Source organism: Gammaproteobacteria bacterium, assembly GCA_041395445.1.
Classification (GTDB): Bacteria; Pseudomonadota; Gammaproteobacteria; order Xanthomonadales; family Marinicellaceae; genus NORP309.
This window is the reverse complement of sequence record JAWLAO010000005.1, coordinates 1-115343: the sequence shown is the minus strand read 5'-3', so window position 1 is coordinate 115343 and position 115343 is coordinate 1. Positions and strand designations below refer to the sequence as shown.

Here is a 115343-nt window from a genome sequence, read left to right as displayed (position 1 = left end):
GGATTGTCGAAATATTTTGTTCAATCGACTTGTTTTTAATTTCAGAAATTGAGGTCTCTTTCAAAGTCCCAATCAAAGTTTCAACGCCATCCAGATTTCGTTGTTTAAAACTCACATCGGCTACTTGCTTTCTTAATTTATCAAATGCATTAGATGCCAATTCTTCTGATTTAAAAGTTACCAATAGTTTACCATCATCCCATTTGATCCCTTTTTTAGAAATTTTTTCCTTTGAAAGAATACGAATAACATCACCACGAATCTGGTTGTATTTGTTTTCCATGGCTTCGTCCATATCCACTTCCATCAGAAAGTAAACTCCACCCATCAAATCCAAACCCAAGCTCATAGCTTTTCCGCCCGAGTTTTGCAACCATTCAGGAATAAAAGTCCTTAAGTTTAATGCTGATTTATAACCTTCCAGACTACTAATGATTTCTTTACCTTTCAACTGGTCTTCTACATTAGCAAATTTGGTAATGATGGTGTCATTTTCCTGAACAATTTTATACCCGGAAATTCCTGCTGCATCCAATTGTTCACTAATTTGAGCAACCAAGTTTTCATCAACCGGTTGTGCTTTAATTGCACTGGTTTGAATAACCGGACTTCTTTCGTATAAATTCGGCGATGCATAATACACACCCAATGCCAAAATAATGACGATAAGAAGATTTTTCCATAATGGATAATGGTTCATAGTTCTTCCTGTTTTTTTATACTGTTTTTTTTGCTATGACGACTAAAAGCAACTTGCCTTATTAATTTGTTTGACTACTTAATTGACTTTATTGTCCCTTTAGGTAAAACATGAGCCACAGCACCACGCTGTAGTTTTATGGTGACATTTTGATCGATTTCAAGCGTTACAAATGAATCATCCAGAGAAATAATCCTGCCTAAAATCCCACCATTAGTAGTGACTTCATCGCCTTTTGCTAATGCTGCAACCATTTCTTGATGAGCTTTCATCTTTTTTTGTTGCGGGCGAATCAGTAAAAAGTAAAAAACAACAAAAATTAAAACTAATGGAATCAAAGATCCCCAAGCACTTGGAGCTTGCGCCGCACCAGCAGTTTGAGCAACAGCATCAGAAATAAAAAAACTCATAAAATTCTCCTGAATCTAATAATTTGTTAAGAAATTTAAACCGCAGGATTATCGCATATTTTGAAACTAAAAGATAATATAAGATTGAACAATCAATTAAAACTTGTATGATTTATAGCATGAATAATTATGAATATAAAGGCGGTTGTCATTGCGGTCAAGTTAGGTATTCCTTTCAACTTTCACAGCCTATCGAAGATACTGAAATTCTGGCGTGTAATTGTAGTATTTGTGAGAAAACAGGTTTTTTACATCTAATCATTCCAAAATCTGACTTCGAGTTATTAACGGATTGGAATAATATCGAAAATTATCAATTCAATAAAAAAATTGCTAACCATTATTTTTGCAAAAAATGTGGAATCAAGTCATTTTATCAACCCCGTTCACATCCTGACCAATGGAGCATCAATGTCAGATGCTTAGATGAGTTTTCAAACTTACCTCTCAAAGTCAAAGGCTTTGATGGAAAAAACTGGGAGGCAAATATTGAATCAATCGCTGACTAGAATCTCACTATCCAAATCATCCTCAGATACTTATTTCATATTGGATCGATTTGACAATAAAAAAATAGGGAAACTTCTTGTTAAAAAAGATAAAATTAAAGTTAAGCTGAAAGAAAAATATAATAACAAATCCTATAAAACTGAGGCTAAATCGTTGTTTTTACACCCTTCAGCCGATAACTGGTTAGAACTATATTGGCAACATTTAAAAAAAATTAATAATATCTTCACTGAAATAGATGAATACTCATTCCCCGTTCATTTTGAAGCCGGTCGATTAAAAAGATTCAAGAAAGATATATTTAATCGTGATATTTTTCTTCATCCACTTGCAGGAAAATACTGGAAAAAAATGAAGAAGGCCGCAAAAAAAGATGGCATCAAACTCCAGGTTGTTTCAGCATTTAGGTCTATTCAGTATCAAAAAAAGCTAATTCTTAATAAAATTGACAAAGGTCAGAAATTAGAAGAAATTCTTAAAGTTAATGTCTTACCCGGTTTTAGCGAACATCATACAGGGTTTGCCATTGATTTAACTTCTAAAGGTGAAGCCGTTCTGGAAGAAGAGTTTGAAAAGAGCGATGCTTTTACTTGGCTAGTTCAGAATGCGAATCAATTTGGTTTTTATCTTTCTTATCCTAGAAATAACTCAACGGGAGTTATTTATGAACCTTGGCACTGGTGTTTTCAGCCTGACTTTTAGGGATTATTAAATTCTGTACACCAAAAATTTCATAAATTTTGACATTGCTGCCATGATTTTCTTTACAGGAATTGGTAAGTCCACTCCTCCGGCATCTCTGGCATCATTTGCATGACGAATTTCATCTAATTGCATTTGTTTGAGGATTGCGTGAGTTTTTATATCTTCTTGTGGAATTTGTTCAATATGTTCCTGTAAATGATCTTCAACCTGATTTTCAACTTCAATGACAAAACCGTAACTGACTCTATCACCAAAAAAGGCTGCAGTCGCACCCAAAGCAAATGAACTGATATACCAAAAGGGATTTAAGATACTAACTCTTGCCCCTAAATCATCTAACCTTTCTTGGCACCAGTATAAGTGATCATGTTCCTCAGCGGCAGCTTGAATCAAATGAGCATGAGTTGAGCCATCTTTGGCAAACATTGCCTGTCCATAATAAAGTGCCTGAGCACACACTTCTCCGGTGTGATTAATACGCATCAAACCTTGGATGTTGCGCTTATCATAATCTGACAATTCAACATCAATAGCTTCGCTTTTGGGAGTTGGAGTATGAGGTGCTGCCGGCTTGTGGGCAACAATCTTTAAAAAACGATCAAATTCGCCAAATATTTTATCGGAAATTGATTGAGTATTGTTACGCATATTGCAAATGAGTGATGTCAAAAGACATCACTCAGAGTTCATTATTGATTAGTTTCAAATATCTTTTCGTTAATATTCACATCTGCCTTGCTTTTCAGATAATTTGTAAAGTTAACGACTTCATTATTTGTTGAAGTTCTTTCAATCTGAGAAGCAATTTGAGCCTTGTCTTCTTCGGTCAAACTTTCAGAGTCAGGGTTACTAACAGCTTTTAACAAGACAACAGCATAAGAATTTCCTGAAGAGTCAACTTTAACAACTTTATTATTCTCAGAATCCAGTTTTAAACTAAATACATTTTTAACAAGCATAAATGGCTGTTTAGAACCGATTCTTTCCACATCAACTGCTTCCGTTACAGTTTTTTCATGCTCAGTTGCTGCTTCAGACAAAGTTTTTTCACCCTTATTAATAGCATCTACTAATGTTTCAACTTCTTTTTGAGCCATTTCCTTAGATTTCTCTGTTTTCAGTTTATTTTTAATAATATCTGAAACTTCTTCTAAAGGTTTTTTAGTCGGTAACATATGCTCATTGATGTGGAGATAGGCGATGTGATTTTCACCCAAGTCTACCATCTGGCTAGTTTCACTATCTGTTTTAACAGTATCAGAAAACGCGGCTTGTATAAAATTCTGATTAGCTGAAACACCAATACCACCTCTTCTGGTAAAAGCTTCAGTTGTCTGAACTGACAAGCCAAAGTTCTCAGCAGCGACCTCTAAAACATTATCTGAGTCAATCACAATTGTGTCTAACTCATCAGCTTTGGTTAAGAAAAGTTCTTTTGATTTTTCTTGCTTTAATTCATCAACCAGTGTTTCTTTGATTTCATCCAATGTTGGAATATTGGGCAATTGAATTTCATCTAATTTAATAATGTGATAACCGAAATCAGATAGAACCGGCTCAGAGATTTCTCCCTCATTCATTGAAAATAACTTATCTTCAAAGGGTTTAACCATATCACCTTTTGAAACCCAACCCAAGTCACCACCATTAGGAGCTGAACCCGGATCTTTTGATACTTCTTTTGCGACTTCAACAAAATCTTCACCACTCGCTATTCGTGCAGCTACTTTTTCAATCTCAGCTTTGACACTTTCTGCATCATCGCCACTAACCGGAAGCAATATATGCGATGCTTTGCGTTTTTCCGGATTTGTCAAAGAGTCTTTTTTTGCAGTGTAGTAAGTAGCAACCTCTTCATCAGTGACTTCAACTTCTGAGGCCACATCGGCTGCTGATAATTCAATATAGTTAACTGAAACCTTTTCTTCAGTCATATAATCATTACCAAATTCAGTATAATGATTTTCTATTTCTTCATCAGAGACTTCAACTTTATCCATAAAGTCATTGGCTGACAATTCAAAATAGTCGAAGTTACGCTTTTGTTTTGATAGTTGATTTTGTTTTTTGATTTCAGAATCAAGACTAAATGCAGTCTCAGAAATCATTAATGGAATCGCAGATGTTTTTAATTCGTCCTCAATCTGAACTTGCAACATCTCCGGTGATTTTCTGACACTTTTCAGATAATTAGCATAAGCTTCTTTACTGAACTTTCCATCAATTTGGAGTGCCGGAGCTGATTCAATATATTCTTTGATACGCTCTGGTCTGACATCATAGGAAAACTTACTGGCTTCCTGTTTTAAAAGTTCAGATTCAACCAAACGATTTAAAATTCCTCGTTTGTAATTCTCAGTTTCAAAATATTCTGATCCCAAACTATCGCCAAATTGTTGAGTCATTCTATTTCTATCAGCCTGAACCGCTTGGTTAAAATCATCAAATGAGACCTTGTCTCCATTGACAACAGCTGCTGAATCGTTTCCTGAGGTCATTAATTGACTTCCTACGCCCCAAAAAACAAAAGAAATTATAATTAAACCAAGTAATATTTTGGCTGTTAAACCTGATGATTGTTGTTTAATGTCTCTTAGCATAATTCTATACTATTTTAATTGTGTAATAAAAAAAGGGTGTCACATTGACACCCTTTCTGATAAGTGGCGGAGTGGACGGGACTCGAACCCGCGACCCCCGGCGTGACAGGCCGGTATTCTAACCAACTGAACTACCACTCCGCATTGTTTGGTGGGTGCTGAGGGGATCGAACCCCCGACCCTCGCCTTGTAAGGGCGATGCTCTCCCAGCTGAGCTAAGCACCCAATATTTTTCAAATTAGGGCTTATTTATTAGTTTAAAGCGTCTTTTAATGCTTTACCCGCTTTGAAAGTTGGAACTTTTGATGCTTTAATGTCAATTGTAGCACCAGTTCTTGGATTGCGACCTTTTCTTGCTGCTCTTTCTTTTACAGAGAAAGTTCCAAATCCAACAAAAGTCAAAGAATCCCCATCTTTCAAACAATCTGTTACTGTTCCAATCATTGCTTCCAAGCAAGAGTTAGCTGTAGCTTGTGATACGCCTGCTTTTTCAGCTACTTCTTTAACAAAATCTGCTTTTTTCATATTGTATAAACTCCAATTTTTAAAAAAGTAAATCCTTTTGAGATTAACTTTTAGATATATTCTTATTCAGTAAAAATTCCGAAAACGAATTGTACTCTATTGTTTTCAAAAGTGGTATTTTTTTTTAAATTATTTACCAATAATTTCAGTATTTCGCTAAGCAATCAACCACACTCTGAGTTTAAGTATTTAGTTAGTGACTAAATGTTTCACGAGGTGGCTTTTTAGCACCTTTATCTATACCAAGCATGACACTAAAATCTTCATCAGATATAGGTTTCAACCCCTTCTCCAATGCAATTTCAAATACTTCTTCGATATATTTAACAGGTATGATTTCCAGCTCATTTTTAACCTGAGTGGGCATTTTAATCAAATCCTTTGCATTGTCAAATGGAATTATTACTTTTTTTATTCCTCCGCGTAAAGCGGCTAATAGTTTCTCTTTTAAACCGCCAATTTCAAGGACTTTTCCACGTAATGTTATTTCGCCTGTCATTGCAATTTCAGAGCGAACAGGGTTATTTGTTAATGCCGAAACCAATGCAACACACATACCAATACCGGCACTAGGACCATCTTTGGGAGTTGCTCCTTCAGGCACATGAATATGAATGTCTTTTTGTTCCAATGCGGCGATGTCGATTCCCAATGACTGAGCTTTTGATTTTACAACTGAGTAAGAGGCTTGAATGGACTCTTTCATAACCTTACCCAGATGTCCGGTTAGGATTTGCTTGCCATTTCCAGGTAGCACAGTTGATTCGATTTGTAACAACTCACCACCAACTTCGGTCCAAGCTAACCCTGTTACCATTCCAACCTCGTTCTTTTGCTCAGCTTTGCCATAATTGGTTTTTCTGACACCCAGATACTCTTCGATATTTTTGATTGAAATATTTATTTTTTTAATTTTTTCGTCAGTTAAAATTTGTTTAACGACCTTCCGACAAACTTTGGAGATTTCCCTTTCCAGATTTCTGACACCGGACTCTTTGGTATAGTATCTGATGATTTCTCTGATACCCGCTCTGCTGATTGTCAGCTCACTTTTCTTCAATCCATTGGATTCGATCTGTTTAGGTATTAAATATTTTATCGCAATTTCAATTTTTTCGTGCTCTGTATAACCCGGAATACTTATAACTTCCATACGATCCCGCAAAGGACCTGGAATATTGAGTGAGTTTGCAGTTGCAATAAACATCACTTCTGACAAGTCAAATTCCATATCCAGATAATTATCAGCGAATGTGCTGTTTTGTTCGGGATCTAACACCTCTAGTAATGCTGATGACGGATCGCCACGAAAGTCAGAACTCATTTTATCCAACTCGTCTAGTAGCATTAATGGATTGCATGATTTGGCTTTTGTCAGATTTTGAATGATTCTTCCCGGCATCGAACCAATATAAGTTCTTCGATGGCCACGAATCTCCGCCTCATCCCTGACGCCTCCTAAAGACATACGGCTATAAACACGACTTGTTGCTTTTGCAATGGACTTTCCAAGAGATGTTTTTCCAACACCAGGTGGACCGACTAAACACATTATCGGACCTTTCATTTTTTTCTTGCGTTTTTGGACTGCAAGAAATTCTAAAATTCTCTCTTTGACTTCTTCCAAACCAAAATGGTCTTCATCCAGAATTTTACGTGCATATTCTAAATCTGTTTTAACTTTATTGCGTTTTTCCCAAGGAAGATTAAGTATGGTATCCAGATAGTTTCTGACTACTGTTGCCTCGGTTGACATCGGAGGCATGAGTTTTAATTTTCTAAACTCTTGTAAAACCTTTTCTCTAGCATTCTGACTGAGTTTTGTCTCTGCAATTTTCTTTTCTAATTCACCATATTCTGAGTTCTTCTCATCAATATCAGTCAGCTCTCGTTGAATTGCCTTAATTTGTTCGTTCAGATAATATTCTTTTTGATTCCTTTCAATCTGTTTTTTAACTCTCTTACGAATTTTCTTCTCGACTTCAATCATCTCGAGTTCTGTATCAAGAACCATCAATAACGACTCAATCCTTTTAGCAACATCCGGTTGCTCTAATAAATCTTGCTTTTTATCCAGACTGATATTGATATGAGCGGATATGGTATCTGCCAGCTTAGAAGCATCATCAATATTAGTGACAGAGCTAATCAGTTCTTTTGGAATTTTGCTATCTTGCTTGGAAAAATAGTCAAATTGCTTTTTTAAAGATTTTACTAAAACTTCCAGCTCATGTGGTTTTAATGTTTTGGTATCTTCAATCTTTGCAATTACAGAAGTAAAAAACTCTCCATCCTGAATATGATTGAGACCAACTTTGTGGATTCCCTCAATGAGAACTTTATGTGTGCCATCCTGTAATTTGACCATTTGCAAAATATTCGCTAATGTTCCAATAGAATAAATGTCTTCAATTCCCGGGTTATCGGTTTCAGCGTTTTTCTGTGAAACCAGCACAATCGGTTTATTATTTTTCATTGAATGCTCTAATGCTTTCAATGATTTTTCACGACCAACAAATAATGGAACCACCATTCCCGGGAAAATAACTAAATCCCTAAGTGGCAAAACCGCTGTCAAATTGTTTTCAGTTGATGTCATAAATTAATTTTCATTCACTACTTTTGCGACACTGTCTCTTACAACAATGGGATTATTACCTTCTTCAATCACTGCGCGATCAATGACGACTTTTTTAACATCTTTCATATCAGGGATATCGTACATAATATCTAGCAATGCTTTTTCCATAATCGTACGAAGACCACGCGCACCGGTTTTGCGTTTCAAGGCTTGCTTTGCAATTGCGATTAATGCGTCGTCACGAATATCGAGTTCAACATCATCCAATTCAAACATATATTTAAATTGTTTAGTGATAGCATTCTTCGGTTCTACCAATATTTTAATTAATGCCTTTTCATCCAGCATTTCAAGTGTAGCTACAACCGGTAATCGCCCCACAAACTCAGGAATCAAACCATAATTGACTAAGTCGTCCGGTTGTAAATCAGTAAATAAAGCCAATTCTTCTTTGTCTGACTTTTTACTTTTGACTTCTGCGGAAAATCCAATTCCTGTTTTTTGCGAACGTCTTTCAATGATTTTCTCCAAACCAGAAAACGCCCCACCACAAATAAACAAAATATTTTTCGTATCTACTTGCAAGAATTCTTGTTGAGGATGCTTACGTCCACCTTGAGGTGGCACTGAAGCAACAGTCCCTTCGATCAATTTTAACAGAGCTTGCTGTACACCTTCACCGGAAACATCACGAGTAATCGAAGGATTGTCAGATTTCCGAGAAATTTTGTCAATTTCATCAAGATATACAATACCGCTTTCAGCTTTCTCAACATCGTAATCACACTTTTGCAGGAGTTTTTGAATAATATTTTCAACATCTTCTCCCACATAGCCAGCTTCCGTCAGAGATGTAGCGTCTGCAATTGTGAATGGAACATTTAGCACTCTGGCAAGAGTTTCTGCAAGCAATGTTTTACCGGAACCTGTTGGACCAACCAATAAAATATTTGATTTCGAGAGCTCAACTTGATCTTTGTGATTTTTATTTTTTTGATTGGATCGAACTCTTTTGTAATGATTATAAACTGCAACGGAAAGTACTTTCTTGGCATGTTCTTGACCAATCACATAATCATTAAGATATTGATGAATCGTTTTTGGTGAAGGTAATGCCATTTCTTCATCAGAAATTGCTTCCTCAAATTCTTCACGAATAATTTCATTACATAAATCGACACACTCGTCACAAATGTAAACACTTGGACCAGCAATTAACTTAGGAACTTCTTTTTGGCTCTTCCCGCAAAAACTGCAGTATTTCAAATCATCCTTATTGCCTTCATCTCTTTTCTTTGTCATCGTTCTATTTCCAACTTGCCAATTAACTTGCTTGACTTCACATTATCGTCAAAGTTCATTCTACTAAATTTGAAACTTGTATGCGAACCTTCTTTTTACAGATAATTCGCTTTTTTGACAATAATCTGGTCAACAGCCATTATTGGGGCAATTATCATCAATTTAAAGTTATTTTTTGTTACTTTGTAAAATAAAAAAAGCCGATAACTCAATGATTTGAATTACCGGCTTTTGTTGATATAAAGTTTGATTATTTTCGTTTTGTTATAACCTTGTCAATTAATCCATATTCAACTGCTTCATCAGCACTGAAAAAGTTATCACGATCAGTGTCTTTCTCAATCTGCTCAACAGTTTTACCGGTGTGCTTTGCCATAACTTCATTCAATCTGGTTTTTAATTTCAAGGCTTCACGAGCATGAATATCAATATCGGAGGCCTGTCCCTGATATCCACCTGATAACTGGTGAATCATAATTCTTGAATTAGGTAATGAGTATCTTTTTCCTTTCGCTCCGGCAGAAAGAATTAACGACCCCATACTGGCTGCTTGCCCCATGCAAATGGTACTCACATCCGGTTTGATAAATTGCATCGTGTCATAAATTGACATTCCTGCAGTTACAACTCCACCCGGACTATTGATATAAAGTGAAATATCTTTCTCAGAGTTTTCAGCTTCAAGAAATAGCAATTGAGCAACAATTAAGTTGGCCATTCTTTCTTCGACTTGCCCAATCATAAAAATAATTCTTTCTTTTAATAGTCGTGAAAAAATATCATACGAACGCTCACCTCTGGAAGTTTGTTCAACAACCATTGGAACTAAATTCATCATTTCTTCATGCTTAGACATATCTGACTCCGAAAGAATTAAATTATGCAGATTCCATTATTTTATCAAATGAAACTTTTTTACTGCTCAAATCAACATTTGCTGTAACCCAGTCAATAACTTGATTTTCAAGAACAGAACCCTCAATTGAAGATAACAACTCAGGCGTTTTGTAATAATACTCGACAATTTCTGAAGGGTTTTCAAAGGTTTGAGAAATTTCGATGATTTTTTCTCTCACTTTTGTGTAATCCACTTGAACATTTTGCTTTTTCGCAATGTTACTGATTAACAAAGAATTAAGAATTCTTTCTTTTGCCAAACCTTCAAAGTTTTTGTGATCCGGATGAGGAGGGTTTTGAATTCCCATTTGTCTGGCTTGTTCCATTGATTGATGTGCTAAAGCTGCGCTTTCTCTAGCAATCATCTTATCTGAAATTGCAAGGTCTTTAACTTCTTCTCGCAATGCTTTCAGAACTGCCGTTTTATTTTTGGCTTGTATGACGTTTTTTAATTCACGTTTTAAATTGTCGGCGATTTCATTACGTAAATCTTCTTCTTTACCTGAGTCAACGCCAAATGATTTCACAAACTCCTCATCGACTTTAGGTAATTTTCCACGTTTATGGCTGACCACTTCAAAATCAATTTTTAATTTTTGCCCAGCCATTGGTTTCACATTGAATGCTTCAGGGAACTCAATTTCCTCAGATTTACTTTCTTCAATTTTCATACCAACAATTGCAGAAACAAGTTCATCCGGAACTCCGCTTTCACCCAAAAGGATACCCATTTTTTCTTTTCCTTCCTCAGGGTGAACATTCTTTTTACCCTTTTTGGCTACATACTCGATAGTTACCAAGTCTCCCTTTTTAATGGCAGCTTTTGAATCTTTCCACTCTTGCTTTTGTTTTTGAAGTTTAGCAATCATGCCATCAACATCTTTGTCATCAACTTCAGCAGTTTCATTCTTTACTTTAACTTTAGAGAAGTCAATTTCAGGAATTTCCGGCAAAACTTCCAGTTTTGCTTTAAATGAATAACCACCATCATCCAAGTCTTTGGCTTCGGTCACTTGAGGAGCTTCGGCAATTGAAAGTTCATGCTCTTTAACAGCGTCTTGGATGATTGAGTTCATCATTTCACCAAGAACTTCTTGTCTGGCATGTTTTCCAAATTTATTATTCAGCACATTGTTAGGTACTCGACCGGGTCTGAACCCTTTGATTTTAACTTGCTTGCTGATTTCTTTGAGTTTATCTGCTACTTTTGATTTAATATCTTCTGCAGGAATTGATACTGTTAAATTCCTTTCCAAACCTTCATTTTTATCTATAGAGATTTGCATGTTTGCTCCAAAGTTATACATCGAATGAATGGTGCGAAAGGAGAGACTCGAACTCTCACATCTTGCGATACTGGAACCTAAATCCAGCGCGTCTACCAATTCCGCCACTTTCGCATTTGCTTACCTTGAAAATACAAGAAAGCTACTATATTTGACATGTGATGTGATTATTTTCGATTGGAATCTGAGAATATTGGGGCGGCCGACGGGACTCGAACCCGCGACAACAGGAATCACAATCCTGGGCTCTACCAACTGAACTACAGCCGCCACAAATGGCACGCCCGGCAGGACTCGAACCTGCAACCCTCGCCTTAGAAGGGCGATGCTCTATCCAGTTGAGCTACGGACGCTTATTCAAATTGGTCGGGGTAGAGAGATTCGAACTCCCGACCCACTGCTCCCAAAGCAGTTGCGCTACCAGACTGCGCTATACCCCGACAATATTCCTAGATTATCAAATCTATCATATCAAAATAAGGCGTGGAATTTTATTTACTATCCAACCTTAGGTCAATGATATTTTCCAAATATTTATTAAAAAGCCCGTGTTTTTCCATTAACTATCATTAATTCAAGTCTTATTTTTCAAAACACCACTTCAGTGGTAGAAAAACCTAGCTGGAGTTAATGTTTCTTGTCATTTTCGACAATTATGACTTTTATGAAAAAAATCACAAGTTTCTGCCTGATTGGCGCGCCCGGAAGGATTCGAACCTCCGACCGCCTGGTTCGTAGCCAGGTACTCTATCCAGCTGAGCTACGGGCGCATTTTTCAAGCAGACGCGAATTATGATGATTTGCTCATTTAATGTCAATATCAATGTTAATTGAAATTAACTTTTTTCATAATTCTAGAAAGAATTCAAATTAACTCATAAAATGAATCTCTTTGAATATGGCGGAGAGAGAGGGATTCGAACCCTCGATGAGCTTTTAACCCATACTCCCTTAGCAGGGGAGCGCCTTCAGCCTCTCGGCCATCTCTCCAAAATTGTATCTTTACTCCGAACAGTAAATCTGCGATGCATCATACAAGGCGCAGCGCATTATTTCGGACTCCTGTCCTCCACCCTTCGGGCCAGCCTGTGGCTGTTCAAATCGTTCCAGACGATTTAGTCAGCCTCTCGGCCATCTCTCCAAACAATTAAACCTTTAAGGTTATTTTTCCCGACAGTGTAATAAGAATTATTTATTAATCGGAAAAACTTCTCAATGCTTCATTTACAAAGCAACTTTCAAATATAAAAAAGTGAATTAGTTATTCGTTCCCTAAATTTTCTTCAGAATCATCTCCTTGCTCATTTCTGATACGCTCATAGATTTCTTCCCTGTGAACAGCAATTTCCTTGGGGGCATTGATTCCTATTCTTACCTGGTTTCCTTTTACACCAAGTACAGTTACTGTGACATCGTCACCAATCATTAAAGTTTCACCAACACGGCGTGTTAAAATTAACATTAATATCTCCTAAACGTATCCTGTTTTATTCCTCTTGGGGAATTATTATTATATTTATTTTTGTGAGATTATCCATAAAATCTAGGACAGGCATTAGACTACATTTTAATTGGAATTTGAAGTATTTTATCAAATATTTAATAAGTTTGTTACTTCACTCCGACTTTGTTGCATGACATGCTGAAGATTTTTTAAATCACTCACTCCACCACCCTGAGCAAAGTCAGGTCTTCCACCCCCTTTGCCTGAAATCTGTGCAGATATCTCTCTGATAATATCGCCGGCTTTGATTGACTGCACCAAATTAGATGTTACGGCGCAAATTAATTGAACTTTATCTTCGTTGTGATTGGCTAAAACAACAACACCTGAAGAATATTTTGATTTAAAATCATCAACGATAGACCGAAGATTCTCAACTTTAAAATTTTCAAGAACTTTAAATAAGAAGTTATTATTATTTTCCTCTTCAACTTCCGACCATAAATCTTTTGCTGCTGTACTTGCCAGCTTCACCTCAAGTTGTTGAAGTTTTTTCTCAAGAGTTTTATTCTTATCCAGAATATCAGAAATCTTAGTTGTTACATTCTGTTGAGAAGAATGTGTTAACGCTATGATATTATTTAATTTTTCATCATTACTTTGCAAATAATTTATTGCCTCAATACCGGTCACAGCTTCAATTCTTCTGATTCCCGCAGCAATTGAGGACTCACTGACTATTTTAAAAAGACCAATTTCACCGGTGTTTTTAGCGTGAGTTCCACCACAAAGTTCGATGGAATATCCACCGAAATCCAGCACACGAACTTCATCACCATATTTCTCTCCAAATAAAGCCATCGCTCCATATTTAACCGCTTCATCATATTTCATCAACTTGGTTTGACCCTGATAATTGGCACGAATATGAGTATTAACATCGCTTTCAATTTGACGCAATTGCTCTGGGCTAATTGCTTCGCCGTGCGAAAAGTCAAACCTCAGCTTATCATCCGATACAATAGAACCTTTCTGCTGTACATGACTTCCTAAATGTTCACGCAATACCTTGTGTAACAAATGCGTCGCCGTGTGATTAAGAACAATTTTTCCGCGCTTCTGAGAATCAATTCGAGCGACGACATCATCCCCTTGCGATACTTTACCTTTTGACATCTTTCCGATATGTAAAAAGAACTGACCGGCAGCTTTTTGAGTATCGGAAACTTCAAAATTGCCAAAATTTGTCATAATTTCACCGGAATCACCGATTTGTCCGCCGGATTCTGCGTAGAAAGGAGTTTGATTTAAAATCACAATACCGGATTCACCAGAAGACAATGATTCAACCTGTTTTCCATCCTGAATGATTGCCAATAAAGTCGCAGAGTCTTCATGTTTTTCATAACCGCTAAATTCAGTTGCTGACAAACTGGCTATCAATTCACTTGGAAGCTGATTGCCTTGATCAAAGCCACCGGATGCTTTAGAACGATCTTTCTGTTCCTGCATACATTGATTGAAACCGTCTTCATCAACTTTTAAACCGGATTCCCGAGCAACATCCTGAGTAAGGTCTAGCGGAAAACCATAGGTGTCATAGAGTTTAAATGCGACTTCGCCTGAAATAACATCCGTTTTCATGGACTCCATTGCTTTTGTTAACAACGACATTCCTGTTTCCAGAGTCTCAGCAAAGCGTAATTCTTCTTTTTGTAATGCCGACTCAATCTGTTTTTGATTATTTTTAAGTTCAGGATAGGCATCACCCATCACTTCAACCAAAGGAGTGACGACCTTATAAAAAAAGGTTTCATTTGCTCCAAGTTTATAACCATGACGAATCGCTCGGCGAATAATGCGTCTGAGCACATATCCTCTACCCTCGTTTCCGGGTAGCACACCATCACTTATCAAAAACGCACAGGTTCTAATGTGATCAGCAATGACTTTTAACGATGGACTGGATAAATCTTTTACATTTAATAGTTCTGCTATGTATTTGATAATATGCTGAAATAAGTCAATATCGTAATTGTTATGTTTGCCCTGTAAAATTGACGTCACCCGCTCCAATCCCATGCCTGTATCCACACAAGGTTTCGGTAACGGAACCAAAGAACCATCGGTTTGACGATCAAATTGCATAAAGACTAAATTCCAGATTTCGATAAAACGATCGCCATCTTCATCCGGTGAACCCGGAGGGCCTCCGGCAATATGTTCTCCATGATCGTAGAAAATCTCTGAGCAAGGACCACAAGGGCCGGTATCACCCATTTGCCAGAAATTATCCTTGGCTCCTATTCTTACAACTTTTTCCTTTGGAAGTCCGATTTCCTCCATCCAGATTTTTTCTGCTTCATCATCATCTTCAAAAACTGTCACCATCAGTTTTTCTTGCGGCAATTTCAACTCCTTAGTTAAAAACTCCCAGGCAAATCGTATCGCATCCTGTTTGAAATAATCACCAAAACTGAAATTTCCCAACATTTCAAAAAATGTATGATGCCTTGCGGTGTAACCCACCTGATCAAGGTCATTATGCTTGCCACCGGCACGGACACATCTTTGTGAACTCACCGCGCGGTTGTAGTCTCTCTTTTCCGCTCCCAGAAACATATTTTTAAACTGCACCATGCCGGCATTAACAAAAAGCAAGGTATTATCATCAACAGGAACCAGCGAACTGCTGGGTACAGCAGCATGTTTATGTGCAACAAAGTAATCGATAAATTTCTTTCTAATTTCAGAAGTTGTAAGCATAATTCAATGAAAAATATAAATTTTTGAGAATTTTAAATTTTATAAAGCCAATGTACAAGGTTTAACAATTATGTTGTCAAATTATTCCGCTTTGCCGATAAACTCCCGCAAGTTTCTGACCTCATAGGTGGCTTTGTGTTTTGCTTTCTGCTGATACAAGTTGAACCAAACAGTATCAATCCCATAGTTAATTCCACCTTGAACATCCGAGCCAAGATTATCACCAATCATCAAAACCTCGTGTTTTTCCGGCGAATTCATCAATCCAAAAGCATAATCAAAAATCTCTTTTGATGGCTTTGAGTGCTTAATCTCTTCAGAAATAATCACATGCTCGAAGTATTTGGTAATTGGAGATGCCGCAAAACGCGGTTTTTGCACTGCTGTCATACCATTCGTCATAATAACCATTTGGTGATTGTTCGATAATTTATCAATGACCTCCATCGCATTTCTAAACAATTGTCCGTTTTGAGATAAATTAAACAAATAATCTTCGGCAAACTGTTCCACATCTCTGGTTACATCTAAAGCATCAAAAAGCTGTGTGGTGCGTTTGAGTTTAATTTCTTTTTGAGATTTAATCTCACCTTTTTCAAACTGCATCCAAAGTCGGTGGTTAATTCGATGATAAGTCTCAATAATAGTCTCAAGTGGATACTGAATTTCAAAATCATCCAGTGTTTTCAACAAAGCGCACTTTTCTGCTTCGTTATAATCAAACAAAGTGTTATCGGCATCAAATATCAACCAACGGTATTTTTTTATTTTTTCATGCATGGAAAATCATATTAACATTTATTTATTGAGAATTTATCGTACGAATACCTTATAATTCACGCCAACTTTAATCCAATGAATATATTGAACAAGCTGGAAATATTATCACAATCTGAATGGGATTTTTTTAAAAAAAACGGTTATCTGATAAAAAGAAATTTTATTGATAAAACAATCGTTCAACGAATTCAGGAAACTACAGAACAACATCTTAAAAACCGCATCGCTCCTTTTGAATTGGAGCAAGAGGTCAATTATCCGGGTTCTCCCAAAACTGTGGAAGAAAAAGGCGGTGACACTATCAGACGATTGAAGCTCGCCTATTCGCGTGATGAAGTTTTTAAAATTTGGATTAATAATCAAAAGGTTATACAAGTTTTGAAAGATTTATTTCAATCGGAAAAAATCTTTTTTGTGCAATCTCATCACAATTGCGTGATGACAAAACAACCACAATTCAGCTCAGAAACTCATTGGCACAAAGACACTCGATACTGGAATTTTGCCAATAATCATCTCATAAATACCTGGTTGCCTTTAGATGATGAAGTTACAGAAAACGGTTGTTTGCAAGTTATTCCACAATCTCATCAATGGCAAACACCCAGAGAACTATTAGACGCAAGACTTTTCCTCAGAGAAGATTTGCCAGAATCTATGCAATGGATTGAGAAAGCCCAAAATGTCGAAATGAAACAAGGTGATTTATTGTTTTTTCATGCTGCTATTTTTCATGCCGCCGGCAATAATAAAACACAAAAAAGTAAAAACTCAGCCGTTTTCACCTTTCACAGTGATGATAATTATCCGATACCCGAAAGTAATTCAACAAATTTTCCAGAAATTCTTATTTCACAAGATTAACAACAAAAATACTGCTAAAGTCTAATTGATTTCGGTTGGTTTTATGCTAGTCTGTTTGGATTCGTACAAATTTAAGTTTGAATCATGCAGAAGTATCTATCCGTTTACACAGAATCCATTGAGAATAAAGAGCAATTTTGGTCTGTACGTCGTCAAATCATTTAGAATCAACCCTAGATAAAGTCTCCGTTAAATTCATAAAGCAAACAATAAAGCACTTTGAAAAACAAATAAAGGTCATTAAAAACTCAATAAAAGAATGTGTCAATCAAGATTTGATTCTAAAAAAACAGGTAAAACTATTGATTACAATTGATGGAATTGGAGAAATAACAGCTTGGTCAATATTGGCATATCTTGGTGATATTTCTTTATTTGCGACATCTGGGCAAGTAACCAGTTATGCAGGTATCAACCCTTTTATTGAAAACTCTGGTACTAGTCTGAAGGTCTCTAGATTATCAAAAATGGGTCATAAACGACTACGTAAATCTTTATACATGCCAGCTATAGTTGCTAAGAAATACAATCCAATTCTTATCAACTTTTATGACAAATTGATAAACAAAGGTAAACCCAAGAAAGTAGCAATTTGTGCTGTAATGAGGAAGCTGCTAGTTCTTTCTTATGGAGTTTTGAAATCGGAAACTGCATTTAATCCAAATTATAAAAAATGCAAGGCAAACTAAAATAGTTTGCCCTTGCTTCCGTTTATGGTCATTGGCACTTCTGCCTGTACCACATAAACATTGTAACATAACTTGCTTTTGTTTTATAAATACTTCGGGGTTTGGGGCAGAGCCCCATGGTTGTTCTGTAGCTGACAAATAATTTGATATAATGCTTGAACTTTAAGACAGTATCTACAGGATTTGTCATCGTAATATTATACTTTTACAAAAATGACAGGTTATTGTATATCACAGGAATAATCCCCCCCTTACATTTCGCTGAGACGCGCAGGTAAATTTGGAAATAAGTTTGCAAGTGTTTGAACATTGCTTGCAATGTGAGTTTTTGCAAACGCCAAAATTATCGAGCATTGAAGGAAGCCGAAGGCCTAAATGTCGGGGCGTGCTTTTTGCGTTCCTTTTTCGCACGAGCAAAAAGGAACATTAAATGACTAGATCCCCGTGTCAAGCACGAGGATGACAGGTACATGATCGGGAATAACATATCGATTATTAAAGATACATTCGACTTCGTGTGCTTCGCACACTTCGCTCCGTATGACACCAATAAAGAGCAATAAAAAAATCTAAAAATAACCCCTCAACTAAAGTATAATAGAAAACAGTATTCAAAGATGTAATGATTAAACTTTTACAGGAAATGAAAAAATGAAATCAATTTATCCAATCAATCCACAGTGTAAAGAAAGAACCAATTGTGATCAGCAAAAATATCAAACCATGTACCAGCAATCCATTGAGGATAATGTTGGCTTTTGGAAAGAGCAAGGTCAGCGACTGGCCTGGTTTAAGCCTTATACCGAAGTTAAAGATGTTTCTTTTGCCAAAGACGATTTGCATATACGCTGGTATGCTGATGGTGAATTGAATGTTTCATACAATTGCATTGACAGACATTTAAAAGATAAAGCGAATCAAACGGCAATCATCTGGGAAGGCGATAATCCGGATGTCTCTGATAAGATTTCATACCAGAAACTTTATGATGAAGTTTGTAAAATGGCAAACACATTCAAGAAACTTGGCGTCGTCAAAGGTGACAGAGTGACGTTGTACATGCCAATGATTCCTGAGGCGGCTTATGCGATGCTTGCTTGTGCACGTATTGGTGCGATTCATTCGGTGGTGTTTGGTGGTTTTTCACCGGATGCTTTGGGTGATCGAATTATTGATTGTAAATCCAAGTTGGTGATTACCGCCGATCGTGGAGTACGTGGGAACAAAGTTATACCGCTGAAAAAAATGTCGATAAGGCGACAGAAAAAAGTGGTGTGAAAGATTATCTGGAGTCGGTTTTGGTGATTAAAACATCCGATGAGGAAGTAAACTGGAAAGATCATGACCATTGGTATCATGATGTTTCTGCCAGGATGTAACGAGCGATTGCGAACCGGAACCTATGAATGCGGAAGACCCGTTATTCATTCTGTACACTTCTGGTTCAACCGGCAAGCCAAAAGGTGTTTTGCATACCACAGGTGGTTATCTGGTTTATGCTTCTATGACTTTCCAATATGTTTTTGATTATCAACCCGGTGATATTTACTGGTGTACTGCTGATGTTGGTTGGATTACCGGTCATAGCTATGTGGTTTACGGACCACTTGCAAATGGTGCAACGACTTTAATGTTTGAAGGTGTTCCCAACTATCCAAATTTCAGTCGTTTCTGGCAAGTCTGTGATAAACATCAGGTGAATATTTGTTACACTGCACCAACAGCAATCAGAGCCATCATGAAAGAAGGTGATGATTTGGTCAAAGCGACATCAAGGAAATCATTGCGTATTCTTGGTTCAGTCGGCGAACCTATCAACCCGGAGGCTTGGAAATGGTATTATGAAGTTGTTGGTGAAGAGCGTTGTCCGATTGTTGATACTTGGTGGCAAACAGAAACCGGCGGCATAATGATTACTCCTCTGCCCTGCGCGATTGACTTGAAACCCGGCTCGGCAACTTTACCATTTTTTGGAATTCAACCGAAGTTACTGGACAATGAAGGTAAAACACTGGATGGTGCTAATGAAGGCAATCTGGTGATTGCTGATAGCTGGCCGGGACAAATGCGTACGGTTTACGGCGATCATGGCCGGTTCTATCAAACCTATTTTGCCGCGTTTGCCGGTTACTACACCACCGGCGATGGAGCAAAACGAGATGAAGACGGCTATTTATGGATTACCGGACGTGTTGATGATGTTCTGAATGTTTCAGGGCATCGCATGGGAACTGCTGAAGTTGAAAGCGCTTTAGTGGCTCATCATGATGTTGCCGAAGCCGCTGTTGTCGGCTATCCGCATGATATTAAAGGGCAAGGAATTTATGCTTATGTCACACTGAATAAAGGAACTTTTGAAACTGAAGAGTTAAGAACTGAACTGGTTAAATGGGTGCGAAAAGAAATCGGTCCGATTGCAACGCCGGATAAGATTCAATGGGCTCCGGGACTTCCAAAAACACGATCCGGCAAAATTATGAGAAGAATTCTGCGTAAAATTGCTGCTAATGATTATGAAAATCTCGGTGATATTTCCACATTGGCAGAACCTGAAGTGGTGCAACATTTGATTGAAAATCGCATGAATCGTTAATTGTTTTGTGAATAAATAATATGTTCTTCGATGTTGAAAAAATAATAATCGCCGATGACCATCCTATGTTCAGAATTGCATTGAAACAATCAATCACTTCTGATTATGAAAATTGCGATATTATTGAATGCGAATCACTCGATGACCTACGCAAACAAGTAAAAGAAAACGACGAAGCGGACTTATTGATTTTAGATTTGAACATGCCCGGAGCTGATGGTTTTTCTTCTCTGAGTTATATGCAATCGAATTATCCGAATATACCTGTCATCATGATTTCTGGGGTTGAAAAAGCAGAAATCATCAGACAGGCAAAGACTTTTGGAGCACTCGGCTATATCAGTAAATCCGCAAATATTGAATCAATACGAGCCGGGATTCGCTCAGTTCTTGAAGAAAATTTGTTTTTTCCTGAAGAAATCGACTTTGCTTCTCCACTTGACAATGAAGAAATCAAACAAATCACTCAAGCTGTTTCAGAACTAACACCGCAACAATACAAAGTTCTGCAAATGATTAAACAAGGTCTTCTCAACAAACAAATCGCTTATGACTTGCACATCACCTAGGCTACAGTCAAAGCCCATGTCACAGCAATCATGCGAAAATTAAATGTGAACAACAGAACGCAGGCTGTTATGAAAGTAACTTCAATTGAGTTGGCTGAGTAAAATATTCTGTATTAATTCGATTCATGTAAAAATCATTCTTCGTTCTCGGTTTTCTTAAAATCAGTGTTGGATTCTTTAGATTTTCTCACAATATTCAGATGCACATCTCGCTGAGGGAAAGGAATTTCAATTCCATACTTTTTAAATGCGGTATCCAATTCCCAGTTATAATAGTTTTTTATCCTGTTCGGTCGTCTCAGTCCATAGTGGGCAACCCAAACTAACAACAAATAATTCACACTATTATCACCAAACTCCATCAACCAGACATCCGGTTCTTTACCGTGAATATTATGTAAAGTGTATTGAACATTGTCAGCCGCTTCCAAAGCTGCCTTTTTCACTAATTCTTTATCTGTACCATAGGCAACCCCAAATGAAATTTTAATCCTGCGAATGGACTCTTTGAGCGTCCAGTTAATGATTTTGTTGGTCACCAAGTCCGAGTTGGGAATAATGATATCAATGTTATCATTGGTATTTATCCTCGTGCTACGAGCCCGTATTTCTCTAACAACCCCTGTGGTTTGTCCATCAACCTCAATATAGTCTCCGACACTCAAAGTTCTTTCAAACATGATTGTTAAACCTGATACAAAGTTACTCACCAGATTTTGTAAACCAAAACCAATACCAACCGACAATGCACCTGCAATCAAAGTAATATTGCCAAGATTAATTCCAAGCACACTGAATCCGGTAATCACAGAAATCAAAATAATGAGATAATTCAACAACCTATGCATTAGATAAATTGACGAGCGATCATTCATTCGGTCAATCTTCAGTCGCTTTTCAATTCTGTGAATAAAAAATGTCACTATTTTTGAAATGATATATGCAACAAAAATAATCAATAGCAACTTAATTAATGGAAGCAATGTGACAGGATATTCATTGATGGTGAAGATTGGTTTATATATAAAACTGACAATATTATCTTTCGACGATGTGATAAAATCTTTTATCAATGACCAGGTCTTGGTAAATCCGGTATCAACTTCTTTCAGTTTGTTATTAATCAAACCAAGGATAAATAGATTCTCTTGATTATTGGATTTTAGACTTTCCAAGTCTTTGATAACTTGTTGTGCTTTCTCTCTCTTTGATTTATCCAATTGCAAAATCTTTTTAGGGGTTTTATTTCCTTGCTCAGAAATAGATAACAACAACATATTCAGAGCCAATTTTTGCCATTCTGCGATCGCTTTTTCATTTTCCTTTGCTTTGATATCAGAATCAGTTAGATACTTTCTGACCTCTAATAAATCCACTTTTGAAGTATTATACATGGTGGTTAGAAGCTCAATATGTTGATTCCTTTGCAATAACATTTGAGTTTTACTCGACTCAATCAAAGATAATGCCAAATCCAGTTTAATAATATCTTTTTTTATATGGGATTCATCACTATCATCAAAGCTCTCTGTGAGCTTAATACTAAATAAATCTATCTTTTGTTCAAGATTCTTTAATTTATCTGTGAGTTTTTGAACATCAATATCGGGCTTTGCATTTTCAGTGATTTCTAGCTTTGAAATCATGCTTGACACATTCGTGTTTAAGAAATCCAGTTGATTGATGTCATATTTGTTTTTTTCTTCAATGTGTGAATATCTCAAATTTTCTAAGGCTAACTTTATACGAAGTATTATCCACTCGAGACCTGCTTGAATCTTATCTTCATTGGTGTTTGATAAATCATAGTATTTAATTTTTTGTTGATCAATTTGTTGATTCGCAGACAGAAGATTTTCATTGATTGATTGTTTTTCTTCTTCAGTTTGATGAATACGCTTTTTGATTTTTAAAATATGATTATTATATTCAAGCAGTTCCTTAATTGTGTATTTTTCTTGAGTTGTAAAAGACTCATCAGTTGGAGCTGTGATATCTGAATATCTTTGTTTAACATATTGATTAAAAAGAGTTTTGATGTTTTCAATTGTTGCTTCTGACTCATTAATATTATTTTGGGCTACACTGGTTTTTAATCCTTCTAAGAACTCCTCAAATTTATGATTAATTTCTTCTATATCATTCGCTGATTCAAAGTACTGCCACCATTTGACTGACAAATTCTCTACTATTGGAATAGCAGGAGCGTCTGAGTTCTCATTTCCGACTGCTAAGTTTATTTGTGAAAATGAAACACTCGTAAAAAATAACAAGAATCCTGATATCATCAATATGACAATAATGTTGTTTATTTTTTTCATTCTGACTATTTTAGCATACTCAATTTTTATGACTATTAAATTTGCAGTTTGTTTATTATACTTCTTAATACAGCAGGCCTAATCGGTTTGTTCAATAAATAGAAATTTCCTTGTTCTATTTCTGCCTTTAACTCTTCAGTTCTGTTGGCTGTTATCACAATCACAGGACATTGAAATTGATATTTTTTAAAAACGTCTTCAATCAATTGTAACCCTGTTTCGTTATCAAGATGATAGTCAACCAATAAAATCTCAGGGGCAAAACCATCATCTAAAATTTGATAAGCCTGTGTCCTGCCTAATGCACATCGAATAGGATAACCCCAATTGGAAACCAGCAAATTCATGCCTTCAAGAATTCGACCGTCGTTGTCGATGCATAAAATTTTGGCTTTTGAAACTTGCTGAGTTTGTTTTTCAGTTGTAACAGTGGTGTTTTCCAACTGAATGATTTCAGGAGTAACCATTGGGACTGTCAGTCTAAAAGATGAACCTTTTCCAGGGATTGAGCGGATTGTTAAATTATGTCCAAGCTGCTTGATAATTCGGTCAACAATGGATAATCCTAACCCAAGACCTTGTTCTTGCTTATTGGAAACATGTTTATCAAGACGATAAAAATCCTTAAATATCAATTCTTTTTCGTCATTATTTAATCCGGAACCTGTATCAATCACATAAATTTCCAGCGATTCTTTTTGTTTTCTGCAAGTCAGTAACACTCCGCCTTTTTCTGTGTATTTCAGGGCGTTATTAGTCAGATTCTACAAAACTCGGTGTAACAATTTTTTATCTGAGAAAGTAAAAAAGTCATTACTGCGAACCTTGAATTTCAAACCTTTTTTCGCTGCTAATGATTTGTACTGATTTGTTAGATACTCAAAGAGTTGATTAATTGAAACATTACTTTTATCAATACTGATACCTCCGGCATCAATCTTTGCAATATCAAGCAAAGCACCAAGCAAATTTTCGGCAGATCTGAGCGAGTGATCCAAATCATTCACTGTCGAACGTATATCTTCGGGGAGTTCATCACTTTTCTCAGAAAGCAATGAACAAAACAGTTGATTTTTGCTTATATGGTTCCGGCAATATTTATCTCAGTTCAAATTACCGGCAATCCTATTCCACAACTGGCATTTGGTAGTAATCTAGTAGGTCAGGATATTTCTTTACTGGCAAAACTTGATGAAATTGTCACAATGTTAGGATTTAATGCTTTCACTGCGGGCTCCAAAAGTACAACAGACTTGTTATTCATAACTGCTGCTTTAATGGTTGGAACAGCCGGTTTACCTCATGTAATTGTTCGATTCTTCACCGTTCCTGACCTTAAAAAAGAACCATGACAAGGATGAGATTTCCAATTAAACTACAACGCAGGAAATCTCAAAATGAAGAAAAAACGATTTACAGAAGAACAAATAATCAGAGCTATTAAACAGCATGAATCCGGAGTAAAGGTTGATGACATCTGTCGCCAGCTTGGAATTTCCAACGGCACTTTCTACAACTGGCGAAGCAAGTATGCGGGATTGGAAGTTTCAGAAGCCAAAAGGCTCAAAGAATTGGAACATGAAAATGCTAAATTGAAAAAGCTACTGGCTGAAAAGCTTCTTGAGAATGAAGCAATGAGGGATGTTCTCTCAAAAAAGTGGTAAAGCCTGCTGGTAAAAGGCAGATAGCCAAACACATGAAGAAAACCTTTCATCTTAGTGAAAGGTCATCATGTAAATTGGCAGGCATCAGTCGGAGCGGTTTCAGATATCATCATAAATCTGACAAGGATAAAAGTATCAGATTACGTTTGCTGGAATTAGCTAAAAGGCATCCCAGTTATGGCTATTTGTTTTTACACAGTATTCTAAAAACAGAGGGTTTGGTTTGCAATCGCAAGCGGACTTATCGTATATACAAAGAGCTTGGCTTGCAAGTACGGACACGAAAACGAAAAAAACTGGTTCGGCCAAGGTTGCCAATGGTGGTGCCTTCATCAGTGGATATGAGATGGTCTATGGATTTTGTCAGTGATCAACTGGCAAATGGAAGACGGTTCAGGGTACTTAATGTAATAGATGATTATTCTCGTCAGGTTATCGGTCAGCTGGTTTCATTCTCAATAAATGGCCGTCAAGTAGCGGATTTTTTAGACAGACTGATTGATCAGAGAAAGAAACCGAATCAGATAACATGTGATAACGGCACAGAATTTACATGCAAGACCATGTATTACTGGCAACAACAAACAGGAGTAAAGTTGGGCTTTATTCAGCCTGGAAAACCAATTCAGAATGCATTTGGAATTAAACAATGCCGATAACTGGTGGTTTGGAATTTCCCCTGAGGGCATAGGCTCATTAGGAATGATTTTTAACTTTGTGGTTGCTTTAGTCGTCAGCAAAGTCACCGATGAACCACCGCAGGAAATTCAGGATTTGGTTGAATCCATCAGAATCCCTAAAGAAGTATAGTCGCTTCTATGTTCAAAAGCCTGCATCGAATGGTGCAGGCTTTTCTTATTTTAAAGGTTATCAAGTTTATTTTGGAAAAGCCTCATAGGCATTAATGATTTTTTGAACCAAATTGTGTCGCACCACATCTTTCGATTCAAACCAGCTAAAACTAATATCATGAACTTCTTTCAGAACTTCAATAGCATGTTTTAAACCCGAAGTTTGTCCGGGTTTTAAATCAACCTGAGTGACATCTCCCGTAACAACCACAGTTGTACCGAATCCGGTTCGGGTTAAAAACATTTTCATCTGTTCAATTGTTGTATTCTGAGCTTCATCCAAAATGACAAATGCATTGTTTAAAGTACGTCCACGCATAAATGCTAGCGGTGCGACTTCAATAATGTTTTTCTCCAGCATTCTTTCAACTTTTTCAACACCCAACATTTCATACAATGCGTCATAGAGAGGGCGAAGATAAGGATCGACTTTTTCGGATAAATCACCGGGTAAAAAACCAAGCCTTTCCCCTGCTTCCACTGCTGGTCTGACGAGAATAATTCTTTGAACTTGCTGGTTCAATATTGCATCTACAGCACAGGCAACAGCCAGATAGGTTTTTCCTGTTCCGGCTGGACCAATTCCGAAATTAATATCATGCGTAACGATGTTGTGCAGATAGAGTTTTTGATTCAGCGAACGCCCTACTATTGCTCCTTTGCGGGTTTGGATTGTCACTTCAGAAAAATCGGCCTGAGAGTCTTTTTCAGTTTGTGTATTTTTATAGTTTCCCTGAACAATAATATGGACCATTTCAGGATTTAGGGACTCATTAACAGCTTCATCCAACATTAATTGAAGGCAATTTTCAACGACAGAAATGTTTTCTTCTTCACCTTCGATTTGCAGGTGATTTCCTCGTGCATTTATCTTGGTTTGAGTTTTTTTTGCCAGAAGTTTTAAATGTTCATCCTGAAATCCGTATAAATTGGCAAGAACACCATTGTTCACATCTTCGATTTCAATTGTTTTAATCTTATTTTGGACTTCAGTCATTAATTATTATTTTTCCTTGTAATGAGTTGCGATAAGCCTCGGTGATTTCCAAATCTATCATACTGCCAATCAAACGTGGATTACCATCGAAGTTAACAACTCTGTTATTTTCAGTTCTTGCAGCCAGTTGTTTAGGATCTTTCTTGGAAACTCCCTCGACCAAAACTCTTTGAATTGTTCCGACCATTTGTTGTGAAATTTCAGCGGCAAATCCGTTAATAGTTTCCTGCAAAATTTGCAATCTTTCTTTCTTGACCGACATTGGGACTTCATCTTCAATGTTAGCTGCCGGAGTTCCGGGGCGTTTGGAATAAATAAAACTGTAACTCTGATCAAACTTAATGTCATTAATCAATTTCATGGTTGCAGCAAAATCCTTATCCGTTTCACCGGGAAATCCAACAATAAAATCGGATGACAAACTAATATCGGGACGAACTTCTCTGAGTTTGCGAATTTTTTGTTTATATTCCAAGGCGGTGTGGCCGCGTTTCATGGCAGATAAAATTCTGTCTGATCCGCTTTGTACCGGCAAGTGCAGGTAATTGGCTAATTTAGGCTCATGAGCATAAGCCTCAATCAAAGCATCGGTAAATTCAACAGGATGTGATGTCGTGAAACGTATTCTTTCCACTCCGTCAATTGCTGCTACATAATGAATCAAATCCGCTAAATCTGCAACCTCTCCATCATGAGTTGTACCTCGATAGGCATTTACGTTTTGTCCCAGTAAATTAATTTCTTTAACACCTTGTAATGAAAGTTCCATCACTTCTGCCAATACACTGTCCAATGGTCTGGAAACTTCTTCTCCGCGCGTGTATGGAACCACGCAAAATGTACAATATTTACTGCAACCTTCCATGATTGAAACAAAAGCCGAAGCTCCTTCCTTTTTCGGTTCAGGGAGGTTATCAAATTTTTCAATTTCGGGAAAACTAATATCGAGTTGAGCTTTATGTTCAGACTGTACCGCATCAAGCATCTTGGGCAATCTGTGAAGTGTTTGTGGTCCGAAAACCATATCTACATACGGAGCTCTTTTTAAAATATTCTCACCTTCCTGTGAAGCAACACATCCGCCCACCCCAATGATGAGGTTCGGATTTTTGTCTTTAAGTTTTCTCCACCTGCCTAGTTGTGAAAAAACCTTTTCTTGTGCTTTTTCTCGAATTGAACAAGTGTTCAGCAATATAACATCCGCTTCATCTTCGTTCTCAGTTAAAGTGAGCTCATGAGTATCATGTAAAACATCATGCATTTTAGATGAATCATATTCATTCATCTGGCAGCCATGAGTTTTAATAAATAGTTTTCCTTTGATTTTTGCTGTCATTGTTGCTTAATATAAATACTTCTATTCAATGATTTTATCGACTAATTTTACGATAATTTCTGCGGTAACGCCCCAAATTGTATGCTTTTGATGTGGATATACATAGTAATTCACATTTTGTCCTTTATATTTCGCTGTATGTTTACTGCGATTACTTTCCTCAGCAAAGTATTGAAATGGAACTGAAAAAACTTCAGAAACTTCGCTTGTGTTTCTTGTTATTGAAAAATTATCATCCAAAACAGCGACAAAGGGTGTGACATAAAAACCTGAAGCTGTCTGCACATCATCCAGATATCCAACCACATTAATATACTCCTCAGCAATACCAATTTCTTCTCTAGTTTCTCTGATTGCGGCCTGTCTGATTGTCAAATCTTCTTTTTCAAACCGGCCACCGGGGAAGCTCACTTGTCCTGAATGCTTTTTTAAACTCTCAGATCTTTTGGTCAACAGGATATGAAGTTCATCATTTTTCCAGAACAGCGGAACTAATACTGCTGCCGGAAGCAATTCATCATGCCCTGAAGCCTGCCAAATTTCTGTCGGAATCAAATCCGTTTTTAATCTGGCTTTCAAGTTCTGATAGAGGTTCTGTTTATTTTCTGGTTTTAACATAAAAAAACGGGGCATGAATAATCCGCCCCGTATGAATCAATTCTAGGTGGTTCTTATTTATTGATACTCAACAAAGTGATGTCAAAAACTAAAACTTCATTTGGACCAATTGGACTTTGCCCTCTGATACCGAATCCCAACTCAGGTGGAATATAAACTTGCCATTTTCCGCCCGGTCTCATTAAAGGTAAAATTTCCTGCCAACCTTTTAAGCCTTCACTTACTTTCAGCGTTCTTGGTTCGCCTCTGATGAATGTACTGTCAAATTCCTGATAGTTATTTACATCTTCAGTGCCAATGAGTGAACCTCTGTAGTGAATTGTGACTTCGCTATCCATCGTTGGGTGATTACCAACACCATCTTCGATTACTCTGTACTGAACCCCTGATGGAAGCTCTTTAATGCCTTTTTTCTTGCGATTTTCTGCTAAAAATCCATCGCTACGCTTTTTGTTCTCATCCGCTAGTTTTTTGTACATCTCCATTTGTTTCATCTGCATTTTCTTTTCATATCCTTGAACATTCAGCACCATATCCTCTTTTGAAACTGCAGGGTCTTTTTTCGCTGCTGAGTCTCTGATACCTTTGATTGCTTCTTCAACATCCAATTCAAATTCAGATCCTTGTCTGCCGGTAAATTCAATTCCCATACGATAGCCGATCGCATAACTGGCTTTCTTTTTATCAAAAGTTGGTTCTGCATTTTGAGACTTTGCCAAACCGGCAAAAATCACCATCAATACAGCTAATAAAATTTTAAAATTCATCATTTTTCCTCGATGTTGATAATTTTTGAAGTTGCGTATTCTATGCTACAGCACGAATATTCACAACTCCTATAGACATAAATACAGCTATTCAGTTCAATAATTGATACAATATGACGGTTAAATAATTGAGACTTCAAATAATGGAAAACATCCTTTTAGAAACAAATAACAATATCTTAACATTAACTGTCAACAGGCCTGAGAAACTCAATGCTCTCAACCAAAAAACCTTAAAAGAAATTGAAGAAGCAATCAACAACGCTCAAACTGATGAGAATGTTGCTGCAATAATAATCACCGGTAGTGGAGAAAAGTCATTTATAGCCGGAGCCGATATTTCCGAACTCGCTAAAGCCAATGCCGTCACTGGGATGAAGTTTGCCAGTTATGGTCAAAAAGTAATGAATACCATCGAACAATCAGGCAAACCGGTAATCGCTGCCGTTAATGGCTTTGCCTTAGGTGGTGGTTGTGAACTTGCTATGTCCTGCCATATTCGTGTCGCTTCTGAGAGTGCAATGTTCGGACAACCGGAAATCAAACTCGGTGTGATTCCGGGATTTGGAGGAACTCAAAGGTTGGTGCGTTTAGTTGGCAAAGGCAGAGCCTTGGAAATGAACTTGCTTGGCAATATGATTAATGCTCAAAGAGCTTATGAAATTGGCTTGGTTAATTTGGTTGTACCACAAAACGAATTGGCTGAAACTGTTGAAAAAATGGCAAAACAACTAACCTATTCTGCTCCAATTGCAATGCAGTGTATCATTGATTCAATCAATCACGGTGCTGAATGCTCATTACCGGAAGGTTTGGATTATGAAGCCAAGGCCTTTGCTGTAACTTGCGCAACCGAAGATATGAAAGAAGGAACTCAGGCGTTTTTGGAAAAAAGAAAAGCAAATTTTAATGGGAAATAAAAAATGAAGTTATCACTCCTGATTCTGTTTTCAACTTCATTATTGGCACAGAGTATTGCAACCGATGGTTATGGATTAATCGACAAACCTGAACCATTTACAACCGAACAAAGCCAGTCCATGTTCGAGCAAGGTAAGCAAATGTGCAGTAACAATTGTGTCAATGATTTTGGAACAGTATTAGGAGAATCTCAGGGTGTAAAAGCCTATTCAAATTGTCAGTCACAATGCATACATCCTGAGTTTTCATTTCTTAATCTGAATACAAATGAAGTCACTATTCATGCTGAAAACCCAAAAGATGATAATTTGCATTACATAGGATTAGTTTACCAATGTGTCGAATATGCAAGGCGTTGGTGGATGATTAACTATGGTATTACTTTCGGCAGTATTGATAGCGCTCATGAAATCATTTATCTCGAAGAAGGCAAAAGTATTAGAACCAATGAAAACTTTCCACTCGCTCGTTCAATTAACGGAACAGCTAAAATTGCACCCAAGAAAGGAGACTTGTTGGTTTATTATCCGGATAGAAACAACCCGCTTTGGCGTCACGGCCATGTTGCAGTTGTCGTTGATGTCGATGAACAACAAGGATGGATTGCTCTCGCGGAAGAAAATTACAACAACAAACTCTGGCAAAATCCGGAATCCTATTCCCGCAAAATCAGTCTTTTCAAAACCAACGGTTATTACCAAGTCCTTGACATCGAACCGGGAATGTCTGAAAACACTTCCGGAGGTCTGATATCCGGTTGGATTTATCCGCAAACGACCGGAAAAACTACAAAAAACTAATCTGATCAGCCGATTTTACAAACACCTTTGTCTGGTAATAATATTGCCCTGTGTTTGAATTTTTATGCAAAACCCAGATTTTTTGGCGTTTTGCTTCTCCGCTAACTTTGATTTCACTATTCAGCAATTGCTCTTGCAGTTTATCACCGTATTTTTTAGTTAATTGCTGAACGGCTCGCGGTCTGATTGCAATTGTTAAATTCCGCTGATCTTTTGAATCCAACTCAGAATTAAGAAATGTCATTCGTTGAAAATTATCAATTGACTTTACCTGCATTTGGAATTCGCCAATCTGTGAATTGGACTCTGATTCAGATGTCAGTTGAATAGCATTTAACGGCGAGATAAAAACGTCTCCCGAACTTTCAAGATAACTGCAATCAGAAAGTAAAAAAGTTGATAAAAATATCAATCCTAAGCGTTTCATAGCACCACCCTCTTTATTAACACTTGTGATTAATCCTAAGATGATTTTTTAGAGTATATAATCTAAAAAGGAATCATTCTCAATAATTTTAGATTCAATTAGTCTAAAGTTTGGCGATATCTTTTAACTGCGATGATTCCAACAACAAATGTAAAAGCCAATAATGCCATCACATCCTGTGGATACTGGAATATTCCACTACCTTTCAGCATGATTCCGCGGATAATTCTTAAAAAATGAGTCAATGGTAAAATTTCACCGATAGTTTGTGCCCAGATTGGCATTCCACGAAACGGAAACATAATCCTGATAGTAGTATTGATGGCAGAAAGAAGAAAAATGTCAACTGCATGGCTTGCATTTGAGTTCTTGCAACCGTTGAAAAAGTAAAACCAAGTGTTAGATTAGTTAATATGAAAATAATAACAACAATGATTAAACTCAACATATTTCCTACAAACGGGACAGCGAAAACGTAGTGAGCAGCCAATAATATGACAACTGTTTGGACGATACCGATAACCACATAAGGAATAATTTTACCAATCATCACTTCAACAGGTTTCACCGGCATTGCAAGCAAATTCTCTAATGTCCCGGTTTCAGCCTCACGGGTCATTGCCATTGAAGTAATCATAACCAGAGTCATTGTCAGAATAACACCCAATAGCCCCGGGACAATGTTATATTGAGATTTGCCTTCGGGATTATATAGACGATGAACAACAACTTCGACCGGGGTCGGTTTTTGAATCAATAAATTCAAACTTCCTTTTAAATCATGTCTTATAGCCTGATTGACAATCTGAGTTCTGCTCCAGCTACCGCATTTGAAGCTGCTGCGGGGTCTGATGCATCTGCCTCCAGCAGGATTTGCGGTCGTAAACCTTTGATTAAATTAGCAGAAAATCCGGCAGGGATATGAATGGCAAAGGCAACTTCACCTTCTTCCAATAATTGTGAATTTTCAGCAGGACTTGAAGATTTATACTTCACATCATAATAACCCGATGCCTCAAAGCCACTGATAACACTTCGTACAAAAGGTGTTGATTCTTCTGAATAAATTGCTGTTGGTAAGTTTTTAGGGTCGGTGTTAATTGCAAAACCAAATAAAATCAGTTGCATTAGCGGAATCACAAGCATCATGGCGAATGTCATTTTATCACGCGACATTTGAATAAACTCCTTACGGAGAATCGCACTAATGTGTCTGAATTTGTTCAAAACCTCCATATCAATACTTCCTCTGATCTGTACCGGATTTCAGCATTAACGATATAAACGTATCTTCAAGACTAGGTTCAATTTTTTCCCAATGAATATTTAATGATTCAGAATACGATTTTTGGCTGTTTTTGATTGCTTGTTCAAGCTCATTAGAATCAGGGCTACTAATGTGCAAAGCATTTCCAAAATATGCTACATGTTCGATTCCGGAAATATTTTTGAAATATGGAGCTAACTGACGAATATTTTCACCCTGACCTTTGTAGGTAACAAGTCCGGACTCCTTAATCACATCCCGAACCGATCCCTGAGTAATGAGATTCCCATGAGCCAGATAGACAATTTGATCACATCGTTCCGCTTCATCCATGTAATGCGTTGAAACCAGTACTGTTAAACCTTTATTTGACAAATTATGTATCTGATCCCAGAACTCACGCCTCGCCAAAGGGTCAACTCCTGCTGTAGGCTCATCCAATAACAATAACTTGGGAGAATGCATGGTGACTGCTGCCAAAGCCATTCGTTGCTTCCAGCCACCGGATAAGTTTCCTGCAAGTTGTGATTGCCGATGTTGAAGTCCTAACGATTCCAGTGTTTCATCGACTAATTGTTTGAGATTTTTGCTATTGTACAGACGACCTACAAACTCAAGATTCTCCCGAATGGTTAAATCCTTCCAAAAGGAAAACTTTTGAGTCATGTAACCGGTTAATTTTTTAATTTTATCGGATTCATTAATTATATCGAAGCCCAAACAACTTCCTGAACCGGCAGTCGGCTTCAATAATCCACAAAGCATACGAATTGTGGTTGTTTTACCCGAACCATTCGGACCCAGAAACCCCCAAACTTGTCCAAGTGGCATTTTGATATCAACTCCATTAACAACAATCTTGCCATTGAAGTCTTTGACCAACCCTTTGACATCAATTGCCAGAGGGTTGCTATCATGAAAATCTTCGCTCACAGTTTAATATCCACCGGCAAACCGGCATGCAATGAAGATTCTGCTGACAAACGAGCCTCAACTAAAAACACCAGTTTATCTCTGGACTCATTACTATAAATAACAGGAGGAGTGAATTCAACAGATTCCGAAATGTAACTGATTCTTGCTTCAACCGGCTGGCTCATTCCATCGGCTGAAACAGATATTTTTTGATTCAAACTTACATTAACAAGCTCTGATTGCGGAATGTAGAATCTCACTTTATTCAGTTCCGGAAGTTGCAGCTTAAGAACTATCGATGATGGTTGAACATACTCACCCTTATGGTACAACACTTCTTTAACAACTCCGCTTATACCACTGTAAACATCACGTTGAGACAAATTGTATTTGGCAATACTCAATTGCGAGACTATCGCTTCAGCTTGAGCTTGCGCTTGTATTATTTGATCTGACCTTGCTCCTAATTGCGCTAGATTGAGTTTACTCTGCAAAGATTTTATTTGAGCTGCAATTACTTCTTTATTTGATTTGGCAGTATCCAGTTTAGATTGATCTAAAAGTCCCTTTTTAAATAATTTTTCCGCACGAACCAACTCATTTTGAGCCAGTTCAAAACGCGATTGGGCTTCCTGTAATTGGGCATTCATACTTTTCAATTCATCAGGACGAGCACCTTTTTGCATATCATTGATTGAAGCTTTTGCTGCTTCCAGGTTTTTTTCAAGGGTTTTAACTTCATTGACTTGGTTTTCATTATCCAATCGAAACAATAGTTGCCCCGGCTGAATTCTATCTCCCTCCACAATATCATTTTCAATAATCCAACCTGATTGTGGAGAAGCAATTAAACGCAGTTCCTCTTCTATATAACCTGTGATAATTTTGTCTTCGCTCTGTTGTTTCTGGCATGAAACTAGCAACAAAATGAGAATTAAAAATAATGTGGATTTCATATTACGAAATTTTCCAAGTTTCAATAGATATCCGCCATTATCCTTGTTATATCGAAGAATCGCAACTTTCAAATAGGAATACTTATTTTGTAATCAGCAAATGAAACAATTAAGTATCATTGAAAGAATAAGGAGTTAATGTTGTAAAAATAGAAAGTTAATACGAAACTCTTTTAATATCTGCACCGAGTTGGCTGAGCTTTTCCTCAATCACCTCATAGCCACGATCGATAAAGTGAATATCATAAATTTCAGATACACCTTCAGCGACCAAACCGGCAATAACCAGACTTGCCGATGCTCTTAGATCTGTTGCAGTAGTTGGTGCTCCATTCAATTTTTCAACGCCATGAATAACCGCCTGATTATGGGAAACGGTTATATCTGCTCCCATCCGAACCAATTCGTTAATGTGCATAAAACGATTTTCAAATAAATTCTCAGTCACAATCGAATAGCCTGATGCGATTGCATTCAAACTGCAAAACTGTGCTTGCATATCGGTTGGAAATGCGGGATGAGGAGCGGTGTTGATGTTTACCGGTTTAGGGCGTTTACCATGCATATTCAAAGAAACTGAGTCTTCTGTAACAGTAACTTCTGCACCGGACTCACGAAGTTTTATAAGAACAGATTCCAAATCATGAGGAACCACCTTATTTACTGTAACTTTGCCACCGGTAGCTGCTGCTGCAACTAAAAACGTGCCAATTTCAATCCGGTCAGGTATAACTACATGTTCACAACCATAAAGTTTATCAACACCGGTGATTTTCAAAACCGACGTCCCTATACCTTCAATTTTTGCTCCCATATTGATGAGATATTTTGTCAAATCAACCACTTCAGGTTCTGTTGCACAGTTTTCAAGAATAGTTTCACCTTCAGCCAAAGTTGCGGCAATTAGCAAATTTTCCGTACCGGTAACCGTCACTTTATCCATATAGTATTGACAACCTTTCAAGCGGTCAGCTTTAGCAATGATATAGCCGTTTTCCACATGAATTTCGGCACCCATTGCCTCTAGCCCTTTCAAATGAATATCCACCGGTCGGGCACCGATTGCGCAACCTCCGGGTAGAGAAACCTCGGCTCTGCCATATTTAGTTAGCAAAGGACCAAGAGCCAAAATTGATGCTCTCATGGTTTTTACAATCATAAGGTGCTTTTGGATTGGAAATATGATCAGCACAAATTTCGATGTTGGTTGTGTCGTTTATCGTTAAATCCACGCCCATCTGAATGAGCAATTCATTCATGGTGGTTACATCTTCAAGATGCGGTACATTTTTAATTATTGAAGTTCCTGATCCAACTATACTGGCGGCAATTATTGGCAAAACGGCGTTCTTTGCGCCTGATGCCGTTACAGTTCCATTGAGTGCTTTTCCACCTTTGATGACTATTTTTTCCATGATTTAAGCGATTTTATCGTACTCTTCAGGAGTATAAGCCTGAAAGCTGAAAGCATGAATGGTATTTTGCATGGAATCGCCCAATGCTGAATAAACCAAACGATGACGACTGATTTTTATTTTTCCTTCAAACTCTTTTGAAACGATAACTGCTTGATAATGCCTGTTATCATTGCTTTCTACTTTGACATAGTCACATTCAATATGTGCTGCGATTAGTTCTTCAATTTGTGATGGTTCCATGAATAATTCCGTCGTTCGAACATTCTTATGCTTAAATGCCAGATAAGATTGATTCTTGTTTCAAAAGCCCCACATTATATTTTATAATGGCCGGTTGGAATAGCGAAAATTTAATTTTTATGGTGTGTTTTAATGATTGAAGCAATAGCCTATCTGGTATTTGGGCTTATCCTTTTAATTTACTCTGCTGATAAATTCATACTTGGTGCAGCTGCCACGGCCGGTTACCTTGGGGTTTCCAGTATGGTTGTTGGGCTGATTATCATTGGCTTTGGAACCTCTGCGCCCGAAATGGTGGTTTCTGCCATTGCTGCAATGAAAGGAAATCCCGGATTGGCATTAGGAAATGCAGTCGGTTCAAATATTGCAAATATTGCTCTGGTCTTAGGTGTCGGAATAGCCGTAACACCACTTTTAATTGCATCAGCGACCATTAAACGCTTGAACTTCCAATCCTATTGGCTGTGTCTTTATTTGTATTGATACTGATGTGGGATGGTGAACAAAGCCGTATGGATGGTATTATTCTTTTAGCGCATCTATGCTTTCGATGACAAGTTTGGATGGCTTGGCTGGGTTTAAAACAATCGAAAGAAAAAGATATTCTTCAGAAAGAATTTGAAGCAGAAATTCCGCAAGATGTATCAAAAACAGCTGCTTTGTTATGGTTGGCTTTTGGTATCATCATGCTACCGGTTGCATCCATGCTTATTGTTGACGGTGCAACGATTATTGCAAAAATTATGGGGATGTCTGATGTGGCAATCGGCTTAACTATCGTTGCATTGGGAACGTCATTGCCTGAACTTTCTGCAACCATTGCATGTATGCGTAAGAACGAACACGATTTGGCTTTATGGAAATATACTCGGCTCAAATATGTTTAATTTGCTTGGTGTCTTAGGTATCAGTGCGACCATCAAATCATACGAAATGCCGGCGGATTTTCTACAAACTGAATATCTGGTAATGCTTGATTTAACTTTCGCATTGCTGGTATTATCCATGGTCTATGTATCCAAGAACAAACCAATTCCTCGTTTCTATGGGTATTTATTCGTTGCCAGTTATTTAGCTTATATGGTTTGGTTGTATATGAGATCAGTTGCATGATAGATAAAACAGAAGTCCAAACTGAGATACTTGAACTCGCCCGACAGGTTGTCTCAACAGAAAAAAATGCTCTGGACAAACTCCAATTACAATTTGGTGAGGACTTTATACAAGCCATTGGTTTATTGCTGAACTGCCAAGGGCATGTGATTGTGATTGGCATGGGTAAATCCGGCCATATCGGCAATAAAATTTCAGCGACTTTAGCGTCAACCGGAACACCGGCCTTTTCAGTTCATCCAGGTGAAGCCAGCCACGGTGATTTAGGGATGATTACCAAAAATGATACAATTATTTGTGTTTCAAATTCCGGTGAAACCGATGAAATTTTAAGTATACTTCCGGTTATCAAGCGTATGGCAGTTCCAACCATTGCAATAACAGGAAACCCGGAATCAACTTTAGCTAAATTATCAGATGTACATCTATCAATTGCGGTTGGCGAAGAGGCTTGTCCTCTGGGGTTGGCGCCGACAACAAGCACAACCACAACTCTTGTTCTTGGAGATGCTTTAGCAGTCACTTTGCTCAAGCTTAGAGGTTTTACCGAAGAAGATTTTGCACGTTCACATCCGGCAGGTTCTTTAGGCAAAAGACTCTTGCTTAAGATCGATGATTTAATGAGAACCGGGGATGAAATTCCAAAAGTAAATGTCGGTACAAATATCAAAGAAGCACTCTTTGAAATCACCAAAAAACATCTGGGAATGACGGCTATCGTTGATGGCGAAAACAAAGTCAAGGGAATATTCACTGATGGAGATTTACGCCGTGCCTTTGATGAGCAAGTTGACATTCAAAATACCAATATTGAAGAAGTAGCAACACTCAATCCTGTTACCATTAAATCTAATAGTTTAGCAGTATCTGCAGCACAACTTATGGAACAATACAACATCCATAGCTTATTAGTGATTGACGACGCAAACCATCTTATTGGCGCATTAAACATTCATGATTTACTCAAAGCCGGAGTTGTTTAATGGAATACTCTCAGGAAATTTTAAACATTGCAAAAGATATTAAACTGGTCATTTTCGATGTTGACGGTGTATTGACCGACGGAGGAATTTATTTTACCGATGAAGGTCGTGAAATTAAAAAATTCAATGTTAAAGACGGTTTGGGTTTATCCTGGCTAGCCAAAACAGATATAACTGTCGCAATTATTACCGGAAGAACCTCTTCAATTGTGGCGAATCGAATGAAAAATCTGGGAATTAATCACGTTTACCAAGGTCGAATGAACAAACTGGAAACATATCACAACTTGCTTGATGCACTCAAACTCGATCATACCCAAGTTGCCTATGTCGGAGATGATGTGATTGATTTACCAATTATGAAACAATGTATTCTGCCAATTGCAGTTGCCGATGCTCATGACTCGGCAAAATCAGTTGCCAAATTAATCACCAAAAACAAAGGTGGACATGGAGCCGGACGAGAGGTATGCGACCTGTTATTAACCGCACAAGATAAAATTGATGATTTTTCGATTTTGCATCAATAGTAAATGACTAAACAACAAAAACATATTTTACTTTTTCTGGTTCTTGCCATATTAATTTACTCAATCTGGCAAATATTTTTTAATCTGGAAAAACAACAATCTAACAAACCGTTCACAAAAGGCTATTCAGTTGAGAATCTGGAATTAAAAATTACTGACGAGAGTGGGAAATTGGTTGGTAAATTCACCTCACCAGGGTTAATTCGTTACACTGATTCAGAGTTAATATTGATATCAAAACCAAAGATGTGGACGTATGACGATGCCAAGCAACATTGGCAAATTTTTTCTGAAAAAGCCGAATATAACAATAAAACCAACGAAATTAATTTTACCGAAGAGTTGAAGGCTTCATCGATACTTGGAGATAAAAAATCCAGTTTTACTGCTAACAGTTTATTGGTAAAACTTGATAATAGCACCGCATACACTAATAATGGAATCGTTTTTAACCAGACACCATTCACCATGTCCGGTGAAATTGCCAAACTGGATATGAAAAAAGAAATTTTAGAGGTCAATGACAATGTCAAAGCAATATACAAATCATCAAGCAAACAATAAATTTATCTTTAACTTATTGATCGTTCTGATGATATTCAGTTCGCAAATTCAGGCTTTAAAATCTGATAAAGATGCCGATTTTGTTCTTATGGGTGACAATTTCATTAATTTACCTGAGGTTAAAGACGGCTTAAGTCAAATCAAATACTGGGGCAATATCAGTATTGAGCAAGGAACTCTAAAAGTCAGTTCTGATGAAGCTATCGTACACAATAACAAAGATGGTATCACAAAGATTGAGCTTACAGGAAAGCCTGTAGAAATGGAACAATTTATTGATAAGGAATTTGGCAAACTGGAAGTTGTTGCCAACAAAATTGACTTCATGGTCAAAGATGACATGCTTATTATGACAGGCAATGTGTCCATTAAAAGCAAAATCCAAGGTGAGATGACTGGTGAAAAAATCACTATGAACTTAAAAACCAAAGAAATCAAAGGTGTTAAAGCTCAAAATCAAAGAGTTAAACTCATTCTAAAACCGAAATCCAAAGAACAATAAATCACCGATGATTGTAGTAAACAACCTTGTAAAATCTTATAAGAAAAGAAAAATCATCAAAGATGTTTCGATGACAGTCGGTGCCGGAGAAGTTGTTGGGCTGCTCGGTCCCAACGGTGCCGGAAAAACCACTTGTTTTTATATGATTGTCGGACTTGTTCATGCAGATTCCGGAGAAATTCTGATAGACAACGTCAATGCCACCGACTACGGAATCCATCTTCGGGCCGGATTAGGGTTGGGTTATTTGCCGCAAGAGGCCTCAGTGTTCAGAAAACTGACGGTGAGACAAAATATTCTTGCTGTTCTTGAACTCCGCAAAGATTTAAACAAACAGCAAAGAAATATTCATGCTGAATCACTCATGGAAGAACTCAATATTGACCACGTTCATGATCAGCTTGGAATCAGCCTTTCAGGCGGAGAAAGACGAAGAGTTGAAATTGCCAGAGCATTAGCACTGGATTTGAAATACATTCTTCTCGATGAGCCCTTTGCAGGAGTTGATCCAATATCAGTGATTGACATACAAAAAATTGTCACACACTTAAAAAACAGAGGTCTTGGAGTTCTGGTAACCGATCATAATGTTCGTGAAACTCTGGGAATCTGTGATCGTGCCTATATCCTGAATGATGGTGTGATACTTGCCGAAGGAATGCCGGAACAAATCATCAGTAACGAAGATGTGAGAAACGTCTATCTGGGTGAAAACTTTAGAATGTAAAACTTGCTTTTTATAAAAAAATTGTGTATCTTGAACTTATGAAAAATTTACACAATTTGGAAAGTTAAACTCTTGAATTTCCAATATTCGTATCCAGATTTCCTATATGAAATATGGTTTAATATTAAACAAACCATAGTTCAAATCCAACGGGCAAATCATTTAAAGCCTTTTCAAATGTACGCCCTTTTTTTAATAAAATCTAGAAGGAGAATGCTATGCATATAGACATCACCGGTCATCAAATCGACGTTACAACTTCAATGAGAGATTATTTAACCAATAAATTCGAAAGAATTAAACGTCACTTTGATCAGGTCATTAAAGTCCATGCAATTTTAAGTGTTGAAAAACTCGAGCACAAAGCTGAAGCAACAATGCACATTAACGGCAAAACAATTTTTGCAGAGTCCACAGAGGAGGATTTATACGCAGCCATTGACCTTCTGATTGACAAGCTTGATAAACAAATCAGAAGACATAAGGATAAACTAACCAGCACCCGCCACCGTAGTGAGCCTTTAAAATATCAAGAAGTCTGATTCTTCATACAAACCCTTAGAGAAATACAAAATTCTCTAAGGGTTTCTATCCTTCAAAGTAACAAAATTTTCCATTACCTGATAGAGTTTCATGCTAAAATTCAACAACTGATTTTGAATAAATTATATGAAGCTGATTGACTACATAGAAACTCAAAATATTGAACTCAATTTTCCTTTTCGAAGCAAAAAACACCTCTTTGAGCAGCTCGCAATCAAAGCCGGAGAAAATGCAAAAGAGACTCAAGAGATTTATGAGGCATTAGTTCAAAGAGAAAAAATAGGTGTTACCTCACTTGGAAATGGAGTTGCCATTCCCCATGGCAAATGCTTAAAAAACCGTGAAGTACGAGTCAGAATATTTGTATTAAACACTCCGTCAAATTATGAGAGCGTGGATGAAACATTAGTACAGTTAGTAGTCTGTGTCATTTTTCCAAAAGAAACCAATGAATTTCATTTGGAATTACTCAGAAATATTGGCACTTTTTTTAAAAAATACCGATTGTATCGAGCAATCATTAATGCTCAATCCGCTAATGAAATCAGGGAAATAATTTTTAACGAACACACTTAAATGCAAGAATTACTCATTATTTCAGGAATGTCCGGCTCGGGCAAAACCATCGCACTTAGAACACTCGAGGATTTGGACTTTTATTGTGTCGATAATTTACCGGTTGAAATGTTTGAGCATTTTGTCGAACATATCAGTCAGGAGCACATTGATTATTCACGGGTTGCTATTGGAATTGATATCAGAAGCACTGAAACGGCGCTGAAGAAGTTTCCTGCAATCATTGAAAAACTGAAAGAAAAGTATGGTAAAATCATTTCAATCAGACTATTTTTTCTCAGTTCTGACGATAAAACTTTGCTAAAACGCTATTCTGAAACCCGACGTTCTCATCCTTTATCAAACAGCGAACACAATTTTTCATTATCTCAAGCCATCAGAGCCGAAAGAGAATTACTGGAATCTTTGGCAACAATGTCAGATTTATTAATTGATACCAGTAAAACCACAGCTCCTCAGCTTCGTGACAAAATCTGGAAGCAAGTCAGCACTAATACCGAAAGTGGGCTTTCTGTTTTACTTCAATCATTCGCATTCAAACGAGGGGTTCCTTTTGATGCAGACTTCGTATTTGATGCCAGATGCTTGCCAAATCCATTTTGGGAAAAATCATTACGCGAATTTTGTGGAAAAGATAAACCAATCATTGAATATTTGGATAGCAAAGAAGTCGTAGCCGACTACTTTAACGATATTTTCAATTTGATTAAGAAGTGGCTTCCTAAATTTGATGAACACGACAGAAGTTATTTAACTATTGCTATCGGATGCACCGGAGGCAAGCACCGTTCTGTTTATTTAGTGGAAAAAATCTATCGTGAATTGAGTTTATCTCGAAAAAACATTCTCATCCAGCACAGAGAACTTGATTAAATCTTTATCAATTGAATTAATTGACTGTCTGACTTGAAGAGTTTGTTGTTTTCTGATTATTTTGTGAAGCAAATTCTCCATAAACAATCATTGTACCGGCTCTAACGTATTCAACCAATTCATAATAATCCGCCTCTTCGCCTTGTGAACCGTCATAATTAGTTTCCACTTTTGATATTTTTTCCAAGTCTTGGATGAACTCGTTTGCTTCTTCAGATAATTGACCCAAAGACTTAAAACCGGCGTAAGCCATACCACTTAAGAAATTGGAACACCAACTGGATAATGCATCCAAACGTGATGACAGTTCATCTTCATCGGAAGGTAACAATAAATTGAATGAAAAATTTTCAGAATTCAGCTTTTCTTTTGCAAATTCAAATAGCGATTCTAAAACTGTTGACAGGTTATTTTTATCAACGGAATCAAAACAATAATCTTCGAGAATAATCTCAATCCATTCATTCGCCTTTAACTCAAAATTAACTGTCAGCATTCCACAAACATGGCCATGTAACTCAGCCGGAGTAGCGATAACTTTATTTTCTGTTAAATGATTTGCAAATGGTTTATAAGGTATCATAATCCTGTTAATGTGATAAAGTGCATATTTTCCCTGATTTTTCATAATCTTGAAAGGAAAATATAATAAGTTAGTTGACCTTTTGGATTTTGCCATTTATTATTTAGCGTATGGACAAGAGTAAAAATGCATTTCTTGAAGAGGTTTTATCTCTGGAGCAATCAATTCAAACAGCACTTGAATTGATTAATCGCTATGAGATTGAAAATAAAGCCTTAAAAACTAAGATGGAATCTTTAACTCACGAAAAAGCCCTCTTGTTACAAAAGAACGATCAAGCTCGTTCCCGACTGGAATCCATGATTTCACGCCTTAAAGCACTCGAACAAAAATCCGCATGAGCCAGCATAAAGTCACAGTCAGAATCCTTGACAAAGAGTACCAATTCGCAGCAACTGATGAAGAAAGACCATCATTAATTGCCGCTGCTGATTATTTGGATAATACCATGCGCACAATTAAAAACAGCAATTCCGGCTTATCAATTGATAAAATAGCAATTATGGCCGCTTTGAATATCAGCCACGATACTTTACAACTCAAGCAAGCCCAAGACAGAATCAGTTCATTAAACAACGAACTCAAAAAAAATATCGAATCTCTTTAAACCCTTGTGGCAATCCATTAAAAGTTTTATAATGGAGTTCAAGGTGTAAACTACCATGTGCGATAGTGTTTCAGCATATCCCTTGGTCCGTAATTGATCCTTTTTGGATGACACAATCAATTTCTGTGAGCATGTCTGTCGTGTAACAGAAAGCCTAAAGAATTGAGAGTCAGCCGCCTTGAACCTCAGGTTCCAAGGTCGCCTCAAGCACAACGGCATGTGTGGTTTACATCGCATCACTTGAAACTTGAGAGGATTCCAAGCCATCAAACCAAACCTCAGACGCAAGCTCATTCAACAACGCAAAGAACTCAAACCGGAACAAGTACACTCACTCAGTTTGTCAGTTTGCCAACAAATTTTGTCACATCCGGTATTTATCCAAAGCCAAACGATTGCATTTTATTATCCAATTAATAATGAAGTGGACTTGCTAAGTCTGGTTAACATGAAAGGAAATCCCAAAACTTTCTTATTACCGTATGTGCTGAATAACTCCGACATGGAGTTTCGGGGTTACACATTGGATTCGGAATTAGTAAACAATAAATATGGAATTCCACAACCAGAAAACAACCAAACAGTTAATTCATCGCAAATTGACCTTTGCCTAATGCCATTAGTTGGATATCATAGAAACGGTTCAAGACTGGGTTATGGTGGTGGTTTTTATGATCGGTATTTTTCTAACTCAAATAATAAACAAAAAACAAAACTAGCAGGAGTTGCATATAATTTTCAGCAGTGCCCTACCCTGAAATCTGACAACTGGGATATTCCAATGGATATCATTTTTACCAATAATGAAACAATTGAGATTAAACATGAATAAACAACAAGAACTGAAACAACAAGTTGCTCTGGCTGCTCTCGAGTATTTTGATGATTACGACATGGTTGTCGGAATTGGGACCGGTTCAACCGTGAATTGCCTTATTGATGTTTTACCCAAAGTCAGAAACCGAATTGAAGCCTGTGTTTCGAGTTCGGAAGAAACTACCCGTCGTTTAAAAGAACATGGCTTTCATGTCAGAGAGCTCAACCAAACAGGACCGTTATCACTCTACATTGACGGAGCTGATGAATGTGATTCGCACAATCGTTTAATCAAAGGTGGTGGTGGTGCTCTCACTCGTGAAAAAATTATTGCAGCTGCCAGTGATAAGTTTATTTGTATCGTCGATGAAAGCAAAATGGTCAAAGTTTTAGGAAAATTTCCGCTTCCAATTGAGGTCATTCCAATGGCTCAATCTCATGTTGGAAGAACCATTGCCAAACTCGGAGGGCAACCTCAGCTCAGAGAAGGTTTTACTACAGACAATGGAAACATTATCATCGATGTCCACAACATGCATATCATCAATCCTTTGGAATTAGAAGACAAAATCAACTCCATTGCCGGAGTTGTTTGTAACGGAATTTTTGCTCATCAAAAAGCATTTTCGACATTGATTGCGACTGATGCAGGAATTATGACTCAAAAAGCATAAAACGAGTCATTCAACTATCGTAATCAATAACAATTTTGTTGGTTTTAGGTATAGATTGGCAACTAAGAATATAATTTTGCTCAAGTTCCCAGTCTTCGAGTGAATAGTTTTCAATCATTTCAACTTCACCTTCAACCAGTTTACATCGGCAAGTCGCACAAACACCTGCTTTACATGAATATGGCATGTTGATTCCGTTATCTAATGCAGCATCCAATAAAGTTTTCTCATCTCCTTGTTTAATATCATAACGTGATGTCACGCCATCTATGGTGACGCTCACACCACTATCGGTTGATGAAGCTTTCTCACTACTATCCCTTATCACCTGATCTTCTGATAAGAAAAACTCAGAATGAATACTACGAGTATCGACACCATTTTCTTTTAAAGCGGTACTAACAGACGTAATCATTTCACCGGGACCACAAAGATAATATCCCGAGATATTTAATTCTTTAAGTTCTTTATGGTAAATTTTGTTGATCTTATCAGCATCAATTCTGCCGGAATATAGGTCAATATCAATTGGTTCACGACTGAGAAAATAGCTGACAGATAACCGCTCAGCAAATTTATCTTTTAAATCAGTCAGTTGTTTTTTTAGTAAAGTTCCTTCAACTGTGCCATTTCCATAATACAAATTGACGTGACTATTTGATTGATTTAAAACTTCATAAACCATTGATAATATTGGAGTAATTCCACTTCCGGCTGCGATTAAAACATAGTTGGAGTTATTCTCAGGGGATAATATAAAATTACCAATTGGCGGCATCACCTCAACAGTCTGCCCAATTTGATATTGAGTCTGAGCCGGTTCGGAAAATCGACCCTGATCGACTTTCTTAATTAAAACTTTCAGCTCATCTCCATCGGTTGGAGAAAGGATTGAATACGAACGTCTTAGTTCCTCACCATTGAAATCATATTTAAACGTTAAATGTTGCCCGGCTTTCCATTTGAAAACTTCTTTTTCATGCTCAGGAACATCCAATGTCCACACAACGGCATCCTTAGTTTCTTGTTCAATGTTTTTGATTTTTAATTTATGAAATTCGTACATTCTGCTTAGCGATTACAAAGTTGCGTTATTCTATCATGGAGCCCAATTTGAAATGAAACATTCATGATAATTCAACAATATTTGATTAACTGAGCCGTTATCAAAGAACTTATGATATGCTAGAAAAGATTCGAAAAAGGGGATTAACATGAATAAAACATTATTTATTATTTCAATATTAACAACTTCATTACTAAATGCTGCGACAGTCACTTTAGCACCAACAAAAGACAATACATTATACGAAAGTGCAACTGGGCATTTAAGTAATGGTGCTGGACAAAACTTTTTTGTAGGTAAAACACGTCAGTCTTCAGGAGTAAGTTTACGTAGAGCCGTTATTGCATTTGATATAGCCTGAAATATTCCCCCGGGTGCAGTCATAACTGATGTAGAGCTCCATTTAACTATGAATAAAAGTAGAGGAAACACTCAAACTGTCAATTTACATACTATTACATCAAGTTGGGGAGAAGGAACTTCTGATGCAGGCGGTCCGGAAGGCGCTGGTACTGCCTCAACAACCAATGATGCGACATGGATACATAGTTTCTATGATACCGTTTCCTGGATGACTCCCGGTGGGGACTATCTGGGAACACCCTCGGCAAGTTTATCAATATCATCTCAGGGAGGATATACATTTCAAAACAATGGAATGATTGATGACATTCAAAATTGGTTAGATTCTCCAGCAACAAACTTTGATTGGATTCTTATAGGTGACGAAATCTCTAGTGGTTTTGCTCAAAGATTTGCTTCACGAGAACATCAAACAGCATCATCGAGACCATCATTGCTTGTCAGTTATGAAATCCCACAAACCACACAACTGAATCCTGTTAAAGACAATACACTATATGAAACCGTTGATGGAAGCACCAGCAATGGAGCCGGTGGCAATCTATATTTGGGAATGACAAACGGCAATGCAATACGCCGTGCTGTTGTTGAATTTGATGTCTCTTCAATCCATCCTCAATCGACCATTATTGATGCTCAACTCGATTTAGAGATTACCAACACTCCATCAAGCCCATTTATTGGAACTGTTAATGCTACTCTTCATAATTTATCTGCTTAATGGGGTGAAGCTGGATCTAGCGGTAGTGGAAGCGGTGCCGGAGCTCAAACCAGAGATGCAACATGGTTGCATCGCTTTTTCAACACCGATAACTGGACAAATCCGGGTGGTGACTTTACAGCTTCTGCATCAGCTTCCGCACCTTTTGATCAGAACTCCTCAAGTATACAATTTCTAAGCTCTACAGATTTAGTTAATGATGTTACTGCCTGGGTTCAGGATGCGAATAGCAATCATGGTTGGTTGATTAAAGGAGATGAAGTCAATTCAGGTAACGCCAGAGGGGTATCCAGTCGCGAAGGCTCGACACCACCTGTTTTAACAATTCAGTACATAGTACCTGATTTAATATTTGCAAACGGTTTTGAACAGTTAGAATATTAACTTCAATCAAATTACTGAGGAGTTACAAATTAGTATCTCCTCAGATTTTATGATTTTGATTTTTAGAGGGAGGTCTCTTTGCTCGATTCTATGCAATTGGGAAAATGAATCTAAACACTTCACGTCTTTTTGCTATGTTGTTGAAGATTTTGAACTATAAAATCCAAATCAATCTCCGAATTTGCAGGAATATATAGCATTTCCTGATTAACGAAAGTTCTATCTGTATAAAAATAATGAATTAATAAGCCACGAAATGGTTCTTTTATTATTTTAGCTTTCTTTAAACCCGAAAGTGGAAAATCCCAATTATGAAAATAGCCATTCACATAAGCAAATTTCTGTCCAATTAGTATTTCTCCATCGGCTCTCATATTTTTGTTTCTATAGTAAACAGGCATGATGAAAGCTATGAAAGCAAAGAAACAAATGAACCCTGTCATTATAAAAAACATTGCCAATTTTGCTTCCTCTATAATCAGAATAGTGATACCAAATACAACCAAAAAAAGAATACTCAACAATATCCACTTTGATAAATTCTCTGCTTTTTCTTTCTGATAAAGATAATTGCTATACTGGTATTTTTCATCATTTGTCAGAGTCCAATGAGCTATCAAATTTTCTCCGGTAATTAGTGTTTGCAGTTTTTTCTCTCGACTTCTAAACATATATGCAATAGCGATAAAAACCAGCATGAGAAATATAGAAACAAATGTAACTGCCGGATGAATATGAAATGAGTCTAAATCTGCCATCGCTAAAATCAAAATCAAACCACATACAAAAGCCAAGAAACTGAATCTCTTAACAATTTTTGTTTGACTATTATTTAACCGAATATTGTTATTAATATTCATAAATAACTCTTCATTTGTCTTGTTAACAACAGTGCGTATTTTTTTGTCAAGTTTCTTTTTGGACACCTTTTTTGGTTCCACTTTTTTACCACATTGAGTGCAGAATTTTGCACCGGGTTTCAATTCATTTCCGCAGTAATCGCATTGATTCATATTGAGTCTCATTTAGTTTTTTGTAATTTTCCAAGTGGATTTGGTCAGTATATTGTGGAATTCAAGTGTTTTCTTGTCATGATAATAAATCACATAAAATTCACCTTTAACACCATGCAAAGTAACATTTGCATTGAACTCATGTTTTTTCGTTGGTATCAGTTCAATATTAATTCTATCATTCGATGACTGACCAATAAAAATATCACCTTGATTAGTAAATTCGATACTTGCGGTTTTATCACCTAAAAGAACTCCGGTAAAATCATACCACTGACCTTGTAATTCAGGAGCTTCGATTTTATGCACCAATGAGTCCTCTTTTGTTTCATCAAAAAAATAATTTGTTACAAAATAACCCGCGAATAACAAAGCAATGACCACCCAAACAATTGGAGCTAAACTTTTTTTACTATTATTACTAGGGTTTTGATCTTGAAAATTTATCGTTTTTACCTGAGCAGAATCATGAAGAATCGGCTTTCCACAATTTGTACAAAACTTTGCATACTCTCTAAGAACTGCTCCACAATTTTTACAACAACTCTGATCTTTCATTTCATTTCTCTGTTTCACATTTAATCTCTATCTTTATTCCTGATACCACCAAACGGATTCCCTCCGGAAAGAGTTTTTGGCTTGCCATTAGTGTATATTTTTATTGAACCCAAACTCATTTCTTTAATATTTCCTGAATCGTATTCCATCATAACAGGTTGACAAGCATGAGCATTTCTGATCGCTTTGAATGTGGAAATCCCTGTTGTTTTTAAAAATATACTGGTTGAAATTGTTGATTTCCCGGGAGGAATATTGAAGGTTGCGTTCTTACCCTTTAATACTTTGCCATTCACCGAAATTTCATATCCTGAAATCGCATACTGTTGATCATAATGAGCATTTTGCCAGTCCAAAATATCTTTGTTTTTCGATAAACTCGCATCAAATCCCAGGCTTACTGTTACATTTTTTTTGGTGTTCAAATATATTGATAAATCTTTTTCGCTGACGGACTCAATTTCATCACCGGATATCGAAACTGAAAGAGAGTAAACGGCATCAATATTTGCCATTAATGGTTGTGGTGAATCATAATATGGACGACACCGATCATTCCTATCACCTGAAAACCATGACTGTTTCCATTGTGGTGTCCACAATAAGTTTACTGTCTTACTCACATCAAGCGCTTTTGTTAGCTTTCCTTGGTTCTCTTTCTTGTCAGATTTAATACTCATATACACATTTGGACTCCATGCTCCACAAATATTTTGACCCTTATGTGCACATTCTCGGTATGATACTTTAAGATTGTAATTCCCTCTTCCATCAGGAGTTAATCTACCTAGCAACTTTTCAGTCTCAAACTTAGTAGTCATATTGCCATCTGATAACCACAACCGTACAGGTTTATTAGTTTCAGGTGTTGTAACTTCAATCTCTATCGCCTGAATATATGGTCCCAAACTGCCTTCCGATTCTTTGTTTTTCATCAAAGAACTTTTGGGAATTTCAATTTGAAAATAAGGTTTGTTAATTGTTACTTTAGCGGCATTTTTTGGTTTCAAAAGGAAATAAATATCGGTTGATGCTTTTTTTACCGGATTATTCTGTGCTTCAATATAAGCCTCAATCCTCTGTAAATAAATGTTTTGCTTTGTTTTAAGTGAGTCGATTGCAACAGGAATCCCTACTTGGAGTATTTTCCAGTTGCGTTTATCAAAAGACCAATGAATTTCTGTCTGTTCTGAGTATCCAGATGAATCTCGGATAACTAAAACAGCATCTTCAAGTGCATTTGGATTTTTCTCTTTCAAAGAAATCTTCATTCCCGGAGCAGATAATGGATTACTGTCATTAAATCGCCATGAATAGACTAATTTTTCATCATTTAAAACTGACGCCCTATAACTCACTAGTTCATTCCTGATTTTTCGTGCATAAATCCTGAAATCATCAATGAATCGTGACTCTTCACCTGATGTGACATCAATCAAACTAGTTATGTTGCCGGATAAAACTCCGGCATAATCATTTAATAGTTTTGGCAAAAACTCATTCCCTGTTTTACCATAGTACTTGTCTCTTAAATACTCCAAAAAATATGAAATACTGTATCCGTGTTGTTGTAATTCTTGAATCTGTCCGGATTTTAAATCCATCTTTTTGAAAAAACCGTCATAAGTTCTACTGGTATAATCCCATGATGTTGCCCAATTATTATTCAGATAGTATTTGCCGGCTTCTGCTTCATATTGAACTGCGGTGGCTTCAGCAAACCAAAGTTGTTTTTGCATCTCAACAAAACTGTAAGCAGATTGCACCAAATGAAAATACTCATGAAGTGTTGTTGTTTTAAGTGAATTATAGGCAGCTAATTGTGATGAACTCATACTTAAGATATCTGCATCAGGAATTTTTGTTCCATCCAGAACCATAAAAGACCGAGTGGTCCAGCCATTTCTAACTTCGCCGTATAAATTCGCCCCCATACTTTTTTCCTGAATATAGATATCAGGCTCTACCGGTATTCCTGAATAACCCGGGCTTCTAAATCCTCGTGAGTTTGTATATTTAATTGCTAGATCCAATGCTTTAACAGCGTTTGCCACTTTTTGTGGGAAATAATTTTCTAAAACCCACTTTTTATCTCGCATAACTTTCATTAAATCCGAATATTCTTTATCTTTTGAAATATTGGCGTAAGCTTTTAAGGCTTGTTCTCTATTATGAATTCCATCCAGATTATGTTTATCCATAACTTTTTTTAACTTTTTTAAATGGTTACTAACAATATCCGGACGAATCGACTTCCATTTTTTGGGATAATGAATGAAATAATTAATTTTTTCAGACTCCCATAAATAAAATCGATAATCCGCTTTAAAGAAACCATCCGGATATACAGCTAATTCTTCATTAAAGACACCTTCCTCATATCCCCAATAAGAAACTGCTCCTAAAGCTATCCACAGAATAATGTGGACATTATGATAAGTATCAAATTTAATTTGATTGTTTTCAAAATAACTGTGAATGCGTCGTAACTGACCAGTTTTATCAATGTAAGCCAAATGCGTATGTGGTTGGAGCTCAACAGGTATCGCCAATTCATTCAAGTTCATAGCGATGGTTACCGGCTTTCTAAATCGTTCTGTTTCACTCATGCCGGCATTAATATCAAAACCTTTATAGGGAATAACTCCTTTTTCTATTAATTTTTCAGCTAATTGATCAAGTTTAGAATTCGATATTTCAGTCGCTTTGAATGTTCTCGGTTTATCTAAAGCATTTTTTAAAGAAGTAATATGAATACCGGGATGCGGATACAAATCAAGCGAGTCGGTTTGAACTGAACTAATAGTCCCGAGGTTGCTTCGAGTAGGTCGAAATGAACTGTTTGGATCCTTTTCAACAATGAAATACCATGCAAGCAGAGATAAAGTCAGAAGTGCAGTTAGACTCGACCAAAACTTTGGTTTAGGGTGTGAACTATTATTTAGCTGTTGACTATCAATGTCTGCTTTCCCTATATTTGCATTGAATTGCCCTCCGAGATTTCCTATTGCATAACCACATTCAGAACAAAATAACTCCCTTTCTTGGATTAAATGACCACAATGGGAACAATTGCTCTGAGTTTCAACCAGTTCTATCTCAACTGCATGACCACATTCACCACAGAATTTAGCATTGTTTTCTAGTTTCGCACCGCATTCAGAACAATACAATTGACTCATATTGAAACCTCACAAATTTAATAACTCAATCGAAGTGATCACACCTCTTTTAAATTATAAAACTAGGGTTCTACCCCGATTTTACGGACATTTTAGAAAAGTGTTTTTCATAATTTAATTTTTTCTCTAGTTTACGCTTTTTTACCGGATTATGGAAGCGTTCAATATAATCAAAAATATCTGCTCTTGCTTGTGATCTGGTTTTGTAGTTTCTACGATTTACTCTTTCTCTTTTCATAACACCAAAGAATCCTTCACATGCTGCATTGTCAGCACAACTACCAACAGCACTCATTGAGCAAATAACATTGTTATCAAATAAAAATTTCTGATAGTCATCACTGGTAAATTGGCTACCTCTGTCAGAATGTAAAATCACTGTTTCTGATTTCTCCTTTTGCCACAAAGCCATCAACACTGCCTGAATCACCAGATGTGTTGTTTGGTTTTGACTCATTGACCAACCAATAACAACTTTTGAGTACAAATCAATAACAACACAAAGATACAACCAGCCCTCAGCTGTCTTGATGTAAGTAATATCTGTGACCCATTTGGTATTAACATTCTGTGCATTAAAATCCCTGTTAAGGTGATTTATTATGCCATCAGGACGAGCCGTTGATTTTTTGGATAGCCACTTTTTCTTCTGCGGGATACCTTTGATATTATTGACTTTCATAAGCCTGGCAATACGATTGGGACTACAAGAATAACCAATGGAATTAAGTTTTTCTGTCATCCTTGGCGAACCGATAACGCCATCACTTTCGTCATGAATTTCTTTTATTTTCCCCAGCAAAATGGTATTGTCCTGCTTTGTTTTGCAGGCTTCTCTATTTCGCCAGTCGTAATAGCCACTGGTTGATACTTTTAGCTGTTTGCACATCATTGCTACCGGATAATTATCGCGACAATGCTCGATTGTTTGATACTTTACTTCGTGTCCTTTGCGAAGAACACTGCCGCTTCTTTTAAAAAATCCCGTTCCTTCTTAACTCTGGCAAGTTCTCGTTTCAACCGTGCCATTTCTTCATCCCGAGCATGACCTTTTCCTGAAAAGGCCTTTTCACCTTCGGCTGCCTGTTCCCGTCGCCAACGACTAATCATATTAGCATTCAGCCCGAGTTCTTCGCCAAGTTCACTCAGGGAAATACCACTTTGATAGGATAATTTAACTGTTTCCTGTTTAAATTCTTTGGAAAACTTTCTTCTGCTTGTCATAAACACCTCTGTTTAAATGGTTTATAATAACCTTTTCAGATGTGTCCGTAAAATCGGGGTAGAACCCCTATATTGACTTTGGTTTCTTGATTGAAGTCAAAACAGCTTACTGATATATGATGTGATTCAAGTGGTTTAATGACACTTGAAATAATCAAAAGGCTCAAGGCAGTCATTGCATTTGTATAAGGACTTACAGGCAGTTGAGCCGAATTGACTGATGAGAACAACATTTTTTGACCGACATTGCGGACAAATCACTTCACCTTTGGGGCTGGGAGGCATGATTCCGTATTCAAATAAAGCTTTTTTACCTGCTTCGGTGAGCCAGTCGGTCGTCCATGCCGGAGAAAGCTGAGTGATGACTTTAATCTCTTTATCAAAGTTATTTTCTAAGAGTTCGATAATATTCTTTTCCATCAAATCCATTGCCGGACATCCGGAATAAGTCGGCGTGATAGTCACTATAATCGCTGTATCGTTTTCTTCAACTTTTCGAATCACACCCAAATCATAGAGAGACAATACCGGAATTTCCGGATCGGTGACTTGAGAAAGGAGTTGTTCTATTCTGCTTGACATAATATAAAAAACCTAGTGAAAATTAGCAATAAAAGGTTAAAATCTAACAATCAAATATTATAAGTCAATAACTCCAAAGAGTACGGATAAAATTAAAACATGTTGTGATAATATAAATTGGCAATTCATTCAGGATGCAGGACATGCAAGGGGCTGTGAATTCACTTATGGAAAATGCACGAATTGCGGAGCTGATTTAATCCATCTATTTCACACAATCAGGAACGATGACGGATACTACCAAATTGTAAGCCCTGAGTTTGTCTCTCAAATTCAATCCCTTGAAGGCAACGAACTCAAGCAGTTTATGAAACTATGGTATAATGATTTGTAATAATTCGAGAATTAAATTATTCCTTTGTTTAACTTTGTGCTTCTCTGAGGTTCTCTGCGTTCCTTAAAAATCACCACTCACAATTCGGATAGGCTCTTTGTAAAAACTGCATTTCGCACAGCATTTTACCCAGATATTCACTATGATGTCCTTGTAGTCCACCAGTGGCTTTCCAGCCGGATGGAGGGATTTCCAATGGCGTGGAAGCTAAAAGTCTTTTCACATCGCTTTCCCACTTGGTTTTGAGTTCCTGGTGATTAGCGGCTACACCTTCATCGACCAATTGTTGCAACGAATCACTACTTTCAAACAATTCATGATGATAATGCCATAATTGAGTCAGGGCTTTTTGTAAGCGATTAAAACTTTCTTCTGTTCCCAAAGCCATGCGTTTCATCCATAATTCACTGCGTTCCAGATGATATTTAACTTCTTTTAAAGACTTTTGAGCAATTGCTGCCAGTTTTTCGTTTGAGCTGTTAGAAAGCAGTTTGTATAAATGCACATGATAAACATCCATAAAATACTGACGCAACATGGTTTGAGCATAATCACCGTTTGGCTGTTCAACCAGAATCACATTGCGAAAATCTATCGCATCACGCAAAAAAGCCAGGTCATCAACGGTTTTTCCATCACCTTTGATTTCATTTGCCAATTGCAACAGCATTTGTGATTGACCCAAAATATCTAAAGCTGTGTTTGTCAATGCCAAGTCCTCCTCTAGCATTGGTCCAACTCCACACCATTCGGATAATCTTTGCCCTAACACCAAGGTGTTATCCGCCAGATTGAGGACATAATTATATAAAGCAGACATCAGATGTTTTTGACCTCTTTATCAATATGATAGAAATCAGGATGGCGATAAATTTTATCTTCTGCCGGCTCAAAATAAGCATTTTTATCATCCGGATTTGAAGAAAATATTTGGGCTGATTCAACAACCCAAATACTTTCACCCTCCTCCCTTCTCGTATACAAATCCCTTGCATTCTGTAAAGCCATTTTTGCATCTATAGCATGTACCGATCCGGCATGTTTGTGACTCAAACCGGCTTTGGCTCTGATAAAAACTTCATATAATTTCATCTCAGGCAACCTCCTGACTATTGTTTTGTTTGGCAGCGTAGGCTTCTGCCGCTTGTTGAACCCAAAGACCATCTTCGTGAGCTTTGCGTCTGGTTTCCATTCTTTGTTGGTTGCACTTCCCATTGCCTTTAATCACATTCATAAATTCGTTCCAATCGATTTCACCATGGTCGTAACTTCCTGTTTCTTCATTAAATTTTAAATCAGAATCAGGAATAGTCAAGCCTAGATATTCAGCCTGAGGAACAGTCGCATCAATAAATTTATTGCGTAAATCATCGTTGCTAAATCGTTTAATTTTCCATTTCATGGATTGTTCAGAATGCTTGGAATCCTTATCGCTGGGACCAAACATCATCAACGCCGGCCACCAGAATCGATTGATAGCATCTTGTGCCATCGCTTTTTGTTGTTCAGAACCATGAGCCATTTTAACCATGATTTCATAGCCTTGACGTTGGTGGAAACTTTCTTCCTTACAAATTCGCACCATTGCCCTTGAATACGGACCATAGGAAGTTCGGCACAAAGCCACCTGGTTCATTATAGCCGCACCATCGACCAACCAACCCACAGCCCCAATGTCTGCCCAATTCAGCGTTGGATAGTTAAAAATACTGGAATATTTCGCCTTTCCACTGAGCAAATCAGCATACATTTTGTCACGAGATTCGCCTAATGTTTCAGCTGCAGAATAAAGATAAAGGCCGTGTCCGGCTTCATCCTGAATTTTGGCAAGTAGAATCAATTTACGTTTTAATGTCGGAGCTCTGGTGACCCAATTCGCTTCGGGTAATTGTCCCACGATTTCCGAATGAGCATGTTGTGAAATTTGACGAATCAGAGTTTTACGATAGGCTTCCGGCATCCAGTCGCGTGGTTCGATTTTTTCTTCTTTGTCGATTCGTTTCTGGAAAGCTTCAAGCAATTCCTGCGGTTCATCACCGGCTTTTGAATCTCTCAGACCTTGTGAATACATATTTTTCTCAAGTTTTAACAGATAGAGATATCATAAGAAATAATATCCATTACATTATAAAAGATGCTGAAATAGCAATCAATTGAAAATTTAATCTGTTGATTAGATTCTTTCAAGCAACATCGCCATGCCCTGACCAACTCCGACGCAGAGTGTGCAGATGGCGTATTTTCCGTTTGTTCTTTGTAATTGTTTTGCCGCAGTCAATACTAATCTAGCACCACTCATACCTAAAGGATGACCTAAAGAAATCGCTCCACCATTGGGATTGACTCTTTTATCATCATCTTTTAAGCCTAATTCCCTCATGACCGCCAGAGATTGAGCGGCAAAGGCTTCATTCAGTTCAATCACATCAATCTCATTCAATGATAAGTTGTATCTTTTTAGCAATTTTTGAACTGCCGGAACAGGGCCGATTCCCATAATTCTGGGTTCAACGCCGACCGCAACTGTACCAACAATTTTTGCAACGGGCTTCAGATTGTTTTCATCAACTGCTTTGTCTGAAGCAATAACTAACACACAGGATCCGTCATTCACACCCGAAGCATTGGCTGCGGTGACAGTTCCATTTTCATTTTTAAAAGGTGTGGAAAGTTGAGCCAGTTTATCCAATGGAGATTGGCGAGGATGCTCATCGGTTTCAAAAACGATTAGTTCGCCTTTTCTTTGTGGAATTTCCACAGGTATTATTTCTTCAGCAAAAATTCCATTGGCTTGGGCTTTAGCAGTTTTATTCTGACTGTTAAAAGCGAACAAATCCTGATCTTTACGGCTGATAGCGTATTTTTCAGCGATGTTCTCAGCAGTTTCAGGCATGGAGTCAATTCCATATTGAGCTTTAAGTTGTTTATTAACAAAACGCCAACCAATGGTTGTGTCAAAAATTTCTGCATTTCTGGAATAAGCCGTTTCTGCTTTTGGCATCACAAACGGAGCTCTGGACATGGATTCCACACCTCCGGCAAGTAACAAATCGGCTTCTCCGGTGGCAATATTTCTGGCAGCTTGTGCAACCGCATCCAGACCCGATGCACAAAGCCGATTGACCGTCACTCCGGGAACAGACATTGGCAATCCGGCGATTAATGCAGACATTCGTGCAATATTGCGGTTATCTTCACCGGCTTGATTGGCACAACCGATAATGACATCTTCAATCTTTTCCGGTTTGAGTTGAGGATTTTTTAGCAAGAGTTGTTTGATAACATGAGCCAGCATATCATCAGGACGAATACTCGCCATGCTGCCACCAAACCGACCGATTGGTGTTCTTAAACCGTCACAGATATAGGCATTTTTTATTGATTGGTTCATTTTTCCCCTTCTGAAAAAACTAAGGAACACAGAGATTCACAAAGAAACACAGAGTCACGCAGAGTTTTTTTACGAAATTTTATTTTTCTTATTTTCAAACAGATGCAGTCATCCCCGAGCAAGCGCACTCGTGCCTGGTTAAAACTGTAAGGTGGGTTTACCCACCATACGGTTTTTAAAAAAAATTAACACACCCCACAATCCCCTCTCAAGAGGGGACTTACAGATTCCCGCCTGCGCGGGAATGACTGATCTTGTTAGTCTTCACCTTCAAAGTCTACTTCAACTTCTGAATCTTCATCTTCCATATTAATGATTTTCGCAACACTCACCAATTTTTCGTCTTTGCTGAGACGAATCAAAGTCACGCCTTGAGTGTTTCTTCCAACCGTTGAGATTCCGCTGGCTTTGGTACGAACCAGAGTCCCACCATTACTAATCAGCATCACTTCGTCATTTTCAGTCACTTGACATGCACCGACAACTCCGCCGTTTCTTTCAGAACATTGAATCGCAATCACACCTTGTCCACCACGATTAATCAGGCGGAAATCGTCTAATGGTGTTTGTTTGCCATAGCCGTTTTCGGTACAGACGAGAACATTTCCTTCATGAGCAACAAACATGGAAACCACACTTTGGTTTTTCTTGAGTTTGATACCGCGAACTCCACGAGCTGTTCGACCCATTGCTCTGACATTTTCTTCATCAAAGCGAACACACTTACCGTCGGTTGTGAATAACAGAATTTCTTTGCTTCCATCAGTGATTTCTACATTGATTAAATGATCATCGTCCAATAAATCCAAACCAATCACACCATTCGCCCGAACATTTTTGAAATTGGTCAATGCACTTTTCTTCACGATTCCTTTGGCCGTAGCAAAAAAGATGTATTTGTCTTCTTCATATTCACGCACAGGTAGAATTGCTGTGATTCTTTCGTCTTTTTCTAAAGGTAAAAGATTAACCAACGGTTTACCTCTGGCTGTTCGTGAAGCCATTGGCAATTCATAAACTTTTAACCAATACAACTTACCTTTATCACTGAAACATAACAATGTATCATGAGTATTAGTAATCCACAATCTTTCAACAAAGTCCTCTTCTTTCATCTTGGTAGCAACTTTACCTTTGCCGCCACGGCGTTGAGACTGATAAACATCCAGTTGCTGCATCTTCGCATATCCGGCATGGGATAATGTGACCACCACTTCCTCTTCGGTGATTAAGTCTTCCATTGTCAAATGCATTTGATGCTCAATGATTTCAGAACGACGTTCATCCCCAAAGTTTGATTTAACTTCCAGCAATTCTTCTCTGACAACTTCCAACAATCTGTCAGGATTAGTAAGTATTTCGATAAACTCTTGAATTCTAATGATAATATCTTTGAATTCATCAGTAATTTTTTCTTGTTCCAGACCGGTTAAACGATGCAATTGTAAATCCAGAATCGCTTTTGCCTGAACCGGAGACAACTGATAGCCATCGTCAAACATTCCGTATTCATCCGATAAATCTTCCGGACGACAGAGATCGGCTTCACCGGAAAGCATTGTACGAATTAATTCAGACTTCCATCGTTTTGCAAGCAAGGCTTCTCTGGCAACTGCCGGACTTTCAGAGGCTTTAACCAGTGCAATGATTTCATCAATATTTGCCAATGCAACTGCCAGGCCTTCAAGGATATGAGCTCTGTCTCTGGCTTTTTTCAACAGGAACAATGTGCGTCTGACAATCACTTCCCTGCGATGCTTGAGGAATGCATCCAGAATTTGTCGCAGATTCAACAATTCCGGTTGTCCATCAACCAAAGCGACCATATTCATGCCGAAGACAGTTTGCAATTGTGTCAGTTTGAACAACTGGTTGAGCATCACTTCCGCGACTTCTCCGCGTCGCATTTCAATGACAATTCGCATGCCATCCTTATCAGACTCATCACGAAGTGCACTGATTCCTTCAATTTTCTTCAGTTTGAGCAATTCGGCAATTTTTTCTATCAGTTTGGCTTTATTAACCTGATAAGGCAATTCATCGACAATAATGCTTTGTTTGCCGTTGGATTCTTCCTCAATATGCGTTTTCGCGCGCATATAAATCTTGCCACGACCCGTTTCATAGGCTTCACGAATTCCCGCAGCACCATTGATAATCGCTGCGGTGGGGAAATCCGGTCCCGGTAAATGTTCCATCAATTCATCAAGAGTGATTTCGTTGTTATACGACAATGCAATAATGGCGTCGATAACTTCGTTCAAATTATGCGGAGGAATATTGGTTGCCATCCCTACAGCAATTCCGGATGAACCATTGACCAGCAAATTCGGAACTCTGGAAGGTAAAACAGCCGGTTCTTGTTCGGTTTCATCGTAGTTAGAGACGAAATCAACGGTATCCTTGTCAATATCTTCCAGTAACTGATGAGCAATTTTGGACATGCGGATTTCCGTATAACGCATTGCCGCAGCGGAATCACCATCCACCGAACCGAAGTTTCCTTGCCCGTCAACCAGCATATAACGCAATGAAAACGGTTGAGCCATTCGGACGATGGTGTCATAAACTGCTGAATCACCGTGTGGATGATATTTACCGATCACATCACCGACAATACGAGCTGATTTTTTATAGGCCTTATTCCAATCATTTCCCAGTTCGCTCATGGCAAATAAAACCCGTCTGTGAACCGGTTTCAAGCCATCACGAACATCCGGCAAAGCCCTGCCGACAATAACGCTCATTGCGTAATCCAGATAGGACTTTCTCATCTCATCTTCGAGATTGACTTTAAAAATTTCCGTAGTTTGATCGACCATAAATATAAAAATTCCAGCTTAATTCGCAATCGAGGGATTATATCACAGCCTGATTAAAATGTATTGATTTGAAGAATGATTTTATAGAAGTTTATCGGCTTAAAATTGAGATAATTTCTTCCGAATTCATGGGCTTGAAAAAGTAATATCCTTGTCCGAAATCCACACCCATTGATGCTAATGTTTCAGCGCCTTCGAGATTCTCAATTCCTTCAGCAACGATTGACATTCCAAGCCTTTTCGCCATTTCAGTAATGACTTCCAGCATGATTAAACTTTTGGGATTGGATTCAATTGCTTTGATAAATGCCTGATCGATTTTCAAAGAATCAAAATCCAGTTCAAGAAGATGTTGGAAACCCGAATAACCGGTACCGAAATCATCCAGAGAAATTTTAAATCCGTAATTATGGCAGTCTTTAATCCAACGTCGAACCAAACCATATTCTGCCAACATTGATTCGGTAATTTCAATCTTGATATTTCTCGCTTTGACTTTATGCTTTTCTGCAATTTGCTTGATTCGTTCAAAAAAGTGAGCATCCGATAATTGTGCAATAGACACATTGATACTCATAAACAAATCAGGAAGTTTGACATCGTAAGTTTTTCTGGCTTGTTGGAATTCTGACAATTGCCGACAAGCATTATCAAAAATACTCAAACCCATCGTCACAATCAAATCACTTTCTTCTGCCAAAGAGATAAATTCAAAAGGTGAAATCATGCCTTTTTCTGGATGTTTCCATCGGCTTAAGGCTTCAAACCCGGCAATATAGCCTTGATCCAGGTTAACCATGGGTTGATAAACATTGACCACATCACCATTCTCTAAAGCCTGAAACAATTCCTTTTCAAACCGAATTTTATGGATACCTTCAGTTAAATTGAGATTATGCTCGTTGCCTCCAATGGTCTTATTCGCATCTCTTACTTCCCGGTAATTGGGTTGTGTCATATTACGGATGCGTTTTAATAACACATTCATTAAAGTACGAATAATCGGATCTGAACTCTGTAATCGTTGTGTGATTTGAGTTTTATTGATTTGCATAAGCTCCAAATCACTCTCCGCATACGCACTCACTAATCTCATACTACTATCAATCACACCCATCTCGCCGAGCAATTCTCCGGAGCTGAGCGTTGTTATCAAACTTCCTGTCTGGTCATCAACATACAGACCAACAGTGCCTGACTCGATAATATAAGCACAATCGGCTTCATCACCAACTTTAAAAACCAAGTCCCCTTTGCTGAAAAATATTGTGTTGGAATGATTAGACATTTTATGACTCTGTTGAAAGTTCCATCGCCAACCAGCGTCTGGCACGTTTCCAGTATCTTCTGACGGTGCGGACACTGACGTCCAGAGCTTCTGCGGTTTCAATCTCTGAATAACCGGCAAAATAACGACATTCAACTGTACTCGCTAAAATCGGTTCGATTTCTTCCAGTTTGCTTAATGCACCGTTGACGGCAAGAATTTCCAAAGAATTATCCGTGACATTCACTTTTGAGTCCGTCAATGTCGTAGAACTGAGATGACCTCCACGCTTTTCTCGTTTGTTGCCTTTGAGCTGATCCAAAATTAATTGTCGCATTGCCGTTGCTGCAATTGCCAAAAAGTGCATCCGACCTTTTGCATTGACGGCTAAAGATTTTGAGAACTTGAGATAAACCTCATGAACCAAATCATTGGGCGTGATTAAGTTAGGATTGAGTTTATTGAGCTGAATATCTGCAATTTTACACAATTGCGCATAGAGAGCGTCAACAATAACAGCGAGCTCCATTTTTTCACCATCGGCATACGCCAAGATATGCTGTGTAATATTTTCGATGCTATTATTCATCAGCTAAACAAATATCAGAACAGGTAAAATTCTAACAAATAATTCCCGCCTTAGATACGAAAATCTCACCCAAATCCCAATTTCCCACTTGATTAAAACACTGTTGTCCTTATATTGGGAGCATTCTCAATTATTTGAATCGAAAAAGAATTATGGCAAAAAAAGAAAATTTACAATTTCAAACAGAAGTCAATCAATTGTTACAGTTGATGATTCATTCTCTTTATTCCAACAAAGAGATATTTCTCAGAGAATTGATTTCAAACGCTAATGATGCTTGTGAAAAACTCCGTTTTGCAGCATTAAGCGATGATTCTCTTTACGAGGGTGATAATACACTAAAGATTGAAATCGAATTTGATGAGGATGCCAACACAGTAACTATTCGTGATAACGGAATCGGCATGACTCGCGAAGAAGTGATTACAAATATAGGTACCATTGCCAAATCAGGCACAAAAGAATTTCTCAGTCAATTAACCGGAGACAAAGCCAAGGATTCCAAAATGATTGGTCAATTTGGTGTTGGGTTTTATTCGTCTTTCATTGTTGCCGACAAAGTGACTTTAAAAACTCGTAAAGCCGGCACAGAATCAGCGGTTATGTGGGAATCAACCGGTGAAGCCGATTTCAGTATTGAAGACACCAGTTATGAAACGCGAGGAACAGAAATCACTCTGCATTTAAAATCCGATGAAAAAGAATTCGCCAATCAATATCGTTTGAAATCAATCATCACTAAATATGCAGACAATTTGTCATTCCCGATAATGATGCTGGAAACCAGTGAAGTTGATAGCGATGACAAAGACGAAAACAAAGAAAAAGCTACAGTTACTGAATGGAAACAAGTCAACCGTGCTCAAGCCCTTTGGACGTTGCCAAAAAATGAAATCAAGGAGGAAGACTACAAAGAATTTTACAAAACCGTTTCTCATGACTGGAATGACCCAATGGTTTGGTCGCACAATCAGGTTGAAGGAACTTACGAGTACACTTCCCTGCTCTACATTCCGTCCAAAGCGCCTTTTGATTTGTGGGAACCGGATGGTCAACATGGTTTAAAACTGTACGTTCAACGCACATTTATCATGGATGATAGTAAAAATTTATTGCCAAGATACCTGAGATTTGTCAAAGGTGTGATTGATTCCAACGACTTACCGTTAAACGTATCACGTGAAATTTTACAAAGCAACAAAGTCATTGAATCCATTAAACGAGCTTCGACCAAAAAGATTCTTGGTCTGTTAAAAACCATGTCCGAAACTGAGACCGAAAAGTACCAACAGTTCTGGACAGAATTCGGTCCCGTCATGAAAGAAGGTGCTCATGAAGATTTCAAAAACAAGGAAGACATTGCCAAATTGTTACGTTTTGCAACAACTCATAACGAAGATGATACGCAAAATGTTTCCCTACAAGACTATATATCCCGCATGAAGCCGGAACAGGAAAATATTTACTACATCACCGCAGACAGTTATAAAACTGCGAAAAACAGCCCGCATCTTGAAGTTTTCAAGAAAAAAGGCATCGAAGTTTTATTGTTATCTGATCGCATTGACGAATGGTTGGTTAGTGGCTTAACCGAATTTGACGGTAAAAAACTCAAATCCGTTGCTAAAGGTGATTTAGACAAACTCGATACAGAAGAAGACAAAAAAGAAATCGAAAAAGCCGAAAAAGATTATCAGAAAATTCTCAAACGCATGGAAAAAGTATTGGCGGATAAAGTTGAAAAAATCAAAATTTCATCCCGTTTGACAGACTCAGCATCCTGTATTGTTCTCAACGAGCACGACATGGCGTTGTACATGCAACAACTGATGAAACAAGCCGGACAAGCAATGCCAAGCAGCAAACCAACTTTGGAAATCAACATCGAACACCCGATTTTCAAAAAATTATCAGATGAAAAAGACAAAGAAGTCTTCGCCGACTGGACCACTTTACTGTTTGAACAAGCCGTTCTAGCCGAAGGCGGTCAACTGGAAGACCCTGCCGGATTCGTCAGAAAATTGAATACTTTGATGTTGAAGTAGGCGGTTATAATTAATTGCAAATCAGAAAAGGTGTGACTGAGGAGGTTGCACCTTTTTTTGTTGGTTTTAGAAAACCAATAAAATCATTGTCTTTCTCAACTTTATTGAGACCAAACGGCAGGACAGCCGTTTTGCCACGCGAAGCGACCCGCAGGGTTCGTAGCAGGAGCGAAGAGACAATCCAGTCATACTGAATTTATTTCAGTATCTAATAATATTGGCATATTTTGCGTGCTCAAAAAGTACCGCAAAAAGAGCACCCCAAACTCTCAACCTTCGGTTTCCCTTAATATTTCCTCAAATTTGGCGAGGTATTTGAACTCGCTTCGCTCAGACATAAATACCTCGTAACTCCAAATTTGCATAAATATTTCGGTGAGAATTAAGGGGTTTAAAAAGAACACCGACATACTGATCGGAGTGGACAAAGTCCACGAAGTCGTAAGTATCTCCTAACTATTCCTTGATTTATAACATGACAAACAGGTAGTTGGTTTTAACCAATATATTTGGTAGGTTGGCGCTGAACGAAGTGAAGCCCAACAGTTTTGCTTAAAATAATGTCGGGCTTCGTAAACTCAGCCCAACCTACTTGCTAAAAAACTCGGGAACAATTTCGCTGGCTTTTCCATAAATTGATTCCTGAAAATGGCTTTTTTGCTCTCCGGGTTCGAGGTTGAGTTCAACGGTGCGAGCTCGGGCTTGGTTGGCGATTTCAACGAATCCGGCTGCGGGATAGACTGAACCGGATGTGCCGATGGATACAAATAAATCGCATTGCAGAAGCTCCTGATAAATTCGCTCCATTTCATAAGGCATTTCGCCAAACCAAACAATATCTGGTCTGAGTCCGCCAACTTTTCCGCAAAATGCACATGGCATATCTTTGCCAAGTTCTCCTTCTATACGACTGATTTGATTGCAAAATGTACAAGATTTACTGAGCAATTCTCCGTGCATGTGGATGAGATTACGACTCCCCGCTCTTTCGTGCAAGTTATCTACATTTTGAGTAACTAGCAGGAAATTTTTGAACTTTTTTTCAGCTTCTGCCAGAGCAAAATGGGCTGCATTAGGTTTAACTGTTTTCAAATTCGCTCGTCGTAAATTGTAAAACTTATGCACCAAATCGGGGTTTCGGGTAAAGGCTTCGGGAGTAGCGACATCTTCGATGCGATGATTTTCCCACAAACCATTATTATCACGAAAAGTTGACAAACCGCTTTCCGCTGAAATTCCCGCTCCTGTGAGAACCACTATTTTCATGGTGATTGAGTTTGATTGAGCGCAAAAATCAGCAATTTTCGCGAGATTTTTTCTTCACGATTTCGCGGCGCTTGTAAATTCATTCTTTGCAAATATTTGGAGTTATCTTGTTGTGATTTGTGCAGTAAGGACTTGAATAGAAGTTTGATTTTGGAAAATGTCGAGCCGGTTTGTGATTTTAAATATTTTAAGGCTTTGACAATGACTAATTCTTCATCGGTAAAATCACATCCGAAGGGGAATGTTGGGAAAAGTCCTGAATGTTTGAAATGATTGATTTGTTTATCCAATTCTTGAGCAGTGTTACTACGAAATTTTTGTGGGATTTCCCAATCAGCTGACAACTTATTGAATCGCACCGCTGTTTGACGTAGCTCTTCCTGAAATTGCGAGTCTGCAATACAAATCATGCGTTTGATGCATTCTTCATCGGATTGACCGCGTAAATCAGCGATTCCGTATTCGGTGATAACTATATCGCGTAAATGGCGTGGAATCGTGCAGTATGGGTATTTCCAGACGATATTGCTTACCAAACCTTTAGCTCCGGCATGCGTGCTTCGTACCATCAGAATCGAGCGACTATTTTCCAGAGTTTGCGCCATAGCAACAAAATTATACTGACCACCAACGCCGCTGACAACTTGATTGTTATCCAACGTATCTGAAGCTGCTGCTCCAAGCAAATCAACTTTCATGCAAGTATTGATAAATCGTGCTTTAATGCGCTGCACTCTGTCCAGTTCTTCGCCACCATAAAGTTCATTCACTTGACTCACCGGTGTCATTTGGAACAGCTCTCTATCGCTTTCATTTAATTCATGCAACCAACGATAAAACCACCTCGAACCCAGAAAAAAAGCACCGTGTAAAAGAACTCCTTGCTTTAATTCATCGCCTAAACAGTTTTCCTGAATGGCTTTGATGTTTTTGTATTCAAATAAATCGGTTTTATATTTTTTCCCTTTGGAATCAATCATATAACCTTTTTGCATTTGCAAATCAGCCTTAAGGATTCCCAAATTTTGCAATCTTTGCATTTGCTTTTTGGTAATAAATTCATCCAAAACTTCATGTTGCAGTAAAATCTCAATAATGTTTCTTTGAATTTTCTCAGTGATGATTTCCTGGTTCAGCAACGACTGAATTTGTGCATCCGGATACACTTTTCGTTTCAAAATTCCTTCATCATACAAATGGGCAAAGCCTTCGACAAACATTTCACTGGCTGCATAAACGCCTTTGTCAAAAGTCGATGTTGAGCCTGATTTTTTTATTACTTCATAGCATTTATCGAAAATATGTAATTCTTGCAGTATTTTTTGATACTTGGAGTTTTGATTTTGTCGCAATTTCATTGCATAAATCAAAGCATCGCCCAATGAGCCAATGCCGACTTGCATGGTTCCTCCATCTTCAATCAGACTGCTGGCTAATAAGCCGATGTTGTAGTCCGTATTATTGATGGCCGTTTTTGGAGTTGCAAATGGTTGAAAATATTGAGTTTTATCATCGATCAAAATATCAAAGAAATCCGCTTCAACCTGGGCTTTACCACCCATGAAAGGTAAATTTGGATTCACCATCCCGACTATTAATGGTTTTTTAATTTTCTTACGTTTTGCAATATTGATGATGTCAGTAGTTAAGTCTGTATTGCTGCTGAGACTATAAACTTTTTTGCCGTCAATTTCTTTAACTGAAACCATTTGCATCAGAACATTCAATCCATTACTCAACATATCACGAGCGGCGTGAGTGTAATTACTGCTGGTGTAATTTTTTTGTGCGGTTGCTGATTTGAGCATTTTGCCCGATTGCATATAAAATTCCGTGACTTTCATGTTTTCAGGAACTTTATCTCTAGCCACATCATTAATATATTCCAGCTGTGGATAATTTTCGCCAAACAATCTGTCAGTAAATGGTTTCAAAAATCGTTTTTCAAACAAAGATTTACCAACTGGTACTTGCAGAGATAATGCTGTGCATATTTCCAGATTTATGCTTGAATCTGTCGTGGCTTTTTGCCAAATTTCATTAATTAATGGATTGGGCTTACCAATTCCTAAAGGTGTTCCAATGATTAAATCTTTACCCGCAGAGCTGATAAGGTTTTGAACGCAATCTGAAATTTTGTTGAAATGAATTGTCATACAACAAATTATAAACGGAAATACTTAAGGAGCAACAATCTCCTCAAAAGAGTTGCTGAATATTAAGTCCTCAATAAAAACTATATCATCAAATAAAACTGTTGAAGGATTTGGTGAACCAGTATCATTGGTCGCTAAGCCGACATGAAATCTTGCATATTTCATACCATCAGGGACTGTCAGCACTCCTAGAATAGGTTCCCAACTATCAAACACTCCCCATAAATTGAGAGTACTATAATGCCCAACATAGTTTTGATTTTCATCCAACCAATCAATCCATAAGTACCCTGCCTGAGCCTCAGAGCTACCAATAACCTTGCTCATCACCTGAGCATAGTACTTCTCTCCCGAGACCACCGGTATAGCTGTTTCCCAATATGCACGAACAACTCCTCCATTATTTATGGTATCAGAAATCTCAAGACTCCCATTGGACAAAGCACCATCTTGTCCATTCCATGATGTTGTTGTTGATGCATTTCCATAATCTGCCCAACCAAGAATTCCGGTATCAAAATCAGGATTTGTGATTAAGTTCTGACAATATCCACTTGTAAAAAATAGAAATGTTAAGAAAAGTAGTTTATTTGAATGTCTCATAAGTCACCAATAATTAGCTATTATTAGTTTAACGACATTAACTTCTAAAATAGGACAAGTTAATAATAGAGGCCTTTGCTCGATTCGTGAGCAAAAGTCTCTAATAAATCAATTTTGTCTTGCCTTGTGAAGTTTTTTATAGCTTTCCAGTAATTTCAAATGCCTGTCGATTCCTTTAAGGTTCATCCCTGTTTCAAACAAGCCACTGAAGCGAATTTCACCAAAAACAGAGCCTACAACTTCGTCCATTGTTTTCTTACCAAACATACGGTTGAGGTTGTTCAGGTAATCATTAAGCTCTAAATGATCACTCAATTCAATTTCCAAAACTGTTTGCATTGCCTGATAAAAGAGATTTCGCTCAACGGTATTGACATTGTACTGCAAGAATTCCTCAACTAAATCCAATGCTTCTTCAAGTTCGTCCAAAGCGAGATAACACAAGATTTTCAACTCAAGAATGGTCAATTGTCCCCAAACAGTGTTTTCATCAAATTCGATACCAATCAATGTGATAATATCGGTGTAATTATCCAACTGGCTTTCTTCCAGTCTTTCAACCAAATCCACCAATTGTTCATCCGTCAGATTATGAATATTGAGAATATCCTCTCTGAAATCCAACGCTTTGTTAGTATTGTCCCAAATCAAGTCTTCAACCGGATAGATTTCAGAATAATCCGGCACCAGAATCCGACAAGCAGTACCAATATTTGTAAATTCCGCGATGTAAACCTCTTTTCCTATATCTTTCAGAATTTTCAACAAGGTTTCACATTCTTGTTCATTGGTTCCCGAAAAATCCCAATCGTAAAATTCATAATCATGTTTTTCACTAAAGAATTTCCACGAAATCACACCGGATGAATCTATAAAATGCTCGACAAAGTTTTCCGGTTCTTTAATAGCAAAGCTATTAAACGTCGGTTTTTTAATGTCATTCAAGCCTTCAAAACTACGTCCTTGTAATAACTCGGTTAAACTGCGTTCCAATGCCACTTCCATACTTGGGTGTGCTCCAAATGAAGCAAAAACTCCGCCGGTTTTTGGGTTCATCAATGTCACATTCATCACCGGAAATTGTCCGCCGAGTGAAGCATCTTTTATCACAACAGGAAAGCCTTGCTCTTCCAACGCTTTGATTCCGGAGAGTATCTTGGGAAATCTTTGTAAAATGTCTTTTGGAACATCCGGTAAGGTGATTTCCTGTTCTATGATTTGTTTTTTTACCGCTCTTTCAAATATTTCTGATAAGCATTGAACTTTGGCTTCTAATAAATTATTTCCGGCACTCATGCCATTGCTGAGAAACAGATTTTCGATTAAATTGGATGGAAAATAAACAGTCTCACCATCTGAGAGTCGTTGATAAGGAATGCAACAAATACCACGATCTATATTTCCGGAATTTGTATCAATCAAATGCGAACCTTTAAGTTCACCATCAGGATTGTAGATTTTCAGACAATGTTTATCCAAAATACCAGCCGGCAATTTATCGTTTTTAGTTAATGGAAACCATTTTTCATTGGGATAATGTACAAATTCGCTATTGGCTATGTCTTCGCCAAAGTACTGATCGTTATAGAAAAAATTACAATTTAATCGCTCAATAAACTCTCCCAAAGCAGAACATAAGGCGCTTTCTTTGCTCGAGCCTTTGCCATTGGTGAAACACATTGGCGATGCTGCATCCCGAATATGCAAAGACCAGACATTCGGAACCAGATTGCGCCACGATGCGACTTCAATCTTCATGCCTAAATCAGACAAAATCTTCGTCATGTCTGTAATGGTTTGTTCCAGCGATTTATCTTTCCCCTCGATAAAAGTTTCACTTTCAATATCGGTTAAATTGATCAGCATCGCTTGGGAATCAGCATCAATATTTTTTACAACTTCTACCTGAAATTCCGGTCCTTCCTGAACCACTTTCTTGACTGTACAACGATCTATTGAGCGTAAAATCCCTTGGCGATCTTTTTCAGAAATATCCTCTGGTAATTCAATTTGAATTTTGAAAATCTGCTTATAACGGTTTTCAGGATCAACAATATTATTCTGGGATAAGCGAATGTTTTCTGTCGGAATATCACGAGCCAAACAATAGACCTTTGCAAAATATGCGGCACACATAGCTGAAGATGCCAGAAAATAATCAAACGGCCCGGGAGCAGAACCATCGCCTTTGTAACGAATCGGTTGGTCGGAAATGACCTTAAAATCATCAAATTGAGCCTCAAGTCTGAGGTTATCCAGATAATTGACCTTGATTTCCATAGAATGACTGAAATTTAAAAACGAGCCGAATTATCGTTGTTTTTCTCACAATAGTCTTGGAATTTAGAGCAATTAGTTCGAATGATAAAGATTTTTAATTAAATTTCTCCACAATCAATTAATGGAGTTACCCAATATTTCAATTTAAAACGACTACCAATTTGACTGAACTTATTGAGAATTTCTTTCAACTGTTTGGGTTCATGAATCAATTCCAAACGATAAAAATCCTTATATCCTTCAACTTGTTCACGAATATTGTACTGCGAATGCTTCCGGCTGAATCCATTCGCTTTTGATAAGGTAAAGCCGGAAATATCTTCCATTTCCAGTATTAAATCCACAGCATCATCCTTGATTTTAGTATTGAGCATTATTGTAAGTATTTGAAGTTCACACATTTTGTTTTGATTCAATTTTATAATATAAAAACGGGAGTAAATAAAGTGTTGCAAGTGTTGAGGAAAACAGACCTCCGATGACGACAATAGCAAGAGGCTTTTGTATCTCAGCACCGGGACCTGTGGCTATAACTAAGGGAATCAGACCAAACATTGCTGTTGTTGCAGTCATCAGTATTGGCCTCAATCTATCTGTTGCAGCATTCGAGATTTTTTCTATTAAATTTGTTGTTTGATAACGCATTTCCTCAAAATGAGACAGCATAACAACTCCATTTAGTATCGCAACACCGAGTAATGCAATAAAACCGACAGATGCCGGTACAGACAGATATTCTCCTGAAATATACAAACTAATCACACCACCCATCATTGCAAAAGGTATATTTGCCAGAATCAAAAAAGACTTTAATAGTGATTTAAATGTAGTGAATAATATAATAACGATGAGGAGCAACACCACAGGAATCACCATCATTAAATTATTGGATGCTCTGATTTGGCTTTCAAACTCACCCCCAAACTCGACTAAATATCCACTGGGCAGATTCACATCCTTTCCAATTTTTTCAGTAATTTCTTCAACAAAACCAACAATATCACGGTTTTCTACATTACAAGCAACCACTGCAAAGCGTTCTGCATTTTCCCTTTCAATAATGGCCGGACCTTCACTAAAGGATATATCCGCAATATCTTTCAGCGTCAGAATACTGTTATCCGGCATGATGATATTGTAGTTCTTTAATTGGTTGATTGATGACAACTCAGAGTCATCATATAAATTATTTGAGAACAATATCGGCGTTTTAAATTTTCCGGATATCAATTCAGAAATTTGAACTCCATCTATCTGAGACTTGAGATATCTTGAAAGTTCACTCACAGTGAGCTGATATTCTGATGCAATCTCCGGTTTCAAAATAATATTGATATAATCACCACCTTCAATTAAAGTTGTTTGGATATCAACACTGCCTTCTACTGTTTTAATCACACGACTGATTTCATGAGCTAATTCAGATAGTTTTGAAACATTTTCACCAAAAACTTTCACTGTAACTGCACCGGTGCTTCCGGTAAGCATTTCCGAGACCCTCATTTGAATCGGTTGAGTGAATCCAAAATTAATTCCGGGAAACTTCAATAACAACTTCCTGATTGCATTTTCAAGTTCAGTCTTAGTTGCAAACCTCCATGTATCAATCGGTTGCAGTTCCATGAAGATATCTGTTTCATTCAAGCTCATGGGGTCAAGACCTAATTCATCAGAACCTGTTCGAGCAACTATTTGTTTGATTTCAGGAATTTCTTTAAGTAGAGCTTTTTCTATTTGTTTATCCAAATCAATTGATTCTTTGAGTGAAATCACAGGTGTTTTCTCAAGCTGAACGATTAAATCTCCCTCATCAAGAACCGGCATAAATATTTTTCCAATTTGAAAAAACAAAAAGACACTAATCAATAAAACCGAAAAAATAAAAACCATAAATTTAAACGGAGCTTTTAATACTTTGCTTAATGATGTAGAGAATAAATTTTGCATTCTGAGGATAAAGGTAGGTGTTTTATTTTCCTGGCTCGTTATCAGAAAAGTTGCTATAACGGGTATGATTGTGACTGAAGCAAGCAAAGCTATGGTCATGGCAAAAACTATGGTTAATGCTACAGGGGAAAATAGTTTCCCTTCTAGACCGGAAAGACTCAGTAAAGGAATAAACACCATAATCACAATGATTGTTCCCGAAAACACCGGCTTTGCAACTGATTTACAAGCCCGGTAAATAAGATGCATTCGTGGCAAATTAACGCCTTTGTTTAGCTGGCTGACAATATTTTCAATCACAACCACAGATGAATCAACAATCATACCTATGGCAATAACCAATCCACCTAAACTCATCAGGTTTGCGGATAATCCAAATTGTTTCATCAGAAAAAAAGTAATGACAACAGCAATTGGAATAGACAGAGAAACAACAAATGATGCTTTCACATGCCATAAGAAAAAAGCCAGTAAAACGATAACCAATAAAATTGCCTGAATTAAAGCGCTGGTAATCGTATGAACTGCTGTATCTATTAAATTTGTCCTATCATAAAAAACATTGAGTTCAGTGCCTTCCGGAAGAGTGGTTTTTATTTGCTCCAGTTTTGTTTTTACTCCTTGAACAACCTGAGCAGTATTACTATCTTTAAGTGCGACGATGAGGGCTTCGGTAGTTTCATATCCATCTTTTGTAACTGCTCCGTACCTTATCATATTGCCATAAAAAACTTCACCCAAAGATTTAAGATAATATATTTCGCCATTATCATTTTTTACAATCAAATCAGATATGCTTTCAAGATTTTTAAACTTTCCTTCGGAACGGATGGTGATCGAGTCTGTTCCAATGTTAATTTTGCCGATGCTGCCATTTAAATTGGATTGTTCAATAACTGTTTGAATTTCCTCAAGTGAGATATTGGCTTCCTGTAATTTGATAATATCAGGAGCATATTGTATTGTTGAGGTATAACCTCCAAGAACATTCACCTCAGCAACACCCGGAACTGTTCTTAATAGAGGTCTGATTTGCCAATCGAGGATATGCTTTCTCTCCGTTAGTGAGAGATTAGGATTTTCTATGGAGAACATGAACATTTCACTCAATGGCGTACTCATTGGAGCTAATCCTCCGGAAACACCTTCAGGCAAATCATTCCAGATATTTTGAAGTCTTTCATTAACTTGCTGACGCGCCCAATAAATATCTGTACCATCATGGAAATCTAAAGTGATTGATGTTATGGCATATTTGGTTGTTGAACGTAAAATCGACTTATTGGGAATGCCTAATAACTCCGTTTCAACAACTCTGGTTACTTGTTGCTCTATCTCTTCGGCTGTCATACCGGGAGCTTTAATAATAATGTTAACCTGTGTGCTCGAAATATCAGGAAAAGCATCAATTGCTATGGTTTTCCAAGAATATGCACCAACAATTATTAACAGAATAAAAGATATTAAAACAAACAGCCTTTGGGTTAACGAAAACCGAATAATTCTTTCAAGCATTAATCGCCTCCAAAGCCGAGTTGAATTCCATTAACAGCACTTACTGATGTTGTAAGAACTTGTTTCTGTGAGAGTTGAGTTTCTGATGTCACAAAATAATTGTCCAATTCTGAGGAAATGATTGAAACTTTCACGCTAAGCAATTCATTACCTTGTTTAATAAAAATAGAGGTTTCTCTATCCTGAACGTAAACAGAGGATTTTGGAATGATATAACTGGTCGATTGATAATGAGGAGTCACACTCAAAGATTGCCCCGGATATAACTGACAGTTTGGCAAAATGTTTTCACTCCATAAATTGACAAACATACCTGATGAGATATTTTCGACCTCAGAAATTTGGAGCTTACATTCCTTATAAGAAACTGAGTGAAGTTCTTCTGCCTGAGAATTGGATGCTTTGATTTTTAAGCGTAATGCTTGATCAGGAATAATTTTTACCAGTAATTTCTCAGCCTCACTCAAGTCATTTGCCTGTGCTTGCATCAAAATCCCCGATATCGGAGCCTTGAGAATGACAGAGTCCTCACCTGTTGTTTCAATCAGTTCCGCAAAATGTTTTAAATGTCCGTATTCAATTTTTGCGTCATTATATTGCTTAACAATTGCAAACCACTTTTCACTATTGATACTTTTGTTTTGATAGAGTTTTAAATTATTCTTGTATCTCTGTTGACTGAGTTCAAACAAAGATTTGTGTGAAGCTAACATTTCCAGAAAATAATGAACCTCACTTCCTGATAACTTCATAATTTTTGTTCCTTCAGTGACTTTTTTACCATTTTCGACTAATAATTCTATTAACTGCGGATTGAATGGCGAAATCACTTGATAAGATTCATTTGGCTTAGTCGTGACAATTGCTTTTAGAGGGTAACCTTTATAACTATCACTCTTCTCTATTTTAGAAAACGAAAGTTTTAAGTCTCCTAATTCACTGATTGATATTCCTTCGGCTGAAGAAAAATTTGTGGCAAAGAATAAAACCATTAATAATAGTTTTGCTTTTAGCATGTGAAAGACACCCCTGTAATTTTGACTGACTGAAATCATAAAACAACACCTATAACTTGATTTTGCATAGCCTGATTTTTGTATATTAATAATTGATTAAGATTATGACTGTTTAAGTCTTCTTGAAGGTCAATGACTCTTTGAAAATATAAATCTCGCTCAATTTCATTACTTGATTTTAAAGATGTGAGTTTGTTTAAAATTTGTTGAGCATTTTTCGATTTTTCTTCCAATAATTGCTGTTTAGATAATAAGAAAGCATGCTCATTGATTAATTCCTTAAGCTTTAGTGTGAGGTCATCCTTCAATTTTTTATAATCACTTGTTAACTGGCTTTGCTCTTGTAACCAAGTAGTTTTATCGGCTTGTCCCGTTTTATTACGGGATAAAGGAACTTGTAATTGAATACCAATCTGTTTGTCAGTCAAGTCAAAGGATTTAACTTCTTTAGCAATCGCTGAAACATTCCATGGCGAGTTTTGCAAAGCTGACTCATCAAATAATAATTGTGAATATTCCATTGAATTCTGAATCAACTTTAAAGCAGGATGATTCGAAAAAACAGAACCGCTACTAATAACAGCCTGTTCCGTGAAGTTGCCAGGGATAACATCAACACCAGTGATTTGAATATATTTTTCCAATTGACTCTGCACATCATTCTCAAGTGTCAGTATGGAAATCTGAGTGTCGATAATTCTATTATCCAACATGAGTAATATTTCATTTGAAGCATCACCTAACTGATTTAAACTTGATAAAGTTTCTCTTTGTTGTTTGAGAAAGGTTATTTTATTGATCTCAGTTTGAAGCTGAAATTGTGCAATTTTATAATCCCAAAGTGAACTCCTCACTAGACCGGAAACATACAACTTCAGATTCTCTTCCAAATCTTTTCGGAAGGTCTCATAATGATTTTTGATTTGGTTTTCAATCCTAAAGTGCTTTATGGTCTTAATTGGGAAATTAATAATCAATTCCGTTTCGTCGCTCCCTAAGTTTTTATTACTATTGAGGTAGCCCAATTGTAAAGTCGGAGCCGAAGTCAGAAATTTATACACATCATTTGTATTGGTATCTAGATTTTGAACTATAAGCTTGTTATAACCATCACTCATGATTGAGTGAATTGTTTTGATGTCTTTAGAAACAACTTCAATTGGAACAAAAAATAAAATCGTTACTACCAATATAATATTTTTTTTCATATACTTAATTTGTAAAACCATACATTAGTTAGTGCTAATATAGTGTTTTTTACCAAATATTACATGGTACATTTATACCAAAAGCATGTTATTTCTTTATAAATCAATTATATACATTAAATTTAAGACGTTTCTATGAAAGATAAATTAGTGGCAATTTGCCTAATAGTAATTATGATATTGAATATCGCTGATGTTTTAACGGATATTCAATTGGAAATTCCGCTTTGGCATATCCTCGAAGAAGGGATTATTGTACTTCTATCTAGTGCGTTGGCTTTATTGATTATTTTAGACATGCATAAACGAACTAAAAGACTTAATGTATTAGTAAACTCACTCAAAGAATCTGAGCAAAAAGTAAAAAACATTACCAAACAATTCAGAGATATCAGACACCAATATTTTGTGGCAATTCAAGAGCAATTCGATAACTGGAAACTCAGCGAAAGCGAAAAAGAAATAGCTCTGCTCATGCTCAAAGGTTTAAATTTTCAGGAAATTGCTCGTATTAGAAATACAAAAGAAAAAACAGCCCGTCAACAAGCATCATCAGTTTATGCAAAATCGGGATTAGAAGGCCGTCATGAACTCTCTGCTTGGTTCATTGAAGACTTTATGTCAGCGAATATGAGTGATTTATCCAAATCTGATTAATCAGTGATTACCCATTGTATCAAGTTAGTTTTTGTCTTTTCTGTGATTCTCAAACATTTCAATAGCACCTTTGAGAACCCCAATCATACCTATTCCCAAAACAATCACCCCAACTGCTGCATTTTCCTGCATGCTATTTTTTTTGTAAATCATAAGGATAAAAACCGCAATAATAAACAAATGAGCCATGACAGCAAAAAAGACCAACATAATTTTTCCTTTCACTGGGTCGGACCAAACTTTTTTGGAAATTTTGTTTTGAGTTTTTGTGGTATCTTGCAAGGTTGAAAAGCTCAATGCTGTGCCAAATAGGATGAGGATGTAATTCACTAATTCCCAATCCAAAGTCCCGGCTTTAAATGATTTCATTAATGGATAATACAGAACAAGAGCAGCACCAATGAGTGGATATTGCAAGTAACTGATTATATGAAAAAATTTAGTCGTTGTTTTCATGGCATTGGGTTAATTATTTTGTTTCAAAGTCCCTATAACAAGCTGAGTAATATCCACTTTTTCCGATGTCATGACCACGATTCCCGGAGTGTTATTAAGTATCAAATCAAAACCATGTTGAGTCTGAATTTGTTTCATTACAGGCTCTCATTCTTTCTCAATATCTTTTAATCCTTGTTGTTGCATTTTTTGTCCTTCTCTTTGTTTCTCATCAGTAAAACGCCTGATTTTGATACTTTGATCTTCAAATTGTCTTTGCAACTCTGCCAGTTTATCTTCCGATAAACTATTGGCCCCTTCTTGTACTTTTCTGCGGATATCCTGAGCTATTTTGTTCATGCTTTCTGGCGCTTCATTTCTCACATCTTCCTGAAACTTTTCTAATTTCGACTGTAACGCTTTCCCCTTGTGGAGATAAAATTACAACTCGTTTCTAAAATCCACCACAACTTTCAATTTTGGCTCCATCATGAGCTTGTGCCAATGATAAGTTTATCAAAAAATAAAAGGATAATTGATTGCTTTACTCCAAAATTATTATTGTTATCTCCCTAAATACGAAAAATACTATTGAACTCATGATTATACACGAAATTGTTGAGATGTTGATATGAAGATGAATCTAGATGTATTTGCTAATATCAAATACAAAATGTTATATGGATTGGAATTGGAAATATAAAAAAGCTAAACTTTATGTGTAATAAGCGAATATTTTTATATCAAGATAGAGAATTTATTATTTGATACAAATTTAGAAGATATTTTTTGGAATGAGATTGCATTTGAAATGTTCAAGGTCAGGCTAAACAAAATACGAGTTTATAAATGTCGCTTTAAATGAGTATTTTTTTGGCGAGATTGGACGTTTATAATGTGATATCAACCAAAAAATGGTGCCCAGAAAGGGACTTGAACCTCGACCTTTCGATCACCAGCACCTGAAGCTGGCGCGCGTCTACCAATTCCGCCATCTGGGCAAGCAGTCGGTATTTTACTTGAGGCGGAAATTGATAACAACAAAAATATATTCCTTTCGGTTGATAAAATATTGTAACTTTCTATGGTTTGATTCGTTTTAGTACAAAGGTATCTGTGGAACTAAAGCTACGAATAACTGTCGCAAGTTTAATTCATAAGATTTTTATAAAAAGAGGCTGGCATGAATTCTTCCGAAACTCCAAAAAACTCGCGTTTTTTTAAAATAATTGCATTTTTATCACTCACCGATACGAATGTTTTGGCTGAGAGTGGCAAATACGACCGCATGCTGGCTTATGCAATGGTGTTTCGACAGGTAGTCACTTTTGCATTTACTTTTTTGCTTTTCACCTACGGTGTTTCACTCTTTCTAGGAATGACCGCTGCGGTGATTTCAGGATTTGTCTTTGCCTTGACTTTATTTTTTCTGGATCAGGCTATTATTGGCTCAGATTGGGCATTGAAGAACCCTTTTCGTGGTGGTTTTCCGTTACGAAAAATGTTTGGTCTGATTCCTCGGATTCTCTATTCACTGATTATTGCCATTGGTCTGGCAACTTTGGCAGAAATTTCTCTGCAAGCCAACGCCATTGATGAACAGATTCAAAAAGATGTGGTTGAAAACAACAAGGAATATTTCGCTCGAATGGCAGCTTATGAAAACGAGCTAGACACTTCCGTAGCTCTGAGTGAGGATAAAATCAAAGAAATTCAAAATCAAATTACAGCTATCAAAACCGAGCAGGAAAAATACAGAAATGCTGAAAAAGCCTATGATTCGGAAACCATTTCCAACAGTATTGATCATCATCAGGTGACATTGGAAGAATTGCAAAATTCACAAAAAGTTTTAATCAACGAACTAGCCACACTCAACGGCAATTTGTCAAAAACCCGCAAAGATTATCAGTACTGGTTTAATGAAGCAATCCTTGAACGCACCGGACAAGATGGTCGTCCGCCGACTGAAGGTCCAAAATATAAAAGAGCGGTTAAAACATACACCGAACTTAAAGAGATGATTCCAATTATTGAGGCAGAAATTACAGATACAAAAGACAAACTCAACAAATTGGACGCTGAAATTGTAACCGCGACGGAAAAGCTGAATGAATTTCAAATGATGAGCAATACCCTTGCTGACAAGGAAACCAATTACAGCAATAATGATGAACTGTTAATCAAACTGGATAATGATTTGATTGCGACTCAACAGCTTCTCGACACTCAAATCGACCAAAAACAACAAAAACTAGATGATTTTCGCATTACATTACAACAAGAAGGCCTTTTCTTTGAAAGAAAAACAGGCGTATTAACACGCTATCTGGCTTTACAAAAAATTCACAACGACCCTGAATATGGTGTTGTGGCAACCATGTTTAGCTATATGCTGAAAATCTTTTTTATAGCTATCGAGTTGATGCCTGTAATTATTAAATTGTTTTTCAGCCCTTTCAGTTTTTATTCGCTGAAAATGTATCGAAAAATGCAAGTGGCTTTGTTACAAGAAAAAGATATTATGGAACAAGCTGAAATGCACTATCAATATCAGAAAGAAGTCCGAAAACTGGAATATCAGGAGAAGAAACTTCTTGAAAACAACACTGATGGTTCAGTGATTTTGTAGAGTTAGCTTTTTTTATATGCTTGCAAAGATGGGTGTTGCATTTCCAATAATTCTGTTACTTATTGAAAAACTGAGTGAAAAGATGTTTTTTATATCTTTCCAACATCAAAAGAGTATCATATCGCTTTATTCTTCAGTTGTTTGAAAGAAATTAATGAATGCCAAACCCCTGCTCTTTCCTGGCAGTGATAACACTGTAGATAACAGTCTTTTCGCACGCATAGCTGATGATTTGCTCAATCAAGGATACTCGATTTGCCCGGCGGCTCTACCGGACGAAATAGCACTTCCACTTTACCAACACCAACAGGAACTTGATGATGAAAAATACACCCGCGCAGGTATTGGCCGCGGCGATGATTTTCATAAAAATAAATTCGTCAGAACTGATGAAATCTGTTGGATTCACGGTGAATCACAAGCCGGGAAAAATTGGCTGAATTGGACTCATGAACTCAAAAAATACCTCAACCAAAGGCTTTTTCTGGGGCTGTTCTCATTTGAAAGCCATTTTGCCCATTACCACCCCGGAAATTATTACAAAAGACACTACGATGCCTTTAAAGGAGAGTCGAATCGGATATTATCTGTTGTAGCCTATCTCAATCCCGGCTGGAGCAATGAAGATGGCGGTGAATTAGTTCTTTATCAAAATGAAACAGATCATGATGGAATCAAAGTCGTCCCACTAATGGGAACACTGGCAATATTCCTCAGTGAAGAGTTTCCTCACGAAGTTTTACCCGCGAATCGGGATAGGTATTCCATAGCAGGGTGGTTTAGGCTGAATACATCGGTTGGTAATAAAATTGACCCACCGTTATGATTGACGCTTTTTTTCGTTACTTTTGCTTGTGCGAAAAGTAACACAAAACACACCCCAAACTCTCAACCTGCGGTTACCCTCAATATTTCCTCAAATTTGGCGTTTGCTTGAAACTCATGTCGCAAGCGACATTCAGACATAAGCAAACGTATTTCCAAATTTTCTGAAATACCTCGGTGAGAGTAAAGGGGGATTACGTTATTCCCGACTCTGATCAGCATTCTAGTGCCAATTATTAAATTTTTTCCATGCTGTCATCTTGAGCGTAACGCAGTGAAGTCGAAAGATCCATATAAATTGTTTCTAGCATGTAGTACATGAGGAATTTGTTGAGTATCCTTGGTTTGTCGTGGAGATGTACGAATTCGAGTTTTTCTATTTTTTCTTAAAAGAATATAACTTGATAGTATTTTATTTTAAATATCAATAACTTAGAATTTATTACACTTATCCGATGCCTGTCCTGTATTAATTCTGTTTATCACAAACTTCATGTCCTTCAAGCTCTTCATGGTAAAACCACCCTACTCCTCAAACAAATCGCCAATCATCGCTTGTTGGGGTTTGAGTCCGAGCCATTGCCAGGTTTTTTTGGTGGCTTGGCGGCCGCGGGAGGTTCGCATAACGAATCCTTGTTGGATGAGATAAGGCTCAACCACATCTTCGATGGTTCCGCGTTCTTCGCTCAATGATGCCGCTAATGAGTTAACACCGACTGGTCCGCCGTCGAATTGTTCCACCAGAGCCTGCAAAAAGCGTCTGTCCATCTCATCCAGTCCGCTTTTATCAACTTGCAACATGGATAATGCATTGTGGGCGATTTCTTCGGTGATAACTCCTTCGCCTTTGACTTCAGCATAGTCACGCACGCGGCGTAACAGGCGATTGGCAATTCGTGGTGTGCCACGCGCTCTACGGGCGATTTCCACACAGCCTTCGTTATCTGCCTGAATTCCCAAAATATGTGCTGAACGGGAAACAATATGTGTAAGTTCCTGAACATTATAGAACTCCAGCCTTTGCACAATGCCAAAACGATCTCTCAGTGGCGAAGTCAAAAGCCCTGCTCTGGTTGTTGCTCCAGCAAGAGTGAAAGGTGGTAAATCCAGTTTTGTAGAACGAGCCGCAGGTCATCGCCAATCCTTGATGTCAATCTGGAAATCTTCCATCGCGGGATAGAGAATTTCCCTCAACATTGGGCGACAAACGATGAATTTCATCAATAAACAACACATCATGCGGTTGCAAATTGGTTAATAATGCGGCTAAATCTCCGGCTTTTTCTATCACCGGACCCGATGTTTGTCGTAAAGATACGCCTAACTCATTGGCGATGACATTGGCGAGAGTGGTTTTCCCTAAACCCGGAGGGCCAAAGATCAAAACATGATCAAGAGCTTCGCTGCGTCTGCGAGCCGCTTCGATGAACAGTTCCATTTGCTCTTTAACCGGTTGCTGTCCAAGATATTCTTTGAGTTTTTGAGGACGAATACTGGCTTCAATCAGGCTTTCCTGATCGCTTTCTTTTCGACCTGAAATCAATCTGTCTTCCATTAGCTCGCTCCTTTATGTTGTAAACAAAGCCTGATAATTTCTTCCGCTGACATGCCGTCTTTGGCAACATTTTTGATCAGCATATTCACTTCCTGAGGTTTAAAACCCAATGATTGCAAAGCAATTAACGCTTCGGATTGCGCGGTTGCAGGCATTGAACCTAAATTGGCAACCGATGCTGTTTGCGAACCGACTAATGAAATATCACCGCTAAAATCACCTAATTTATCACGCATTTCCACAATCAGTCTTTCCGCAGTTTTTTTACCGACTCCAGGGATTTTTGTGATTGCCATTACATCCTGAGACTGAATCAATCCGGCAAACTCAGCTGTCGAAAATGTGGATAAAATTGCCAAAGCGGATTTCGCACCAACGCCATTGACTTTGAGCAATTTCCTGAATAATTCTCTCTGCTGATAGTTGTTAAAACCATATAAAATTTGTGCGTCTTCACGCACCAGAAGATGTGTTATGATTGTGACTTCCGAGTTAATTTCAGGCAATTCAAAAAACACCCGAACCGGTGCTTCAATTTCATAACCCACACCTCCGGCATCCACAACCATTATCGGCGGGTCTTTCCTAATCAACTGCCCTTTGATTTGTCCAATCATAAATTTTCAGATTTAAAAGAAATCATTTTACATAAATCCTCAAGTAAATGGCAAAAATAATAATTATTTCATCTCAGACTATCTAAGTTATTTTTTTTCGCTGTGATAGAATGAAGCAAATTTCATCTTAAAGCCAATGGCAGAAACTCAGATTACAGTCTTGTTGAAAAAATTAGGTCAGGGGGAAAAAGACTTACTGGACGATATTTATTCGCTTTTGTATGATGAAATCAAAAAAATTGCCTACAACCAAATCAATCAACTTAATACCGGAGAAACACTCACTCCAACAGTGATTGCCAATGAGTGTTACATTAAATTAGCTCGTCAAAACGATATTAATTTATCAAACAAAAGGCATTTTCTCAATTATCTGGCAAAAAGCATGAGACTGATGCTGATTGACACCATTCGCACTAAATCCAGTGATAAAAACAAGCATATTGCCGTTGAAGATAATATCAGTATTGTGGTCGGTGATCAGGATGTGAATTTGAAATGGATTGACATTGATATTCAGCTCAATAAAGTTGAAAGGATTAACAAACAGTTTAGTGAAATTCTGGAATACAAGCTCATTTTTAATTTCACTTTTTCAGAAATCGCTGAGATTATGGAGTTATCCGAACGCCAAATCATGCGAATATGGAAACAGGCAACTGCTCTGTTAATGGCACTAGCCAGTCAAAATCCGCCAATATGAGCAACGAAACTGTTATTTGGCAGAGAGCTAGCGAAATATTTGCAAGACTTTCGGATTTGCCGGTCACTGAGGCAATGGAGCTGCTTCAAAAACAAAAAATCTATCAAAAGATGTCAGAGAAGCTGTTTTGGTGCTTATTAATTCTGCCGAACACGCTTCCCGATTTTTTGAAGACAAAATACTCAAAGCCATTCCTTCCCAGTTTCAAAATGTCATGAAACCGGGAGACAAACTGGATGAATACGAATTATTGGAACAACTCGGTCATGGCGGAATGTCACAGGTTTTTAAAGCGAAACGCTTAAAAGGAACTCCGCAAAAGCTGGTTGCCATCAAAGTATTTGCACCAAGAAGCAATCAACAGGAGCTGCTCAGTCATTTCATCAACGAACAACAAATTCTTTCGAAATTTTCGCATCCCAATATCGTTGACATGTTACACGGTGGTAAAACGGACGATAATATTGCTTATCTGGTGATGGAGTTGGTAGAAAATGCCTTGCCAATTGATAAGTTTTGCAATCAACATAACCTTTCAGACCGCGAAAAAATATCCTACATTGTGCAATGTGCTGATGCTTTGTCCTATTCCCACTCCAATCTAATTATTCATCGAGACCTAAAGCCCGATAACATCTTAATCAATCAGGACAAACAGTTAAAAATTGTTGATTTCGGCATTGCAAAGCTCATCAATAATGAAATTTCTCGAGACCAAACCACAATAATGGCGTTAACTCCGGGATTCGCCGCACCGGAACAAATCAACTCACAAGCCATCACTATTAAGACGGATGTTTTTTCTCTGGCTGTTGTTGCTTTATCAGTTTTAACAAACACACCACCTCTTCCCAAGGATCGTTTGCTAAAATCCTGCACGGATGACCAGTTGTATTTGGATAAACTGATTAAAAATGCCGGAATCGACAAAGACTTAAAAAATATTCTTAGAAAAGCCAGTCAAGTTGATGCAGAATCGCGTTATGCCAACATGCATTTGTTTGCACAAGATTTGAAGAACTGGTTGAACAACAAACCGGTATCTGCTACTTCACCATCAATGTTTTACAAATTATCCAAGTTTGCCCAAAGACGCAAAGCTTTGTTTGTATCTTTAACAGGCTTGGTTGCGACGATCATCATTAGTTTTGTGTTGTTGCTTTGGCAGAACAACAAAATCCGCATTGAGGCAGAAAAAGCCAAGCAAGTGAAAGAGTTTATGCTTGATACTTTTAAAAATACTGATCCGGATATTAACAAAGGACAGAAAGTTTCTGCTAACGATTTGTTACTGGCAGCCGCAGAAAAAATTGAACATAATCAACAAATGAATCCTGAGATTCGTACGGAATTGATTGAGTCCATCGGAATTGCTTTTGGCAAATTAGGACTTTATAACGAAGCCATCAAATATCTGAATCAATCCTTACAACTCAATCCGCAACAGGAAACCTCACTCAGTTATTTGGCAGAAAATTATTTTAATTCTAAAAAGTATGATGAGTTAGAAAAACATCTCAAAGAAATTTCCTGGGACAAACTCCATTCAAAAGAAGATAAATTCAGAGCTTTGCAAATTAAGGCGAGATATGAGGCACGAAACATTCGCTTTGAGGAATCCTTTAAAACCATTGAAGAACTTCAAAATTTGAATTTGAGTGATTTGAAGCATCAAGTAGCGATACAAAGATTATTGGCAGAAGTTCACTTCTATCAATCTCCAACTGATAAAAGCGTTAAAATCATTGAAAATGTTCTCAAAAATCCACAACTCGAAAAGAATCAAAGCATAGTTTTTGAATTGCGTACCGAACTAGCAGAGTATTTGGTCCAAATTGGTCAACATGATAAAGCATTGCATGAACTAAGATCTCTGGTTAGTGACCAATCAGCATTATTAGGTGAAAACCATCCATCACTTTTGGAATCTCTCAGGGTGCTTTCAGCCACATTAAAAGATATGAGTCAGTTTGATGAAGCTCAAAAAATTTCAGAACGAGCTTATCAAATCAGTAGCAACCATTTTGGTGAAAACAGCATCCAAACCGGTTATGTTCTCAATAATCTGGCAGTCATTGCGCATCAAAGAGGAGACACTCAAAAAGCTGAAGAGCTTTTAGCAAAAGCCGTCGATATTTTTGACAGAGAATTACCGGCAGAATATGCTGATGCCTTGGAACTCAAGTCCAATTATGCAGCCACTTTATATTCCAATAAAAATTATGAAGATGCTCTGAAAATCATCAAACAAATCTATCAAATTCAGAAAGACAAGTTGGGTGAAGAACACAATCAGGCACTCTACACGCGAAAACTTTGGGCTGAAACCCTAGGAAAATTAGGTGATGAACAACAAGCCATTGAAATCATTAATCAAACCAAAGTTCTGGCAATTGAAAATCTGGGTTTTGACAATCCAATGACTCAGCAAATAATTTATTCTCAGGGAATTATCTACCAAACATACAATCATTTTGACAAAGCTGAAGAGTTTTATCAACAAATCATGTCCACCGAAACAGACCCTCCAAGCCCATTGATTCGCAAAACAGCCAGAAGGTTGGCAATCGTTCAAGCTGAATTAGGCAAGAATGAGAATGCTAAGTTGAACTTTGAAAAGGCTATCGAATTAAGTGACAAAGCATTAGGTCAAACACACAGAATTAGTCTGACCAACGGTTTATTTTATAGATTTAGTTAATACCATAATCAAATCAATCTAGCGAGACAGAAACTCACTGACTTCAAATCCCGAATTAATGATGATGACTCTCTTCGCCAAGAACAATGGCGAAATTTTTCAAACCAACTCTCCGACAAATAACTCCTTTACTCAAATCCATTCTCAAAAATCAAATCATTCGGTGGTAGAGATGCATTTCCTCCGTTAGATAAGTCGTTATTATTAGCAGTATTTGAGTCATGTTCATTTGCCTGAACCGAATAACCAAAATTAAAATCTCCGGAGTCGTTAATTACAAATTGCAACACCATTTCTTCTCTTTGCTAAAATCCATTTGTACAAGTAGGGTAAAGCCATATCCAAACATTATCACCAGCCATCCACAACAGTGAGATTCGTCATATCCGGTGTAAAGTCAACTTGTGTGGCTCGATTCAGACCGCCGTTGATTGCAGTCACCTCGTAAGAAACTTCTTTGCCTAATGTAATACGGCTCAAGTTATCAAATCAACACTCACAAACATATCCGCAACAGGCATAATTTGAATGGCTTTTAGCACTTTGATTGCTTGACAAATCAGAACCAGTTTGTCCGGGTTCAGCGTAAACCTCCACTTGCCAATTAAACGACTTCGCTGATATCAGGGTGAATTGGGTGCAACATTTCAGCGGTCAAAGTGGTTATCGAATCAAATGTTGTCATTGTCGCTATCTCACAAGGAATTGACCCACAACCACTCATACCAATCCAGTCAGAATCGGGAACATCAATCCAGACTTTTACATTTGATGCCGGTTTATCACCCGTTTTGACCGTCACATCAAAAGTCACATAGTCATAGGAATAATACGGCGCTGATTGATTCGCAATGATAGAGATAGAGACATCCGTGTCCTCTACCGCTCCCTGATTCCTCCGGTCATCCGTGTTATTTGATAAATCAACATCAATCTGGTCGCTTGAAACGTTTTTTCTGTTTCCGCATTGAAAAGAGGATCAGTGACTTTTGTTGCTATGTTCTATATCGTCTTGCTGATTTAACAAATTGATTGAGAAAACAATGATTTTGATTCGTTGAAGAGCAGCCTACTGAACTGTACAAGACTTTGTCCATCCAAGGCCAAATCAAAGTCAAATTTGTGGCTGAATCCTTAGTCCATGATTGGTTATTATTGCCTGATAATTTAATGTTTGATTGATGAAATAAGGTGGAGATGTCATTAATTCATATCAATCCCGCATATTGGCTCCACGATTGATATTTCCACTTGCTGTAAACTCATTATTTTCTCCCGGTTGATATTCACTGGGCCGTCGTGATTAGATGCCGCTGAGTGCGTGCTTCAACTGTGACATCAAAGGTATTTTGTGTGTAATTACCCAGTGTTGCAACGATAGGAATGTCGATTTGCTGACCGGAAGAAATTTGATCTAAAGGCCAAGGTAATTGCGAACATAATCCTGAGCTGACCGACTGAATAAAGAACCGATTAATAGCAATAACTTGTATCGCATTGGCAACTCTGACCTTGATTGGTGACAGTAATATTAGCATTCACTTGGCCACTGACATAAGGAGGAGACTGAATAATATCCAATTCAACTCGAACATCGGCATAATCAGTCACTTCATAAGCACCATTATCACATTCCGGACCTCTGGTTTCCCTCTTTACGGGTCGCCAGACAATATGTCGCATCACCGATGTCAATGGCTTCGGATGTATAATGCAAAGCCTGAGTTCGTGTGGCTCCATTATCAGCCAGAGTTAACAGTTCTTAATTCATACTGCTTAACGGAATATCGGTACATGGCCATTGCCCGGTTGGTTCATTCTGTGAATTAATCACCACATTGACATCATTTCCCAAGTCGCAGTAATGCCAAAAAGAATTATTGCTATCAGCAATGGTGTGTTCCATAAATATTAATTGGTGCCGAAATGGTTGCATGATTAAACAAGAAGCGTTCCATCCATCTCCAACATTTCCTGGAAAATTGACTGATTAAAGATTTGGCTATGGTCGAGTTGATGAAATTAACAACAGCATTATCAGTTGTAATAATTTTCATATTCTTCATTAATTAAAACTATTCTGCAATTAACGTACTCTCCCTTCCATATAAATGCTTGAGCCCTTTTTATGTTCTGGTGATTGATGTACCTGTTGATACATGTCTTAATTCAGAGCGGTTGTGAAAGAAAGTTGACTCAAATATACACTCGAGTTTTTAGCATAAACTCCGCCACCAAGTGGTATTGGTGATTCACCGACAATTGTGGCTAAGTTGTATTCTAAGGCCGCCTGGTTTAGGGGTTCAGTACACCATTTCAACATATCGCACCGCCTTTCCTGAATAATTTCGTTAAAAGCAAAAACAGAGTCATTATTCACATTAACAGCTCGCATTCTCAACTCTCAGCGCAGAACCAGCAGTCGCTAAAATCCCCAAAAGGGACGCATCCCGGAAGATAATCTAAAAGTTAAAATTGATTGTTGATGCTCCGGTCACTTTCATAATTCGATGATATTACTGGTGATTGTCAGATAACCTCCAGTGGTTTCTGTTCGGATTGTCATATTCGATGTTAAAGTTGGTAAGGCCGGAGCCAAAGAAATGCTCCAACCATCAGGAGCGACAATCGTAATCTGTTCCTGAACCAGACGAACAATTTCCCACACTTGAATCATTATTGGCGCTGCGAATCGCATCCTGCAAAGTGCAGCCATTTGGTCCCATATTGATAACTGCTGAATAAACATGGTTTGCGAAAAGCAAAAAAAACACCAACAACTTTTTCATGACAACCCCAAACTGTTTTGTTACAAATACAAATCATAAAAGAGTTTTAAAGTAAAAATCCTGAAAAAAAGTTGAAAAAAGTCTGAAAAAAAGTTGAAACAGTGTTTTAATAATTCAATATACTAAAGGCCAAGGAAAATTGAAATCAGGTATGGTTCAGGATAAAAATTCAACATTTCAACTCAAACACCTATTGATAAACTTTCAGGATTTATCAATAAGTTCTTATGGTGTCAGCATTAAAATTGACAACATGGCAGTTGAAGTTCTGAAAATCCTGATCGAAAATGCCGGACAAACAGTTCATAACGATTTTCTCATGAATAACGTTTGGCAAGACAAACCAAGCTCTCCCGAAGTTATTCCGGCAGCCATTTCCAGACTGCGGAAAATGTTCAAAAAAACAGGTATTGGCGATAATTTAATAGTAACTGTTCATAAAGTTGGCTACCGATTAGACCTGTCTGAAAAGCAGGGACTCCAACCTGAAGTTGCCGATGTTTTGGATAAGCCGAATAATAAACCTTACTGGCTGTCTTTAATAGTTTTAGGAATCACCGGTTCAATAATTTACTTTTTAATGACTTATCCGAACAATGAGAACGATAACAAGACAAATACAAGCAACAATTCAGTACAGAGCGAAATACCTGTTCAACAAACGCAAGGAAATTCCACACAATTATTTATTCTTCGACACACCGAAAAACAAAGTATTGAGACCGAAGACCCCGAATTAAGCAGCGAAGGTGTTGAACGAGCCAAATACTGGAAAAAAGTACTGCAACACATCAGTTTTGATGCCATTTACACAACAGACTTCATCCGCAATGTTCAAACAGCGAAACTCATTGCCGGAGATGAAAATGCCAAACTCGAAATTTATTACCCCATGTCTTTTGAGGTGGTTCGTTTTTTACAAAAAGTGAAAGGTCAGAAAATTCTAATCATTGGTCATAGCAACACTATTCCTGACATGGTGAATCGTCTGATTGGTGAGAACTCTTACCCACCAATGAGCCATAGAAACTACAATCAAATGTATATTGTAACCATTGACTCATCAGGCGAACCAAGCTCAATATTACTACATATCGAAAAGCCGTGAATATTCAAAACCGAATACACCTCCTTTTAGAAGTCATACTTTCTTATAAGGTTTCGTAGAACTTTTTAAATTAAACTAGACTAGACTAGTAAAAAACTTTTCTCCAAATCATTTTTTATTCACACTTTACAAACCTCTACTGAAATTACTCAAAAACCTTCAAATATATATATAAACTCTATAATCTTAAATCAGGATCACCAAGTATATTCCAGCCAAGTATCACATCTAAAGCATCAGGATGAGTTGCTGCATACATTCTTTTAGCATTTGTCACAGCATCTCCTAAAGTCATGCTATCATGCGTTAAATGTTTTAATACAAGCTGTGCCAGTCCTTGCTCATGTTCAGCTTTAGTCAGTGTACTAGCTCCAAGTACCGATGCTGCACCACCATTTTGATTGAGCATAAAGGCATGAGCGAGAGTATCCTCTGTCGGGGATACAAAATATGTATTCCAACAACCCCATTGAGTCACAAGTGTTGGCGACTCAGAGTTAAACAATGCATTTGCATCACCGGTACTGAATAGTCTTGAAAAACTCCAGTCTCTTGGTCCAGAGTGTCCTATAAAGCTTGTTAAAGCAATGCCTTGATTGATATTATTAGCTATCTTTGATTTAGCTAAGTCAACACCATCATCATCCACATAGGCTCTTTGGTCGGAGCCAATATTATTCTGCCATAATTCCGGTAACATGCTAATCAATAATTCGGCATCATCTTTAAAAGAATATCCTGTAGATGTATCAAGTTTGTCAGCTGCAAAAATAGCTGTATTGTTATAGGTTTTGCTATTGTACAGATTTATTTTGTCAATCAGATTATCAAGTTCTGATTCTGTTCTGACAGGAAATCGACCAATATTAAAATCCGGAATATTATCATCATCCACATCAGTAAACTTAGCATCTACAGGTGCATATCTAATGTACTCGTCTGTTTGAGCATAAAGAGTAGGAATAAAACTAATTGAACCCGAATTCAAGTAGTTTTTATAATCGTACGTATCTCCTCCGACTAGCAAAACATCTTTAACTAAAAATTCATTTCTTGCATATCTAATATATTGTTTAATACTATCTGCGGAGACATTCCAATCTCCAAATTGGGCATAAATCTGCTCGACATCAACTAAAAGCACCTCAACATTCAATTGTTTATCAGCGACAAATTGATTAAGCGATTCGCCGATAAAGTCTGGATGCGAAATGATTAAGTAATCAATATTTCTATCTTGTTTGATATCAGTCAGCATAACAGGAATCAAGTATTCAGGAGTCATTATCTCTGATTCTGATGTTACAAATACTTCTCCATTAGAATTATTTTCTAATGTAAACTTCAATAAACAATCCTGAGAGTTCAATTCAAGACAATTCGCTGAGGTTTCGCTTTGATACGATTCGACTGTACCATTTTCCATCACCACATAAACCCTGTAAGTTTCATTGTTAGCATTTGATAAATAATAAGTTTTTGTGCTTTCTTCAAATCCGTTTGAAAATATTAAGTCTCCAGCACCTATACTCTTGACCAACGTATCATAATGTAGTTTGCTATTTTTCAAAACAAATGCTCTTGGATAATTAACTTGCCATGAGTTAATATAAATTACATCAGCAGTTGTGTTGGTGTCATTAGGAACTGTAATTTTCAACTCATGAACCCCATCAAAAAGAGACGAAGTTTCCATTAAATACTGATTGCTGACATTTACCAATCCATCGAAACGGAAATCATCAATCACTGTTCCGTTCAATGTATAAATAACATGATGGTCCGGTGTCTGAGGATAATCAGTTCCACCCCAAATATTAACACTTAGTTCAACCTCACCGATATTAACCAGATTATCAACATTAAAATATATTGATTCATTAACTTCAGAACCTATTGCTAAAATTCGCTTGTCATACCAAGGGTCCTCAGTAGGAGAACCAAAATTGTAGGTTTTATTGTCACCATAGTACTCCCTATGCATGTAATACAATTCTGGCAATTGAGTGTCATTAGGCAGAATCCGATTATCATTGATTCTTAAACCTTGTGATATTATCAAAGAGTATATACTGCCTTCTTGATAAAGGCTGTTTCCATTTTTTCCAACAAATTCGATAAAATCTCCTGGTTCAAATGTCGTTTGGTTATTTGAAAATATCTTAATAGGAACAGGAATTCCATTGTTAATTATCGACAATTTGGATTTTGATATGCCCGACAAGTTTATTCCCTGCGCAACCACATCATCATAAGTAACACGATAGACCCCATTCTCTTTTATATTCATATTCAATATTGACTGTGGTGTATCAATCGCTGCAAAAGACACATTGTTCAATAAAACTAGAATTGCCAGGAAAGAATTTCTTAAATTTAATATTTTCATTTCCATTCTCCCTCATTATTTTCTTGTTTTTGACTTTCAATATAACTATTTATTAATTCAGCTTTTCTCGAATTCCGTTGCTGCTTCTTATCGAGATGTTGTTGATTGATATGATACCAATTAATCTCTTGAGTTGAATAAAATCCTTCATATCCATAATTCTTATTAGTGATAAATGGACCATGAGTTTTTTTCTTACCCAGCACATCAATATCTGCTATTATCCATTCGTCTATATACCCACCATCATAAACGTATTGATACTCAATTAAATTTGTGCTGTATGAATTTACTGATGCTACCATCTTATTATTCACTCGATGCCATAAACCGTCAATTTTTGCATATAACTCAAAACCTAAGTTGCCGGTTTCTGTTAAAGTTGACCAAGTTAGAGTTGTTCTTCCGTTCACAGAGTTATAATATGCATTAAACTTAGCTAAAGTTATTGGAGTTGTCATTATCGGCATATAACCAAAATCGGCTGTTGTGTTTAACTCTCCAGCGGAAACAGTTACTATATAACCTGTATCATCTTGAGAATTGTTATCAATTGAATTATCTCCCGCATTCGGACCATCTGTATGAGAGTAATTTACCAGTACATTATTTACGTCATCAACTTCAACCGAGTATGTGCCATCCGGCAGACCTGTAAATAAGAAATCACCATTTGCATCAGTAAATTGTCTATCTACAATATCTCCGTTTGAATCACGAATAATTATCCTTACATTTTCAATACCATTAGAAAGTTCATTAACGGTTCCGGAAGATCCATCAGTAAGCAACCCATCTGCCCTGTCTTCTCTCCAAACAGTACCACCAATACTGTTTTGTGTTGGAGCTGTAAATCCAAAATCTTGCGTAAGTGATATACCACCCGGAATTAAAGACAAATCAATAGTTGACATACCATCATTGACAGCATCAGGATCATATGTGTTTGTCCAAACTCCAGCTCCTCCCGGCAATGTACTCTGATCAACAACGACATCGTAACTCGCATTTGGATTCAGTCCGGTAAACAGATACTCACCATTTTCGTCTGTGAAAATGGAGTCTAACAATATACCTGTGTTCGAATAAAGATTGACTCTCACACCTTCTAATCCAGGTTCATTCGGATCCTGAACTCCATCACCATTGATGTTATTAAAAATAAAATCACCAATTACTCCTGTATCTCTGGTACTTGAAATGTATCCAAAATCCTGATTAAGGTTATCGGCTGTTAAATTGAGAACGACAGATCTACCATCAAAGAATGGATCGGGATCATCAGTCTGAATAAAGTTATTCAGAATATTTTGTGTATCTGTAACTACAACACCATAATCCTGGCCTTCTGGTAATGATGGGAACAAATAGTTTCCATTCGAATCTGTTTCTGTTGATGCAATAGCAGTGTCAGGAACATTGTCATTATTTGAATCAATTAACAGATGAATTGTAATTCCTTCTACACCTGGTTCTCCTCCTTGTTGTGACCCATCACCATTTAAATCAATATAAACAGTATCTCCTATATCAAAATGGTTGGCTACAGGAGGTTGATACCCAAAGTCCGCATTCAAATTGAAGCCATTTGATGTATTCAAACGAGGAACTTGAGTCATATTATCCGGAGCACCAACACCGTCAGGATCTCCGGTCTGAATATATCCAGAAGGGATTCCTGCAATCACTCTGACTTCAAAGGTCTTATCTAATGGTTGTCCGGTAAACAAATATTTTCCAGTGTTATCAGTTGTAGTTGTTCCTATACTAATACCATCTGTTAAATTAAATAGTTCAACTGTTACACCTGGTATTCCTATTTCATTCGTATCCTGTTCACCATTACCATTAACATCAGCCCAAATATAGTCACCAACTGATCCGCTTGAAGGAGTATAACCAAAGTCCGCAGTCAGATATTCCTGATTGCCTGATGTAAGATTAACTACTGAAGTATGCGGAGTTCCCGTTCCATCTTCATCATATGACTGACTCAGTCCAACCGGCGGAGTGAGCAATGTAACTACATAGCCTGAAGCGACAGGAATATTAGGGAATAAGTAATTACCTTCACTATCTGTTATAGTTGTGATTGCAACACCAGAACCGTTGCCTAAATTAATTCCTGGTGGTGGTAACAATGATATTGTAATATTTGATATACCATCCTCATTAGCATCCTGAATACCATCATTATCAGAATCAAGCCAAACTCTGTCACCAATTACGGCAGCAGGTGCAAATCCGAAGTCATTAGTAAAATCTTGACCTCCTTGGATTGGATAAGCAATTTCACCAAAATCATTATCCGAGTTATCATCTGTCCCATTTCCTATGCCTGTAGCATCAGCTATCCCATCATATGATGATATATACCCTGAACCTATCGAACCCACAGCTATGCTGTAAACAGGTTGCGGGACTGTTCCTCCCAAATCATCTCCAGTGAAGTTATCATCAGCCAATAAATTATTAAATGAGTAGCTTCCTGCGTCATCTGTATATACTGTCAAATAAACCACATCGGAGTTTGGATATGTAATTGTTAGAGTAACAGGAATATTTGGAATTCCTGGCTCGTTTGCTGGATCTCTTACACCGTCAAAATTATCGTCTCTATAAACAATATTCCCTACTGATGCAAGATTTACATAATAACCAAAATCTGCAGTCGTATTTGTAGCTCCTCCGCTGACAGAAACTGTATAATCGACTACTTGTGAGTTAGAGTCCGAACCATCTGCTAATCCATCAGTTAACCAATGCCCTGCCAATACATTTCCATCATCAGTTACTGATATCGTATAAATGCCATCAGGTAAACCTGTGAATTGATAATCACCATTTGCATCTGTTACAGTTGAAGCAACAACATTTCCTAATGTATCAAGAAGGTTTATTGTTACTCCAGCAAATCTTTGTGATTCAGTACCATCAAGCGTTCCATCAGCATCACTATCGTTCCACAATGTTCCACCAATAGTGTTGGGGACTGTTACATTATAGCCAAAGTCTTGATCTAAATTAATTTCTCCTACAACAAGAGTTACATTAGATTCATTTGAGGTTGAACCATCAGGGTCGAATGAGTTAGTCATGCCGGTTCCACCATTTGGCAAGGTTGATATATCAACTCTAACGATATAATCACCTGCAGCAAGATTACCAAATTGGTAATTTCCATTTTCATCTGTGTAGGTCACATCTATTGGGTAACCACCATTTGCAACACTAATAAGCTCAACTCGAACCCCTTCAATACCCGGTTCTCCCGCTGACTGCCCGCCTATACCGTCAATATCTAAAAATATCGTATCCCCGATTAAACCGGCTCCATTTGTATGTCCTTCTGGTATATATCCGAAATCAAGAGTAAAGTTATCAGATCCGGAAATTGTAACACTAGATTGGTTATCAATAGTCGCATCCGGGTCACCTGACTGCTCCTTCTCCGCCAACACATTGTAATTATCAGTAATTTTCACAGTATAATTGCCATCTGGCAATCCTGAGAAGAGATAATTACCGTTTTCATCTGTTACTGTTCGTGCAATTGTATTCCCAACTGAATCAATTAACGATACTGTTACATTTGGAATTCCAGGTTCTCCTACATCCTCATTGCCATCTGCATTAGTATCTAAATAGACAGTATCACCAATATCATGAGTATTTAGAGCATCTCCCTGATATCCAAAATCCGCATTCACGTAAACATCACCAGGAGCTAGTATAATCGGTGAGGTTGTCATATTATCTGGATTTGTTGCCAGCTGTGCAAATTCGTCCGGATCTCCGGTTTGTGTCCAAGTTACACCTACCGGAAGAGTTGAAGGTACAACTCGAACAACATATGCTCCTGCTGCTAAACCATCAAATACATAGTTACCATTATCATTCGTGGTTGTCGAAATGACAAATGTATCAAAAACACCATTATTATCCGGATCACTATATAGCAAGACATCTACTGTATTTAAACCAATTTCATCATCATCCTGAATTCCATTTCCGTTAGAGTCATTCCACACTCTGTCACCAATTGAGCCCGTTGTTGCAGGTGGTGGGGTCTCAGTTTCAGGGTAATTATTCCAGTTATAACCAAAATCAGCTGTTAAATGCTCATGCTCAAATCGATTTAGCGAGACAGTTGTTTGATGATTCGGACTTGTAGTACCATCATCTTCATCATAAGTCGGATTTGCAGCTAAATTAGAAGGCAGTGATGACGTATTAACGGCAACAATATAATCCATCAATGGCAAGCCCTCAAACATATAGCCACCATTAGCATCTGTTACTTCTGTCCTTATAGCTGTAGTAACATCACAAGGAGATGCGTTTGCTCTACAAAGATAAACAGTCACATCACCAACACCATCTTCTCCGGCACTTTGAAGTCCATCAGAATCTTCATCCAACCAAACTCTATTACCGATTGACGCATTTGAATCAATAAAAGTAATTCCACAAGCCAGAGACTCTGTATCCCCTGTAATTCCGGCTGATGGTACATTCGCAAATGTATTCGCCGGACCTATTCTCTCAACCAAAAGATCAGTTATTGGGCCAACAGAACAATCTGGACGAATGTCATCTATACTAATTTTCCATAAACTATCTTGACTTGCAGCTGAGCCCGCTGCCCCAGTAGAGATATATAATTCCCCTGTACGATGATACGTTAATCCTTCTGTATCTTCTAAAACAACCGGAGCTGTTATTGAATTTCCATCATGGTCATAAACAATCAAACCACAATCATACGCAGTTACCGATGCAGGATACGAGCTTAAGTCAAACTCAACGATATGTGAGTTTGTTGCACCATCATTTGTTACAGCAACCAACCTTCTATTAATAGGATCCCATGCAATATCATCAATCTGGGTATTGGTAACAGGAAGAGTTATATCCGGAGATAAATTTAATACCTCTGCATTACTCGGGTCATAATCAAATAGTCGCAAGTGACCAGAACCTGCATCACCAGATGCATAATACACAGGAGGTACCGATTGCCAATCAATGGCAAACCCATCTGAATCTGTGATTCCAGAAGCTCCACCTCCACTCAAAGTACTGAAATTTCCAATAACTGTACCGGAACCAGGTAATAGCTGTACTAACTCTGACACATCAGGATTTGGAGTGGTATTCTGATGAGATGCATACAATATTTCATCTCCGAAAACCAATGGATCCCCCAAATCCCAAACAATTGTTTCAACATTGGCAAATGGAATACCTCCAACATCTATTGTTTGACCAGATATAGGGTTAACAGAAACCAATCTATCTCCTGTATCTGTAACAGCATAACAAAGGTCTGAACTAGCAATAATTGTTGATTCAATAAATCCGGCATCAATTGTTAAATCTATCTGTCCGTCAGATAAAGTAAATATACTTGTTAAGGATTGACCAGAGACACCATTTGCTTGACCATCACTATCTACTGCATCATTCCCTCCTTGGTTTGGCGATGTCAATACATAGTTCAAGCCATCTGTAGATGTGGCAGTATCAAATAAAACACGATAATTACCAATTGGTAAATTAGTCAATGACCAAGAACCATCAGCAGCTGTTGTAGTAGTAATTACATTGCTTAGACCATCTAGCACAGGATTTCCGGCTAGATCAACTAAAGTCACAGTCACTCCTTCAATTCCTGAAGTCGGGCCATCATCTTGAAGACCGTTATTGTTGAGGTCATTCCATACAAAATCACCAATTGATGCTGTTCTTGGAACAATATCAATACAAAACTCATCTGATACTGACTCGAAAGGAACATTAATATTTGCATTATTACATATTTCCACATCTGCAGGAGGAAGTGAGACTACAACCACATCAAAGGTGACTAAAAAGGAGTTTCCAACCGCTAACAAATCATTCAACGACACTCCTGCTTCGTCTAATGGGAACTCAGTTGAATTAGGAGGCACGCTATCATCAGGTATGACTGTTGTTGTTACGCTATTGAAATATAAGGTCGAATCTTCAACATAACTTACATTAGTAGGTAATGTATCAGTCAATACAGCACCTGGAGACACAGGTACAAAACCAATATTGGTTAATGAAATTTTATAACGGATAGTGTCCCCTATGCTTGGATAGCCATCACCATTTAAGTCATTAACAAGCTCACCTTCTTTCAAAAGTATAATCGATGAGACATTGGGAATACCCGTACCCACATCTACCGCTGGGGCTCCAGGTGATGAAACAGCAGGATCTTGCCCCCATGCAGCTGCAATTACTGCATTAGCGGCATCTAGCGCATCCGTCTCACAAACCCAAACCAACATACTGGTTTGATCCCCATCATAATCATAAAGTATTGCTCTTTCGTATGGATCTACTGTAAATCTTTCGTCATACTCCTGACCTGTTACCGGATCTGTTAATGGTGTTGCAGAATAGAAAGCATCAGTACCATCATTATCGTAGTCGACACAAAGTTGTATTCCGTTGGTTGGGGTTCCGGAAATCAAATCCGCTGTCACCCATACCGGGCTTGAGTTTTCTGTTACTGGCAACAGAGGATCTTGACCGAATCCTAAACCTAGTAAGACCTGCTGACTAAGTGATGATGTTGGTACAAGGGTCATTCCCCAGTCCTCTGTCAAACTAGTTTGCCCCCCCGCAGAGTCTGGGTCAGCATCAATAGCAGCTATTGCGTAAAATTGAGAACCATTTTCATCACATGTAACATTATCAGAAGTCGTACAATATCGGGCAGCTGTAGCACTGGTTTGCAAATAATCTACAAATGATCCGGCTGCAACACTTACAGTGGCACTTCCAAATGAATCTAAAACAAGTACGGTAATTGGATTAGTGTGATCAGGGTTATACAAGAGAACTCTTACCGGAGCTCCATCGCCCGCATTCGTACCAACTGGATTATAATAGCTATTATCCCATAATTCTGTTGGAAACAGAGTAATAAAACGTGCTTCATAATTCGCACAAATATCTCCGGTAACTATATCAACCTGAATCAAGTCACTAGCTGTAACAGTGGCTCCAACCAAGATATTTCCATCAATAAAAATACTCTCGCCTTCATCCAAAGAAAAAGCCGTTTGATCGCCTGTAGTACCAGGATTCCCATCTCTATCGACAGTTCCAGTCGTTCCATCGGCCTGCGCCATGATGGTAATTCCAACATATTGATACTTAGCATTGTTTCCTGCAAACACATCTTGACCAACCGGGATTTCATATGAAGTTCCCCACTCCGTAGTTGGATAGAGCTCAAATGCCCCTGCCAACAGCGTATCAGGTCCGGTTGACCAGTTAGCCTTGGTCATTGCAATCGTATCGGTAGCTGAAATTTTATCCCCGCCATTAAATGGAGGGTTTAAAGGATCAATCGGAATACTCGTATCAATTTGATTGTCAAGAACAATAATGATGCCAGCCTCTAAAACATCACAGGAGTCCACTAAACATGAGTTTCCAGGAGCAGTGCCGTTTGATATATCACCATCACCCCAAACTTCTGTAGTAGATTGAGCGGAAGCATTGGGAGCCACTTCATAACCATCTTCATAGTGATCATAATAAATTAGAGTATTTGACCTTAAAACTGTAATAGACGAATAAGTACTAATAGGGTTTTGAGGTGGAGTTGAACCTCCGCAAGTCTCGCCACTGATAGGAGAGGGTCCTCCTGCAGGATCCGGGAAAATTGATTGGAGAGCAGTTAATGCTTGATCTTCAGGTAAAGGCATATAAAATACTGACTCTGCATCAGCAACAGGATTTTCTCCAACAACAACATGAACTGTATTAGACTCAATACTGACTTCCGCCATTGAGACTTGCACAATCCGGTATTTAAAATATTACCCGCAAGTTTATCTTGAGCAAGCACCTGATAAGTTCCGATAAAACACAACTAAACGAGTTATTGACATTCAAGCAAGACTTAGAGTTACTGGAGTCAAAATTGGGTCTGAGCACCAAATAATATTGACACTATCGCCTGTATTCGTCGCAAAGGTGTCACTGTATAGACTTGAGCACATCTCCAACACTAATATATCCATTGACATCATTATCCACATAGCTGGTTTGTGCCTTGCACAACGTGTTCAGCTGCTCATACCAATAGTCACGCTGTTCGAAGCTAAAGCTGATATTCATTCTCCGCACTCGCAGTGTTGGTTGTGAATCCGACCTTCGTCAGTGACAGTGACAGTGTGTAATCTCCGTTAACACAGTGGTTCTGCAGTTACCGTGGAATGCTGAAGAGGAGTCAATTTTGATCCGAAACGTCACATTCGTCTATGCTGTTGCCTGTGTTTGTTGCTGTTACTGTGTATTGCAGTACATCATTCTGATTAAACAACCAATTGGGGCTATATCAGTAAAAATCGTAGGATTAGATTTCAACCGACAACGTCCCCTGCCGGGGTTCCATCAAACTGAGTAAAGCACCTTAAAGGTATTGTTGCATACTATTCCTATCATCACACATGGTGTAATAACCATGTACCAACAGAGTTTCACCATTACAAACGCATTTAGTGCATTTGCTGTTTCTGGAGTTAACGCTCGTAATTTCCCCAATGATATGGTGATTGCCGCCCATTTTGTATTACTGGATCAGAACCACAATATATTAAAATTATATTGGGACATCCGCACATCGAAAACAGTTCAACAGTTGCTGTTGTAACGGGAGGTACAGATGAGGTCAATGTCCGTTTATTAGGTAGTAGCCAGTAACTGGACATTAAACATTAACAGTAAAATCATCCGAATATTAAAAACTATATTTACTGGTGTCACCAGCTGTGCAAGTATTATTATTTGTATTGGTAGCATCAGGTAGCACTTGTGATGAAGTTCATATTGATAAGTATTACTTAGCACCATTAGAGCTTACTTGGTGGTTTCATCACTATCTCCAGTAGCGTATTTGATATAGAACAGCTGTTAAGTCAGCTGGAAAACATAACTTCCTGTCAACACAAGTATTGCCGAGTCACGTCGCACAGAGTTTGAGTTGTAATAAAGGATCGTACAATCAATGTAGATCTCCTGTTCCTGTATTTGTTGTTGTCACGGTGTATTCAATAGTATCCCCAACGGACACCTGTCCTGGTGCAGTCGTTGGTTATCGTTGGCGTTGTTTTCACAAATCATGATGAATGTAGGTGCTGTGTCCGTTAAACGCAACTCTGCGTTTGTCAATGTTCCAGTATCAGCACCATCATATCATCACAAACGAACAATACCCAAGTTGCCATTGGAAGACTCTCCATCAAAAGAGTCTAGTGCATTGGCAGTCTCAGGCGTGCTATCATTGACAAAATCGGGAGTTATAGCATGATCACCACTCAGAACAGCAGCCCCTGCATCACTGTTAAATAAAACATTTAAATTCTCAGCCCATCCACCAATATCAGTAGCCAAGAACACATTTGTCGAAGCTGGGAAGTCAGGTCTAGGTCTAAATCAGCTCTCCATGTATGAGTTAATATTTACCCCTATATCAACATCAGAAACCGTATATGTATCAGGCACATTGAAAGTGACAGTAACACCATTTGTACCTGCACAAACCATTATCCGGCAAGGCTCCTGAAGCGGGAACAATTGATGTTGGAGTATAAGTGAATGTTGCAGACAGAGAATTTGAAGAAACTCCTATCATCAATACTGCAATCAGTCCAAATAAATAACGTTTGTTATTTTGAATATTATTAGTACCTTCTTCCCATTACTGTTTATAAAATTCATATGCATCAACCTGATTAATTTAAATTTCATGAATAGGACAATGTTTTCTTGCTAGATGTTATTTAATTTTACTTCAGTATTCAAAGAATTACGAAGAGTAACTCAACCGAATTATCATGTGTGGGAGCATTCCAAATATTTAGAGCGAGTAATTAACTAGCAAACCTATCCGTCAACAATTGTACCCTTATTTTTATTTTTTTGTATTTTTTTTTGAGAATTATCACATTTTTTTACAAAAAAAACGTTTATAGCCTTACTCATTGTGTTTAGTTAAAAGTTAATACCTAAAATTGACAATTAATTTAACCCTTGCTTAATTTGATATTTTTTTTACACAGCTAACATGCCGATTGATTTTAGAAAGCAAAAAATAAAGCTGCAATTATATTCTTCTCAACTATTATATTTAATCACTCATCAAGAGTTTGAGAAAAAATTATGACATGGAATTTAGGAAAACCTTAAAATAAATTCAGTATAACGATATAGTCTTTTCTTTTGCAAAGGTTCAAAAACCCCAAAAAAACTTTTGCGAACTGCGTGCCTCTGCGAAATAAAAGGTTATCAATATTGTGAAAGGGATTATTAAAAACACTCTTCAATAAAATCAGCAATCAGCTTTTCGGTTCGGTTGTTAGCTGATTCGTTATAGACCGTGCCCATTTCCTTGTCGTTGGCTTGTGGGTTGGTAAACGCGTGCATGACTCCACCAAATTGTGTTTTTGCCAGTCGCAACCGGCTTGGTTGATTCTTTCTAAGAGCAACCCAGTCATCATCGCTGACCATTGGGTCATCTGAACCATGAAGTAATAGGACTTTGGAATTGAATAAACCTTGGGAAATGTTTGGGGCTTGTTTCATAAGTCCGTGAACACTGACAACTCCTTTCACATCGGAATTCACTCTTGCCAAATCCTGCACACACAAACCACCAAAGCAATATCCAATAGCTACAACTTTGGAAATATCAGCATTTGGGATTTGTTTGATAGCTTCAAAACCAGCCTGGACACGAGATTGCATCATTTCACGATTTTTCATAAACGGAGTCATTAAAGCTGTGTTTTCTTCGACTGAGTTGACCAGTTTTACCGTTCCCATACATATCAATGGCAAAGCCAATATAACCTTTTGAGTTGCCAGTTTTGCTTTTTCATCAACAAAACGAAACTCTGCCTTGACCACATGTGAACAAACATGACGACAGGAGTATTTTCAGAGCGGTTTTCAGGCTCAGCAACATAACCTTTGCAAGTTATATTTTCATGTTGATATTCAAGCTCGTAAGTTTTCATTATTTCGAAAACTCCACCTTCCCGCCTTTTAACACAAATGGGACTGTTTCCATAGTCTTGATATTTTCCAAAGGATTCTCATCCACTGCTACCAAATCTGCGAATTTACCAACTTCGACTGAGCCCAAATTATTTGTTTGTCCTAATAAAGTCGCTGCATTGAGTGTTGCTGCTTGCAATGTTTTTGCAGGAGTCATCCCTGCTTTAACCATTAGCGCAAATTCTTTACCGTTATCCCCATGAGCACTCACACCTGAGTCTGTACCAAAAGCAATATTAACACCGGCTTTGTGTGCTTTTTCAAATGAACCGGCAATTTTAGGTCCGATGGTTGCTGCCTTTTTGGCAACCACATCCGGGAAAAAACCTTTAATTTTAGATTTTTCAGTCACCCAATCACCGGCAATCAATGTAGGAACTAAATATGTACCATGTTTCTTCATTAGTTTGATGATTTCATCATCAAGGTAAGTTCCATGTTCAATACTGGAAACACCGGCTTCAACAGCTCGTTTCATACCTTCCTTTCCATGCGCATGTGCGGCAACTTTAAAGCCATAATCATTAGCTGTTGCAATTAAACTATCCAATTCATCCTTATTGAATTGGGCATTATCACCACTGGCAGCTTGAGATAGTACGCCTCCGGTTGCAGTGATTTTGATCAAGTCAGCACCATCCTGATATCTCTGTCTGACAGCCTGAGCTGCTTCAGCTGAGCCATTGACAACACCATGTTCCGGTCCGGGATTGGGAAACAATGATTTGCGATAGCCATTGCTCGGGTCAGCATGCCCGCCGGTCGTTGCTATTGATTTTGCCGCCGTAAAAATTCTAGGACCTTTGGCAATTCCTTGAGCAATTGCTTTTTTCAAAGCGATTGTCACATTATAAGAATCACCTAAATCCCGCACGGATGTAAAGCCTGCTTTCAGGGTTTTCTCTGCAAAATAGGCTGCTTTATAAGCCACATCAGCTTCATTGGATTCGTATTTTTCAAGATAAATTTTGGCATTATGTTGGAACGACAAATGCGTGTGCATATCAATCAATCCCGGAAGACAGTATTTGTCGGATAAATCCAAATCGACTTTCTGGTTTTGATAATTTTCAACTTTTGTAAACCGATCCCCATCAGCTTCCACATACATGTTTTCTTTAAATTTTGCTGTATTTGCATCAAACAAATGACCACAATGGATACTCAATGCAAAAACAGGTTGTGTTATCAATCCGGCTAAAAGGATGAGTGATTTTTTCTTCATAATTTATTCCGCCATAAGTTGTTCTATTTCAGATATGGTTCTGGGAACCTTATCACTTAAAATTTGGTAACCTTTTTTGGTGACTAAAACATCATCTTCGATTCGGACACCGATTCCTTTATACTTTTCAGGGACTTTTGCATCCTCTGCAATATAAATTCCGGGCTCGATGGTTAATACCATTCCCTCTTCCATTTCCACCCACAATCCATCAACTCGATATTCTCCACAATCATGCACATCCAAACCCAACCAATGTCCTGTTTTATGCATAAAAAACTGATGATAGCTGTGTTCTTCAAGAACGGTATTCAAATCACCTTTAAGTAATCCTAAATCCAATAAACCTTGAGAAATGACTTTAACAGCAGCTTCATGAGGTTCATTCCAATGGCTTCCGGGTTTAACAGCTTCTAACGCAGCGGCATGAGCATCCAAAACAATTTGATAAATTTCAGTTTGAGCTTTTGAGAATTTTCCATTGACAGGAAAGGTTCGGGTGATATCCGAAGCATAGTAATCATATTCAGACCCGGCATCGATTAAAACCAAATCACCGTCTTTCATTTCGCTGTTATTATTTACATAATGCAGAATACAGGCATTCGCTCCGCTTCCTACAATGGGTTGATAACTCGGATTAGAGTTATGATTGCAAAGAGTTCGCATAAACTCAGCATTCAAATTGTATTCATACATTCCCGGCTTGCACGATTTCATCATTTCGATATGCGCCTCTGCTGCAATATCAGCCGATTGTTTCATACATTTGATTTCAGCTTTGCTTTTATAAACCCGCATATCATCCAGATAGGATTTTATGGACACAAGTTCATGAGGTGCTTGGCTATTTGACCACTTTTCTTTGGTGACAGAATTTGTCCATTGCACAACTTTCTTGTCAAACTCAGAATCTGTTCCCAGCATAAAATAAACCTTGTCACGGCCGGTCATTAATTTGGGAATGATGCTATCTACAGTTTTAATATCATAAGCATTATCGAATTGGAGTTTGCTTTTGGCATCATCCAATCCCAACATTGGTCCATTCCAAATGACATTGAGCGGGTCAACTTCACGGCAAAATAAAATATCATCGCCATCTTCATTCTCAGGACAAATTACTAACAATGAATGGGGTTCGTGACACCCTGTCAAGTAATAAAAATAGCTATCCGGGCGGTATTTATAATCCGCATCACCATTTCTCAGGCAAACATCTTTTGCTTTCAGAATCGCAATAGAGTTTTCACCAATGAACTTTGCAATTTGTTTTCTTCTTTTTTTGAACTCGTCAACTTTAATCATAAATGTGAAATCAATCTGTTTTCTTATATTTAAACACAATCCTTATACAATTGATTTGTATTTTCAGAATTTTACAGATATTTTATTAAATCAAACAATCCGGTTCTATATATTCGCAAATATTAATATAATTACAAATGTGATATTTGTCTCAAAATCCACAAATGAATTTGTTATTATCAAAAATTATAAAGCTGTAGAAAATACTAATGATAAAGAAAAACAGCCAGGAAAAAGATTCTGCTGAGAATACAAAGTTGCATGCTGCAACCGATGTTTTAATGCCGCAGATTCTTGCTAAGTTTGATGAAAGCATCAAAAGCCATCTGACTGTTTTTTTTGAAAACACCGACGACACCTTATTCAATCTGGCAGAAAAAGCCGATTCCAATCAAGTACAAACACTTTATTTTGAAGCGATGCGCACTGTCCGTGTGAATCGAAAAAATATCAAAAATAGCTTTATGCAACTGTTACAGAATGCATTCAATGCAACGCAAAATAAAAAGTTTGATTCTTTTTTTGATGATAGTTCAAAATACGATAGAAACACCCGAACAATCAATTTACAACTCGTTGATGAAACAGAGTTAGATGAAGTATTAGCAAAAACAAACTTGGTTCATAAATCAGAAGTTGCCTATCATCGTCATATATTTGCTTTTGAACAGCGGTTTTCAAGAATTCTTGATATTCAGGTTAACAAAGATCAGATTCCTATTGCTCCTTTCACATTGGTTCATATATTCGCATTGAGCTTGAACGAGATTCCTGAAGAGCAACTCGATATTAAAATCAAGCTGATTCTTTATAAGGTCTTTGAAAGAACAGTCATGGGACAACTCAACGACGTTTACTCTAAAATCAATCAATTTCTTGAAGAAAAAAATATTGTCAAAGATATTAAATACAATATAAGTGCTAATAATAACCGTAATAGTAGCAGTGGTAGTAAAAAATCCAATAACGAACATGTAGCTAAACCTGAAAACAACTCTCAAGGCTCTATTGAAACTCAATCAACTCTTGCCGGATCGGCGACACTTTCAGATACTGAGCAAGTTTCGGCGAATCAATCATCAGCAACTGATGAAAACTATTTGCTTATTTCACAGCTTTTTCAACAAAACAGAGTCGTTATTGATCCAAACCTTTTGAACTCAATAAATTCAAGTATGGTTCATGTTGATTTGGAAAATATAATTATGGCTCTGACCTCACTTCAAAATGAAGTTGCCAGCCATCAGGATGTCGATAATGTATCGAAATTACAACCAGAGCAAATTAAACAAAACCTGCTTAGCAAATTACATACATTGAACTCTGAAACCAAAACTCAAAGAGTCATGAGTTACGATGAAGAAACCATAGATTTGATTGGAATGATGTTTCAATTTATGGTTGAAGATAGAGATATTCCTGCCAAGATTCAGGTTTTATTGGTGAAACTGCAAATTCCCTATTTGAAAATTGCTCTTCAAGACAGAAAACTTTTTGCTGATAAGAATCATTATGCTCGAGTTCTGTTGGATAAACTTTCAAAAGAATCAGCCGGTTGGAGTGAAGAGTCCGACAAGAATAATCACTTCTTTGAGAACTTGAAGGAAACAGTTGTAAAAATACTCAAACTAACACGTTACACCCCTGAGAACTTTAAAATTATTCAGGATGACTTTGAAGATTTTATCAGTAAAATTAAAAAGAAAGCCAAGATTGCCCAAAAACGAACCCAGGAAAAAGAAATGGGTCGTGAAAAAATCAAACTGGCAAAAAACCAGGTTACTGAATTACTCTCCGAAAAAATGACCAACAAACAAATGCCGATTCTTGTTCGTGATGTACTACTCAACGAATGGGCAAATGTATTGCTGTTAATCAGGCTCAGACATAAAGAAGATTCTGAAGAGTACCAACGAAAATTAAAGTTTGTTGATAATCTTATCACGTTCACTCAAGATAAAACTTACCGAAATGAAAAGGTGCTTTCCGATATTTCTGAACTTTATGCTCGAGGGTTAAAACTGGTGGCATTTAGCCATAAGGACATTCTCGAAAAGTTGGACATGCTCAACAATTGTCTGCAAAAAATGATGAAAGAAACAATTGATGAAAGCAATATAGAAATTTCAACTGATGATCAGGCAGTTTTTCCGGAAACACAAGAAAGTGTTCAACACTCAAAAGAAGAAGAGGAAGAAGTTTTCGAAGAGTTTGATGATGACTTTTCCAAACAAGTTGCCAAATTCAAAATTGGCACTTGGTTTGAGTTTAGCAGACCAGAACAATCTCCGGTTCGGGCGAAATTATCGTGGATTAGCCCTTTGTCCGGAAAGTATTTGTTTGTGAATTCGCGAGGCCTAAAAATCACCGACAAGACCAGCCCTGCTCTCGCAGCCGGATTGCGCAACAAAACTATCAGAACAATCAATCGTACGGCTATTTTTGACCGTGCGTTATCAGCAATCGCCAGTAAACTAAAAAAAACAATATCACATTAGTTGAGTGTTTTCTGTTAATATCCGAATAATGATTTCCAAAAGTCCAATTTCTTTGGCAAAATAATACCGATGAAAAATCAATTTTCAGGGAAAAATCATCAATCAGCAAATTACAAAACTATTGGAATCTGACGATTTCACTCAAAAAAACAATATCGACAAGTTGTTTGATTTGCTATATCTCGAAATTAAGAACATCGCCTCCGGACAACTGAGAAAAATCAACCCGGATAGTAGTTTAAGCCCAACTGTTTTGGTCAATGAGTGCTATCTCAAACTTAATATGGCAGAGAATCTCCAGTTAAAAAGCCGCAAGCACTTTTATTGCATTGCTGCAAAATGTATGAGGTACTATCTCATAGACCTGCTCAAAAGCAATCAGAGTCAAAAAAGAGATGGTATCAATACGGTTTTATCATTAACCAAATTGACCGGTGAAGATAACATGGAATTTGAGCTTTCATCGCTCAATGACGCTCTGGAAGAATTGGAACAAATTGATGAGAACTTAGCACGAATAGTAGAACTCAGATTTTATTGGGGGTTTTCTCTTGATGAAATTGCCAAACTGTTTGAAACAGTGAAAAGTCAGATTTACCAACAATGGTTAATGGCAAAATCATTACTTCTCAACCTGATTGATGAACAATGAGCGATCGAATTTCTGACTGGAAAAAGGCCAAAGAACTCTGCGAAAGCATTTCGCATCTGTCAAAAGACAAGCAAATTGAGTTTATCCAAAATAGCAATATATCAGAATCAATCCAACAAAAAGCTCTCAATCTCATTCAAAAACTCACCAAAGATTTTGATCTCATTGAATCCGGCAACATTGATAGTGTTTTGCCTGACTTTCAGCAAAAATTCGATTTATCCGGCAAAATCATTGGTGAATATGAACTCATCAAACTTTTGGGTTCGGGCGGTATGTCTTCGGTTTATCTGGCAAAAAGAGTCCATACAGACATTCAGAAATATGTTGCCCTCAAAATTCTTTCGCCTTATGCAACTGCTGATAAACGTCTTGAGCTATTCAATCGTGAACAAAAAAGTCTCTCTCAACTCAATCACAATAATATAATTTCGCTCCATCATGGCGGACAAACAGATGATGGTACTAATTATTTAGTGATGGACTATGTAGAAAATGGTGTTGATATTGTTCAGTATTGTCAAAACAACAACCTTGAACAACGTGAAAAAATTGAGTTGGTCAGACAAATTGCACAAGCCATTTCCTATGCTCACAATAAAAACATTATCCACCGGGATTTAAAATCTGCAAACATTCTGATAGATGCCAATAATGAAATAAAAATTGTTGACTTTGGCATAGCCCTTTTTGCCGAAGAAAACAATTCAGACAATTCAACTCGGGTTTTTACTTATGATATTGCTTCACCCGAACAAATTCAGGGCGAGAAAGTCGACTACCGAACCGATATTTTTTCCTTAGGAGCCTTATTACTGCAAATTTTAACCGGAAAAACACCTACTCCAGATGTGAAACTCAGTAAATACAATCCGGAAGATGTCAAAAAACACATCAGTCAAATATTAAAAACATCCGGACTGAATGCTGATTTAAAAAATATCATTCACAATGCAACCCATATTGATTTGAACAAAAGATATGTAAGCATGGAAGTCTTTGCTCAAGATTTGAATAATTTTCTCAATCATCAGCCGGTCATCGCCAGTAAAGATTCTTTCTTCTATCGCTTCAAAAAATTCTTGCAAAGAAACCCTCTGACCAGTTTGTTAACTACAAGCATCATTGTGGTTTCAATAGTTGCCGCATGGATGATTTATAACAATATCCAGCAAAGACATATTGCCGAAGATAAAACCTCTCGTTCGATGGCCTTAATTGATAGTTTATTTCAGCAAGCTGATCCATTTGCCAGCGGTAAGAACTCAAAAGATTTGGTAGCAACCTTACAAACTATTGAATCTAACCAGCAACAACTTCTGCAATCAGACCCTGAGTTTAGTTATCATTTTTATCACAACATGGCGAACATCTACAACCAAAATGCTAACTATCACGAATCACTAAAAGCCAAACAAAAATCAATAACCGCATTAGAAAAATACAAAGAATCCGATGACGAAACCTTGATTGAAAATCAAATAGAAGTCCTCAGTCTGTTACACGCTACAGGAAGTTATGAGGAAGCCATTACAAATTCTCAGGAATTATTATCATTTCTTGAAACTCATGATGAACTGAAACCGGTACTCAAACTCAAGGTATATATTCCTTTGAGCCGATGTTACGCCTCATTAAATCAACTGGATGAAGAATTAAAAATTCACAAATTGGCACTCGAACACATGGACTTATATCCTGAAATTGATTCAGGCTTTAAAGCTGATTTGCTTGGTTCAATGGCAATATCACAGTATCGCAACGGCAATAAAAGCATGACAGCCGAATTATTCGATAAAACCATAGAAACATACAAATCACTACCTGGTCGGAAAAAGAATTTAGCGGCTACATTACGAAATTATGCCGCCGTCAATGTCAATTACGGAAATTTTGACAAAGCCGAACAGCTTTTTGAAGAAAGCATCAACATTATTAAATCAGTTGATCCCACTCATCCAACCCTCGCATCCACCTACATGCGATATTCATCTTTGCTGGCAAAAACACAAAGACTGGATAAAGCCGAAGAGCTTTTACACATTGCAATCAAAAATTTAACAGATGCCAACGACAATGTCGAGTTACCAATCGCCTATACCTATTTGGCGGAACTTCTACTCAGAAAAAACAACATTGAAACAGCTGCCGAAAATATTATCAATGCAATCTACAACAATCAGAATGAATTGGATCATCCAAAAACTCTGAAAATTTATAATCTCGCTTTGTGGATTCTATTACTCGAACCTTATCAAAATCAGGCCGAACAATTATTGAGTTTTATGGAAAAGACCGACTTTACCAAGAGCATCACTTCCAAAGAATACCAAATTTATCAAGTTCAAAAAGCCTTTGTTTTGCATCAATCCGTCAGCAATGAGCAAAGTATTTCTGTGCTAACCCAATACATGTTTGGAGAAAACCGGGAAAATCAAACTGAAAAAGTCTCCTGGTTAGAACAACAAATCAGTAAATCATCCGAATATGACGAAATTGTAAAAACCTTCTTAAATGTCTGGCTCATACAATTGCAATTTGATAAAAACCTGTATGAAGAAAACTGCCGAAACACAGAAAAATGGCATGATGATGCAGCATTATTTCTAAAATTTGAATTGATGAATGATTGTTCAAAACTTGCTAAAAATAACGACCTTGTACTCCCTGAAGATATCCAGAAAATTTGGAATGACATGCAAAAACAACTTGAAGACATAACAACTACTGAAAAAATTCTTAAGGCATTGGTTAAGCAGCTAGATGGAAAATAACACATATAAAATGTCAAAACCAGTACGCTGACATCATTAATCTGTATTATCCTCCTAATATTATTCAACCGAACTGCTATTTTTTAGACGTATAACAAGTCTGAGTACCATCATAGTTGTTATAACATTCTGTTCGATAACCTTGGTAGTTACTGTTATTATTCTGTTGAGATTGTTTAATCATGGAATCACCCCAGGCATTAAGACCTTCAGCGAACTTTTGCGACCAACTTTTTTGATTGCGCTCGGGATGCGCGGCCAGATATTCTTGCTGCTGTTGCCATTCACGCTTGGCCGCTTCATGCGCAAGCTTTCGCTCTTCGTCGCGACGACGTTCTGCTTCAGCTAATTGAGCTTCATAGGCACGTTTGCGGGCTATTTGATCGGCCCGAAAGTCCACAGTGTCCTGATAGGTGGCTCGAATGGCACTGAACTTATCATCCCAACCTTCTTTATTGGGCCCTTGGATAGCGGCATATTTCAGCCTTCTTTTGTTGTCTAAAGTCACAGGGTAACGGTAATAACCACCCAAAGCATGCCATTTACCCGGGTGCGCATTGGGTTTGGGTGTCACACCATCCTCTTCATATGCTGTATATAATTGTACGAAGTTAGAATTCCAAATGTATTTAATGGGTGGTTGGTCCGGTGATTGAAATTCGCGACGATAGTCAAAATCAGCCAACATCACATAATCAGCTTCTGATGCCAAAATACTGATAGGAGAATATTCAGAGTTCTTTCCGACCGGTCCACGACTGGCAACACCAGCCACTTTATAACCAAAACCTGAAGGTGTTTTGTACACCAACAACCAGTCCTTGTGCTTTTGTTGGCTTTCACCATAATACCAATGATTGTCATATAAAGGCGTCATACCGACAAAGTTTTCAGGACCAGCTATTGGTTCACCATGCTCATCCAGTGGTAAATAAATGGTGCTGTCAGGCAAGTCTGTCTTGATAGGCAAACGACCAACGGCCTGCATCAGATAGGTGGTTGACTTTTGCCTATCCAGGTCATAAAACGACTCAACAAAATCAATTTTCGGGAAATAACCCAGGAAATCGCCCATTGGCCCCCAACGCATTGAAGCTTCATTACCTGTTTTGGGGTCTATGGCTTTGGCAAATACAACTCCCGTCTCATTTTGAGTAAAGAAAGTGAGTTTGGCCGAAGTAACTATTATATTGTCGTAAGTTGCAACAACCTGACCTTTGGCATCCAATTGTTCTATTCTCTGGGTGTTTTGACCAACACCTGTAGTTCCCCGGTTAACAAAAACCCTTACAGGACTTTGCATCGAATAGCCGCCAACTACATATATTATGTTCTTTTTACCGATTGGCTCACCCAGCTTGGTCACTTTGCCATCTATCGGAACGACATAATATGGACTGTCATAGACACTATGAAGGTCATGAGGCTGGGCCAGTGCGAATTGATCTGAAATGGGCAATATCTGTCGATATATTGCAGGTTCAACTGGCTTATCACCTTTGGTTTCAATCAAACCCCATGCAGGCTTAGACTTATAATATTCCTTATCACGTTTAATCATTTTACCGCGAAAGCCTAAAGATTTAGACGCTTTCTTTAGCCCTTTATAGCCTGGCTTGCTTTTAACAAACCCCATAACCATGGTGCCAGACCCATCAGTCTTTTTTACCAACCATCGCTCACCTGCTTCCCTGCATAGTTTAGGATTCGAATCCAGTGGTTTGCACGTACCGCCAAAAAAAGAACGGGTTGGACCTGCGGCCTGTGATGATAAAGAGAATACCAATGTTATTAATGAAAGAACAATTGAAGTCAAATTCATAAAACTTTTCTTTAGCAATAAAAGCGTAAATTATAACATATTCTATCACTATCAATATAAGTCTTTCCTTAAATGAAAAGCATTATTCAGTTCTTACTCTGGCAGTGAGCTTATAGTTCAAAAAGTCAAGAGAAAAAAACTATATGAAGATACCTCGTTACGTTTCTCTATGTAGAAATTTATATTTTAACCCGTGGTGCATTTA

At 37.6% G+C, this 115343-nt stretch carries 98 protein-coding genes, 9 tRNA genes, 1 other RNA gene and 8 pseudogenes (1 of these 116 running past the window's edge); 41 read left to right on the top strand and 75 right to left on the bottom strand.

Going from position 1 to position 115343, the window contains the following annotated elements:
• Together secD and yajC are read right to left on the bottom strand one after the other, a co-directional pair.
• On the bottom strand, positions 1–700 hold the beginning of the coding sequence (secD, locus tag R3F25_09765; GenBank protein MEZ5497090.1) for a protein translocase subunit SecD. The gene continues 1160 nt to the left of window position 1, outside the view; 700 of the gene's 1860 nt are visible here — the first part of the coding sequence; it begins with the start codon at positions 698–700; its stop codon lies off the left edge, out of view.
• A gap of 74 nt (positions 701–774) precedes the next feature.
• Positions 775–1110: a preprotein translocase subunit YajC gene (yajC, locus tag R3F25_09760; protein MEZ5497089.1), complete on the bottom strand. Its 336-nt coding sequence runs from the start codon at positions 1108–1110 to the stop codon at positions 775–777.
• A gap of 119 nt (positions 1111–1229) precedes the next feature.
• On the opposite strand from yajC, the gene R3F25_09755 reads away from it, so the two are divergent.
• Positions 1230–1619: a GFA family protein gene (locus R3F25_09755; protein ID MEZ5497088.1), complete on the top strand. Its 390-nt coding sequence runs from the start codon at positions 1230–1232 to the stop codon at positions 1617–1619.
• 235 nt (positions 1620–1854) lie between these two features.
• Positions 1855–2322, top strand: a complete 468-nt coding sequence (locus R3F25_09750) for a D-alanyl-D-alanine carboxypeptidase family protein (GenBank protein MEZ5497087.1) — start codon at positions 1855–1857, stop codon at positions 2320–2322.
• Positions 2323–2328: 6 nt separating this feature from the next.
• Here the strand turns inward: R3F25_09750 and coq7 are convergent, their stop codons facing one another.
• The 18 genes from coq7 to R3F25_09660 form a co-directional block, all read right to left on the bottom strand.
• Positions 2329–2973: a 2-polyprenyl-3-methyl-6-methoxy-1,4-benzoquinone monooxygenase gene (gene coq7, locus R3F25_09745; protein ID MEZ5497086.1), complete on the bottom strand. Its 645-nt coding sequence runs from the start codon at positions 2971–2973 to the stop codon at positions 2329–2331.
• 41 nt (positions 2974–3014) lie between these two features.
• The gene (locus tag R3F25_09740) at positions 3015–4925 is read right to left on the bottom strand and encodes a SurA N-terminal domain-containing protein (protein ID MEZ5497085.1); all 1911 of its coding nucleotides are present in this window, start codon (positions 4923–4925) and stop codon (positions 3015–3017) included.
• 64 nt (positions 4926–4989) lie between these two features.
• Positions 4990–5066, bottom strand: a tRNA-Asp gene (locus R3F25_09735).
• Positions 5067–5074: 8 nt separating this feature from the next.
• Positions 5075–5150, bottom strand: a tRNA-Val gene (locus tag R3F25_09730).
• 27 nt (positions 5151–5177) lie between these two features.
• A complete protein-coding gene (locus tag R3F25_09725) occupies positions 5178–5450 on the bottom strand; it encodes an HU family DNA-binding protein (GenBank protein ID MEZ5497084.1) in 273 nt (90 codons plus the stop codon).
• A 193-nt stretch (positions 5451–5643) separates the two neighbouring features.
• Positions 5644–8049, bottom strand: a complete 2406-nt coding sequence (gene lon, locus R3F25_09720; GenBank protein MEZ5497083.1) for an endopeptidase La — start codon at positions 8047–8049, stop codon at positions 5644–5646.
• Between the two features lie 3 nt (positions 8050–8052).
• A complete protein-coding gene (gene clpX / locus R3F25_09715) occupies positions 8053–9333 on the bottom strand; it encodes an ATP-dependent Clp protease ATP-binding subunit ClpX (GenBank protein ID MEZ5497082.1) in 1281 nt (426 codons plus the stop codon).
• Between the two features lie 250 nt (positions 9334–9583).
• Positions 9584–10189, bottom strand: a complete 606-nt coding sequence (clpP, locus tag R3F25_09710; GenBank protein ID MEZ5497081.1) for an ATP-dependent Clp endopeptidase proteolytic subunit ClpP — start codon at positions 10187–10189, stop codon at positions 9584–9586.
• A 22-nt stretch (positions 10190–10211) separates the two neighbouring features.
• On the bottom strand, positions 10212–11516 hold the full coding sequence (gene tig / locus R3F25_09705; protein MEZ5497080.1) for a trigger factor: 1305 nt from the start codon (positions 11514–11516) through the stop codon (positions 10212–10214).
• Positions 11517–11545: 29 nt separating this feature from the next.
• Positions 11546–11630 (bottom strand) — tRNA-Leu (locus R3F25_09700).
• Between the two features lie 80 nt (positions 11631–11710).
• Positions 11711–11786, bottom strand: a tRNA-His gene (locus R3F25_09695).
• Between the two features lie 6 nt (positions 11787–11792).
• A tRNA-Arg gene (locus R3F25_09690) sits at positions 11793–11869 on the bottom strand.
• A gap of 10 nt (positions 11870–11879) precedes the next feature.
• Positions 11880–11956 (bottom strand) — tRNA-Pro (locus R3F25_09685).
• Positions 11957–12209: 253 nt separating this feature from the next.
• Positions 12210–12286: transfer RNA gene (locus R3F25_09680), tRNA-Arg, on the bottom strand.
• Positions 12287–12415: 129 nt separating this feature from the next.
• Positions 12416–12506, bottom strand: a tRNA-Ser gene (locus R3F25_09675).
• A 271-nt stretch (positions 12507–12777) separates the two neighbouring features.
• Entirely contained in the window at positions 12778–12978 is a 201-nt protein-coding gene (gene csrA, locus R3F25_09670; GenBank protein ID MEZ5497079.1) for a carbon storage regulator CsrA, read from the bottom strand.
• Positions 12979–13107: 129 nt separating this feature from the next.
• On the bottom strand, positions 13108–15726 hold the full coding sequence (gene alaS / locus R3F25_09665; protein MEZ5497078.1) for an alanine--tRNA ligase: 2619 nt from the start codon (positions 15724–15726) through the stop codon (positions 13108–13110).
• Between the two features lie 81 nt (positions 15727–15807).
• Complete coding sequence (locus tag R3F25_09660) at positions 15808–16506, bottom strand: YjjG family noncanonical pyrimidine nucleotidase (protein MEZ5497077.1); 699 nt, start codon at positions 16504–16506, stop codon at positions 15808–15810.
• 75 nt (positions 16507–16581) lie between these two features.
• On the opposite strand from R3F25_09660, the gene R3F25_09655 reads away from it, so the two are divergent.
• The 4 genes and pseudogenes from R3F25_09655 to R3F25_09640 all read left to right on the top strand — a co-directional run bounded on the left by R3F25_09655 (position 16582) and on the right by R3F25_09640 (position 21323).
• Positions 16582–17370 (top strand): phytanoyl-CoA dioxygenase family protein, encoded by a 789-nt coding sequence (locus R3F25_09655; GenBank protein ID MEZ5497076.1) that lies wholly within the window; start codon positions 16582–16584, stop codon positions 17368–17370.
• A gap of 302 nt (positions 17371–17672) precedes the next feature.
• Positions 17673–18059: a transposase gene (locus R3F25_09650; GenBank protein ID MEZ5497075.1), complete on the top strand. Its 387-nt coding sequence runs from the start codon at positions 17673–17675 to the stop codon at positions 18057–18059.
• 651 nt (positions 18060–18710) lie between these two features.
• Positions 18711–20652 (top strand): annotated as a pseudogene (gene acs, locus R3F25_09645) (acetate--CoA ligase).
• 20 nt (positions 20653–20672) lie between these two features.
• Positions 20673–21323, top strand: a pseudogene (locus R3F25_09640) (response regulator transcription factor).
• A 32-nt stretch (positions 21324–21355) separates the two neighbouring features.
• Here R3F25_09640 and R3F25_09635 read toward each other — a convergent pair.
• Genes R3F25_09635 through R3F25_09625 form a run of 3 tightly spaced genes read right to left on the bottom strand, consistent with a single transcriptional unit; the run spans position 21356 to position 24597 of the window.
• Entirely contained in the window at positions 21356–23542 is a 2187-nt protein-coding gene (locus R3F25_09635) for a mechanosensitive ion channel (GenBank protein ID MEZ5497074.1), read from the bottom strand.
• Positions 23543–23577: 35 nt separating this feature from the next.
• The gene (locus tag R3F25_09630) at positions 23578–24303 is read right to left on the bottom strand and encodes an ATP-binding protein (GenBank protein MEZ5497073.1); all 726 of its coding nucleotides are present in this window, start codon (positions 24301–24303) and stop codon (positions 23578–23580) included.
• A 3-nt stretch (positions 24304–24306) separates the two neighbouring features.
• On the bottom strand, positions 24307–24597 hold the full coding sequence (locus R3F25_09625; protein MEZ5497072.1) for a hypothetical protein: 291 nt from the start codon (positions 24595–24597) through the stop codon (positions 24307–24309).
• Between the two features lie 12 nt (positions 24598–24609).
• On the opposite strand from R3F25_09625, the pseudogene R3F25_09620 reads away from it, so the two are divergent.
• From R3F25_09620 to R3F25_09610, 3 genes and pseudogenes are all read left to right on the top strand, one after another.
• Positions 24610–24879: pseudogene (locus tag R3F25_09620) on the top strand (cation acetate symporter).
• A 60-nt stretch (positions 24880–24939) separates the two neighbouring features.
• Positions 24940–25844: pseudogene (locus R3F25_09615) on the top strand (IS3 family transposase).
• Positions 25837–26016: a hypothetical protein gene (locus R3F25_09610; GenBank protein MEZ5497071.1), complete on the top strand. Its 180-nt coding sequence runs from the start codon at positions 25837–25839 to the stop codon at positions 26014–26016. The pseudogene R3F25_09615 and the gene R3F25_09610 overlap by 8 nt, the downstream one beginning before the upstream one ends.
• 66 nt (positions 26017–26082) lie before the next feature.
• Here the strand turns inward: R3F25_09610 and R3F25_09605 are convergent, their stop codons facing one another.
• From R3F25_09605 to R3F25_09590, 4 genes are read right to left on the bottom strand one after another with little or no spacing between them, the layout of a single operon-like run.
• On the bottom strand, positions 26083–27054 hold the full coding sequence (locus tag R3F25_09605) for a PhoH family protein (protein ID MEZ5497070.1): 972 nt from the start codon (positions 27052–27054) through the stop codon (positions 26083–26085).
• Positions 27047–28378, bottom strand: coding sequence for a tRNA (N6-isopentenyl adenosine(37)-C2)-methylthiotransferase MiaB (miaB, locus tag R3F25_09600; GenBank protein ID MEZ5497069.1), 1332 nt, complete (start codon positions 28376–28378; stop codon positions 27047–27049). Before miaB ends, R3F25_09605 begins: the two co-directional genes overlap by 8 nt.
• Positions 28379–28411: 33 nt before the next feature.
• The gene (locus tag R3F25_09595) at positions 28412–29008 is read right to left on the bottom strand and encodes a CoA pyrophosphatase (GenBank protein MEZ5497068.1); all 597 of its coding nucleotides are present in this window, start codon (positions 29006–29008) and stop codon (positions 28412–28414) included.
• A gap of 53 nt (positions 29009–29061) precedes the next feature.
• A complete protein-coding gene (locus R3F25_09590) occupies positions 29062–29778 on the bottom strand; it encodes an FKBP-type peptidyl-prolyl cis-trans isomerase (protein MEZ5497067.1) in 717 nt (238 codons plus the stop codon).
• A 140-nt stretch (positions 29779–29918) separates the two neighbouring features.
• On the opposite strand from R3F25_09590, the gene R3F25_09585 reads away from it, so the two are divergent.
• Complete coding sequence (locus R3F25_09585; GenBank protein ID MEZ5497066.1) at positions 29919–30695, top strand: enoyl-CoA hydratase-related protein; 777 nt, start codon at positions 29919–29921, stop codon at positions 30693–30695.
• A gap of 3 nt (positions 30696–30698) precedes the next feature.
• A complete protein-coding gene (locus R3F25_09580) occupies positions 30699–31496 on the top strand; it encodes a CHAP domain-containing protein (GenBank protein ID MEZ5497065.1) in 798 nt (265 codons plus the stop codon).
• On the opposite strand, the gene R3F25_09575 is transcribed toward R3F25_09580, so the two are convergent.
• From R3F25_09575 to R3F25_09550, 6 genes and pseudogenes are all read right to left on the bottom strand, one after another.
• Positions 31483–31923 carry a hypothetical protein gene (locus R3F25_09575; protein ID MEZ5497064.1) on the bottom strand — a complete coding sequence of 147 codons (441 nt, stop codon included), beginning with the start codon at positions 31921–31923 and terminating at the stop codon, positions 31483–31485. The two genes, R3F25_09580 and R3F25_09575, sit on opposite strands and share 14 nt — an antisense overlap.
• A 98-nt stretch (positions 31924–32021) precedes the next feature.
• A pseudogene (locus R3F25_09570) lies at positions 32022–33159 on the bottom strand (ABC transporter permease).
• 1 nt (position 33160) lies between these two features.
• Positions 33161–34123, bottom strand: a complete 963-nt coding sequence (locus R3F25_09565; protein MEZ5497063.1) for an ABC transporter ATP-binding protein — start codon at positions 34121–34123, stop codon at positions 33161–33163.
• Positions 34120–35061: an HlyD family efflux transporter periplasmic adaptor subunit gene (locus R3F25_09560; protein ID MEZ5497062.1), complete on the bottom strand. Its 942-nt coding sequence runs from the start codon at positions 35059–35061 to the stop codon at positions 34120–34122. The genes R3F25_09565 and R3F25_09560 overlap by 4 nt, the downstream gene beginning before the upstream one ends.
• A gap of 157 nt (positions 35062–35218) precedes the next feature.
• A pseudogene (murA, locus tag R3F25_09555) lies at positions 35219–36476 on the bottom strand (UDP-N-acetylglucosamine 1-carboxyvinyltransferase).
• A gap of 3 nt (positions 36477–36479) precedes the next feature.
• A complete protein-coding gene (locus R3F25_09550) occupies positions 36480–36719 on the bottom strand; it encodes a BolA family protein (protein ID MEZ5497061.1) in 240 nt (79 codons plus the stop codon).
• A 132-nt stretch (positions 36720–36851) separates the two neighbouring features.
• Between R3F25_09550 and R3F25_09545 the strand changes: the two genes are divergently transcribed.
• From R3F25_09545 to rapZ, 11 genes are all read left to right on the top strand, one after another.
• Positions 36852–37202, top strand: a complete 351-nt coding sequence (locus R3F25_09545) for a hypothetical protein (protein MEZ5497060.1) — start codon at positions 36852–36854, stop codon at positions 37200–37202.
• Positions 37203–37282: 80 nt separating this feature from the next.
• Positions 37283–37606: a hypothetical protein gene (locus R3F25_09540; protein ID MEZ5497059.1), complete on the top strand. Its 324-nt coding sequence runs from the start codon at positions 37283–37285 to the stop codon at positions 37604–37606.
• Positions 37599–37832: a hypothetical protein gene (locus tag R3F25_09535; GenBank protein MEZ5497058.1), complete on the top strand. Its 234-nt coding sequence runs from the start codon at positions 37599–37601 to the stop codon at positions 37830–37832. The genes R3F25_09540 and R3F25_09535 overlap by 8 nt, the downstream gene beginning before the upstream one ends.
• The gene (locus tag R3F25_09530) at positions 37829–38815 is read left to right on the top strand and encodes a KpsF/GutQ family sugar-phosphate isomerase (protein ID MEZ5497057.1); all 987 of its coding nucleotides are present in this window, start codon (positions 37829–37831) and stop codon (positions 38813–38815) included. The genes R3F25_09535 and R3F25_09530 overlap by 4 nt, the downstream gene beginning before the upstream one ends.
• Positions 38815–39345: a 3-deoxy-manno-octulosonate-8-phosphatase KdsC gene (kdsC, locus tag R3F25_09525; GenBank protein MEZ5497056.1), complete on the top strand. Its 531-nt coding sequence runs from the start codon at positions 38815–38817 to the stop codon at positions 39343–39345. Before R3F25_09530 ends, kdsC begins: the two co-directional genes overlap by 1 nt.
• 3 nt (positions 39346–39348) lie before the next feature.
• Positions 39349–39909 (top strand): LPS export ABC transporter periplasmic protein LptC, encoded by a 561-nt coding sequence (lptC, locus tag R3F25_09520; protein MEZ5497055.1) that lies wholly within the window; start codon positions 39349–39351, stop codon positions 39907–39909.
• Positions 39872–40411: a lipopolysaccharide transport periplasmic protein LptA gene (gene lptA, locus R3F25_09515; protein ID MEZ5497054.1), complete on the top strand. Its 540-nt coding sequence runs from the start codon at positions 39872–39874 to the stop codon at positions 40409–40411. Before lptC ends, lptA begins: the two co-directional genes overlap by 38 nt.
• Positions 40412–40418: 7 nt before the next feature.
• Positions 40419–41138 carry an LPS export ABC transporter ATP-binding protein gene (gene lptB, locus R3F25_09510; protein MEZ5497053.1) on the top strand — a complete coding sequence of 240 codons (720 nt, stop codon included), beginning with the start codon at positions 40419–40421 and terminating at the stop codon, positions 41136–41138.
• A 218-nt stretch (positions 41139–41356) separates the two neighbouring features.
• A complete protein-coding gene (raiA, locus tag R3F25_09505) occupies positions 41357–41680 on the top strand; it encodes a ribosome-associated translation inhibitor RaiA (protein MEZ5497052.1) in 324 nt (107 codons plus the stop codon).
• A gap of 127 nt (positions 41681–41807) precedes the next feature.
• Positions 41808–42257, top strand: coding sequence for a PTS sugar transporter subunit IIA (locus tag R3F25_09500; GenBank protein ID MEZ5497051.1), 450 nt, complete (start codon positions 41808–41810; stop codon positions 42255–42257).
• The gene (rapZ, locus tag R3F25_09495; GenBank protein ID MEZ5497050.1) at positions 42258–43130 is read left to right on the top strand and encodes an RNase adapter RapZ; all 873 of its coding nucleotides are present in this window, start codon (positions 42258–42260) and stop codon (positions 43128–43130) included. It begins immediately after the preceding gene.
• Between the two features lie 16 nt (positions 43131–43146).
• On the opposite strand, the gene R3F25_09490 is transcribed toward rapZ, so the two are convergent.
• Complete coding sequence (locus tag R3F25_09490; protein ID MEZ5497049.1) at positions 43147–43713, bottom strand: UPF0149 family protein; 567 nt, start codon at positions 43711–43713, stop codon at positions 43147–43149.
• Positions 43714–43823: 110 nt separating this feature from the next.
• Here R3F25_09490 and R3F25_09485 point away from each other — a divergent pair, with 110 nt between their 5' ends.
• From R3F25_09485 to rpiA, 5 genes are all read left to right on the top strand, one after another.
• Complete coding sequence (locus R3F25_09485; protein MEZ5497048.1) at positions 43824–44054, top strand: TIGR02449 family protein; 231 nt, start codon at positions 43824–43826, stop codon at positions 44052–44054.
• The gene (locus R3F25_09480) at positions 44051–44320 is read left to right on the top strand and encodes a cell division protein ZapA (protein MEZ5497047.1); all 270 of its coding nucleotides are present in this window, start codon (positions 44051–44053) and stop codon (positions 44318–44320) included. The genes R3F25_09485 and R3F25_09480 overlap by 4 nt, the downstream gene beginning before the upstream one ends.
• Before the next feature lie 44 nt (positions 44321–44364).
• Positions 44365–44552: non-coding RNA, 6S RNA (ssrS, locus tag R3F25_09475), on the top strand.
• A gap of 15 nt (positions 44553–44567) precedes the next feature.
• A complete protein-coding gene (locus R3F25_09470) occupies positions 44568–45152 on the top strand; it encodes a 5-formyltetrahydrofolate cyclo-ligase (GenBank protein ID MEZ5497046.1) in 585 nt (194 codons plus the stop codon).
• Positions 45145–45810, top strand: a complete 666-nt coding sequence (rpiA, locus tag R3F25_09465; GenBank protein MEZ5497045.1) for a ribose-5-phosphate isomerase RpiA — start codon at positions 45145–45147, stop codon at positions 45808–45810. Before R3F25_09470 ends, rpiA begins: the two co-directional genes overlap by 8 nt.
• 10 nt (positions 45811–45820) lie before the next feature.
• Here rpiA and R3F25_09460 read toward each other — a convergent pair whose 3' ends face one another.
• Positions 45821–46876, bottom strand: a complete 1056-nt coding sequence (locus R3F25_09460) for a 2Fe-2S iron-sulfur cluster-binding protein (GenBank protein ID MEZ5497044.1) — start codon at positions 46874–46876, stop codon at positions 45821–45823.
• Between the two features lie 148 nt (positions 46877–47024).
• Here R3F25_09460 and R3F25_09455 point away from each other — a divergent pair, with 148 nt between their 5' ends.
• The 3 genes from R3F25_09455 to R3F25_09445 all read left to right on the top strand — a co-directional run bounded on the left by R3F25_09455 (position 47025) and on the right by R3F25_09445 (position 48344).
• Positions 47025–47237: a hypothetical protein gene (locus tag R3F25_09455; GenBank protein MEZ5497043.1), complete on the top strand. Its 213-nt coding sequence runs from the start codon at positions 47025–47027 to the stop codon at positions 47235–47237.
• Between the two features lie 48 nt (positions 47238–47285).
• A complete protein-coding gene (locus tag R3F25_09450; GenBank protein MEZ5497042.1) occupies positions 47286–47960 on the top strand; it encodes a hypothetical protein in 675 nt (224 codons plus the stop codon).
• A gap of 66 nt (positions 47961–48026) precedes the next feature.
• Complete coding sequence (locus tag R3F25_09445) at positions 48027–48344, top strand: hypothetical protein (protein MEZ5497041.1); 318 nt, start codon at positions 48027–48029, stop codon at positions 48342–48344.
• Positions 48345–48463: 119 nt separating this feature from the next.
• Here R3F25_09445 and R3F25_09440 read toward each other — a convergent pair whose 3' ends face one another.
• The 12 genes from R3F25_09440 to R3F25_09385 form a co-directional block, all read right to left on the bottom strand.
• Positions 48464–49204, bottom strand: a complete 741-nt coding sequence (locus tag R3F25_09440) for a hypothetical protein (protein ID MEZ5497040.1) — start codon at positions 49202–49204, stop codon at positions 48464–48466.
• A 165-nt stretch (positions 49205–49369) separates the two neighbouring features.
• Positions 49370–49915 (bottom strand): zinc-ribbon domain-containing protein, encoded by a 546-nt coding sequence (locus tag R3F25_09435; protein ID MEZ5497039.1) that lies wholly within the window; start codon positions 49913–49915, stop codon positions 49370–49372.
• Positions 49916–49935: 20 nt separating this feature from the next.
• On the bottom strand, positions 49936–53097 hold the full coding sequence (locus tag R3F25_09430) for a zinc ribbon domain-containing protein (GenBank protein MEZ5497038.1): 3162 nt from the start codon (positions 53095–53097) through the stop codon (positions 49936–49938).
• Positions 53098–53167: 70 nt separating this feature from the next.
• Positions 53168–54321, bottom strand: a protein-coding gene (locus R3F25_09425; GenBank protein MEZ5497037.1) for an IS3 family transposase whose coding sequence is annotated in 2 segments (ribosomal slippage) — positions 53168–54072 and positions 54072–54321 — 1155 coding nt in all. Because the reading frame shifts where the segments join, the coding sequence is not laid out codon by codon here.
• A gap of 135 nt (positions 54322–54456) precedes the next feature.
• Positions 54457–54903 (bottom strand): 1,2-phenylacetyl-CoA epoxidase subunit PaaD, encoded by a 447-nt coding sequence (gene paaD, locus R3F25_09420; GenBank protein MEZ5497036.1) that lies wholly within the window; start codon positions 54901–54903, stop codon positions 54457–54459.
• Positions 54904–55307: 404 nt separating this feature from the next.
• Positions 55308–56057 carry a 1,2-phenylacetyl-CoA epoxidase subunit PaaC gene (paaC, locus tag R3F25_09415; GenBank protein ID MEZ5497035.1) on the bottom strand — a complete coding sequence of 250 codons (750 nt, stop codon included), beginning with the start codon at positions 56055–56057 and terminating at the stop codon, positions 55308–55310.
• Positions 56057–56338, bottom strand: a complete 282-nt coding sequence (gene paaB, locus R3F25_09410) for a 1,2-phenylacetyl-CoA epoxidase subunit PaaB (GenBank protein MEZ5497034.1) — start codon at positions 56336–56338, stop codon at positions 56057–56059. Before paaB ends, paaC begins: the two co-directional genes overlap by 1 nt.
• Positions 56331–57308: a 1,2-phenylacetyl-CoA epoxidase subunit PaaA gene (gene paaA / locus R3F25_09405; protein ID MEZ5497033.1), complete on the bottom strand. Its 978-nt coding sequence runs from the start codon at positions 57306–57308 to the stop codon at positions 56331–56333. Before paaA ends, paaB begins: the two co-directional genes overlap by 8 nt.
• A 102-nt stretch (positions 57309–57410) precedes the next feature.
• A complete protein-coding gene (pcaF, locus tag R3F25_09400; protein MEZ5497032.1) occupies positions 57411–58616 on the bottom strand; it encodes a 3-oxoadipyl-CoA thiolase in 1206 nt (401 codons plus the stop codon).
• A gap of 269 nt (positions 58617–58885) precedes the next feature.
• Complete coding sequence (gene gyrA, locus R3F25_09395) at positions 58886–61450, bottom strand: DNA gyrase subunit A (GenBank protein MEZ5497031.1); 2565 nt, start codon at positions 61448–61450, stop codon at positions 58886–58888.
• Positions 61451–61541: 91 nt separating this feature from the next.
• The gene (locus R3F25_09390; GenBank protein MEZ5497030.1) at positions 61542–62738 is read right to left on the bottom strand and encodes an EAL domain-containing protein; all 1197 of its coding nucleotides are present in this window, start codon (positions 62736–62738) and stop codon (positions 61542–61544) included.
• Between the two features lies 1 nt (position 62739).
• Positions 62740–63306 carry an ECF-type sigma factor gene (locus R3F25_09385; GenBank protein MEZ5497029.1) on the bottom strand — a complete coding sequence of 189 codons (567 nt, stop codon included), beginning with the start codon at positions 63304–63306 and terminating at the stop codon, positions 62740–62742.
• A gap of 152 nt (positions 63307–63458) precedes the next feature.
• Here R3F25_09385 and htpG point away from each other — a divergent pair, with 152 nt between their 5' ends.
• Positions 63459–65351, top strand: coding sequence for a molecular chaperone HtpG (gene htpG, locus R3F25_09380; GenBank protein MEZ5497028.1), 1893 nt, complete (start codon positions 63459–63461; stop codon positions 65349–65351).
• A gap of 588 nt (positions 65352–65939) precedes the next feature.
• Here the strand turns inward: htpG and R3F25_09375 are convergent.
• The 8 genes from R3F25_09375 to R3F25_09340 form a co-directional block, all read right to left on the bottom strand.
• On the bottom strand, positions 65940–66617 hold the full coding sequence (locus R3F25_09375; protein ID MEZ5497027.1) for an NAD-dependent deacylase: 678 nt from the start codon (positions 66615–66617) through the stop codon (positions 65940–65942).
• The gene (locus tag R3F25_09370; GenBank protein MEZ5497026.1) at positions 66614–68773 is read right to left on the bottom strand and encodes an acetyl-CoA hydrolase/transferase C-terminal domain-containing protein; all 2160 of its coding nucleotides are present in this window, start codon (positions 68771–68773) and stop codon (positions 66614–66616) included. The genes R3F25_09375 and R3F25_09370 overlap by 4 nt, the downstream gene beginning before the upstream one ends.
• 24 nt (positions 68774–68797) lie before the next feature.
• Positions 68798–69376 carry a hypothetical protein gene (locus R3F25_09365; GenBank protein MEZ5497025.1) on the bottom strand — a complete coding sequence of 193 codons (579 nt, stop codon included), beginning with the start codon at positions 69374–69376 and terminating at the stop codon, positions 68798–68800.
• A gap of 108 nt (positions 69377–69484) precedes the next feature.
• Positions 69485–71656, bottom strand: coding sequence for an OsmC domain/YcaO domain-containing protein (locus R3F25_09360; protein MEZ5497024.1), 2172 nt, complete (start codon positions 71654–71656; stop codon positions 69485–69487).
• Positions 71657–71754: 98 nt separating this feature from the next.
• A complete protein-coding gene (locus tag R3F25_09355) occupies positions 71755–72057 on the bottom strand; it encodes a DUF3240 family protein (protein ID MEZ5497023.1) in 303 nt (100 codons plus the stop codon).
• The gene (locus R3F25_09350; GenBank protein MEZ5497022.1) at positions 72050–75118 is read right to left on the bottom strand and encodes a CusA/CzcA family heavy metal efflux RND transporter; all 3069 of its coding nucleotides are present in this window, start codon (positions 75116–75118) and stop codon (positions 72050–72052) included. The genes R3F25_09355 and R3F25_09350 overlap by 8 nt, the downstream gene beginning before the upstream one ends.
• On the bottom strand, positions 75118–76134 hold the full coding sequence (locus R3F25_09345; GenBank protein MEZ5497021.1) for a hypothetical protein: 1017 nt from the start codon (positions 76132–76134) through the stop codon (positions 75118–75120). The genes R3F25_09350 and R3F25_09345 overlap by 1 nt, the downstream gene beginning before the upstream one ends.
• Before the next feature lie 35 nt (positions 76135–76169).
• Positions 76170–77342 (bottom strand): hypothetical protein, encoded by a 1173-nt coding sequence (locus R3F25_09340; GenBank protein MEZ5497020.1) that lies wholly within the window; start codon positions 77340–77342, stop codon positions 76170–76172.
• A 135-nt stretch (positions 77343–77477) separates the two neighbouring features.
• Here R3F25_09340 and R3F25_09335 point away from each other — a divergent pair, with 135 nt between their 5' ends.
• Complete coding sequence (locus tag R3F25_09335; GenBank protein ID MEZ5497019.1) at positions 77478–77999, top strand: LuxR family transcriptional regulator; 522 nt, start codon at positions 77478–77480, stop codon at positions 77997–77999.
• 24 nt (positions 78000–78023) lie between these two features.
• Here R3F25_09335 and R3F25_09330 read toward each other — a convergent pair whose 3' ends face one another.
• The 4 genes and pseudogenes from R3F25_09330 to R3F25_09315 form a co-directional block, all read right to left on the bottom strand.
• Positions 78024–78368, bottom strand: coding sequence for a hypothetical protein (locus R3F25_09330; GenBank protein ID MEZ5497018.1), 345 nt, complete (start codon positions 78366–78368; stop codon positions 78024–78026).
• Between the two features lie 96 nt (positions 78369–78464).
• On the bottom strand, positions 78465–78593 hold the full coding sequence (locus R3F25_09325; protein MEZ5497017.1) for a hypothetical protein: 129 nt from the start codon (positions 78591–78593) through the stop codon (positions 78465–78467).
• Positions 78594–78602: 9 nt separating this feature from the next.
• A pseudogene (locus R3F25_09320) lies at positions 78603–78845 on the bottom strand (hypothetical protein).
• Positions 78846–79349: 504 nt separating this feature from the next.
• Positions 79350–79435 (bottom strand) — tRNA-Leu (locus R3F25_09315).
• A 182-nt stretch (positions 79436–79617) separates the two neighbouring features.
• Here R3F25_09315 and R3F25_09310 point away from each other — a divergent pair.
• Together R3F25_09310 and R3F25_09305 are read left to right on the top strand one after the other, a co-directional pair.
• Complete coding sequence (locus R3F25_09310; protein ID MEZ5497016.1) at positions 79618–81066, top strand: DUF4407 domain-containing protein; 1449 nt, start codon at positions 79618–79620, stop codon at positions 81064–81066.
• Positions 81067–81220: 154 nt separating this feature from the next.
• Entirely contained in the window at positions 81221–81892 is a 672-nt protein-coding gene (locus R3F25_09305) for a 2OG-Fe(II) oxygenase (GenBank protein MEZ5497015.1), read from the top strand.
• Between the two features lie 524 nt (positions 81893–82416).
• Here the strand turns inward: R3F25_09305 and ruvB are convergent.
• Both ruvB and ruvA read right to left on the bottom strand, forming a co-directional pair.
• A pseudogene (gene ruvB / locus R3F25_09300) lies at positions 82417–83446 on the bottom strand (Holliday junction branch migration DNA helicase RuvB).
• Complete coding sequence (ruvA, locus tag R3F25_09295; GenBank protein ID MEZ5497014.1) at positions 83446–84063, bottom strand: Holliday junction branch migration protein RuvA; 618 nt, start codon at positions 84061–84063, stop codon at positions 83446–83448. The pseudogene ruvB and the gene ruvA overlap by 1 nt, the downstream one beginning before the upstream one ends.
• A 136-nt stretch (positions 84064–84199) precedes the next feature.
• On the opposite strand from ruvA, the gene R3F25_09290 reads away from it, so the two are divergent.
• Together R3F25_09290 and R3F25_09285 are read left to right on the top strand one after the other, a co-directional pair.
• Entirely contained in the window at positions 84200–84766 is a 567-nt protein-coding gene (locus R3F25_09290; GenBank protein ID MEZ5497013.1) for an ECF-type sigma factor, read from the top strand.
• Between the two features lie 130 nt (positions 84767–84896).
• Entirely contained in the window at positions 84897–87467 is a 2571-nt protein-coding gene (locus R3F25_09285) for a protein kinase (GenBank protein MEZ5497012.1), read from the top strand.
• Between the two features lie 128 nt (positions 87468–87595).
• On the opposite strand, the gene R3F25_09280 is transcribed toward R3F25_09285, so the two are convergent.
• From R3F25_09280 to R3F25_09250, 7 genes are all read right to left on the bottom strand, one after another.
• Positions 87596–87754: a hypothetical protein gene (locus tag R3F25_09280; GenBank protein MEZ5497011.1), complete on the bottom strand. Its 159-nt coding sequence runs from the start codon at positions 87752–87754 to the stop codon at positions 87596–87598.
• Between the two features lie 64 nt (positions 87755–87818).
• Positions 87819–87947 carry a hypothetical protein gene (locus tag R3F25_09275; protein ID MEZ5497010.1) on the bottom strand — a complete coding sequence of 43 codons (129 nt, stop codon included), beginning with the start codon at positions 87945–87947 and terminating at the stop codon, positions 87819–87821.
• 124 nt (positions 87948–88071) lie between these two features.
• Positions 88072–88269: a hypothetical protein gene (locus R3F25_09270; protein MEZ5497009.1), complete on the bottom strand. Its 198-nt coding sequence runs from the start codon at positions 88267–88269 to the stop codon at positions 88072–88074.
• A 671-nt stretch (positions 88270–88940) separates the two neighbouring features.
• Entirely contained in the window at positions 88941–89207 is a 267-nt protein-coding gene (locus tag R3F25_09265; protein ID MEZ5497008.1) for a hypothetical protein, read from the bottom strand.
• A 22-nt stretch (positions 89208–89229) separates the two neighbouring features.
• Positions 89230–89373 carry a hypothetical protein gene (locus R3F25_09260; protein ID MEZ5497007.1) on the bottom strand — a complete coding sequence of 48 codons (144 nt, stop codon included), beginning with the start codon at positions 89371–89373 and terminating at the stop codon, positions 89230–89232.
• Between the two features lie 258 nt (positions 89374–89631).
• Positions 89632–89862, bottom strand: coding sequence for a hypothetical protein (locus tag R3F25_09255; GenBank protein MEZ5497006.1), 231 nt, complete (start codon positions 89860–89862; stop codon positions 89632–89634).
• A gap of 105 nt (positions 89863–89967) precedes the next feature.
• Entirely contained in the window at positions 89968–90144 is a 177-nt protein-coding gene (locus R3F25_09250) for a hypothetical protein (protein MEZ5497005.1), read from the bottom strand.
• Between the two features lie 263 nt (positions 90145–90407).
• On the opposite strand from R3F25_09250, the gene R3F25_09245 reads away from it, so the two are divergent.
• Entirely contained in the window at positions 90408–91364 is a 957-nt protein-coding gene (locus R3F25_09245) for a winged helix-turn-helix domain-containing protein (GenBank protein ID MEZ5497004.1), read from the top strand.
• Between the two features lie 178 nt (positions 91365–91542).
• Here the strand turns inward: R3F25_09245 and R3F25_09240 are convergent, their stop codons facing one another.
• Positions 91543–93753 carry a C25 family cysteine peptidase gene (locus R3F25_09240; GenBank protein ID MEZ5497003.1) on the bottom strand — a complete coding sequence of 737 codons (2211 nt, stop codon included), beginning with the start codon at positions 93751–93753 and terminating at the stop codon, positions 91543–91545.
• Entirely contained in the window at positions 93750–101588 is a 7839-nt protein-coding gene (locus tag R3F25_09235; GenBank protein ID MEZ5497002.1) for an SdrD B-like domain-containing protein, read from the bottom strand. Before R3F25_09235 ends, R3F25_09240 begins: the two co-directional genes overlap by 4 nt.
• Before the next feature lie 677 nt (positions 101589–102265).
• Between R3F25_09235 and R3F25_09230 the strand changes: the two genes are divergently transcribed.
• A complete protein-coding gene (locus tag R3F25_09230) occupies positions 102266–102454 on the top strand; it encodes a hypothetical protein (protein MEZ5497001.1) in 189 nt (62 codons plus the stop codon).
• Positions 102455–102999: 545 nt separating this feature from the next.
• On the opposite strand, the gene R3F25_09225 is transcribed toward R3F25_09230, so the two are convergent.
• The 4 genes from R3F25_09225 to R3F25_09210 form a co-directional block, all read right to left on the bottom strand.
• Positions 103000–103194 carry a hypothetical protein gene (locus tag R3F25_09225; GenBank protein ID MEZ5497000.1) on the bottom strand — a complete coding sequence of 65 codons (195 nt, stop codon included), beginning with the start codon at positions 103192–103194 and terminating at the stop codon, positions 103000–103002.
• A gap of 915 nt (positions 103195–104109) precedes the next feature.
• Positions 104110–104709: a dienelactone hydrolase family protein gene (locus tag R3F25_09220; protein ID MEZ5496999.1), complete on the bottom strand. Its 600-nt coding sequence runs from the start codon at positions 104707–104709 to the stop codon at positions 104110–104112.
• 109 nt (positions 104710–104818) lie between these two features.
• Positions 104819–106084, bottom strand: a complete 1266-nt coding sequence (locus tag R3F25_09215) for an amidohydrolase family protein (GenBank protein MEZ5496998.1) — start codon at positions 106082–106084, stop codon at positions 104819–104821.
• A 3-nt stretch (positions 106085–106087) separates the two neighbouring features.
• Positions 106088–107392 (bottom strand): aminopeptidase P N-terminal domain-containing protein, encoded by a 1305-nt coding sequence (locus R3F25_09210; GenBank protein ID MEZ5496997.1) that lies wholly within the window; start codon positions 107390–107392, stop codon positions 106088–106090.
• Positions 107393–107601: 209 nt separating this feature from the next.
• Between R3F25_09210 and R3F25_09205 the strand changes: the two genes are divergently transcribed.
• From R3F25_09205 to R3F25_09195, 3 genes are all read left to right on the top strand, one after another.
• The gene (locus R3F25_09205; GenBank protein MEZ5496996.1) at positions 107602–109890 is read left to right on the top strand and encodes a DUF1631 family protein; all 2289 of its coding nucleotides are present in this window, start codon (positions 107602–107604) and stop codon (positions 109888–109890) included.
• A 76-nt stretch (positions 109891–109966) separates the two neighbouring features.
• On the top strand, positions 109967–110542 hold the full coding sequence (locus tag R3F25_09200; protein MEZ5496995.1) for an ECF-type sigma factor: 576 nt from the start codon (positions 109967–109969) through the stop codon (positions 110540–110542).
• Positions 110539–113316 (top strand): serine/threonine-protein kinase, encoded by a 2778-nt coding sequence (locus tag R3F25_09195; protein MEZ5496994.1) that lies wholly within the window; start codon positions 110539–110541, stop codon positions 113314–113316. Before R3F25_09200 ends, R3F25_09195 begins: the two co-directional genes overlap by 4 nt.
• Positions 113317–113392: 76 nt before the next feature.
• Here the strand turns inward: R3F25_09195 and R3F25_09190 are convergent, their stop codons facing one another.
• On the bottom strand, positions 113393–115138 hold the full coding sequence (locus R3F25_09190; GenBank protein MEZ5496993.1) for a hypothetical protein: 1746 nt from the start codon (positions 115136–115138) through the stop codon (positions 113393–113395).
• Positions 115139–115343 lie beyond the last annotated feature (205 nt).

Coding starts and splice junctions, on each gene's coding strand:
- yajC (MEZ5497089.1), bottom strand. CDS start 1,110: ATGAGTTTTTTTATTTCTGATGCTGTTGCTCAAACTGCTGGTGCGGCG.
- R3F25_09755 (MEZ5497088.1), top strand. CDS start 1,230: ATGAATAATTATGAATATAAAGGCGGTTGTCATTGCGGTCAAGTTAGG.
- coq7 (MEZ5497086.1), bottom strand. CDS start 2,973: ATGCGTAACAATACTCAATCAATTTCCGATAAAATATTTGGCGAATTT.
- R3F25_09740 (MEZ5497085.1), bottom strand. CDS start 4,925: ATGCTAAGAGACATTAAACAACAATCATCAGGTTTAACAGCCAAAATA.
- R3F25_09725 (MEZ5497084.1), bottom strand. CDS start 5,450: ATGAAAAAAGCAGATTTTGTTAAAGAAGTAGCTGAAAAAGCAGGCGTA.
- lon (MEZ5497083.1), bottom strand. CDS start 8,049: ATGACATCAACTGAAAACAATTTGACAGCGGTTTTGCCACTTAGGGAT.
- clpX (MEZ5497082.1), bottom strand. CDS start 9,333: ATGACAAAGAAAAGAGATGAAGGCAATAAGGATGATTTGAAATACTGC.
- clpP (MEZ5497081.1), bottom strand. CDS start 10,189: ATGTCTAAGCATGAAGAAATGATGAATTTAGTTCCAATGGTTGTTGAA.
- tig (MEZ5497080.1), bottom strand. CDS start 11,516: ATGCAAATCTCTATAGATAAAAATGAAGGTTTGGAAAGGAATTTAACA.
- csrA (MEZ5497079.1), bottom strand. CDS start 12,978: ATGTTAATTTTAACACGCCGTGTTGGTGAAACTTTAATGATTGGTGAC.
- alaS (MEZ5497078.1), bottom strand. CDS start 15,726: ATGCTTACAACTTCTGAAATTAGAAAGAAATTTATCGATTACTTTGTT.
- R3F25_09660 (MEZ5497077.1), bottom strand. CDS start 16,506: ATGCATGAAAAAATAAAAAAATACCGTTGGTTGATATTTGATGCCGAT.
- R3F25_09655 (MEZ5497076.1), top strand. CDS start 16,582: ATGAATATATTGAACAAGCTGGAAATATTATCACAATCTGAATGGGAT.
- R3F25_09635 (MEZ5497074.1), bottom strand. CDS start 23,542: ATGAAAAAAATAAACAACATTATTGTCATATTGATGATATCAGGATTC.
- R3F25_09610 (MEZ5497071.1), top strand. CDS start 25,837: ATGCATTTGGAATTAAACAATGCCGATAACTGGTGGTTTGGAATTTCC.
- R3F25_09605 (MEZ5497070.1), bottom strand. CDS start 27,054: ATGACTGAAGTCCAAAATAAGATTAAAACAATTGAAATCGAAGATGTG.
- R3F25_09595 (MEZ5497068.1), bottom strand. CDS start 29,008: ATGTTAAAACCAGAAAATAAACAGAACCTCTATCAGAACTTGAAAGCC.
- R3F25_09590 (MEZ5497067.1), bottom strand. CDS start 29,778: ATGATGAATTTTAAAATTTTATTAGCTGTATTGATGGTGATTTTTGCC.
- R3F25_09585 (MEZ5497066.1), top strand. CDS start 29,919: ATGGAAAACATCCTTTTAGAAACAAATAACAATATCTTAACATTAACT.
- R3F25_09580 (MEZ5497065.1), top strand. CDS start 30,699: ATGAAGTTATCACTCCTGATTCTGTTTTCAACTTCATTATTGGCACAG.
- R3F25_09575 (MEZ5497064.1), bottom strand. CDS start 31,923: ATGAAACGCTTAGGATTGATATTTTTATCAACTTTTTTACTTTCTGAT.
- R3F25_09560 (MEZ5497062.1), bottom strand. CDS start 35,061: ATGAAATCCACATTATTTTTAATTCTCATTTTGTTGCTAGTTTCATGC.
- R3F25_09550 (MEZ5497061.1), bottom strand. CDS start 36,719: ATGGAACCATCACAAATTGAAGAACTAATCGCAGCACATATTGAATGT.
- R3F25_09545 (MEZ5497060.1), top strand. CDS start 36,852: ATGATTGAAGCAATAGCCTATCTGGTATTTGGGCTTATCCTTTTAATT.
- R3F25_09540 (MEZ5497059.1), top strand. CDS start 37,283: ATGGCTTGGCTGGGTTTAAAACAATCGAAAGAAAAAGATATTCTTCAG.
- R3F25_09535 (MEZ5497058.1), top strand. CDS start 37,599: ATGTTTAATTTGCTTGGTGTCTTAGGTATCAGTGCGACCATCAAATCA.
- R3F25_09530 (MEZ5497057.1), top strand. CDS start 37,829: ATGATAGATAAAACAGAAGTCCAAACTGAGATACTTGAACTCGCCCGA.
- kdsC (MEZ5497056.1), top strand. CDS start 38,815: ATGGAATACTCTCAGGAAATTTTAAACATTGCAAAAGATATTAAACTG.
- lptC (MEZ5497055.1), top strand. CDS start 39,349: ATGACTAAACAACAAAAACATATTTTACTTTTTCTGGTTCTTGCCATA.
- lptA (MEZ5497054.1), top strand. CDS start 39,872: ATGTCAAAGCAATATACAAATCATCAAGCAAACAATAAATTTATCTTT.
- lptB (MEZ5497053.1), top strand. CDS start 40,419: ATGATTGTAGTAAACAACCTTGTAAAATCTTATAAGAAAAGAAAAATC.
- raiA (MEZ5497052.1), top strand. CDS start 41,357: ATGCATATAGACATCACCGGTCATCAAATCGACGTTACAACTTCAATG.
- R3F25_09500 (MEZ5497051.1), top strand. CDS start 41,808: ATGAAGCTGATTGACTACATAGAAACTCAAAATATTGAACTCAATTTT.
- rapZ (MEZ5497050.1), top strand. CDS start 42,258: ATGCAAGAATTACTCATTATTTCAGGAATGTCCGGCTCGGGCAAAACC.
- R3F25_09490 (MEZ5497049.1), bottom strand. CDS start 43,713: ATGATACCTTATAAACCATTTGCAAATCATTTAACAGAAAATAAAGTT.
- R3F25_09485 (MEZ5497048.1), top strand. CDS start 43,824: ATGGACAAGAGTAAAAATGCATTTCTTGAAGAGGTTTTATCTCTGGAG.
- R3F25_09480 (MEZ5497047.1), top strand. CDS start 44,051: ATGAGCCAGCATAAAGTCACAGTCAGAATCCTTGACAAAGAGTACCAA.
- rpiA (MEZ5497045.1), top strand. CDS start 45,145: ATGAATAAACAACAAGAACTGAAACAACAAGTTGCTCTGGCTGCTCTC.
- R3F25_09460 (MEZ5497044.1), bottom strand. CDS start 46,876: ATGTACGAATTTCATAAATTAAAAATCAAAAACATTGAACAAGAAACT.
- R3F25_09455 (MEZ5497043.1), top strand. CDS start 47,025: ATGAATAAAACATTATTTATTATTTCAATATTAACAACTTCATTACTA.
- R3F25_09450 (MEZ5497042.1), top strand. CDS start 47,286: ATGAATAAAAGTAGAGGAAACACTCAAACTGTCAATTTACATACTATT.
- R3F25_09440 (MEZ5497040.1), bottom strand. CDS start 49,204: ATGAATATTAATAACAATATTCGGTTAAATAATAGTCAAACAAAAATT.
- R3F25_09435 (MEZ5497039.1), bottom strand. CDS start 49,915: ATGAAAGATCAGAGTTGTTGTAAAAATTGTGGAGCAGTTCTTAGAGAG.
- R3F25_09430 (MEZ5497038.1), bottom strand. CDS start 53,097: ATGAGTCAATTGTATTGTTCTGAATGCGGTGCGAAACTAGAAAACAAT.
- paaD (MEZ5497036.1), bottom strand. CDS start 54,903: ATGTCAAGCAGAATAGAACAACTCCTTTCTCAAGTCACCGATCCGGAA.
- paaC (MEZ5497035.1), bottom strand. CDS start 56,057: ATGTCTGCTTTATATAATTATGTCCTCAATCTGGCGGATAACACCTTG.
- paaA (MEZ5497033.1), bottom strand. CDS start 57,308: ATGTATTCACAAGGTCTGAGAGATTCAAAAGCCGGTGATGAACCGCAG.
- gyrA (MEZ5497031.1), bottom strand. CDS start 61,450: ATGGTCGATCAAACTACGGAAATTTTTAAAGTCAATCTCGAAGATGAG.
- R3F25_09390 (MEZ5497030.1), bottom strand. CDS start 62,738: ATGTCTAATCATTCCAACACAATATTTTTCAGCAAAGGGGACTTGGTT.
- R3F25_09385 (MEZ5497029.1), bottom strand. CDS start 63,306: ATGAATAATAGCATCGAAAATATTACACAGCATATCTTGGCGTATGCC.
- htpG (MEZ5497028.1), top strand. CDS start 63,459: ATGGCAAAAAAAGAAAATTTACAATTTCAAACAGAAGTCAATCAATTG.
- R3F25_09375 (MEZ5497027.1), bottom strand. CDS start 66,617: ATGAAAATAGTGGTTCTCACAGGAGCGGGAATTTCAGCGGAAAGCGGT.
- R3F25_09370 (MEZ5497026.1), bottom strand. CDS start 68,773: ATGACAATTCATTTCAACAAAATTTCAGATTGCGTTCAAAACCTTATC.
- R3F25_09365 (MEZ5497025.1), bottom strand. CDS start 69,376: ATGAGACATTCAAATAAACTACTTTTCTTAACATTTCTATTTTTTACA.
- R3F25_09360 (MEZ5497024.1), bottom strand. CDS start 71,656: ATGGAAATCAAGGTCAATTATCTGGATAACCTCAGACTTGAGGCTCAA.
- R3F25_09355 (MEZ5497023.1), bottom strand. CDS start 72,057: ATGTGTGAACTTCAAATACTTACAATAATGCTCAATACTAAAATCAAG.
- R3F25_09350 (MEZ5497022.1), bottom strand. CDS start 75,118: ATGCTTGAAAGAATTATTCGGTTTTCGTTAACCCAAAGGCTGTTTGTT.
- R3F25_09345 (MEZ5497021.1), bottom strand. CDS start 76,134: ATGCTAAAAGCAAAACTATTATTAATGGTTTTATTCTTTGCCACAAAT.
- R3F25_09340 (MEZ5497020.1), bottom strand. CDS start 77,342: ATGAAAAAAAATATTATATTGGTAGTAACGATTTTATTTTTTGTTCCA.
- R3F25_09335 (MEZ5497019.1), top strand. CDS start 77,478: ATGAAAGATAAATTAGTGGCAATTTGCCTAATAGTAATTATGATATTG.
- R3F25_09330 (MEZ5497018.1), bottom strand. CDS start 78,368: ATGAAATCATTTAAAGCCGGGACTTTGGATTGGGAATTAGTGAATTAC.
- R3F25_09325 (MEZ5497017.1), bottom strand. CDS start 78,593: ATGAAACAAATTCAGACTCAACATGGTTTTGATTTGATACTTAATAAC.
- R3F25_09310 (MEZ5497016.1), top strand. CDS start 79,618: ATGAATTCTTCCGAAACTCCAAAAAACTCGCGTTTTTTTAAAATAATT.
- R3F25_09305 (MEZ5497015.1), top strand. CDS start 81,221: ATGAATGCCAAACCCCTGCTCTTTCCTGGCAGTGATAACACTGTAGAT.
- ruvA (MEZ5497014.1), bottom strand. CDS start 84,063: ATGATTGGACAAATCAAAGGGCAGTTGATTAGGAAAGACCCGCCGATA.
- R3F25_09290 (MEZ5497013.1), top strand. CDS start 84,200: ATGGCAGAAACTCAGATTACAGTCTTGTTGAAAAAATTAGGTCAGGGG.
- R3F25_09265 (MEZ5497008.1), bottom strand. CDS start 89,207: ATGGAGCCACACGAACTCAGGCTTTGCATTATACATCCGAAGCCATTG.
- R3F25_09260 (MEZ5497007.1), bottom strand. CDS start 89,373: ATGGAACACACCATTGCTGATAGCAATAATTCTTTTTGGCATTACTGC.
- R3F25_09255 (MEZ5497006.1), bottom strand. CDS start 89,862: ATGCGAGCTGTTAATGTGAATAATGACTCTGTTTTTGCTTTTAACGAA.
- R3F25_09250 (MEZ5497005.1), bottom strand. CDS start 90,144: ATGATTCAAGTGTGGGAAATTGTTCGTCTGGTTCAGGAACAGATTACG.
- R3F25_09245 (MEZ5497004.1), top strand. CDS start 90,408: ATGGTTCAGGATAAAAATTCAACATTTCAACTCAAACACCTATTGATA.
- R3F25_09240 (MEZ5497003.1), bottom strand. CDS start 93,753: ATGAAAATATTAAATTTAAGAAATTCTTTCCTGGCAATTCTAGTTTTA.
- R3F25_09235 (MEZ5497002.1), bottom strand. CDS start 101,588: ATGGCGGAAGTCAGTATTGAGTCTAATACAGTTCATGTTGTTGTTGGA.
- R3F25_09230 (MEZ5497001.1), top strand. CDS start 102,266: ATGTACCAACAGAGTTTCACCATTACAAACGCATTTAGTGCATTTGCT.
- R3F25_09215 (MEZ5496998.1), bottom strand. CDS start 106,084: ATGAAGAAAAAATCACTCATCCTTTTAGCCGGATTGATAACACAACCT.
- R3F25_09210 (MEZ5496997.1), bottom strand. CDS start 107,392: ATGATTAAAGTTGACGAGTTCAAAAAAAGAAGAAAACAAATTGCAAAG.
- R3F25_09205 (MEZ5496996.1), top strand. CDS start 107,602: ATGATAAAGAAAAACAGCCAGGAAAAAGATTCTGCTGAGAATACAAAG.
- R3F25_09195 (MEZ5496994.1), top strand. CDS start 110,539: ATGAGCGATCGAATTTCTGACTGGAAAAAGGCCAAAGAACTCTGCGAA.
- R3F25_09190 (MEZ5496993.1), bottom strand. CDS start 115,138: ATGAATTTGACTTCAATTGTTCTTTCATTAATAACATTGGTATTCTCT.